Raw genomic sequence first — 102,416 nt, 5'->3', positions numbered from 1 at the left:
GCGGCAAGGGCGTTTCATTCAACGCCCTCGCTGCAGCAAGCCGGCAAGTATAGCGTCAAAAAAACGGCATTTTCGGGAGCTTTGAAAAATAGACGGCGCTCAGCGGCGCATGTCTGCTTCCAGCGCATCCAGGAACAGTGCCGCTACGTCGCACCCCGTCTGCTCGTGGATTTCCTGGAAACACGTCGGACTGGTCACGTTGATCTCGGTGATGCTATCCCCGATTACGTCCACCCCCGCCAGCAGCAGGCCGCGCTCGTACAGCACCGGGCCGAGCTGCTCTGCGATCTCACGATCGCGGGCAGTCAATGGCCGGGCCACGCCCAGGCCGCCGGCCGCCAGGTTGCCCCGCACCTCGTTGCCCTGCGGAATGCGCGCCAGGCAATACGGCACCGGTCGGCCGCCGATGATCAGCACGCGCTTGTCGCCCTCGGCAATCTCCGGCAGGAATTTCTGCACCATCACGCTCTGGCGCCCGTGCTGGTTCAGCGTTTCGATGATGCTGCCCAGGTTGCGGCCGTCCTGACCGACACGGAAGATGCCGGCGCCACCCATGCCGTCCAGCGGCTTGAGAATCACGTCGCCATGCTCGGCGTGGAAGCGCCGGATGTCCTCGGCGTCCCGCGTCACCAGCGTCGGGCCGATGAACTGGGGAAATTCCATGATCGCCAGCTTCTCCGGGTGGTCACGCAGCGCACGGGGGCGGTTGAACACCTGCGCTCCCTCGCGCTCGGCCTGCTCCAGCAAGTGGGTGGCATAGAAGTATTCGCTGTCGAACGGCGGGTCCTTGCGCATCAGCACGGCGTCGAAGTCCGCCAGGGCAGCCATGTGGGTCGCATCCTCGGTGAACCACTCCGCGTCCTGGCCCGTCAGGGTGATGTCGCGCACCTGCGCCGCCACGCGCGCGCCGCGCTGCCAGTGAATCTGGCGCGGCTCGCAGGCCGACAGGCGGTGGCCGCGGCGCTGGGCCTCGCGCATCATGGCGAAGGTGGTGTCCTTGCTGATCTTGAAGTGTTCCAGCGGGTCGGCGACGAAGAGGATGTTCATGGGTGCTAGAAGAAGAGGAGTGAATCAGGCCGCGGAGGACGCGCGGGCGCGCCCGTAGTGCTGCACGAGCAGCGCCGCGCTGCCGGCGACCACGCCCCAGAAGGCGGAGCCGATGCCGAACAGCGTCACGCCGCTCAGCGTGACCAGGAAGGTGATGAGCGCCGCCTCGCGGTGCGCCTCGCCCTGCAGGGCGGAAGCCAGGCCGCCGCCGATGGAGCCCAGCAGCGCCAGCCCGGCGATGGCCACCACCAGCTCGGGCGGGAAGGCCGTCAGCAGACCGGTGACCACGGCCCCGAAGACACCAACCAGCACATACAGCAGCCCGCAGGAGGCAGCCGCGGCGTAGCGCCGCTCGCGCTCGGGATGCGCCTCCGGGCCCATGCAGATGGCGGCGGTGATGGCGCTGAAGTTCAACGCGAAGGCCCCGAATGGCGCCAGCACCAAGGTGGCCAGCCCGGTCATGCTGATCAGGCGCGAGACGGGCAGGTGGTAGCCGGTGGCGCGCATGACGGCGACGCCGGGCAGGTTTTGCGAGGCCATGGTGACGATGAACAGCGGCAGCGCCAGGCTCATGAAGGCCTGGAAGGTGAACACCGGCGCCGTGAACACCGGGCGCGCCAGCTCCAGATGCACGGCCGACCACTGCATCTTTCCGCCGGCGGCCGCCCATACGATGCCGGCGGCCAGCGTCAGCACCACGGCATAGCGCGGCAGCAGGCGGCGCGCCAGCAGATAGGTCAGCAGCATGGCCAGCACCAGCCCGAGAGCCGTCTGCAGCGCCGAGAAGGCCTGCATGCCGAAGCGCGCCAGCACGCCGGCCAGCAGTGCCGAGGCGATTTCCATGGGAATGCGGTTCATGACGCGCTCGAACCAGCCCGTGAGGCCCGCCAGGGTGATGAGCGCGGCGCAGGCCATGAAGGCGCCCACCGCCTCGCCCATGCCGAAGGCGCCGGACGCCCCGGCGGCCGCCAGCACCGCCGCCCCGGGCGTGGACCAGGCCACCATGACCGGCTGGCGCAGGATGAGCGAGGGCACCAGCGAGCACAGCCCCATCCCCAGGCCCAGCGCCCACATCCACGAGGTGATCTGCGCTGGGGTGGCGCCAAAGGCCTGCGCCGCCTGGAACACCAGGGCCACGGAACTGGTGAAGCCCACCAGCACGGCAACGAATCCCGCCGTGGCGGCCGACAGGCTCAGGTCTTTGAAAAAGCGCATGGCGGCCGATTGTGGCACCGGCCGCGCCGCCGCGCTGGCGCGGGCTGTCTCAAATTTGATAGCTACCAGCGCTTGTCCAACAAGGGATAGAGGCCAAAATGACTCATATTTCCACCACGGAACCCAGCTCCACCACGGCGTTGCTGGGCAGGTTCAGAAACTCTGCCGCCGCCGTGGCGCTGTGGTGCATGTGCGCGAACAGCTTCTCGCGCCAGGGCGCCAGGCCCGATCCCAGGGTGGGCGTGACGATGTCGCGCGACAGGAAGTAGCTGGTCGTCATCGCCTCCAGCGCGATGCCTCGGGCGGCCAGCAGTTGCAGCGCCTTGGGCAGGTCCGGGTCGTTCTTGAAGCCGTAATTCAGCACGATCTGCCAGCAGCCGCGCCCCAGGGGCTCGACCAGCAGCCGCTGCTCCATGCCGATCCAGGGCACCTCGTGGTTGCGCACCGTGACGAACAGGTTCTGCGCATGCAGCACCTTGTTGTGCTTGAGGTTGTGCATCAGCGCGTTGGGTACCAGGCCCGGCTGGGCGGACAGGAACACCGCCGTGCCCTCCACCCGCGCCGGCGGGCTGATGAAGACCGCGTCCAGGAAGGACCGCAAGTCGATGGAGCCCTCGCGCAGCGTGCGGGTGAGCAGCTCGCGCCCGTCCTTCCAGGTGGTCATGAGGATGAACACCGCGCCGCCGATGAGCAGCGGGAACCAGCCGCCGTCCACCAGTTTCAGCAGGTTGGAGCTGAAGAACGCCAGGTCGATGACCAGGAAAAAGCCCGTGGCCGCCAGCGCCAGGGCCAGCGGGTAGCTCCAGCCGTAGCGCACCACGAAGAAGGTGAGCACCGTGGTGATGGTCATGTCCAGCGTCACCGCGATGCCATAGGCCGCCGCCAGGTTGGACGACGAGCGAAACAGCACCACCGCCAGCACGATCATCACGAACAGGCTCCAGTTCACGAAAGGCAGGTAGATCTGCCCCCGGTCGCGGCTGCTGGTGTGGCAGATCTTCAGTCGCGGCAGGTAGCCCAGCTGGATGACCTGCTTGGTCACGCTGAAGGCACCGGAGATCAGCGCCTGCGAGGCGATCACCGCCGCCACGGTGGCCAGGCCGACCAGCGGCAGCGTCAGCCACTGCGGCGCCATCATGAAGAACGGGTTCTTCACCGCTTCGGGCTCGGCCAGCAGCAGCGCGCCCTGGCCGAAGTAGTTCAACGTGAGCGCCGGCATGACGATGGTGAACCAGGCAATGCGGATGGGCTTGCGGCCGAAGTGGCCCATGTCGGCGTACAGCGCCTCGCCCCCCGTCACGCACAGCACCACCGCGCCGAGGATAATGAAACTGATGCCCGGGTGCAGCCAGATGAAGCGCAGCGCGTGGTGCGGGCTGAGCGCGGCCAGGATCTCCGGATGGCCGCCGATGTGGTACAGCCCCAGTGCGGCGATGGCGATGAACCACACGACCATGATCGGGCCGAAGAACTTGCCTATGCCCGCCGTGCCGCGCTTTTGCACCAGAAACAACGCCAGCAAGATGGCCAGAGTCAGTGGAATGACGGTCCGCCGAAAGCCGGGCGAAACCACATCCAGCCCCTCCACCGCCGACAGCACGGTGATGGCCGGGGTGATGACCCCGTCGCCGTAGAACAGGCAGGTGCCGAAGATGCCGATGAGCAGCATCCACTTGCGCAGCGCCGGCGCCTTGTCCTTGACCGAGCGCGACGCCAGCGCCAGCATGGCCACCAGCCCGCCCTCCCCCTCGTTGTCGGCGCGCAACACCAGGGTCACGTACTTGAGCGAGACGATCAGGGTGAGCGTCCAGAAGACGATGGACAGCACGCCGTACACGTTGGCGTGCGTGAAGGGCACGTGGCCGGAGCCGAACACCTCCTTCAGCGTGTACAGGACACTGGTGCCAATGTCGCCATAGACGACGCCGACGGCCCCCAGGGTGAGCGCCGAGAGCGACGATTGGTTGGTTTGCACGGCAGGAAAGCGCGGCACGGGTCAGGCGCCCGGCAGCCAGCTGTTGCGATGGGCGCCATTGTGCGCGCGGCGCGCACGGGCTTTGGCGCCTTAGTCGTAGACCTCGGCCTCAGGGTCGGTGGCCTCCAGCTCGTAGCTGGCTGCCAGCATGGCCAGGCGCGCCACCACGCCATACATATAGAAGCGGTTGGGCGCGCTGGCCCCGGGGCGCGCGCCCGGCTGGGGCAGGCGCGTGCTGTGCTCGAAGGCCAGCGGCACGAAGCTGGCGCCCGGCGCGTTCAGGTTCTCGTCGGTGCCGCGCTCGGCGTGCATGCGATAAAAGCCCCCGACCACGTAGCGGTCCATCATGTAGACCACCGGCTCGGCCACGGCCTGGTGCACGCGCTCCTGGGTCAGCACGCCTTCCTGCACGATCACGTCGTGCACCACCTGGCCGTCCTTGATGACGGCCATCTTGTTTTTGGCACGGCGGTTCAGGCCGTCCAGCTCCTTGGCGTCGCGCACGGTCATGATGCCCATGCCATAGGTGCCGTTGTCGGCTTTGACGATGACGAAGGGCTTTTCGTTGATGCCGTATTCCTTGTACTTGCGCCGCACCTTGGTCAGCGTGGCGTCCACGGCGCCGCGCAGCTCCTCCATGCCCAGCCCCTCGTTGAAGTCCACGCCCTCGGCGCGGGTGAACAGGGGGTTGATCAGCCACGGGTCGATGCCCAGCATCTTGCCGAAGCGCTTGGCCACCTCCTCGTAGCTCTGGAAGTGGCGGCTCTTCCTGCGCACGCTCCAGCCGGCGTGCAGGGGCGGCAGCAGGTACTGCTCATACAGCTCTTCCAGAATGCCCGGCGCCCCGGCCGACAGGTCGTTGTTGAGCAAGATGGTGCAGGGGTCGAAGTTCTTGAGCCCCAGGCGGTGGCGCGTGCGGATCACCGGCTCGAGCACCACCTTCTCGCCGTGCGGCAGCTCGACGGTGGTGGTCTTCTTGATGTCCGGGCTGACGGAGCCCACGCGCACGTGCAGCCCCGCCATGTTGAAAATGCGCACCAGCTGCGCGACGTTGGCCAGGTAGAAGGTATTGCGCGAGTGGTTCTCGGGAATGATGAGCAGGTTGCGCGCTTCAGGGCAGATCTTCTCAATGGCCGCCATGGCCGCCTGCACCGCTAGCGGCAGCATCTCGTCGGTCAGGTTGTTCCAGCCGCCGGGAAACAGGTTGGTATCCACCGGCGCCAGCTTGAAGCCGGCGTTGCGGATGTCCACGGAGCTGTAGAACGGCGGCGTGTGCTCCATCCACTCCAGGCGGAACCAGCGCTCGATGGCCGGCATGGAGTCGAGGATGCGCTGTTCCAGTTCGTTGATCGGGCCGGTGAGCGCGGTGATGAGATGCGGAACCATAGTTGCCCAGGTGAGACGGTCAAGCGGTGCATTGTAGGAAGCAACGCCGGCCCGGACCGTACGCAGTTCTCCGGTGCGCTCAGCGCTGCCAGAACGCCGGCGTCAGCAACGCCATGAAGCTCAGGATCTCCAGGCGGCCCAGCAGCATCGCCAGCGTGCACACCCACAGCTGAAAGTCGGTCAGCACCGCATAGTTGGACGAGGGCCCCAGCAGCCCCAGGCCCGGCCCCGTGCAGTGCACGCTGGCCAGCACGGCGGAGAACGCCGTCACCATGTCCAGGTCGGTCAGGAGCAGCACCATGCTCAGGATGGTCACGGTGGCGCCATACATCAGCATGAAGGCCAGCACCGAAAACACCATGCGGTCCTCCACCGCGCGCTGGCCCAGGCGCAGCGGCTGCACGGCGCGCGGGTGCACGGTGCGCGTCATCTCGCGCCGCGCCTGCTTGAGCAGGATCAGCATGCGCACCATCTTGATGCCACCGCCCGTAGAGCCGGCACTGGTGGCCACGCCCGACAACAGCAGCATGAACACCGGCGCGAACACCGGCCAGGCCAGGTAGTCGGTGGTGGCGAAGCCCGTGGTCGTGGCCACCGACACGACGTGGAAGAGTCCCAGGCGCAGCGCCTGCAGTGGTTCGTACATGCCCTTAGCCCACAGCAGCAGCGCCACCAGCAGCCCCCCGCCCAGCAGTGCGCCCAGCGTCGCGCGCATTTCCTCGTCGCGCCAGAAACCCCGCCAATGCCCCTTGCGCAGGGCAACGAAGTACAGCGCGAAGTTGCAGCTGGCTCCCAGCATGAACACCAGGGCGATGCACTCCAGCAGCGGCGAAGAGAAATAGCCAAAGCTTGCATCGTGCGGCGACAGCCCGCCCAGGCTGACCGTGGCGAACATGTGCATCACCGCGTCCTCGGGTGTCATGCCGGCGGACCAGTAGGCCAGCGCGCAGGTCAGCGAGAACACCACATACACACCCCACAGGCCCTTGGCCGTCTCGGTCATGCGCGGGGTCAGCTTGGTGTCCTTGACCGGGCCGGCCGCCTCGGCCTTGAACAGCTGGCTGCCGCCCACCCCCAGCACCGGCAGGATGGCCACCGCCAGGATCAGGATGCCCATGCCGCCGATCCACTGCATGAAGGTGCGCCACATGTTGACCGACAGCGGCAGCTCATCCAGCCGCGACAGCACCGTGGAGCCCGTGGTGGTGAGACCCGAAACAGCCTCGAAGTAGGCATGCGTGAACGACAGCGGCCGCTCGATGGCATCCATGACCAGCAGCAGCGGCAGCGCCGCGAAGAACGGCGTGACCACCCACACCAGCGACACCAGCATGACGCCGTGGCGCGGCAGCAGCTCGCGCCGGTGCTCGCGCAGGCCCCACCACAGCAGCGCGGCCACCCCCAGCGTCACGGTCATGGCCAGCGCGTATTCGTGCCACAGCGCCTCGCCCGCCCACAGCGACGCCGCCAGCGGCACCAGCAGCGACAGCGCGAACATGGCCAGCAGCGCACCGAGCACGCGCAGGACGGGCAGCAGGTCGTACATGAAAGGGGGTCGTCTAGAAGAAGGTGGCGCTGACGCGGAACAGCCGCTCCACCTCGCGCACCAGACGCTTGTGCGGCAGGAAGAACACCACGTGGTCGTTGCTCTCGATCACGGTGTGGCTGCGCGGGATGATGACCTGCGGCTCGGGCAGCGGCGCCGGGGCGGAGCCCGCCGCTTCCGCCACCGGATCGGCCAGGCCGCGCACGATCAGGCCCATGTGCACCTCGGGCGGCAGGCGAATCTCGTCCACCCGCCGGCCGACCACGCGCGAGGTTTTGCGGTCGCCGCGCGCCACGATTTCCAGCGCCTCGGCCACACCCCGGCGCAGGCTGTGCACGGCCTGCACGTCGCCGCGGCGCACGTAGGCCAGCAGTTCGCCCAGCATCGCCTGCGCCGGCGACAGGGCGATGTCGATCTGCGTGCCGTGCATCAGGTCGGCATAGCTGCGCCGGTTGATCAGCGCCAGCACCCGGCTGGCGCCCATGCGTTTGGCCAGCAGGCAGGCCATGATGTTGTCCTCGTCGTCGTCCGTCAGGGCCAGGAACAGGTCCACCTCCTCGATGCCCTCGCCGGCGAGCAGGTCCTCGTCGGTGGCGTCGCCCTGCAGCACCAGCACCTGCGGCGGCAGCTCGGAAGCCAGCTGCATGCAGCGCTCGGAGTCCTCCTCCAGCACCTTGATGTTGAAGCGTCCCTGCTGGCCCAGCTGGCGCGCCAGGCGCAGGCCCACGCGGCCCCCGCCGGCGATCATGATGCGCCGCACGGCTCGCGTGGGTTGGCCGGCGCGGCAGTGCAGCGACGACAGGATCTGCGCCACGCGCTCGCGCCCGGCTAGCACGAAGACCTCGTCCATGGGCTCCACGCGCGTGGAGCCGTCGCAGGGCACGAAGCGGTCGGGCTCGTCGGGAAAGCGCCGGTAGATCGCCACGATGCGCATGGCCACGTCCGGCGCCGACTCGCGCATGGTGCCGATCTGCATGCCCACCAGCGGCGCGCCGGCACGCGCGCGCACCGAAACCAGGCAGGCGCGCCCGCCGGCGAATTCACGCACCTGCAGCGCCTCGGGGTACTCCACCAGCTTGCCGATGTAGCGCGTCAGCGACTCCTCCGGGCAGATGATGCGGTCCACGCCGAAGCCGTCCTTGCCCAGCAGCTCGCCGCCCTCCTCCAGCGCGAAGCCCGAGGAGCGCACGCGCGCGATGCGCGTGGGGATGCTGAAGGCGAGCTGCGCCACCTTGCAGCACACCAAGTTGGTTTCGTCCTGCGCGGCGCAGGCGATCAGCAGGTCGGTGTCGCGCGCGCCGGCCTCGGCCAGCACGGCCGGGTCGATGCCGTTGCCCACCACGCCGCGCAGGTCGTAGCGCTCCTGCAGCTCGCGCAGGCGGCGCGCGTCGGTGTCGATGACGGTGATGTCGTTCTTCTCCGACACCAGGCTCTCGGCCACGCTCTGGCCGACGCGGCCGGCACCGAGGATGATGATCTTCATGGCCTGGCCGTGCGCGTCAACCGCGCACGTCGCCCTCGCCCAGCACCACCCACTTGAGTGAGGTCAGCCCCTCGATGCCCACCGGCCCGCGGGCGTGGAACTTGTCGGTGCTGATGCCGATCTCCGCGCCCAGCCCGTACTCGAAGCCGTCGGCAAAGCGCGTGCTGGCGTTGACCATGCAGCTGGCCGAGTCCACGCCCTGCAGGAACTGCTGGGCGTGCATGTGGTCGCGCGTGATGATGGCGTCGGTGTGGTGGCTGCCGTAGCGGTTGATGTGGGCAATGGCTTCGTCGATGCCGGCCACCACCTTGATGCTGATGATGGGTGCCAGGTATTCCTCGCCCCAGTCGGCCTCCGCGGCCTCGGCCAGGTCGGCGCCCGGCACGGCGCGCAGCAGCGCCAGCGACTCGGGGCAGCCGCGCATCTGCACGCCCTTGGCGGCGTAGACGGCGCCGATCTGCGGCAGGAACTCGGCCGCCACGCCGCGCGCCACCAGCAGGCTCTCGGTGGCGTTGCAGGGGCTGTACTTGCTGGTCTTGGCGTTGTCGGCCACCCTGACGGCCATATCGATATCGCAGGGTTCGTCCACGTAGGTGTGGCAGTTGCCATCCAGGTGCTTGATCACTGGTACTTTGGCCTCGGCGCTGATGCGCTCGATCAGGCCCTTGCCGCCGCGCGGAATGATCACGTCCACGTACTCGGGCAGGGCGATCAGCTGGCCCACGGCGGCGCGGTCGGTGGTCTCCACCAGCTGCACGGCGTGCTCGGGCAGGCCGGCTTCGGCCAGCGCTTCGCGCACCAGAGCGGCCAGCGCACGGTTGGAATCGATGGCCTCCGAGCCGCCGCGCAAAATCGCCGCGTTGCCGCTCTTGATGGACAGGCTGGCCGCCTCGATGGTCACGTTGGGCCGGCTCTCGTAGATCATGCCGAACACGCCGATGGGCACGCGCATGCGGCCCACGCGGATGCCGCTGGGTTGCTGCACCATGCCCTGGACCTCGCCGATGATGTCCGCCATGGCGGCCAGCTGCTCGCAGCCCAGGGCGCAGGTCTCCAGCACCTTGGGGGTGAGCTTGAGGCGGTCCACCATGGGCTCGGCCAAGCCGGCAGCGCGGGCGCGCTCCAGGTCCAGCGCATTGGCCTCGGCCAGCGCGGCGCCGCTGTCCCGCAGCCGCCGCGCCAGGGCCAGCAATGCTTTGTTTTTGATAGCTGCTGGCGCCCGTGCCATAAGGGCCGAGGCCGCTTTTGCCTGCAAACCGAGGGTCTGGGTGTATTCAGCGATGTTGAGCGCGTTCATGAGGCGATTTTGACGCATCGCACCCCGCCGCAGGGCCGTGCGGGCTTGCCGGCAGCCAGAGCATGGCGTCCAGCCCATGGACCACGCCATCCACGCGGCGGTTGCACACCTGCAGCCGGCCGCCGCAGGCGTGGGCCAGGTCGCGGCAGATGGCCAGCCCCAGGCCGGCGCCGCGTGCACGCGCATCGCCGCTGACGAAGGGCACGAACAGGTCGCGCTCCATCTGCGCCGACAGCCCTGGGCCGTCGTCGTACACGGCGATGCAGATCTCCCGCCCGGTCCGCGCCAGCCGCAGCCCCAGAGCGCCGCCCTCGGCCGCATAGCTCATGGCGTTGTGCAGCAGGTTCACGGCGATCTCGCGCACCATCCAGCCAGGCCCTTCCCAGGAGCAGGGCTCGGCGTCGAACTGGAAGGCCTGGTGCCGCGCCGCCAGCAGGGGCGACAGCTCCACCGCCACCTCCTCCAGCAGGTCGCGCAGGTCGATGCGCCCCATCTGCTCGCGCGGCACGGCCGAGCGGGCCCGGTTCCAGGTCAGCAGCTGCTGCACCACGCGGCTGGTCCGCTCGATGGTGGCCGCCACCTGCTGCAGCGCCTCGCGCTCGGGCACCTCGCGCGCCAGGCCGGCATGGGCCTGCAGCTTCAGCACGGCCAGCGGTGTGCGCAGCTGGTGCGAGGCGTCGGCCACGAAGCGCTGCTGCGCCGCCTGCGCGTCGCGGGCGCGCTCCAGCAGCCCGTTGAAGGCGCTCACCACGGGCAGCAGCTCCTGCGGCGCCTGCGGCTGCACGGCCACGGGCTGCAGATCGGCGGCGGTGCGCACCTCCAGTCGGCGCGCGAACTCGCGCAGGGGCCGCAGCGCCACGGTGGCCACGCACCAGATCAGCACCAGCAACACCGCCAGCAGCAGCGCCTGGCGCGCGAGCGTCTGCCACAGAATGGCGCGCGCAATGCGGCCGCGGTAGGCCGAGGGCTCGCCCACCTGCACCACCACGTAGCGCAAGCCTTCGTGGGTCTCCACGGGCTGCCACAGCGCGGCCATGCGCACCGGCTCGCCGGCGAGCTGGGTGCCGTACAGCGCCAGGCGCACGCCGTAGCGCGGGTGCACGGGGGCAAGGCCCTGGTAGGGAGCGACGGCGCGCTCGCCGGCGAGGTATTCGCCGTCCAGGTAGCTCACCCGGTAGATCATGCGGCTGCGGGTGTCCGCATCGCCCTGGCGCTCCGCCACGCCGGCCTCGTCGCCGTACAGCTCCAGCGCCGCGTGCGGCAGGGTGATCTGCAGCGCCCCGCCCTCCAGGCGGATCAGGTCCGCCAGGGCGTGTGCCGAGGTGACCAGCAGCCGGTCGAAGGCCCGCTGGGCCGTGTCCAGCGCCGCGCGGTAGGAGGCCCAGGCGTCCACCAGGATGAACAGGGCCACGGGCAGCGCCAGCCACAGCAGCAGCCGCTGGCGCACCGAGCGGGCGCCGCGCGGGCGCTCAGCCATTGCCGTCGCACCCGGCCGGCCGGCCTTCCTGGATCAGGTAGCCCAGGCCGCGCAGGGTGGTGATCTGCACCTGCGTGTGCGCCAGCTTCTTGCGCAGGCGGTGCACCACCACCTCCACGGCGTCCGGCTGGCTGGGCGTGTCGGCGCCGAAGGCCAGGGCCGCCAGCCGCGCCTTGGTGACGGCACGGCCCGGGTGCTCCATCAGGCCGGCCAGGAGCGCGCTCTCGCGCGGCGTCAGTTCCAGCGCCTGGGCGCCCCAATAGAAGGCGCCGGCGCCGCGGTCCAGCCGCAGCTCGCCGCAGCGCGGCTCGTCGTGCACGCCGGCGCGGCGCGCCAGGGCGCGCAGGCGCGCCTCCAGCTCGTCCGGATCGAAGGGCTTGGCCAGGTAGTCGTCCGCGCCGGCATTGAGCCCCGCCACCCGGTCGCCCACGCCGCCGCGTGCCGTGAGCACCAGCACCGGCAGCGCATGCCCGCGGCCGCGCAGGCGCTGCAACAGCTGCAGCCCGTCCATGCCAGGCAGGCCCAGGTCGAGCACCGCCAGCTCGAACAGTTCGTGCTCCATCCGCTGCAGGGCGGCGGCGGCATCGGTGCAGTGCGTGACGTGGAAGCCCCGGCGCGTCAGCAGCCGGGTCAGGGCGCCGCCGAGGTCGAAGTCATCCTCTACAACGAGCACCCTCATGCGCGCGTCCGCGGCTGGCGCACGTTCCCAGGGTTAATCCGGTCCATTTTGGAAGGCAATTGAAAGGTTTCTGAAGGCAACCCGAAAGGATAGCGCCACGGCCCTGGAGCCGCCTTCCTATAGTCAGTGCGATCTACGCACTTGCGCCAAGGAACGCCATGCTCCCCTCTTCGCTCATGCCCGCCGCGCCGGCCCTGCGCGCCGCCTTGGCCTCGGCCCTGCTGCTGGCCGCCGCCACCACCCAGGCCCAGGACGCCTGCCCCCACCGGGGTGACTTGGATGCGCAGTTCTGCGACGCCAACCGCGACCTGGTGGCCGATACCCCGACCGATCCCAAGCGCCTGAAGGACCCGGGCACGCTGGTCTTCGCCTTCACGCCTGTGGAGGACCCCGCCATCTACGAAAAGCTGTTCCGCCCCTTCATGGGCCACCTGTCGCAGTGCGTGGGCAAGAAGGTGGTGTTCTTCCCCGTGCAGTCCAACGCCGCGCAGATTGAGGCCATGCGCTCGGGCCGGCTGCACATCGCCGCGTTCTCGCCGGGCCCGGTGAACTTCGCAGTGAACCTCTCTGGTGCCGTGCCGTTCGCCATCCGCGGCAACGACCAGGGCCCGGTGGGCATGTACCTGAAGATGATCGTGCGCAAGGACAGCCCCTACCAGAAGCTGGAAGAACTCAAGGGCAAGCGCATCGCGCACACCTCGCCCTCGTCCAACTCCGGCAACCTGGCGCCGCGCGCGCTGTTCCCGAAGATCGGCCTGACGCCCGACACGGACTACAAGGTGGTCTATTCAGGCAAGCACGACCAGTCCATCCTGGGCGTGAAGACCGGCGACTACGACGCCGCGCCGGTGGCCAGCGACGTGCTGCAGCACATGACCGAGCGCGGCGTGGTCAAGGCCGATGACTTCCGCGTGCTCTACACCAGCGAGATGTTCCCCACGGACGCCTATGCGTACGCCCACAACCTCGCGCCCGAGCTGCAGGGCAAGATCAAGCAGTGCTTCTTCGACTACAAGGTGCCGCCCGAGATGGCCAAGGGCCTGGGTGGCGACCGCTTCCTGCCCATCACCTACCAAAAGGACTGGGAGCTGGTGCGCACGGTGGCCGCCTCGGCGGGCGAGCTGTTCACCCGCGAGGCCTTCGACAAGGCCGCCGCCGGCAAGAAATAACCTCCGCCCCTCCTGCCGCCTGCGCGGGCCCGCACCCAGGTGCGCCGGCCCGCGCGGCCGTTGAGGGCCTTCGTTTTCCAGATACGACAAGGCAAGCCAAGCATGCAAGCCACCGCAGCCCTCCCGGGCACGCTGCGCATCGAGCGTCTGACCAAGGAATACCGCCCCGGCGTGCCCGTGCTCAAGGGCATCGACCTGGCCATTGAAGGCACGGGGCTGACCGGCATCATCGGCCCCTCGGGCACCGGCAAGTCCACGCTGATCCGTTGCATCAACCGCCTGGCCGCCCCCAGCTCGGGACGCATCCTGCTGACCCTGGCCGGCGAAGAGGTGGACATGGCGCAGCTGCAGGGCCGCGCCCTGCGGCGCGCGCGCCGGCACATCGGCATGGTGTTCCAGGAATACAACTTGGTGGAGCGCCTGACGGTGATGGAGAACGTGCTCACCGGCCGGCTGGGCTATCTCTCGGCCTGGCGCGCATGGCAGCGCAAGTTCGATGCTGCCGACGTCGAGCGCGCCCAGACGCTGCTGCAGACCGTCGGCCTGGCCGCCTTCGCCGGCCAGCGCGCCGACGCCCTGAGCGGCGGGCAGCGCCAGCGCGTGGGCATCGCCCGGGCGCTGATGCAGCAACCCTCGGTGCTGCTGGCCGACGAGCCGACCTCGTCGCTGGACCCGAAAACTTCGGTGGAGATCATCCAGCTGCTGCGCGATCAGGGCGTGCAGCGCGGCATTCCGGTGGTGGTGAACATCCACGACGTGGAGCTGGCGCGCCGCTACTGCGACCGCATCATCGGCATGACCGGCGGGCGCGTGGTCTACGACGGCGCGCCCGGCGGCCTGGGCGACGAGCAGCTGCAGTCCATCTACGGCGGCCAGGGGTGGCTGCCATGAAACAGACCGGCAACGCCCGGCAGCCGTTCGGCTGGAGCCTGGCACACAAGGCGGCGCTGGCCGCCGCGCTGGCCTACGGCGCCTGGAGCCTGGCAGGCATGGAGGTCTCGCCCGCGCGCTTGGCCGCCGGCTGGGAGCAGGGAGGCCGGTTTCTGGCGCGCATGTTCCCGCCCGAGCTGGGCAAGATGGACGAGCTGTGGCAGGGCATCAAGGAAACCCTGCAGATCGCCGTGCTGGCCACCGCGCTCGGCCTGCTGCTGAGCCTGCCGGTGGGACTGCTCGCCGCGGCCAACCTGTCGCCGGCGCCGCTGCGCATGGCCGGGCGCGCGCTGATCGCCGCCTGCCGCGCGCTGCACCCGGTGATCAGCGCCATCCTGTTCGTGAAGGCCGTGGGCTTCGGGCCGCTGGCGGGCATCCTGGCGCTGGTGGTGGCCACCGTGGGCTTCGTCGGCAAGCTGTTCGCCGACGCGATCGAGGAAATCTCGCCCAAGCCCATCGAAGCCATGCGCGCCACCGGCGCCTCGTTCGCCAACGTGGTGCTGTTCGGCGTGCTGCCGCAGGTCATCTCGCGCTTCGTGGGCTTTTCCACCTACCAGCTGGACTCCAACCTGCGCAACTCGACCATGGTCGGCATCGTGGGCGCGGGCGGCATCGGCGGCGCGCTGTTCGCCGCCTTCCTGCGCTACGAATACAGCTTCGTGTGCACCATCCTGGCCACCGTCATCGCCATCATCGTGGTGGGAGAACTAGCGGTGAACGCCGTGCGAAAGGCGCTGGATGTCTGAGCCGCAACACCTGGCATGGCAGCGCCACGGCCCGGCCCAGCGCCTGCTGCGCTACGCCCTGTGGCTGTTCACCGTGGCCGCCATCGTGCAGGCCGCGCGCACGGTCGAGGTCATCCCGGAATTCCTGTACGACGCGCCCGAGCAGATGGCCGACATGCTGGGCCGCATGTGGCCCGTGGACTGGGGCTACTACCGCGAGGCCGTGCACGCCGCGCTGTTGGAGACCCTGCACATGGCCACCCTGGGCACGCTGCTGTCGCTGGTGCTGGCCCTGCCGCTGGGGGTGATGGTGGCCTCCAACGTCACGCACAGCCGATGGCTGAACTTCACCGCCCGCGTGCTGCTGGTGGCCAGCCGTTCGGTCAACTCGCTGGTGTGGGCGCTGCTGTTCGTGGCCATCTTCGGGCCCGGGCCGTTGGCGGGCATGCTGGCGATCGCGCTGCGCTCGGTGGGCTTCGTGGGCAAGCTGGTAGGCGAGGCGCTGGAGCAGTCGCCGCGCGGCCCCATCGAGGCGCTGCAGGCCGCAGGCGCATCGCGCTTCGCGCAGCTGTGGTACGGCCACTGGCCGCACATCAAGCCGGCGCTGTGGTCGGTGGCGCTGCTGCGCTGGGACATCAACGTGCGCGAGTCGGGCGTGCTCGGCCTGGTTGGCGCGGGCGGCATCGGCGTGGTGCTGAACACCGCCATCGACCTGTTCCACTGGAACCGCGTGGCCCTGGTGCTGGTCGCCATCTTCGCCGTGGTGGCGCTGGCCGAGGTGGTGGTGCTGCAGATTCGCAAGCGCGTGCTCTAGCGTGCTCTAGACTGGCCCGATGACCGCCACCCTCGCCCAGCAGCAACTGCACAACTTCCAGGCCGACCTGCGCCAGCTGGCCGACATGCGCATCACCAACCACGCCTTCAGCCAGGCCGCCCGCGGCCACGGCGTGCTGCTGGCAGCCCTGCCGCCGCGCTATGGCGAGGTGCTGCTGGGTCTGCTGGACCGGCTGGAGGCCGGCGCGCTGTTCACCGAGGAGAGCTGCTCCTTCAGCCACCAGGCGCTGGTGGACGGGCTGGGACAGTGGGCGGACAAGGCGCAGGCGGCGCTGGCCGCCGGCTGACTGTTCGCTTCTTTATTGATAGCTTCCAGCGCTTGTCCCGCGAGGGCTGGGGGCCTTTTTCATGCTCTTTTCGGCGCGACCCCCGCCACCCAGCACACCTGCTGCGCCAGGCGCTGCAAGGCCTGCCAGGCGTCCTGCGGCCAGTCGGGTGCGCGCAGGCCCTTGACGATGCCGTCCACCGTGTGCGCGGACTGCAGCAGGCGCGACAGGGCGGCGTCGCTGGCGCGCTCCAGGATGGCGGCGAACAGCCGCTCGCGCGGGCCCCAAACGCGGTTTTCGCGCAGCGCCACGGGGAGGGGTTTGCCTGCATTTAGCGCGTCGCGGGTGCGTTTCAGGGCGCGGATGTCCTCGGCCAGCGTCCAGTGCACCAGCACCGGGGCCGCGCCTTCGGCCTGCAGGCCGTCGAGCATGCGCTGCACGCGCAGGGCCTGGCCGGACAGCACGGCCTCGCTCAGCTTGAAGACGTCGTAGCGCGCCACGTTCAGCACGGCGGACTCCACGGCGCCTTCGGGCAGCTCGCCCGCGGGGTGCAGCAGGGCCAGTTTGCTGATCTCCTGGTGCGCGGCCAGCAGGTTGCCCTCTACCCGGTCGGCGAAGAACTGCAGCGTGCGCTGGCCGGCCTCGCCGCCGGCCACGCGCTGGCCCTGGGCGGCCAGGCGCTGGGCGATCCAGGCGGGCAGCTGGGCGCGCTCCACGGGGTCGATCTGCACGGCCACGCCGCCCCCTTCCAGCGCGCCGAACCAGGCGCTGCTGCGCGTGGGCTTGTCCAGGCGCGGCAGGGTGACCACGGTGAGCACGCCGTCATTGCCGCGCGCGGCCTCGGCGATCTGCTGCAGCGCGTTTGATCCGTCCTTGCCGGGCTTGCCCGTGGGGATGCGGATCTCCACGATCTGCCGGTCGGCAAACAGCGACAGCGAGCCGCCGGCGGCCAGCACGGCGCTCCAGTCGAAGTGGGCGCCGGCGACGGTGAAGCTGCTTCGCTCGGTATAGCCGGCCGCGCGGGCGGCGGCGCGGATGGCGTCCAGCGCCTCCTGCTGCAGGAGCGGCTCGTCGCCGTGCAGCACGTACAGCGGCTGCACGCTCTTGGCCAGGTGGGCGGCCAACTGGGGCAGGGCTAGCTGCATGGCCGCCCTGCCGCCTTACAGCCAAATCGGCCTCCAGCGCTTATGGAGCAAGCGCTGGCAGCTAAAAAAAGCATAGTCAACGCGGCACCTTGGCCGCCGCCAGGCGGCGCAGCAGCTGCTGCACCACGTCGGTCTGCATGTTGCGAAACAAGAGCGCCTCCTCGCCTTCCTTGGACAGGGCGATGGTCTCGTTGTAGCTGATGTCGCGCTGCTGCACGATCTCGGACGGGGCGATCCACTCTTGCCCGTCCTGCCCGCGCAGGCGAAAGCGCACGCGCAGGCGCAGCTGCAGCTCGCGCACCTGGCCGGAGGCGTTCTGGCCGACGACCACGCGCTCCTGCTGCTCGGCCAGGATCTCCAGCACGGCCTGGGCCTGGGGCAGCTGCTGCGGCTCGGTCAGCACGGTCAGGTCGCCGCCGGCGCCGGCCAGGGTGCGGCGCAGCTCGCGCGCCAGGGGCGAGGCGGCCGGCGCCTGCACGTACAGCGACGAGAAGCCGAACTGCGGCACGCCGCGCAGGCGAAAACCGCAGGCGGCCAGCGGCGCAGTGGCCAGCAGGGCGAGAAGGGTGCGCTTGTGCATCATGGCGGGCAGTCCTGCGGCCGGTCAGACCACGACGTTGACGAGACGGCCGGGCACGACCACGACCTTCTTGGGCGCGCGGCCTTCGGCGAACTTGGCGAATTCCTCGCTGGCCAGGGCCGCCGCCTCGATGGCGGTCTTGTCGGCGCTGGAGGGCACGCGCACGGCGCCGCGCAGCTTGCCGTTGATCTGCAGCACCAGCTCCAGCTCGTCCTGCACCAGGGCGGACGGGTCCACCTTGGGCCAGGGCGCGTCCAGCAGGTCGCCCAGCTCGGCGGCGTAGCCCAGCTCGCTCCACAGCGCGTGGGTGATGTGCGGCGTGGCCGGGTACAGCACGCGCAGCAGGATGGAGAAGCCCTCGATCAGCGCCACCTGGGCGCCGGGCTCGTCGTGCGCGCTGAAGTGCTCCAGCGCGTTGATCATCTTCATGGCACCGGAGACCACGGTGTTGTACTGCATGCGCTGGTAGTCGTAGTGCACCTGCTTGAGCACCGTGTGGATCTCCAGGCGCAGCGCCCGCGCGGCCGAACCGAAGGCCACGTCGGCCAGGCTGGCGGCACCGGCCACGCTGGCCTGGGCCGCGGCCTTGTCGATGGCGGCCAGCTTCACGCCGAAGTTCCAGACCCGGCGCAGGAAGCGGTGGCTGCCCTCCACCGCGGCGTCGTTCCATTCCAGCGTCAGCTCGGGCGGCGCGGTGAACATGGTGTACAGCCGCGCGGTGTCGGCGCCGTAGCGCTCGATCAGGTCCTGCGGGTCCACGCCGTTGTTCTTGGACTTGGACATGGTGCCCACGCCCTCGTAGTCGATGGGCGTGCCCACGGGCAGCAGGCCGTCGGCGCTGTCCACGGCGTTCTTCAGCTGCGCGCCGATGACCTTGCCGTCCGCATCCAGCACGTGCTCCACGTCGTGCGGCCAGAAGTATTCCTTGCCGCCGCGCGCCGTGCGGCGGCTGTAGATGTGGTTGAGCACCATGCCCTGGGTGAGCAGTTTGGTGAAGGGCTCGTCCACCTTGACCAGCCCCAGGTCGCGCATGACCTTGGTCCAGAAGCGCGCGTACAGCAGGTGCAGGATGGCGTGCTCGATGCCGCCGATGTACTGGTCCATCGGCATCCAGTAGTCGGTGCCGCCGTCGACCATCTTTTCGTGGTTGGTCGCGTCGCAGTAGCGCATGAAGTACCAGGACGAGTCCACGAAGGTGTCCATGGTGTCCGTCTCGCGCCGCGCGGCCTTGCCGCAGCACGGGCAGGTCACGCCGGCGTGGAAGGCCTCGCTGTGCACCAGCGGGTTGCCCGAGCCGTCCGGCACCAGGCCTTCGGGCAGCACCACGGGCAGGTCTTTCTCGGGCACGGGCTGGGGTCCGCAGTCGGCGCAGTGGATGATGGGGATCGGCGTGCCCCAGTAGCGCTGGCGCGACACGCCCCAGTCGCGCAGGCGCCAGGTGGTCTTGAGCTCGCCCAGGCCCTTTTGCTGCAGCGCATGGGCCACGGCGGCCACGGCGTCCTTGTGGGACAGGCCGCTGAAGTTGTCGGAGTTGACGGTGACGGCGCGCTCCTTGTCGCCATACCAGTCCTGCCAGCGCTGGAAGTCGAACTCCTCGCCGTCGACCAGGATGACCTGCTTGATGGGCAGGCCGTACTTCAGCGCGAAGGCGAAGTCGCGCTCGTCGTGCGCCGGCACGCCCATGACGGCGCCGTCGCCGTAGCCCATGAGCACGTAGTTGCCCACCCACACGGGGATCTGCTCGCCAGTGAGCGGGTGCGCCACCGACAGGCCGGTGGGCATGCCGGCCTTCTCGCGCGCGGCCAGCTCGGCCTCGGTCGTGCCGCCCTTCTTGCATTCTTCGATGAAGGCGGCCAGCTGCGGGTTGGTGCTGGCTGCGTGCTGGGCCAGGGGGTGCTCCGGCGCCACGGCGCAGAAGGTGACGCCCATGATGGTGTCGGCGCGCGTGGTGAAGACGTACATGCGGCCATCGCCGATCAGCGCGCCGCCCTCGCCTGCGATGTCATGCGTGAAGGCAAAGCGCACGCCGCTGGATTTGCCGATCCAGTTTTCCTGCATCAGCCGCACCTTGTCGGGCCAACCGGTGAGCGTGGCCTTCTCGCCGCCCAGCTGCACGTGGTCCAGCAGCTCCTGGGCGTAGTCGGTGATCTTCAGGTAGTAGCCAGGGATCTCGCGCTTTTCCACCAGCGCGCCGGTGCGCCAGCCGCGCCCGTCGATGACCTGCTCGTTGGCCAGCACGGTCTGGTCCACCGGGTCCCAGTTGACGACCTGGGTCTTGCGGTAGGCGATGCCCTTGTCCAGCATCTTCAAGAACAGCCACTGGTTCCACTTGTAGTACTGCGGGTCGCACGTGGCGACCTCGCGGCTCCAGTCGATGGCCAGGCCCATGGCCTGCATCTGGCGCTTCATGTAGGCGATGTTGTCCCAGGTCCACTGGGCGGGCGGCACCTTGTTCTTCAGCGCCGCGTTCTCCGCCGGCAGGCCGAAGGCATCCCAGCCCATGGGCATCAGCACGTTGTAGCCCTGCATGCGCAGCTGGCGCGTGAGCATGTCGTTGATGGTGTAGTTGCGCACGTGGCCCATGTGCAGCTTGCCGCTGGGGTACGGCAGCATGGAGCAGGCGTAGAACTTGGGTTTGGAGGCGTCCTCGGTCACGCGGTAGGCGTCGCGTGCGTTCCAGTGGGCGTGCGCGGCGCGCTCCACCTCGGCGGGGTTGTACTTGTCTTGCATGGCTGGGGGGAAGAGAAAAATCCGTGCGCCGGGCAGGCCCGCGGCGACGCTGTCGTGCCCGATTCTAGGCCCATGCCCCGCGAGGGGCGGTCTTCAAAAACAATAGCTGCTGCCGCTGATTGGGTGAGGATTTCAGCCTCAAAACAACCGCAAACGCCCGTACTCAGTGCGCAGGCAGCTCTTTATTTGGTAGCGCCACCGGTTCCGTCACAAAGCCGATGCGCGTCAGCCCGGCCGCGTGCGCCGCGCCCATGACCTGCACCACCCGGCCGTAGGGCACGGCGGTGTCGGCGCGCAGGGCGATTTCCGCATCCGGCTGGCGCGCGGCCAGCTCGCGCAGGCGATCGGCCAGGGCGGCGTCGGCCACCGGCTGGTCCTGCACGTAGGCCTGGCCGGCGGCGTCCAGCATCACACTCAACGGCCGGGCGGCGCTACCCGCGGCCTGGGCGCCGTCGGCCCTCGGCAGCTGCAGCCGGATGCTGCTGGCCAGCAGCGGCGCCGACAGGATGAAGATCACCACCAGCACCAGCATCACGTCCACCAGGGGCGTGACGTTGATGTCGCTCATGGGAGCGCTGGCGCGGGGGCGTTCGAGGCGGCCGAATGCCATGGTGCCGCTCACTCGTGCGTCAGTCCGCCGCGCCGCCACTGCCCAGCAGCAGGGCGCGCAGGTCGCGGGCAAAGCCCTCCAGCTCGGCCTCGATGGTGGCAATGGAGCGGCCAAACCAGTTGTAGGCCAGCACGGCGGGGATGGCCACGGCCAGGCCGGCAGCGGTCATGACCAGCGCCTCGCCCACCGGGCCGGCCAGGCGCTCGATGGTGATCTGCTGGCTGCCGGCCAGCGCCTGCAGCGCATGGTGGATGCCCCAGACGGTTCCCAGCAGCCCGACGAAAGGGGCCGTGGAGCCCACGGTCGCCAGCAGCACCTGGCCCCACTGCAGCCGCGCCAGCACGCCGTGCAGGGCGCCGCGCAGGCTGCGCGTCAGGCGCTGCTCCAGTCCGCCCTGCCCGGCCAGGGCGGCGCTGCGGGCAGCCGGCTGGGTTGCTTGCACCGCAGCCTGCACCAGCGGCAGCACCAGCGCCGCGCGGTCGAAAGGCGCCAAGCGGGCGGACGCCTCGTCCAGAGCGCCGGCCTGCCAGAAGGCGGCGGCCGCGCGCGGCACGTCGGCGCGGGCGCGCGCCGTCAGGTACAGCTTCCAGAGGATGGCGACCCAGCTGGCCACCGACATGGCCAGCAGCAGCAGCGCCGTGGCCTGCGTCACCGCATCGCCCTGGCGCCACCACTGCAGGCCGTCCATGGGGTTGCTGGCGTTCAGTCGCGCAGATTCAGCACGTCGAACATGTCGAACATGCCCGTGCGCTGGCCGGCCAGGAAGCGCACGGCGCGCAGGCTGCCCTGGGCATAGCCGGCGCGGCTGCTCGACTTGTGCGTGATCTCCACGCGCTCGCCGGTGCCGGCGAACAGCACCGTGTGGTCGCCCACGATGTCGCCGCCGCGCACGGTGGCAAAGCCGATGGAGCCGGCCTTGCGCTCGCCGGTGTGGCCATAGCGCTCGTACACGGCGCGATCGGCCAGCTGCGTGCCCTGCGCCTGGGCGATGACCTCGCCCATCTTCAGCGCCGTGCCCGAGGGCGCGTCCACCTTGTGGCGGTGGTGGGCCTCGATGATCTCGATGTCGTAGCTGTCATCCAGCGAGCGCGCGGCCAGCTGCAGCAGCTTGAGCGTGACGTTCACGCCCACGCTCATGTTGGGCGCCAGCACCATGGCCACACGCTGCGCCTGGGCCTGCAGCTGCTGCTTTTGTGCGTCGGAAAAGCCGGTGGTGCCGATGACCAGCTGCACGCCGGCCTCGGCGCAGGCGGCGGCGTGGGCCAGCGTGCCCTCGGGGCGCGTGAAGTCGATCAGCACGTCGGCGCCGGCCAGGCCCGTGCGCAGGTCGCTGGTGATGGCCACGCCGCTGGCGCGGCCCAGGAAGGCCATGGCGTCCTGGCCGATGCCGGGACTGCCCGGCTGGTCCAGGGCGCCCGCCAGCACCAGGTCGCCGCTGGCGGCAATGGCCTCGATCAGCATGCGGCCCATGCGGCCGGAGGCGCCCGCCACGGCCACGCGGCGGGGAGCGGAGGAAGAAGAAGCAACAGCAGCAGCGGTCATGTCGGCAGCGAGGCGGGAGGGGGCGGGGAGCGCGCGGCGCTCAGCGGCGCGGCGACTCCAGCGGCGGGTACTGCGTGGCGGGCGCTGCCGGCTCGGGCGGCTGGGCGTCCAGTGCCGGCGCAGTGGCAGGCTTGGCCGGGAAGCGCTCCAGCTGCGCCTCGGTGGCCTCCAGCTGCGGCACCTTGGGCTTGGTCACCTTGGACGACAGCGAGGCGACGAACTCGGCCTCGCTGGGCATCTCGTCGCCCTCGGTGCGCTCCAGCACCCCGTCCTTGAAGAACACTGTGAGGCGGCGCGACTGCACCTCCAGGCCCGGGCGCTTCAGGGTGAAGACGTATTCCCAACGGTCGGCGTGGAACACGCTGGTCATCAAGGGCGTACCCAGGATTTCGCGCACCTGCTGGCGACCCATGCCGGGCCGCAGCGCGTCAACCTGTTCGCTGGAAATGAAGTTGCCCTGCACCACGTCGATGCGGTAGGGGGTCACCGCGTTGGCCACGCGATGGGCCGTGCCGGAGCAGCCGGCCAGCCCGGCACCAAACACGACGAGAGCGCCCCAGCGGGCGAGCCAAAGGGCGGCAGAAGACATGGGAACAGGCATAAGGCTATGATCCGAATCATTGTAGCGGCAGGATTTTTCGGGCCTTGACGCGCAGCCATCCGGCACACGACTGGCATACCCAGGGGGCTTGACATGAAGAACATCGAGGAACTCAAGAGCACCGGCCTGAAGGCCACCCTGCCGCGCCTGAAAATCCTCGAAATCTTCCAAAGCGGCGCCCAGCGCCACATGACAGCGGAAGACGTGTTCCGCGTGCTGCTGGACGAGCGTTCGGACATCGGCCTGGCCACCGTCTACCGCGTGCTGACCCAGTTCGAGCAGGCCGGCATCCTGATCCGCAGCAACTTCGAGGGCGGCAAGGCGGTTTACGAGCTCAACGAGGGCCAGCACCACGACCACTTCATCTGCACCGCGTGCGGGCGGGTCGAGGAGTTCTACGACCCCGAGATCGAAAAGCGCCAGGCGCTGATCGCCCAGCAAAAGGGCTGGGTGGTGCACGACCACGCCATGTCGCTGTACGGCCAGTGTGCTGCCTGCGCGGCCAAGGCCGCGGGCGCCTGACGCCTCAGGTGCCGCCGCGCTCCATCGCGCGGCGATGGCGCTCGATGAATTCCTGGTAGGTGTCGATGCCGCGCAGCTGCAGGATGGTGTTGCGCACGGCGGCCTCCACCAGCACGGCGATGTTGCGCCCGGCCACCACCTGGATCACCACTTTCAGCACCGGCACGCCCAGCACGTCCTGCGTGAGCGGCTCGTAGGGCAGGCGCTCGTAGTCGCGCTCCAGCGTTTCCTTGCGCACCAGGTGCACGATGAGCTTCAGGCGCATGCGCCGGCGCACGGCCGATTCGCCAAAGATGGCGCGGATGTCCAACAGGCCTATGCCGCGCACCTCCAGCAGGTTCTGCAGCAGCTCGGGACACTTGCCCTCGACGGTGGTCTGGTTGATGCGGTACAGGTCCACCGCGTCGTCGGCCACTAGGCCGTTGCCGCGCGAGATCAGCTCCAGCCCCAGTTCGCTCTTGCCCAGGCCGGATTCGCCCGTGATCAGCACACCCAGGCCCAGGATGTCCATGAACACGCCGTGCATGGTGGTGCGGTCGGCGAAGTGCTTGGACAGATAGGTGCGCAGCACGTCGATGACGAAGGCCGCGGAGTCGCGCGTGGCAAAGAGCGGGATCTGCGCCCGCTCGCACATGGACAGCAGCTCCTCGGGCGCCTCCTGGCCGTCGGCCAGGATCAACACCGGCGGCTCCAGCGTGACGATGCGCGCGATGCGCCGCTGGCAGTCCTCGTGCGTGGCGTTGGACAGGTAGGCGATCTCGCGCTCGCCCAGGATCTGCGCGCGATAGGGGTGGATGTAGTTCAGGTAGCCGACCAGGTCGGCGCTGGAGCGGGCGGCGCGCACTGCCACCTCGGCAAAACGGCGCTCCGATGCGCCCAGGCCAGCGATCCACTGCCATTTGAGCAGGCCGCGGAACTCCTCGAACAGGACGTCTGCGCTGACGACGTTGGGCTTCACGGCGGCGGGCGCTTAAGGCGGTGATCCGCGCTTCAAGCGCCGTCGCGCGGCAGGGGCGACTGCGCGGACTGCCAGTGGGCGATCATGCCGTGCAGCTGGTCCGCCTCCTGGCAGGACTTCAGGCGCTCGCGCAGGGCGCTGTCGCTCAGCAGCTCGGCGATCTCGGAGAGGATTTCCAGGTGCTTTTGCGTGGCCGCCTCGGGCACCAGCAGGAAGATCAGGAGCGCCACGGGCTGCTCGTCCGGTGCGTCGAAGCCGATGGGCTGCGCCAGCTGGAACACCGCGGCCATGGGCGACTTCAGGCCCTTGATGCGTCCGTGCGGGATTGCCACGCCGTGGCCCAGGCCCGTGGAGCCCAGCCGTTCGCGCGCAAACAGGCTGTCCGTGATCAGCGCCCGGGACAGGCCATGCTGGCTTTCAAACAGCAGCCCCGCCTCTTCGAATGCACGCTTTTTGCTGGTGGCATCGACGCCCACGAGCACATGGGCGGCGGGGAGTATGGAAGCAAGTCGATTCATGGTGAGTGAGCGAGGATTATGCACCCCCTGGCGAAAACCCTTGGAGTGTATCCAACGGCAACAAAAAACCGCCCCTTAGGGCGGTCGATGCGCCTACGTGCGGCAGGCGATGCACGAAGCAGATCAGGCGGCAGCGCTGGCGCCGGCGGCCTGCAGGGTGGCGCGGCGCACGCCGGCCTGATGGTCCTGCATGCGGTCCTTGTAGCGCACCACCATGCGGTCGAGCTTGTCCATGAGCTCGTCCACGGCGGCATACAGGTCGGCGTCGCTGCTTTCCACGAACAGGTCGCTGCCCTTGACGCGCAGCGTGCATTCGGCGCGCTGGCGCCGGTCCTTTTCCTTCTGCTTTTCCACGGTGAGGAGCACCTTGACATCGACCACCTGGTCGAAATGGCGCGTGATGCGATCGAGTTTGGTGACCACGTAGGCACGCAAGGCGGGGGTCACTTCCAGGTGATGACCGCTGATCGTCAAGTTCATAAAAGAAACCTCCTGCGACTTACACAGTTGAAGAACGCCGCCCGGCAAACCCGTTGCAGGCTGGCGGTGCGGCTGGCGAACTTGAATGCATCCAGATCTGAGTCCACTATGCGCGCGCGGCCGGGCAAAGGCAAACCGATTGCCGGGTGCTACGCAAGGAATAAGGCAGGGAGATGTCAAAGCCGGGGAAAGGCTGCACAATCGTTCGGTTAGCCCCGCTGGCCCCGCGCGCAGGCCGCTCGCTAAAATCGCGCGCCGCCTTGCAGGCGCCCATCCCCTCCCCTTTTTGACCGCCCCGCTGCGCCGCACGCCGGCCAGCTCCTGCCCGCCCCAAGCCATGACCCAGCCCTCAGCCCCCGCCCTGCATACCTCGGCCCTGACCTCGCTGCCCCTGCTGGCGCGCGGCAAGGTGCGCGACAACTACGCCGTGGGCGAGGACCGCATCCTGATGGTGGCCAGCGACCGGCTCTCGGCCTTCGACGTGATCATGGGCGAGCCCATCCCCGGCAAGGGCGAGCTGCTGACGCAGATGGCACTGTTCTGGTTCGACAAGCTGGGCCACGTCGTGCCCAACCACCTGACGGGCGAGAGCCCCGAAAGCGTGGTCACGCCCGAGGAAGCGCCCCAGGTGCGCGGCCGCTCCATGCTGGTGCAGCGCCTCAAGCCCATCCCCGTGGAGGCGGTGGTGCGCGGCTACCTGGCCGGCAGCGGCTGGAAGGAGTACCAGGAGTCGCGCTCGGTCTGCGGCGTGCCGCTGCCGGAGGGTCTGACCAACGCGGCCAAGCTGCCGCACAGCATCTACACGCCCGCCGCCAAGGCGGCCATGGGCGAGCACGACGAGAACATCACCTTCGAGCGCACCGTGGAGATGATCGGCCTGGACCTGGCCACCCGCATCCGCGACGTGTCCATCCAGCTGTACGAGACAGCCGCCGCCATCGCCCTGGAAAAGGGCATGATCATTGCCGACACCAAATTCGAGTTCGGCCTGGACGCCGCCGGCCGGCTGGTGCTGATGGACGAGGTGCTGACGCCCGACAGCTCGCGCTACTGGCCGATGGAAGGCTATGCCGATGCCCTGGCCCGCGGCGAGAACCCGCCGAGCTACGACAAACAGTTCGTGCGCGACTGGCTGGAGCAGGCCCAGGTGGGCGGCAAGCCCTGGGACAAGACGGCGCCGGCGCCGCGCCTGCCGCGCGAGGTGGTCGAGAAGACCGCCGCCAAGTACCGCGAGGCGCTGCAGCGCCTGGCCGGCTGAAGGCCGCCTCTTTCCCCTCCTACTGCGGCAGCATTTCCGGCTCTTCGTCTTCCAGCCGGGGCTCGCCGCGTTCGGCAGCGACGAAGCGCAGCAGCGGCTGGCCCTTGTCGCCACGCAGCTCCAGCGTGCGGCCTTCCTGCAGGTACGAAGTGACGACGGCCAATTGCTGCAGATAGGCCAACTCGCTGGCGCCGCCGTCCAGGCACAGGCGCAGCGACGAGCCCAGGCCGAAGAAGCGCAGGCGCCCGCCCTCCAGCGCGAAGCGGCCGGCAAAGCGGTTGCAGCCGCCCGAACCCGCCACGCGCGCCTCCTCGCGCTCCAGCACCAGATGGGCCGGGGCCGCCCCTTGCGCCGGCTCGCCCACGGGCGGGCCATCCACCAGCTCCACCAGGCGCCACCAGGTCTGGCGCAGCGGCACGGCGGCATCCAGCGTGGCCTGCAGTTGCGGCACGCGCGCCAGGATCACGTCCACGTGGCGGAACTGCGGGCTCAGCAGCACCGGGTGCACGCCCGGCGTGTCCAGCCACAGCCGGCCCTGCCAAGTAGTGGCGGCGCGCACCTCGTAGCGGCCGCCGGGGCGGATGTCGGCCTGGTGGTAGGGCAGGCGCAGCGCGTAGGGCGGCCCGCCCGCGTCGCCGATGCGCTGGCGTGCCAGCACCAGCGGCGGCTCCCCAACGCGCGTCACGTCCACCAGCGCGGCCTCGAAGGCCGCTTCGGGCGGCACGTACAGGCGCTCGCGCGAGATGGCCGTGCCGGTGATCAGCGCATCGGGCGGTGGCGGCGCGCTGGCGCAGCCGGCCAGCAGCAGCGCAGCCGCTGCCAGCGCCCCGGCAGCGCGGCGAACCATGGGGTCAGCTGAGCACCACGCTGGACAGGCGGCGGCGGTAGCTGGCCACCACCGGGTCCTCGGGTGGGATCTGGCCCTCGGCCACCTTGGGCTTGGGCGGCTCGATGATCTCCAGCACGGCCACGTAGGCCTTGCGCGCGGCGCCGTTCTCCCAGGCCTTGTCGCGCATCAGGATCTCCAGCAGCTCGTCCATGGCGTCCGTCCAGCGCTGCTGGGCGATCAGCCAGCGGGCGCGGGCAAAGCGCGCGTCGAAGTCGCGGCGGTTGGCCGCAATTTTTGCGTCAAATTCGGCCTCAGCGCCCGTCCCATAAGCGCCAGCAGCTACGAAATCAAGAGCATCCAACCAGACCTTCAGGGCGCCCAGGCGCTGCACGCCCTCGGCCTTGGCGATGACCGGGGCGAAGGCGACCTTGGCGTCGTCCTCGCGGCCCATCTGCAGCAGCAGGCGCACGTAGTCGAAGCGCGCCTCGTCGTTGGCCGGGTCGGTGGCCACGGCGTGCTGCAGTTGCTCCAGCGCGCCCTCGGTGTCGCCGCTCTCCAGGGCCTCGTGGGCGGCTTCTTCCTGCGCCTGGCCGGCCAGCTCTTCCAGGCTGGGCAGGTGCTTGTCCAGGAAGGCGCGCAGCTGGCCCTCGGGCTGGGCGCCCATGAAACCGTCCACCGGCTGGCCGTCCATCATCAGGATGCAGGTGGGAATGCTGCGGATGCCGAACATGGCGGCCAGTTGCTGCTGCTGGTCCGAATCGATCTTGACCAGCTTGAAGCGCCCGTCGTACTCGGTCTCCAGCTTCTCGAGCAAAGGCCCGAGCGTCTTGCACGGGCCGCACCAGGGCGCCCAGAAATCGACCAGCACGGGCACCTGCATCGACGCAGCGATGACTTCGGCTTCAAAATTTTCTACGGTGACATCCATCATGTTCTCGTGACCCTGTGAGTGGGCGCGCCGGGCGCGCGGGTGGGGTTGAGCAGCCGATTGTCTGGCATTGCACCGCCCCGCCTAAAATCGTGCGGTTTCAGCCCGGCGCGCGCTGTCAGCCTGCGCCTTTTCACGTCATGCAAACCATTCAGATCGGTGTGGTCATGGGTTCTTCCAGCGACTGGGAGACCATGCAGCACGCAGTGGCCATCCTCGAGCAGTTCGGCATTCGCCACGAGGCGCGCGTGGTCTCGGCCCACCGCATGCCCGACGACATGTTCGCCTACGCTGAAGCCGCGGCCGGCCGGGGCCTGAAGGCCATCATCGCCGGCGCCGGCGGCGCGGCCCACCTGCCGGGCATGATCGCCGCCAAGACCGTGGTGCCGGTGCTGGGCGTGCCGGTGGCCAGCCGGCATTTGCAGGGCGTGGACTCGCTGCACTCCATCGTGCAGATGCCCAAGGGCGTACCGGTGGCGACCTTCGCCATCGGCGCGGCCGGCGCGGCCAACGCGGCCCTGTTCGCCGTGGCGCTGCTGGCCAATGAGGACGCGGGCCTGCGCGATCGCCTCACGGCCTTCCGCGCCGAGCAGACGGCCGCCGCGCGGGCCATGCAGCTGCCGCCGGTGGCGCCATGAGCGGCGCTCCCATCCTGCCCGGCGCCACGCTGGGCGTGCTGGGCGGCGGGCAGCTGGGGCGCATGTTCGCCCACGCCGCCCAGGCCATGGGCTACGCCACCGCGGTGCTGGACGCCGACCCTGAAAGTCCCGCCGGCCTGGTCAGCCACCAGCACATCCGCACCGCCTACGACGACCCGCAGGGCCTGGCCACGCTGGCCGCCACTTGCGCGGCAGTGACCACCGAATTCGAGAACGTGCCCGCCGCCGCGCTGCAGACGCTGGCGCGCAGCCTGCCGGTGTCGCCAGCGGCCGCCGCCGTGGCCGTGGCCCAGGACCGGGCGGCGGAGAAGGCCCACTTCGTGCGCTGCGGCGTGCCCGTGGCGCCGCACGCCGTGATCGACGGCGAGGCGGCCCTGGCCGCCGTCGACGCCGGCAAGCTGCTGCCGGGCATCCTGAAGACCGCCCGGCTGGGCTACGACGGCAAGGGCCAGGTGCGCGTGGCCACGCCGGGCGAACTGGCCACCGCCTGGCAGCAGCTGGGCCGCGTGCCCTGCGTGTTGGAAAAGATGCTGCCGCTGGCGCAGGAATGCTCGGTCATCGTCGCCCGCGGCGCGGACGGCGCGATCGTCCACCTGCCGGTGCAGCGCAACCTACACCGGGGCGGCATCCTGGCCGTGACCGAGGTTTTTGAAGGAAATGTGCCTCCGCACCTTGCTGGACAAGCGCTGGCAGCTGCGAAATCCATAGCGCAAGGGCTGGACTACGTGGGCGTGCTGTGCGTCGAGTTCTTCGTGCTGGAAGGCGACGGCCTGGTCGTCAACGAAATGGCACCGCGCCCGCACAACAGCGGCCACTGGAGCCAGAACGGCGCCGACGTCTCGCAGTTCGAGCTGCAGGTGCGCTGCATGGCCGGCCTGCCGCTCACGCAGCCGCGCCAGCACAGCGCAAGCTGCATGCTGAACCTGCTGGGCGACCTGTGGCTGCGCGGCCCGGACGGCGCCGCCGTCACGCCGCCCTGGGACCAGGTGCTGCGCCTGCCCGGCTGCCACCTGCACCTGTACGGCAAGGCCAGCCCGAAGCCCGGGCGCAAGATGGGCCACCTGAACGTCACCGCCGCCAGCCCGGAGGCCGCCCGCGCCACGGCGCTGCAGGCGGCGGCGCTGCTGGGCATCGCGCCCTTTTAAACCGGCCCGCCCATCGTGATCCTGGACGCTGCCGACCCCACCGCCCCGCAGGCTGCCGCGCAGGCCCTGGCCCGGGGCGAGCTGCTGGGCCTGCCCACCGAGACCGTGTACGGCCTGGCCGCCGATGCCGACAACGCCGAGGCCGTGGCGCGCATCTTCGCCGCCAAGGGCCGCCCGGCCGATCACCCGCTGATCGTGCACGTGGCCGGCAGCGCCGCCGTGCCGCACTACGCCCGCGAGGTGCCGCTGTTCGCTCAAGCGCTGATCGACGCCTTCTGGCCCGGCCCGCTCACCCTGATCCTGCCGCGCCTGCCCGCACGCGCAGCGGCCGCGGCCGGCGGCCAGGCCAGCGTGGGCCTGCGCTGCCCGGCGCACCCGGCGGCGCAGGCCGTGCTGGCCGCCTGCGCCCAGCTGCCCGCGCCCATCCACGGCCTGGCCGCGCCCAGCGCCAACCGTTTTGGCCGTGTCAGCCCCACCACCGCTGCCCACGTGGCCGATGAGTTCGGCGCCGGGCTGCTGGTGCTGGATGGCGGACCCTGCGAAGTGGGCATCGAATCAACCATCGTGGACTGCACCCGCGGCGTGCCCGTGCTGCTGCGCCCGGGCCGCATCTCGCGCGACGCCATCGAGCGCGCCTGCGGCCTGCATCCGCTATCGAAAGATGAGCTGCCAGCGCATACCCCACGGGCCTCAGGCACGCTTTTGGCACATTACGCCCCGAGCGCCCCGGTGCGCCTGATGGACGCGCGCCAGCTGCAGGCCGGCCTGGACGTGCTGGGCGCGGACGCCGCCCACCTGGCCGTCTACGCCCGCGCCCCGCTGCGCACGCCCTCGCGCCGCGTGCTGCTGCGCCCGATGCCGCAGGACGCGGCCCTGGCCGCGCGCGAGCTGTTCGCCGCGCTGCGCGGCTTCGACGACGCCGGCGTGCGCCTGATCTGGGTGGAAACGCCCCCCGACACCCCCGAATGGGAAGGGGTGCGCGACCGCCTCGCCCGCGCGGCTGCGGCCGCCCCTTAAACTCTGTTCCACTTTTTTTCGGAGAAAACTCCATGGCAGCACATTGGATGCGTCGCACCCTGCTGGCAGCGGCCTGCGCTTCGGCGGCCCTGCTGGCGGCCTGCGGCTCCAGTTCCACCGAGTCGGCGCTCACGCCCGAGCGCCTGATTTCCTTTGGCGACGGCCTGGCCGACGTGGGCCAGACCGGCTCGCGCTACACCGTCAATGACGGCAGCGTGAACAACTGGACGCTGCAGGTGGCCGAGCACTACGAGCGCACGCTGACGCCCGCGGCCAGCGGCGGGCTGGCCTATGCGCAGGGCAATGCCCGCGTCGCGGCCACGCCGGACGCGGCCGGCAACGCCGCCACGCCCACGGTGACGCAGCAGATCGACCAGTTCCTGGCCACGCACCGCTTCGGCGACAAGGACCTGGTGCTGCTGAGCGCCGGGGTGTCCGACATCGTCGCCGGCATGGCCGCCGTGCGCGCCGGCACGCAGACCGAGGAACAGTACGTGGCCAATGCCCGCCAGGCCGGCCTGGACCTGGCCGCGCAGGCGCACCGCCTGGTCGACTCGGGCGCCAAGTACGTGCTGATGACCGGCAGCTACGACCTGAGCCGCTCGCCCTGGGCCAAGGCCATCGGCCAGGAAGACCTGATCGGCCGCGCCAGCCGCGCCTTCAATCAGGCGCTGCTGGTGGCCATCGAGGACATGGGCAAGAACGTCCTGTACATCGACGCGGCCTACTACGTGAACGTGTTCGAGGGCTCGCCCGGCTCCTACGGTTTCGAAGACAGCGAACGGCCCGTGTGCACCTCGGTGGACCCGGGGCCGGGCATCGGCATCGGCGCGGGCGAGGTCAACTCGGCCCTGTGCACCTCCAGCACCCTGCTCGCGGGCGCCAACGTCGATCGCTACGTCTTCGCCGACAAGGTCTACCTGGCACCGTCCGCGCAGCGCCAGCTGGGCAACTACGCCTACGACCGCGTGCGCCAGCGTTGGTAAGCCCAGGCCCGCAAGGGCCGCGCTGACTGACCCCAAAAAAAGAGGCCGGCCCCGCAAGGGAGCCGGCCTTTCAAGCCTTGGAGTAATGAAAAAACCGGTCAGAAGCGCCAGCCCACCCCGATCGCCACCACGTTGGGGTTCAGGCGCATGTCGATGCTCTGGCCGCTGGACAGGTGCGCGGTGGTCTTCAGGAAGCTCTTGTAGTACGCCACGTCCAGGAACATGCGCTCGCTGAAGTTCCACACGAAGCCCACCTGGGGCGTCAGGCCGAACTTGTTGTCGATGCTCGCCGTGGTCGGGTTGGCGGGCGTGCCGCCCGTCACTCCCGTCAGCGCCGCCGTGCTGCGGTTCTTGAAGAACTTGCTGTAGGTCACGCCCAGGCCCACATAGGGGCGGAAGGCGGCGGTCGGCTCGCCGAAGCGGTACTGCGCAAACAGCGTGGCGGGCACCACCTTGGTCTGGCCCAGCTTGCCTACGCCGTCGATGGCGCCGTCGCCATAGAACGAGTGCTTGAAGGGCAGGCCCAGGGGCAGGTCCAGCGCCCAGTGGTCGGTCAGCATGTAGTTGATGCCGCCGGTCAGGGCGTTGGCGCTGCCCACGTCTACCTTGGTACCGGGAAAGCTGGGCTCGGAAAGGTCGCCGCTTTGGGTCTGCGGCATGATGCGCGTGGCACCCACGCGCACGCTCCAGGTGCCGGCCACCTGGGCCTGGACGGTGCCGAAAGCCGCCAGCAGGGCCAGCGCGCAGCCGGCCTGCAGAAGTTGCTTGGTCATAAAAAGTTTGCCTTGCTTGGAGGGTCAGGTCAGAGCATCACAGCCAGCCGGCCTGTGACAGCGAGCGCGAAACGAGCTGGCCCATGAGCTGGTGCGCATACGGCGTGGGGTGGAAGGAGTCGGAGAAGGCATAGTGCTCCCACCAGCCCGGCCCGGTGGCGCCGGCCGGCGGGTTGGCCGACAGGGCAGCCGCCGTGCAGGTCGGGAAGGTGTAGGTGGGCAGGCCGCTGCCGTCCACACCGGTGATCGGGCACGCGGGCGTGGTCACGTTGTCGTAGGAGTACTGCGCGGGGTGCTCGGACTGGTCCTTGAAGGAGGCATAAAAGTCCACCACGGCCACGCGCTTGTCGCCGGCGAACTGCTCGGCCAGCTTGGCGTTGAAGGCCTGCACCCAGCCGTCGAACAGCTTCTCGGCCTGGGCCGCGGCAGGCTGGCCATTGGCCTGGGCGACGGAGGCCAGCACCATGCGGAACTTGGGCGTCAGCGTCACGCCGGGCATGTTCAGCACGGCCACGCGCGGCGCACCCTTGTCCAGTGCCTGGGCCTTGATGGCGCCGGCAAAGCGCACGGCCAGCGCCTGCATGTAGGCCCCGCCCGCCTGCGCCAGGCCCGCGGCGCCGCCGGCCAGCAGCTGCTGCACGGTGGCCGCGTCCAGCACCGTGCCCAGCAGCACCGCGTAGGCGGCTCCGCCATCCCTGGGCGCACCCAGGTAGGCGCCGATCAGGTCCGCGGCATCGTTGCCGCCACCGTCGACCAGCACCAGGTCGCCAGCGCCGTAGCCGGCCGCACCCATGTCGGCCAGCTGGCGCGTGATGGACTGCGGCGCATTGGGCGACTTGAAGTAGTTGATGGCACCGCCACCCACGGCGTAGTTGGTGCAGCTGGCGCGGGTGTTGACGGCGCCACTGGTCAGGTCGTAGTGCGGGCACAGCGTCTGGCCGTAGCTGGTGGCCACGCGCTCGGGCCAGATGGGCGTGGAGCCCGCGCCCGTGGCCGCGGTGCCCTGCACGGTGAACTTGATGCCAAAGGTGCCGCTGTCGGCCAGGCTGTCGCCCGCCACCTTGACGGACGTTACCTGCGCGACAGGCGTGGTGTCGGCACCGCCGCCGCCACAGGCGACCAGCAAAGTAGCGGCAGCGGCAGCGGCCGCCCAGTGCATGCGAAATTTCATCAGATGCTCCTGTGAGGAAGTTTGTTTTTGCAAAATAGCACGAACGTTCGTTTATTTCACCAAATAATACTGCCCCGCGGCAACCCTCAGGAGCGGGAAAACACCAAAAACGGCCGCTTGCCGCCTTATTTTTCCGTGTCGCGCCGCGCCCAGTCCACCAGCGCGTCCAGCGCCGGACGCGCCGCCGGAGCGTTCGGGTGGTTGACGATGGCCACCAGCACATGGCGCCGCCCGCTGGCGCCCAGCACATAGCCGGCGATGGCCGTCACGTCGCGCAGCGTGCCGGTCTTCAGGTGCGCCGTGCCCGAGGCCTGGCCTGGACGCCGGCGCAGCGTGCCGTCCACGCCCATGATGGGCATGGAGGACACGAACTCGGGCATGACCGGCGAGGCCCAGGCCAGTCGCAGCATGCGCGCCAGTGCCCGGGCGCTGATACGCCCCTCGCGGCTCAGCCCGGCGCCGTTGTCCACCACCAGCGTGCCGGGCAGGCCCACACGCTCGTCCCACCAGCGGCCCAGCACGTCGCGCGCGGCCTGCGGGCTACCCTGGCCGGTGCGCTGCAGCGCCAGCGTCAGGAACAGCTGCTGCGTCATCACGTTGTTGCTGTACTTGTTGATGTCGCGCACGACCTCGGCCAGCGCCGGCGAGCTGGTGGAGAACGCCGGCGCCAAGCCCGCCGGCACCCGCCCGTCTCGCACCTGGCCCGTGAGCTTGCCGCCCAGCTCGCGCCACATGCCTTCGATGGCGCGGGCGGCATAGCCCTGCGGGTCGGCAGGCGCCACGCTCCACTGGCGTTCGCCGCAGGCCGCCGGGTAGCTGCCCGCCAGGGCCACGCGGGTGGCCTGGGTGAAGTCGGCGCGCAGCCCGGCGCGCCAGTCGCCGCAGGCCGTGCCGGCCGGTGCCAGCGGCACGCTGTCCGGCAGCTCCAGCTGCGCCAGCGGCGGCTCGTGGCTCACGCGGGCCACGCCGGCGGCCTCATCCGGTACGAAGCCGAGGGTCAGCGACTTGAAGTTCAGCAGCAGCGCGTCGGGCGCCACGTTGTAGGGCCGCCAGGGCTCGCCGTCGAACAGCGCCGCGTCGTGCGCCGGCACGGCGAAGGCGCTGCGGTCCAGCACGATGTCGCCCACGATCACCGAGATGCCCTGCGCCCGCAGGCGGCGCATCAGCAGCCACAGCCGCTCGACCACCAGCCGGGGGTCGCCCTGGCCCTTGATGTAGACGTTGCCGCGCAGGCTGCCGCCCTGGGGCTGGGCGTCCAGGTACACCGGCGTTTCCCAGGTGAAGGCTGGGCCCAGCATCTCCAGCGCCGCATAGGTGGTGACCAGCTTCATGACCGACGCCGGGTTGGCCGGCACGTCGCCCTGCAGGGACAGGCGCGGCTTGGCGCCCTCCACGTCGATGACCACGGCAGCCAGTGCCTCGCGTGGCACCTTGGCGCGCTGCAGCGCGGCCTCCACCGCCGCGGGCAACGGCTGGGCCGCAGGCTGCGCCTCGCGGGCGCCCAGGGCCGGGGTCAGGAAGGCGGCCGCGCAGGCCACAAGGCAGAGAGACCGGCGCGCGGACAGGAAACGGGACACGTGCATACGCACAAAGTCTAGAGCCCCCGCAGCGCGCACGCCGACACGCCCGCCGATAATCGCAGTGCCATGAATCTGCTTGCCTTCGATACCAGCACCGACATCCTGTCCCTTGCCGTGCAGCACGGCAGCCAGGTGCTGGAGCACGAGGCGCCCGGGGGGGCGCAGGCCTCCACCACGCTGATCACGGCCATCCGCACGCTGCTGCTGCAGGCCGGGTTGTCCTTCGACACGCTGGACGCCGTGGTCTTCGGCCGCGGGCCTGGCTCGTTCACAGGGCTGCGCACCGCCTGCTCCGTGGCCCAGGGCCTGGCCTACGGAGCGCGCGGCGGCCGGGGCGTCCCGGTGCTGCCGGTGGACACGCTGTTGGCCGTGGCCGAGCAGGCTCGGGCCGAGCACGGCTGCACACGCGTGCTGGCCACGCTGGATGCCCGCATGGACGAGGTGTATTGGGCACCCTGCGAATGGCTGGGCGACGCCCTGTCCGGCCACTGGTCGTACCCGCCGGACTTCGGCCTGTCCGCGCCCCAGGCCATCGCCGTGCCCGAGGGCTTCGTGGTGGCCGGCAACGCCCGGGCCGCCTATGGCGAACGCCTGGCGCCTGACGCGCCGCACCTGCCGGCACGCCCCACCGGTGCGGCCCTGCTACGCCTGGCGCCCGCGCTGCTGGCTGAAGGTGCGGACGTAGCGGCCGACGCCGCCCTGCCGCGCTATATACGCGACAAGGTGGCCCAAACCACCGCCGAGCGCGAGGCCGCGCGCCGCGCCGCAGCCAGGCCATGAGCGCTCTCGCCCCCACTGGCGCCACTGCGCCCATCCAGGCCCACCTGGAGCCGCTCACCCCCGCGCGGCTGGATCTGCTGATGGCCGTGGAGACCAGCGCCTACACCCACCCCTGGACACGCGGCAACTTCATCGACGCCATGGCCGCCGGCTACCAATGCCAGCTGCTCATGGCGCAGGACGAACTGCTGGGCTACTTCATCGCCATGCGCGGCGTGGACGAGGCGCACCTGCTCAACATCACCGTCGCCCCCCGCCACCAGCGCCAGGGCTGGGCCCATCTGCTGCTGGATGCGCTGGCCCTGTGGGCGCGCGCCCAGGGCGCGCAGTGGCTGTGGCTGGAGGTGCGCGCCAGCAACCTGCGTGCGCAGCAGATCTACCACCGCCACGGCTACTGCCGCGTGGGTGAGCGCAAGCACTACTACCCGGCCGAGAACGGCCAGCGCGAGGACGCGATCGTCATGAGCCTGCCGCTATGAGCGCCACGCCGGGCCGCCCCAAGCAAGCTCGCACTGCAGTTCGAAGCACGGAGGTTATCCAATGACCCTGCACCTGGACAAACGCCAACGCGCCATGCTGCAGGAGATGGGCATCACCCTGTTCACCGCGCCTGCACCTGCTCGCACACCGCCACCCGCGCCGGTGCCGGCTCCGGTGGCCGCGCCCGCCTCCCCGGTAACTGCGCCCCGCCCCGCACCCCCGCCTGCACCGGCGCCGGAGGCCTTGGCGCCCGCACCGGCCTCCGCAGCGCTCCCAAGCGACGCCGCCGTGCTGCTGGCCCCGCCCGTCGCTCCCTACGCACAGGGCGGCGAGGGCGCCACGCCCGGCAGCGGCTGGCTGGTGGTCCTGGAGTGCGCCGACGCCGCCGACCCGCTGTCTGGCGACGCCGGCCGCCTGCTGGACAACATGCTGCGCGCCATGCGCCTGCACCACCAGCCCGGCACGCAGCTGGCCGCCCTGGTGCGCGCACCGGCCGCGGGCGACAAGTCCGCCGCCACCCTGGCCGAGACTCTGGCCGCGCTGCGCCCGCCCATGGTGCTGCTCCTGGGCCTGGGGGCGGCGCGCGCCGTGCTGGGCAGCCCCGAGCCGCTGGCCCGGCTGCGCGCCGGCACGCACCGGCTGGCGGACGGCACGCCTGCCGTGGTCAGCTACGACCCGGCCTACCTGTTGCGCGCCCCGCAGGCCAAGGCGGCCGCCTGGGCCGACCTTTGCGGCGCCCTGGCGCTGGCGCGGCACACGCCGCGGTGACGGACTTTCTGCAGCCCGCGCGATACCTGTGCCGATGCCATAATTTCAAGCTCGCCGCACCCGCGGCAGATACGCCCATCACCCAGGAGACAGACGCCATGGAAGGCTACCCGAGTCGGTAGCTTTCACCCTCCCGCACTGCCGCCGGCCTGCAGGGGGTTGAAAGCACCCCACCCCATCCCCCGCAAACGCCAAGAACACCAAGGAGTGCGAGCCATGCTCAACATCTTTTCGCTCGCCAACGGCCGGCTGGTCCAGGAAGAAATCGAGTCGCTGGAGGAGCTCAAGCGCTTCCAGCCCATCTGGGTGGACCTGCAGTCGCCCACGCTGGAAGAAAAGCGCTGGATCAAGCAGCACTACGGCCTGTCCATCCCTGAGGACGTGATGGACGAGGACATCGAAGAGTCCGCCCGTTTCTACGAAGAAGACAACGGCGAGCTGCATCTTCGCAGCGATTTCCTGGTCGATGACGACGACGAGCCACGCAGCGTGCGCGTGGCCTTCATCCTGAACCAGCACAACACCGAGCTCAAAAGCTGCGGCGTACTCTTTTCCATCCACGCGGAAGACATTCCCGTCTTTCGCCTGCTGCGCATGCGCGCGCGGCGCGCCCCTGGCCTGATCGAGGACGCCAAGGAGGTGCTGCTGGCGCTGTTCGACACCGACGTCGAATACTCCGCCGACACGCTGGAGGGCATCTACGACGACCTGAAAACCGTCAGCGTGCGGGTGCTCGATGGCAACGTGACCGACGACTACGCGCAGAGCGTGCTGGCCGACATCGCCTGGCAGGAAGACCTGAACGGCCGCATCCGTCGCAACATGCTGGACACCCGCCGCGCCGTCAGCTTCATGATGCGCAGCAAGATGCTGGGGGCCGAGCAGTTCGAGGATGCGCGCCAAATCCTGCGCGACATCGAGTCACTGGACAGCCACACGCAGTTCCTGTTCGACAAGATCAACTTCCTGATGGACGCGCTGGTCGGCTTCCTGAACATCAACCAGAACAAGATCATCAAGATCTTCTCGGTGGCCAGCGTGGCCCTGCTGCCGCCGACCCTGATCGCCAGCGTCTACGGCATGAACTTCCGCATCATGCCGGAGCTGGAGTGGCAGTACGGCTATGCCTACGTCATCGCGCTGATGATCGCCAGCGCCGTAGGGCCCATGCTGTATTTCCGCAAGCGCGGCTGGTTGAAGTAGGGGCATCCCCCTGAGCCGCTGCGCGGCTCGCCGCCTCTCTGGCGCGTGCTTCGCACGCTGGGAAGGGGGACGACGCCACTGGACCGGCGAAGCCGGATCCACGGCGTCCGCTGGCTTGGCGCGCGCTCCTCTTATTGGGGTCAGGTTCCAATTTACGCCAACTTTTGCTATCAAAAAAATAGCTGTTAGCGCTTGGTGGAAGGGCGCTAGCAGCTGATTTGGCTTTGAAATCCCGGCGTATGCCGGATACGCCGAGTTGCCTGCGGCTTAGAACGGGATGTCGTCATCCATGTCGTCGAAGCCCGAGGCCGCGCGCGGGGGCGGGGCCATGGGCGCCGGGGCCGGGCGGGCCGCTGGCGCCGGAGCGCGCTGCGGCGGGGCGGCGCGGCGCGGGGCCTCGTAGCCGCCGCCCGCATCGCCGCCACCACCGAAGCTGTCGTCATAGCCGCCGCCACCGCCCTGGCCGCCCATTCCCTGGCGGCTGCCCAGCATCTGCATGGTATCGGCGCGGATTTCGGTGGTGTAGCGCTCTTGGCCGCTCTGGTCGGTCCACTTGCGCGTGCGCAGGCTGCCTTCCACATAAACCTGCGAGCCCTTCTTCAGGTATTGGCCCACGATCTCGGCCAGGCGGCCGTTGAAAACCACGCTGTGCCACTCGGTGGCTTCCTTGTTCTCGCCCGTGTTCTTGTCGCGCCAGCGGTCGGTGGTGGCGATGCGCACGTTGGCCACCTGGTCGCCGCTGGGGAAGGTGCGCATCTCCGGGTCACGGCCCAGGTTGCCCACGAGGATGACTTTGTTGACGGATGCCATGAGAAATTTCCTGTTGAGTTGATGACAGCCCGAATGACGAAGAGAAGGTTCGGGCCAGATAAGCGAAAAAGTGGCTTCTCAAACCACCGGTGCGCAGCATAGCCGCCTGACGACGCGAATGTGCAAACGCACCCCTGAAAATGAGGGCCAGCGGGGCCTTTGCAAGCCGCTGCGTACTGCTTCAGTGCGCGCCGCGGCCCACCGGCTTGAGCGGCCAGGTGACGGCCAGCCACAGCGCCGTCAGCAGCGCCGTGGCGGCGAACAGGCCCGTGGCGCCGGCCCATTTGGCCAGTGCGCCGCCCAGGGCGCCGCCGGCGAACAGTCCCAGGGACTGCAGCGTGTTGTAGGCGCCCAGGGCGGCGCCGCGCAGGTTGGCCGGCGCCATGCGCGAGACCAGACTGGGCTGGGTCGCCTCCAGGGCGTTGAAGCCGCAGAAAAATACGAAGAGCAGCCCACCCAGCACCCACAGCGTGGGCTGCGCGCCGCCGGCCGATAGCAGCGCCAGCGCCAGTTGCACCGCCAGCACCAGGGCGATGGCGGTCAGCAGCGCCGCGCGCAGGCGCCCGCGCCGCTCCATGGCGAACAGTCCGCCCATGGCGACGAAGGACAGGACCACCGCCGGCAGGTAGATCTGCCAGTGCGCGGCTTTGGGCAGCCCCGCCTGCAGCAGCATGGCCGGCACGGCCACCCACATGGCCATCTGCACCGTGTGCAGCACGAACACGCCGGCGTTCAGGCGCAGCAGATCGGCGTGGTGCCAGACCTCGGCCAGCCGGCCGCGCGGCACGTCCTGGTGCAGCGCGGGCTCGGGCGGCACCACCCACAGCACCACGGCGATGCCGGCCAGCGCCAGCGCGCAGGTCAGCCCGAACAGCCCGGCCAGGCCCACGCGGGCGGCCAGCGGCGGCGCGGCCACCAGGGCGATGGCGAACATCAGCCCGATGCTGGCGCCCACCAGGGCCATGGCCTTGGTGCGCACGGCGTCGCGCGTCTGGTCGGCCAGCAGCGCCGTCACGGCCGCGGACACGGCGCCCGCGCCCTGCAGCGCGCGACCCACCAGCAGGCCGGTGAGGGTGTCGGCCAGCGCGGCGATCAGGCTGCCGGCGGCAAACACCAGCAGGCCGGCCACGATGACGCGCTTGCGCCCCAGCCGGTCGGAGGCCATGCCCACCGGCAACTGCAAAAAGGCCTGCGTCAGCCCATAGATGCCCATGGCCAGGCCGACCAGGGCCGGATCGTCGCCGCCAGGGTACTTGCGCGCCTCCAGCGCGAACACCGGCAGCACCAGGAACAGGCCCAGCATGCGCAGCGCGAAGATCAGCGCCAGGCTGATGCTGGCGCGGCGCTCGTCGCGCGTCATGGCGGTGGAAGGGCTGGGGCTATCGTTGCGTGGCACGAGCGGTGGTCGGGGGCAATATGAATGAAATCGGGCTCAAAGCGGCGCTAGGCAAGCGCTGGCAGCTATTGTTTTTGCAGCTTACAGGCCCAGCATCAGCTTCAGGTTCTGCACCGCGGCGCCGCTGGCACCCTTGCCCAGGTTGTCCAGGCGCGCCACCAGCAGGGCGTGGCGGTGGCCCTCGTTGGGGAAGACGCGCAGCTCCAGCTGGTTGGTGTCGTTCAGCGCCGTGGGCTCCAGCTTGCCGTCCTCGGTGGGCGGCAGCACCTTGACCCACTGCTCAGGCGTGTTGCTTTTCGCGTAATGCGCGGCCAGGGCGTCATGCAGATCGGAGGCTTTGGGCTTGCCCGGCAGCAGGTCCAGATGCAGGGGCAGCTGCACCAGCATGCCCTGGCGGAAGTTGCCCACCGAGGGCACGAAGATCGGACGGCGCTGCATGCCGGTGTACTTCAGGATCTCGGGCAGGTGCTTATGCGACAGGCCCAGTGCGTACAGCTCATAAGGGGCGGCGCTGCCGGCCTCGTAGGCCTCGATCATGGTGCGGCCGCCGCCGGAGTAGCCGCTCACCGACGGCAGCGACACCGGGTGGTCGGGCGGCAACAGGCCGGCATCGACCAGCGGGCGCAGCAGCGCAATGGCGCCGGTGGCATAGCAGCCGGGGTTGGACACGCGGGTGGCACTGCGCACCGCATCGGCCTGGCCGGCGCACAGCTCGGGAAAGCCGAACACCCAGCCCGGGGCTGTGCGGTGGGCGGTGGAGGCGTCGATGATCTTGATGGCGCGGCCGGTCTCGGCCTGCAGCGCATCGGCCATGGCGGCGCTCTCGCGGGCGGCGTCGTCGTGCAGGCACAGCACGACCATGTCCACGCCGGCGACCAGCTCGCGCTTGGCGGCCGGGTCCTTGCGCAGCTCGGGCGCGATGCTGACCAGCTCCACCTGCGGCATGGACTGCAGGCGCTCACGGATCTGCAGGCCGGTGGTGCCTGCCTCGCCATCGATGAAGACCTTGTGGACCTGGTGAACCTGTGACATGGGGCCGTTCTCCTGCCCGGCCACGGCGAAAAGCACGGCCGGCTGTCAAGTTGCGTTAAGACAATGGTGCGTCGCAGCATGATACAGTCGCCGGCTGCCTGTCCCGAGTCTGCGGTCCGACTGCCTCTGGTTGTTGTCGTCTTCTCATGCCGCGTGTCGCGCACGGGTACCTCAACCCACCCTTCCCCTGAGAGAGACCTCACTCATGAAGATTCACGAATACCAAGGCAAGGAAATCTTGCGCAGCTTCGGCGTGCCCGTTCCCCGGGGCATTCCTGCTTTCACGGTGCAAGAAGCCGTGGAAGCCGCACAAAAGCTCGGCGGCCCCGTGTGGGTCGTGAAGGCCCAGATCCACGCGGGTGGCCGCGGCAAGGGTGGCGGCGTGAAGGTCGCCAAGACCATTGACGACGTGAAGGCCCGCGCCAGCGACATCCTGGGCATGCAGCTGGTCACGCACCAGACCGGCCCCGAAGGCCAGAAGGTGCGCCGCCTGTACATCGAGGACGGCGCCGACATCCAGAAGGAGTACTACCTGTCCGTCGTGACCGACCGCGGCACGCAGAAGGTGGCCTTCATCGCCTCCAGCGAAGGCGGCATGGACATCGAGGAAGTGGCCCACTCCACGCCCGAGAAGATCATCACCGTATTCGTCGACCCCCTGAAGGGCCTGACGCAAGAACAAGGTGAAGAGCTGGCAAAGGGCGTCGGCATGCCCGACGACTCCAAGGCCCAGTTCATCGACGTCTGCCAGAAGCTCTACAAGTGCTACATGGAGACGGATGCTTCGCTGGTCGAGATCAACCCCCTGAACCGCGACAGCAAGGGCAACATCATTGCCCTGGACGCCAAGTTCAACTTCGACTCCAACGCCCTGTTCCGCCACCCCGACATCGTCGCCCTGCGCGACCTGGACGAGGAAGACCCGGCCGAGGTGGAGGCTTCCAAGTTCGACCTGGCCTACATCAGCCTGGACGGCAACATCGGCTGCCTGGTCAACGGCGCCGGCCTGGCCATGGCGACCATGGACACCATCAAGCTGTTCGGCGGCGAGCCGGCCAACTTCCTGGACGTGGGCGGCGGCGCCACCCCCGAGAAGGTCACCGAAGCCTTCAAGATCATGCTCAAGAACCCCAAGGTCAAGGGCATTCTGGTCAACATCTTCGGCGGCATCATGAAGTGCGACACCATCGCCACCGGCGTGATCACCGCCTGCAAGGCCGTGAACCTGCAGGTGCCGCTGGTCGTGCGCATGAAGGGCACGAACGAAGAGCTGGGCAAGAAGATGCTGGCCGAATCCGGCCTGCCCATCATCAGCGCCGACACGATGGCCGAAGCCGCCACGAAGATCGTCGAAGCCGTCAAGTAAGCCACACGCCCGGAGAAAACCACCCATGTCGATCTACATCAACAAGGACACGCGCGTCATTACCCAGGGCATCACGGGCAAGACGGGCCAGTTCCACACCGAAAAGTGCATCGAGTACGCCAACGGCAAGAACTGCTTTGTCGCCGGCGTGAACCCGAAGAAGGCCGGCGAGAAGATCTTTGACGTGCCGATCTACGCATCCGTCAAGGAAGCCGCCCAGGAAACCGGCGCTACCGTCAGCGTGATCTACGTGCCGCCGGCAGGCGCCGCGGCCGCCATCCTGGAGGCCGTCGAGGCCGACCTGGACCTGGCGATCTGCATCACCGAAGGCATCCCCGTGCGCGACATGCTGGAAGTGCGCAACAAGATGCTGGCCAAGGAAGCCGCCGGTGGCAAGAAGACGCTGCTGCTGGGCCCCAACTGCCCCGGCCTGATCACGCCGGACGAGATCAAGATCGGCATCATGCCCGGCCACATCCACATGAAGGGCCGCGTGGGCGTCGTTTCACGCTCCGGCACGCTGACCTATGAAGCCGTGGCGCAGCTGACCGAGCTGGGCATCGGCCAGTCGTCGGCGGTGGGCATCGGCGGCGACCCGATCAACGGCCTGAAGCACATCGACGTCATGAAGGCCTTCAACGACGACCCCGACACCGACGCCGTGATCATGATCGGCGAGATCGGCGGCCCGGACGAGGCCGAAGCAGCCCGCTGGTGCAAGGACCACATGAAGAAGCCCATCGTCGGCTTCATCGCCGGCGTCACCGCCCCTCCCGGCAAGCGCATGGGCCACGCCGGCGCGCTGATCTCCGGCGGCGCCGACACGGCCGACGCCAAACTGGCCATCATGGAAGAGTGCGGCTTCAAGGTCACGCGCAACCCGTCGGAGATGGGCCGCATCCTCAAGGGTCTGCTGTAAACCAGGGCCCTCACGTGGCTTGGCGTGACGCTCCCCCAATATGCATCGCGCCATGTCAGAACAAAAAAGCCAGCGGCCCCGCTGGCTTTTTTTCTGCCTGCTGAACGCCCGGATACTGCAGACACAAATGCACGCACCGCGTGACAAAAATGACGCATCTTCATGGCGAGCAGTGTGTAGCCATGAAGTAACATAACGCAACAAATCCAAGACGCCGAGTCTTCCTCCGCGCTTCCTTCCTGACCATGCCGAGCTACGAGTTCTACGCACTGACCGACACCGGTCGCGTACGCACCAACAACGAGGACGCGGTGGCCATCCACGAGGCTGCCGGCCTGGTGCTTCTGGCCGACGGCATGGGCGGTTACAACGCCGGCGAAGTGGCCGCCGCCATGGCCATCGATCAGGTGGGCGCCGAGCTGGCCCGCTGGCTGGAGGCCCCTGAAGCCCAGGGCGCCAGCTCCGCCGAGGTGTGCGAGCGGCTGGATTCCTGCGTGGAGCAGGCCAACCACGCCATCCTGGGCGCCTCCCTGTCCAACCCGCAATACGAAGGCATGGGCACCACGTTGGTGGCAGGCATCTTCAGAGGCAGCCAGCTGGTGCTGGGCCACATCGGCGATTCGCGCTGCTACCGGCTGCGCGCAGGCAATCTGGAGCAGCTGACGCGCGATCATTCTTGGCTGCAGGAGCAGATCGACGCCGGCCTGCTCACCCCCGAGCAGGCCGCACGCACCGGCATGCGCAACCTGGTCACCCGCGCCCTGGGCGTGGAGCCCGTGGCGCCGCTGGAAGTGAATGAATTTGCCGTGGAGCCGGGCGACCTGTACCTGCTGTGCTCCGACGGCCTGACCGATCTGATACCCGACGACGAGTTGGCCCACCTGGCCCGTCAACCCCTGCCCCTGGCCGAGAAGGCGCGCCGCATGGTCGCCCTGGCCAACGCCCTGGGCGGGCGCGACAACATCAGCGTGGTGCTGGCCCAGGCCAGCGGCCCGGGGCCGGCCGCCGACATGCGGCGCGGCGGCATCGTCGCCCGCCTGTTACGCGGCCATCCGTAACTTTAGCGAACTTTTATACACAAATTGCGCCCGGAAATTGCTTAGACCCACGGTCGGTCCAGAGCAACGAACTAAACGCCTTTTCAAGCCTACGCGCCCGCCCGCCGCACTCCAAGGAACAACAAGCATGCCCCGAATGGTCGTAACGATTGACGGAGTCGTCATCAAGGAAGTCCCTCTCACCAAGGAACGCACCAGCATAGGCCGCCGCCCCTACAACGACATCGTCATAGACCACCTGGCCGTCAGCGGCGAGCACGCGGTGATCCTGTTGTCCGCCGGCGGCAGCGCCGACGTGGAGGACATGGGCAGCACCAACGGCACTTTCGTCAACGGCCAAGCCATCAAGCGTCACGCCCTGCGCAGCGGTGACACGGTGGAGGTGGGCAAGTACAAGCTGCGCTACCTGGCCGACGAGGCCGCGCCGGACTACGAAAAGACCGTCTTCCTGAAGCCCGGCATGCTGCCGCCCGCCGCGCCGGCCCCCGCTCCTATCGCTGTCCCCTTGAGCGCCTCGGTGCGCGTCATCTCTGGCCCCGCTGCGGGGCGCGAGGTGGCGCTGACCAAAGTGGTCACCACCATTGGCAAGCCCGGGGTGGCGGTAGCGTCTATCACCAAGCGCCACCACGGCTATGTGCTGGCGCATGTGGAGGGTGGGGACATGCCGCTACTGAACGGGGCGGGAGTCAGTGGCGAGCCGGTGCCATTGAAGACGGGGGACCGGATTGCGCTGGCGGGGACGGAGATGGAGTTCGTGCTGGGGTGAGGCGCGGGCAGACGAGTCGGCTAGCGCTTCTGTATTGATAGCTGGCAGCGATTAATGGGCAAGGGTTGAAGCCGCTTTTTACTGAAACTCCAGCGTCGCCGGACAGAAGCTCTACGACACTCTGCAAGCACCCGGGCGACAACATTTTCTAACAAACTCCTGCGGCCTTCCCGCCGGCCATGGCATGGAAGCTGCTTGAAACAGTGCAACCCACGGGGCTTCTTCGTGGGGAATCTCAATACCCATCCGAGGAGGATTTATGAAGCGTACCCTGCAACAAGGTTTTACCCTGATCGAACTGATGATCGTGGTGGCGATTATCGGTATTTTGGCTGCTGTGGCTCTGCCGGCTTATCAAGACTACACTATCCGCGCTCGCATTTCTGAAGGCCTGAGCTTGGCCACTGCCGCAAAGACGGCAGTAGCCGAATCCTTTGCAAACGTGGCGACGGGCAAAATTATTGCTTATGGCGGCAACGGCGCGCAAACTCCGCCCGGCGCTAATGAAGCCACTTATGGTTATGAATACACTTCGGGCACCAACGTTTCTGATATTAAAATCGCCGCAATCGCTAACGTGACAGCCCCTGCCGCAGGTGAAGGCATGGTTACTGTAGTTTACACTGCAACCGGTGCTCCTGGTGCTGCTTTGATTAAGGCTGTGGCTGGCGGAAATGAAATTTACATGACACCCGGTTCCGGAACGGTAAATAACACTGCGACCCCTTCCGGTCTTTTGATCCAGGGTGCCCCTGTGGTATGGGGTTGCGGCGTCAAGGATAGCAAGGTATTCAAGTATGTTCCTGCAAACTGCCGATTTGTGAAGTAAAATACAAAATCCAAATGAGGGCGCTTCGGCGCCCTTATTGCTTTATTGCCTTATAAAATAAAGGGTGCCCACTTAGCTGACGAATCCACCACCCTCTAAAGTCCGCACCATGACCTGTTTAAGCCCTACCCTCATCAGCCTTCAGCAAGATCCTCTAATATGACTAACCCCGCAGTCAGCGCGTCGATAAATTCTGTGCGGACAAGACCAAGAGGCTCTTAACGCCCCAGACAACTACAGACAGACCCTAATTAAGTCAACCATCTACTTATAACGGGAATGCGACGCCCCCTTTTTATATCCTGCGAATGATGCGCTTTCTCCCCGAGCGGCTTTCCTTCGCCAGCCGACATACAGCCATTCATCTGCTGATTTCTGTTGCGGTCGCTTTGCTGTCGACTGCCGTAGTCTTCAGTATGTGGTATCCACCGCCTTATTGGGCGCTGTTGCAGGTGGGCCATATCTACCTGCTCATCCTGGGGGTAGATGTGGTGTGTGGCCCGTTGCTGACCGTCGTGCTCGCCAACCCTGATAAATCGGAGAGGGAGCGTCTGCTGGACTTTTCGCTCGTGGGTACCATCCAGGTATTGGCCTTGGTTTATGGCATGCACAGCGTCTGGATTGCCCGTCCGGTGGTTCTGGCTTTCGAGGTGGACCGGCTGGTCGTGGTGACCGCCAACGAGGTCCAAAGAGACGCCCTGCCCGACGCGCCAATAGGAATGCAGCGACTGCCGTGGTACGGCGTGATGGCAGTTGCCACACGCAAACCCGCCAACAGCGAAGAATTGATGCGCAGCGTGGAGTTGGGTCTTGCCGGTATTTCTCTTGCCATGCAGCCCAACTGGTGGATGCCTTGGGTCAAAGGGCACGAAGGCATGAAACAAAGGGCCAAGCCACTTGCCGAGTTGATCCATCGACGCCCTGAAGATGTTTCCATCCTAAGCGCTGCTGCGCATGACACCGGTTATCCCATCGACTCTCTGAAATACCTACCGCTGGTCAGCAGTAAAACGCTGGACTGGATCGCATTACTGGACGAAGACCTCAACATCGTGGGCCATGCGGAGGTAGACGGCTTCTAGGGGAAATTGGAGTAAATTGTGGAGGAAATTGGGGTCAGATTCCAATTTTTCGCATCAGTGCCCGTGCACGGCGTTATTGAGATGGCTCCCATGGGTTGACGATGGACACCCCCGTCGCAATGAAATCGGCCACGTTGCGCTTGACCACTGCCATGCCATGCACCAGCGCTGTAACCGCTATCAGCGCATCACGCTTACCTCGCTTGTCTGGCACGTGCAGCCGGGCGCAGCGCTGGCCTACAGCGGTATCGATAGGCAAGGTGCACCCGGAGAATTCGGGCAAAACCTGCTGCTTCAGCGAAAAGCGCAGCAAAAAATTGGAGCCAGATTCCAATTCCCGCCAAGCCACCATCGGTCATAACAGCTTTAATCTTTAACCAGTCGACAGGGTCACTAAATGCTCGGCCTCAGCACCAGCAACGGCTTTGAAATCAATCCGCGCATCAAAACTCACAAAGCGGCATTGGTGCCGAACGGCCAAGCCCAGCAAGTAGGCGTCAGTGACTTGCCGATGGCCCAGCAGATGGCGCCAATGCAGGGTACCAGCGTCCAGCAAGCTGTAATCGTCAGACAAAAAAGCGTGCGCGGGATGTGCAGCCGCTTGCGCCAGCCGGCCGGCAACGGCAGCCAGCGGCAGTGCCTGGGGGTAGGCAGGCTGGGCCATGATGCGTAAGCAGCCGTTTTGCGTCAGCGGGCAGGACGCCCAACCGCGGCCAATCTCCCGCTGCAGCCATTGCGTGGCCTTGGCATGGTGCAGGTGGGCGGCGTCCAGCAGGGCAATCAGGACGTTGACGTCCAACAGTGCGCGCATCGCTCAAACGCCTTCTGCATCGCGCAAACGGTTGATCAGCTCGTCGCTCACGACCACTCCGCGCGCATCGAAAGGGACAAAGCCCGTAGCAGCCGCTGCAGCCGAGCTATTCGTGGCCTGCGGGGCAGCGCTCCCGGTGAGCGCCTGGCGTATCAGCCGCGAGATGACCTTACCCAGGCTGGTGTTCTCGGCACGGGCAATTTCCTTGGCCGCGATGAGGATGTCGTCTTCCAGGTCGATGGTAGTGCGCATGGGTGCTTCCTCCTGTAGAGCGGCATGGCAGCTGACTTCAGTACGCGCTGATGTTTTGATGCGTTGAACGAAGCATTGTGGCGCCCTATGCCCGCTGGCTGGAGGCCGCTAGCGCGCAGAGCCTTCAGCGCATGAGTGCTGGCAAAGGCCATCCGACCGTGCTCTGGGGGCCGAATGCTTTACAGCCTGGGGAGCATGGAAGCCCAAGCGGGCAAGTATGATCCCTACCCTTGCGGCGGGCACCCGCCGCGCAACTGCCCGTAGCTCAACCGGATAGAGCAATTGCCTTCTAAGCAATAGGTCGGGGGTTCGAGTCCCTCCGGGCAGGCCATCCTTCCTCCTCGATCAAACCACCCATGATGGACGCCCTCATCGCAGGCAAGCTGCACGCCCGCCCCGAGCAGCGCACGGGCGCCAACGGCAAGCCTTACGTCACCGCCCGGCTGCGCGCGGCGGCGGGCGATGGGGAGGGTGAATTGCTGTTCGTCAACTGCATCGCCTTCGACCACGCCGCCATGGCTGCCCTGCTGGCGCTGGACGTGGGCGACGCACTGGCCGTGGCCGGCAGCATCACGCCCAAGGTGTGGACCGACCGGGACGGCAACACCCGCCCGGCGCTGGACATGGTGGTCGCCCAGGTACTGTCGGCCTACCATGTAGACCGCAAGCGCCGGGCAGCGCAGCAGGCGGACGACGGCGACGCTTGAGCCGCCACGGCGGCAATACGGCCCTCAGCTCACCCAGCTCCCCGACTTGCCCCCGTGCTTTTCCAGCACGCGCACGCCCTCCATCACCATGCGCTTGTCCGCCGCCTTGCACATGTCGTAGATGGTCAGCAGGGCGACCTGCACCGCCGTCAGCGCCTCCATCTCCACGCCGGTCGGGCCCACGGTCTCCACCGTGGCGGTGCACTGCACGCTGCTCGCACCCTGCAGCAGTTCAAAGTCGACGGCCACGCGCGTCAGGGCCAGGGGGTGGCACAAAGGGATCAGGTCGCTGGTCTTCTTGGCCGCCATGATGCCGGCGATGCGGGCCACGCCCAGCACGTCGCCCTTTTTGGCGCTGCCCGACTCGATCAGCGCCAGCGTGGCCGGCTGCATGGTGATGCGGCCGGTGGCGATGGCCACGCGGTGCGTGGCGACCTTGGCGCCCACGTCCACCATGTGGGCCTGGCCCTGGGCGTCGAAGTGGGTCAGGGGCGATGTAGAAGAAGAAGGAGCAGAGTCGGACATGGCAAGCAAGGCAGGCAACAGCGGCAACGAAGATTCCCGGGCGGGAAACCATCCCGCGGCCCGGGCATCATACGGGGCCGTGATGGCGGCAGGTCGGTGAAAGGAGCATGGTGCCGGACTTCAAGCAAAAAAGGCCTCTAGCCCAATCTGGGAGAGCGCTGGCAGCTTCTCTTTTAATAGCAACCGGCGCTGCCCTGGCGCCAGCCCCCGCGGCCCGTGCGGCGCTGCCCACGCTGGGCGACGGGTTGGAGCTGACGGCCGCTGCCGAGCGCAAGCTGGGCGACCGCATCATCCGCGAGCTGTACCGCGACCCGGACTACATCGACGACGCGGTGCTGCACGAATATTTGGTGGGCATCTTCCAGCCGCTGCGCTCGGCGGCCCGCGCGCGCGGCGAGCTGGGCGCCGACATCGACGAGCGCTTCGCCTGGGAGCTGCTGATGGGCCGCGACCGCACGGTCAATGCCTTCGCCCTGCCCGGCGGCTACTTCGGCGTGCACCTCGGCCTGATCGGCGTGACGGCCACGCGCGACGAGCTGGCGTCGGTGCTGGCGCACGAACTCAGCCACGTCACGCAGCGCCACATCTCGCGGCTGATCGCGCAGCAGGGCCGGCAGACGCCGCTGATGATCGGCGCGCTGATCCTGGGCGCCCTGGCTGCCAGCAAGAGCCCCGACGCCGCTCAGGCGCTGATGGTGGGCGGCCAGGCGCTGGCGGTGCAGAACCAGCTGAACTTCTCGCGCGACATGGAGCGCGAGGCCGACCGCATCGGCTATGGCCTGATGCAGCCGGGCGGCTTTGCGCCGCAGGGCTTCGTTGGCATGTTCGACAAGCTGCAGCAGGCCAACCGCATCAACGACAACGGCAGCTGGCCCTATCTGCGCAGCCACCCGCTGACCACGCAGCGCATCGCCGACATGCAAAGCCGCATCGCTCACGATGCGCCCCGCCCCGCTCCAGCCTCGATGGAGCACTTGCTGATGGCGGCGCGGGCGCGCGTGCTGATGCGCCCCGGTCAGGATGCCTGGCGCCAGTGGCTGGCCGCGCCGCAGGACGCGGGCTTTGCCGCCCGCCCGGCGCGCGAGCGCGCCACCGCCTGGTATGCCGCCGCCCTGAGCGCCGTGCAGCTGTCCGACTGGCAGGCCGCTCGCCGCGCCGTGACCGGCCTGCGCGAAGCGGTGCAGGGCGACGCGCCGGCCGTGCGCCAGGCGCGCCTGCTGGGCGCCGAGGTGGAGATGGCCGCCGGCGCCCCCGCGGCCGCCCTGGCTGTGTTGGACGAGATGCCCACCGCCGGCACGCCGGCCCGGCCCGAGCTGGTGCTGCGCACCCAAGCGCTGCTGCGCACGGGCGACGCCGCCGCCATGACCGGCCCGCTGCAGACCCGCGTGGCCACGCACCCGCAGGACGCGGCCGCCTGGCTGCTGCTGGCCCAGGTGTGGCGTCAGCAGGGGCAGAACCTGCGCGCCGTGCGCGCCGAGGCGGAGGCCCAGGTCGCCCACCACGACTACGCCGCCGCGGTGGACCGCTTCAAGGCCGGCCAGGACCTGGCGCGCAAGAGCGCCGGCGCGGCCGACTACATCGAGGCGTCGATCATCGACACGCGACTGCGCGCCGTGGAGTCACTTCTTCGCGAACAGGCCGCCGAGCGCTGACTCGATCACCAGCCCGATCAGCGAGTACAGCAGCGAGCCCAGCAGCGCCGCGCCGAAGCCGCGCACCTGAAAGCCGTCGCCCAGCAGCCCGGCCGCTGCCCAGAACATCAGCGCGTTGATGACGAACAGGAACAGCCCCAGGGTGAGGATGGTCGCCGGCAGCGTCAGGATGACCAGGATGGGCCGCAGCACCACGTTCAGCAGGCCGATGACGAAGGCCGCAAGCATGGCGGCGCCGAAGCTGTGCACCTGCACGCCGCTGTACAGGTAAGCCACGCACAGCAGCGCCACGGCGCTCAGCAGCCATTTGATGAGCAGTTTCATGCGGCCCAGCATAGCACCGGGCCGCAACCGTCTTCAGGCCTGCTGCTGGGCACTCGCCTGGGCGCTGGCGCGGCGTGCGGCCACCCATTTGCCCAGGGCCAGAACCACCACCGCGCCGGCCACGTGCGCCGCCCAGTAGATGCTGCGCGGCAGCTCGGCATGGCCCTCGCCGTCGAAGTGGCCCCACTTGGGCGCCCACAGCCATTCCTGGTGATTGACGAACAGCGGGTCGGTGGCCAGCATGCCGCCGGCGATCCAGCCCAGCAGCATGCCGCCGGCCACGATGACCATGGGAAAGCGCTCCATCAGCCGGATAACCAGCTGCGAGCCCCAGACGATGATGGGTACGGAGATCAGCAGGCCCAGCACCACCAGCAGCGTCTGGTGCTCGCCCGAGCTTTGCGCCGCGCCGGCAATGGCGATGACGTTGTCCACGCTCATGACCAGGTCGGCCACAATGATGGTTTTGATGGCCGCCAGCAGCTTGTCGCTGCTCTGGATGTTGTCGTGCCCGTCTTCCTCAGGGGCGATCAGCTTCACGCCGATCCACACCAGCAGCAGCGCGCCCACGATCTTCAGCGCCGGCAGGTTCAGCAGCGTCATGGCGAAGATGATGAGCACCACACGCAAGCCGATGGCGCCGGCCGTGCCCCAGATGATGCCCTTGGTGCGCTGCGCCGGTGGCAGCTTGCGGCAGGCCAGGGCGATCACGACGGCGTTGTCGCCACCCAGCAGGATGTCGATGATGATGATCTGGCCGAGCGCGATCCAGAACGGTGTGTGGGTGAGAAAGTCCAAATCCATGAAGGGGTACCTCGAAATGCATTGACGTGATGCCCGGGGTGCATGGACGGCAGCGGCGCCCGCCTTCGCAAGGCAAGGGGCGACCGCTTTGAGCCGGCCATGGCGTGCCGCGCCGCGGCATTGGCGGCGCGCGCACCCAGGCGCTCAAAGGTCTTGCCCGGCGCGCGGTACCCGCCACGCCCTGGCACGCCGGAAGCCCGTGGGCTTCGTCCTGACGACCTGCCAGTCCGCCGGCGCCGGCCCCAAGAAGAGCCCATCGCCAGCGGGGAGCTACTCCCCCTTGAAGGGCGCCATTGGAACACAAAACACATACCAGGCACGCCCGGCCGGCTGCCTATGATGCGGGGCTGCCGCCATGACCGATACCGCCGACACCGCCGCCCCCGACACCACCCTGCACATCGCCGACATCGAGGCCGCCATCAACTTCTGGCGCCAGCGCGCCCCGGCCGACGCCGGCGCCCGCCTGGCGCCCCAACTGGCGGCGCTGGCCGAGGTCTACGGCCGCATGGCCTTCAGCGGCGCGCGCCAGCTGCCCGCGACCGCCCTGCCCCCGGCCGCCATGGCCGCGTGGCTGGCCTGGTACGACACCACGCCGGACACGCCCTGCATCGCCATCTGCTCGACCAGCCAGGGCGACGAGTGGTGCAAGGGTTGCGGGCGCAGCTTCTTCGAGGTGCAGCACTGGCTGGCCTTCACGCCGGTGCAAAAGCGCGCCGTGTGGCAGCGCATCACGCAGCAGGGCACGGCGCTGCGCTTCACGCGCTATGCCGAGCGCGCGGCCGAAGGGCCGGCGGGCTAAATAGCGCCCGCTTGCCGGCCCGCCCCCGCCCGGCTATGGTGGCCGGCACCATGCTGCGCTTGACCCAGGCCCCCAACATCGTCGTCGCCACGCTGTGGCGCGACCTGCTGTGCGAAGCCGGCCTGCCCGCCAGCGTGCAGCGCCAGCACCTGGGCGCCGCCGCCGGCCATCTGCCGCCCGGCGAGTGCCTGCCCGAGCTGTGGCTGCAGCACCCGGAGCACGCCGATCGCGCCCGCGCCCTGCTGCGCGAACTGGAACGCCTGCCCCAGCGCCGGTGGTTCTGCCCGGGCTGCGGCGAGCAGGTGGAGGGCGGCTTCGAGCAATGCTGGAACTGCGGCCGGCTGATGCCGGCCTGAGTTCTGCTCCTGATTCAATAGCTGCTTGCGCTTACCTGTTAAGCGATTGAGCCGGTTTTTACTGTTTTTTCACTTCCAGCGCACCGGCTCGACCACCGCGCTGCCGTTGGCGCCGCTCAGGGTGAGCGCGCCGTCCTGCACCGTGGCTTGCAGCTGCATGCTGCGCTCGGCCAGCTGGGCCAGGGCCTGCGCCTCGTCGGCAGGGATGCGCCAGACCTGCAGCCGGTCCAGCCGCGACAGCTTGGTTTCGATGCCCTTCCACCATACCTCGGCCGCGTGGGCAAAGGCGTAGACCACCACCGCATCGGCCTTGGAACTGGCCTTGGCCAGGGGCTTGTCCTCGGGCTGGCCGACCTCGATCCACAGGCGCTTGCGGCCGGTGAAGTCGGTCAGGGAAACGTCCGGGTCCTCCGGGTCGGACAGGCCGGCGCCGAAGGCCAGCTGGCCGTCGCCGCGGCAGGTGTCCTGCAGCTCGTGCGCCTGCAGGGCCAGTGCGGCCAGGCGCACCATCATGCGTTCGTCGGTCTCGCTGGGGTGGCGCGCCAGGGTCAGCTGGTGGTCGGCGTAGTAGCCGTGGTCGATGTCGGCGATCGCCAGGTTCGCCTTGAAGATGGTGGACTTGAGGGCCACGTTTTACTCCTGAAAAGAGAGCTGCCCGCGCTTGCCAGGCAAGGGCGGGCAGCCAAAAAGACTGAAAAAACCGCAGACGTCAGACGCGCCGCGCCAGCTCCTCGGCCTTGCCGGTGTAGCTGCCGGGGGTGAGGGCCAGCAGGCGCTGGCGGTCTTCCTGCGGAATGTCCAGGCTGTGGATCAGCGCGTGCAGGGCTTCCTGCGTCACGCGCTGGCCACGGGTGACTTCCTTGAGCTTTTCGTACGCGCCAGCGACGCCGTGGCGGCGCATCACCGTCTGGATGGGCTCGGCCAGCACTTCCCAGCTGTCGTCCAGGTCGGCGGCCAGCTGCGCCTCGTTCAGCTCCAGCTTGTTCAGGCCGGTCATCAGCGAGCCGTAGGCCAGCACGGCGTAGCCCAGCGCCACGCCGATGTTGCGCAGCACCGTGGAGTCCGTCAGGTCGCGCTGCCAGCGGCTGATGGGGAGCTTCTCCGACAGGTGGCGCAGCAGGGCGTTGGCCAGGCCCAGGTTGCCCTCGGCGTTTTCGAAGTCGATGGGATTGACCTTGTGCGGCATGGTGGACGAGCCGATCTCGCCCTCCTTGAGCTTTTGCTTGAAGTAGCCCAGGCTCACGTAGCCCCAGATGTCGCGCGACAGGTCGATCAGGATGGTGTTGGTGCGCGCCACGGCGTCGAACAGCTCGGCCATGTAGTCGTGCGGCTCGATCTGGATGGAGTACGGCTGGAAGGTCAGGCCCAGGCCCTCGGGCTCGGGCGACTCCACCACGCGGCGCGAGAAGGCCTCCCAGTCGAAGGCCGGCCAGGCCGACAGGTGGGCGTTGTAGTTGCCCACGGCGCCGTTCATCTTGGCCAGCAGCTTCACGGCGGTGATGCTGCTGCGCGCGCCCTGCAGGCGGGCGACGACATTGGCCAGCTCCTTGCCCACGGTGGTGGGGCTGGCCGTCTGGCCGTGCGTGCGGCTGAGCATGGGCACGGCGGCGAACTGGTGCGCCATGGCACGCAGCTTGTCCACGATGGCATCGAGCGCCGGCAGCAGCACCTGGTCGCGCCCATCGCGCAGCTGCAGGGCGTGGCTGGTGTTGTTGATGTCCTCGCTGGTGCAGGCGAAGTGCACGAACTCGGCGGCAGCCTCCAGCTCGGGGCGGGCCTCGAACTTGGACTTGATCCAGTACTCCACGGCCTTCACGTCGTGGTTGGTGGTCCGCTCGATGTCCTTGATGGCCTGCGAATCGGCCTCGCTGAAGTGCTTGACCAGGCCTTGCAGGTAGGCGCGGGCGCCGGGGGTGAGCGGCTTGAACTCGGCAAAGCCCGCGTCGGACAGGGCGATGAACCAGGTCACCTCCACCTGCACGCGCCGGCGCATGTAGCCGTGCTCGCTCATGAGGGGGCGCAGGGTGGACAGCTTGGCGGCGTAGCGGCCGTCGAGCGGCGACAGGGCGGTGATGGGGGACAGCGGGCTCGTCATGGGGCGCAATTGTAGGTGCCCGCCTGCGGCCGCCCCCTGCGCCGGCCGCTAGAATCTGCGCCCCGCCGCGGGCCGCCGCTCGCGTTCTTCCCCGCACCGACGCCTGCCATGAAACTCATCGGATCCCTGACCAGCCCCTACGTGCGCAAGGTGCGCGTGGTGCTGGCCGAGAAGAAGCTCGACTGCCCGCTGCTGGTGCAGGACGTCTGGTCCGCGGACACCACCATCGGCCAGAGCAACCCGCTGGGCAAGGTGCCCTGCCTGGTGCTGGAGGGCGGCGAGGCCATCCACGACTCGCGCGTGATCGTGGAGTACCTGGACACCCTCTCGCCGGTGGGCCGGCTCATCCCGGCGCAGGGGCGCGAGCGCGCCACCGTCAAAACCTGGGAGGCCCTGGCCGACGGCGTGCTGGACGCCGGCGTGCTGCTGCGCCTGGAGGCCACCTGGCCCGGCCGCTCCGAGGGCGAGCGCAGCGCCGCCTGGATGGCGCGCCAGCGCGCCAAGGTCGACGCCGGCCTGGCCGCGCTGGAGGCGGGCCTGGGCGAGCGGCCCTGGCTGTGCGGCCCGCACCTGAGCCTGGCCGACATCGCCGCCGGCTGCGCGCTGGCCTGGCTGCAGCTGCGCTTCCCCGAAGAGCCCTGGGGCGAAAATCACCCGCAGCTGGCGCGCCTGCTGGAACGGCTGATGCAGCGCCAGAGCTTCATCGACACCCAGCCGCCGCAGTCCTGATCGGCCAGCCGGCGGACAAGAAAAAAGCGCGCCCTCCGGTCAAGGAGGTGCGCGCTTTTTGCTGGCATAAAAAACGTTGCGAAGCGCCCTGAAACGAATTTAGAGAGGGAGGGAGGAGAAGCGCCCCAGGGGTGTCAGCCGGGCAGGGCCCGGAAGGCTTCGCAACGGCAAACTGGTCGGTGTGTGGTGGTGAACCCTCTCCCTATTCACAACATCTCGCGGTGCCCGCGGTTCGCCGCGGCAACGTTACGTAGATAGGTGCCGCCCGGCAAAGTTCCAGGGGGCTGGCAGAAAAAAACAAGCCCGTCCATTCAACCATGGCCGCCCCGCCCTGCAAGGCGTGCCGGCCAACCTCCTGGAGGGGCGCAGGGTTATCCGGCCGCCGCCTGTGCGGCGGGGGGCTCCGGACGCGGGCGGCGCAGCACGGTGTGCATCAGCCACTGCTCCAGGTCGTCGATGTAGGTGAACACCGCCGGCACCACCAGCAGGCTGAGCACGGTGGAGGTGATGAGCCCGCCGATCACCGCCACCGCCATGGGCGAGCGAAAACTCATGTCCGCCCCGCCCAGCCCCAGGGCGATGGGCAGCATGCCGGCGCCCATGGCCAGGGTGGTCATGATGATGGGCCGGGCGCGCTTGTGGCAGGCGTCCAGCAGGGCCTGCAGCCGCGTCATGCCGCGCTCGCGCCGGGCCATGATGGCGTACTCCACCAGCAAGATGGAGTTCTTGGTGGCGATGCCCATCAGCATGATCAGTCCGATGAGCGACGGCATGGAAAAGCTCTGGCTGGCCGCCAGCAGCGCCACGAAGGCCCCGCCCAGCGACAGCGGCAGCGCCATCAGGATGGTCACCGGCTGCAAAAAGTCCTTGAACAGCAGCACCAGCACGATGTAGATGCAGACCACGCCGGTCAGCATGGCCAGGCCGAAGCTGGCGAACAGCTCGCCCATCATCTCCGCGTCGCCCACGTCGATCAGGCGCACGCTGGCCGGCAGGCCCTTGACGGCGGCCAGGTTGTGCACCGCCTCGGTCACCTCGCCCAGGCCGCGCGAGCCCAGTTCGATCTCGAAGTTCACGTTGCGCGAGCGGTCGTAGCGGCGGATGACGGCCGGCCCGCCCGCCAGCTCCAGCGTGGCGATCTCGCCCAGGCGCACCGGGCCGCGGCTGCCGGGCACCGCCAGGCGCTCCAGCACCGACAGGTCCTCGCGCGCCGCATCCTGCAGGCGCACCACGATGGGTATCTGGCGCTGCGCCAGGTTCAGCTTGGGCAGGTACTGCTCGTAGTCGCCCATGGTGGCCACGCGCAGCGTCTCGGCGATCGCCTGCGAGGTGACGCCCAGATCGGCGGCGCGGGCGAAGTCCGGGCGCACGGCGATCTCCGGGCGCACCAGGCTGGCCGTGGAACTGATGCCGCCGATGCCGGGGATGGCACGCAGCTCCCGCTCCACCGCGCGGGCGCTGCTGGCCAGCGCCTGCGGGTCCTCGCTGGCCAGCGCCACGACGTACTTGTCGTTGGAGCCGCCCAGGCCGACCTTGACGCGCACGCCGGGCACGCCCTGCATGGCGTCGCGCAGGCCCTGCTCGATGACCTGCTTGCGCGGGCGCTCGCCGCGCGGTGCCATGCGCAGCGTGAGCGTGGCGATGCGCGGGTCGGCCGATGCCGCGCTGCTCGACGCCGGATCGGCCCCGGCGGAACCGGCGCCGATGGTGGTGTAGATGCTCTCGATGTGGCCCACGGCCATGGCCCGCTCGGCCGCCAACAGGGCCACGGCGCGCGTGTCCTCCAGCCGGGTGCCGGGCGGCAGCTCCAGCGTGACCTGGGTCTGCGCGTTGTCGTCCGCCGGGATGAAGCCCGAGGGCAGCAGCGGAATGAGCGCGATGGAGCCGACGAAGAACAGCAGTGCCCCGATCAGCGTCAGCACGCGGTGGCGAATGCACCAGGCCGACGCGCGCATGTAGGTGGCCAGCCAGCGCGGCTCGCGCTCCTGGTCGGCCAGGGGCTTCAGGATGTAGGCGGCCATCATGGGCGTGAGCAGGCGCGCCACCACCAGCGAGGCGAACACGGCCAGCGCCGCCGTCCAGCCGAACTGCTTGAAGAAACGCCCGGCGATGCCGCTCATGAAGGCCGTGGGCAGGAACACCGCGATCAGCGTGAAGGTGGTGGCAATCACCGCCAGGCCGATCTCGTCGGCCGCCTCCATGGCCGCCTGGTAGGGCGACTTGCCCATGCGCAGGTGGCGCACGATGTTCTCCACCTCGACGATGGCGTCGTCCACCAGGATGCCCACCACCAGCGACAGCGCGAGGAGCGTGATGATGTTGATGGAAAAGCCCAGCAGGTGCATGCCGATGAAGGCCGGGATCACCGACAGCGGCAGCGCCACGGCCGAGACTATTGTGGCCCGCCAGTCGCGCAGGAACAGCCAGACCACCACCACGGCCAGGATGGCGCCTTCGTACAGCAGCCGCATGGAGCTGTCGTACTCGTCCTGGGCGATCTGCACGAAATCCACCGTGCGGGTGAGCGACAGATCGGGGTGGGCGGCCTGAATCTCGTCCAGCGCCTTTTGCACGCCGGCGCCCACCTCCACCTCGCTGGCGCCGCGGCTGCGCGTGACCTCGAAGCCGATGACCGGCTTGCCATCCAGCAGCGCGGCGGTACGCGGCTCGGCCACGGTGTCGGTCACGCTGGCCACCTGGTCCAGGCGCACGTGGCGCCCACTGGGCAGGGCGATGTCCAGCCGCGCCAGCTCATCGGCCGTCTGCACGGTGGCCAGGGTGCGCAGCGGCTGCTCGGCCCCGGCCAGCTCGGCGCGGCCGCCGGCGCTCTCCAGCTGCACCTGGCGCAGCTGGCGCGAGACGTCGGCCGCCGTGGTGCCCAGCGCCTGCAGCTTCAAGGGATCCAGCTCCACCCGCACCTCGCGCGTCACCCCGCCCACGCGGGTGATGGCGCCCACGCCAGGTACGGTGAGCAGGCGCCGGGTGAGCGTGTCGTCGATGAACCACGACAGCGACTCGTCGTCCATGCGGCTGGAGGCGATGGCGAATGCCGCGATTGGCTGTGAGGTGAACTCGAACTTGGTGACGATGGGGTCGCGCAAGTCGGCCGGCAGGTCCGAGCGCACGCGCGAGACGGCCGAGCGCACATCGTCCACCGCCTCCTGCACGGGCTTTTCCAGCTCGAACTCGGCAGCGATCGAGGCCATGCCGTCGACCAGCGTGGTGGTGATGTGCTTCAGACCCTGCGTGGTGGCGATGGCGTTCTCGATCTTGCGCGCCACGTCGGATTCGAGCTGCCCCGGCGCCGCGCCGGGCAGCGCGGCAGTGACGATGACGATGGGCAGATCCATGTCGGGGAAGTTCTGCACCTTCATGGCGCGGAACCCCATCAGGCCGCCCAGCGTGAGCAGCACGAACAGCATCGCCGCCGGGATGGGGTTGCGGATCGACCAGGCTGAGAGGTTCATGACCGCTCCTTAATTGCTAGCTGCTTGCGCTTGACTGGCGGGCGCTGGAGCCTGATTTGGCTCAGAACCGTCGACCACGCGCACCAGGTCGCCGTCATTCAGGAAGACACCGCCCTGCGGCACGATGTGCGCGCCAGCGGCCAGGCCTTCCAGCACTTCCACGCGGCCGCCGCTGCGCTCGCCGGTGCGCACGCGGCGCAGGGCCACGCGGCTGCCCTCGACCACTTCGAAGACGTTGGAAAAACCGTCGCGCACCACCACCGCGCCCAGCGGCACCGTCAGGCCCTGGCGCTGGCCCAGCAAAAAGTCGCCGCGCGCATACACGCCGGCGCGCAGGTCCGGGTGCGGGGGCAGGTCCACGTAGACGATGGCGTTGCGCGTGGTCGGGTCCACCGTGGGCGCCAGCATGCGCACCGTGCCCTGCACGCTGGCGCCGCTGGCGGCCACTACCTCGGCCGTCATGCCGGGGCGAATGCGCGGCAGGTCGGCGGCGCCGACCTCGGCGCGCCACTCCAGGCGGCCGCGGCGCACCAGGCGAAACAGCTCGGTGCCGGCACCCACCACCGCGCCCACGGTGGCCGTGCGGGCGGAGATCACGCCGCTGTCGGGGGCCAGCACCTGGGTGTGCTTCAGGCGCAACTGCTGCACGTCCAGCAGGGCCTGCGCGGCCTCGACCCGGGCCTGGGCCGTCTGGGCAGCGGTGGCGTACTGCTGGATCTGCTGCTGGCTCAGGGCGCCCGACTGGGCCAGCGTCTGCGCCCGGCCGGCGTTGGCCTGGGCCTCGGCGGCGGCGGCGCGTGCCTCAGCCAAGCTGGCGCGCGCCTGGGCGGCCTCGGCCCGCACCGTCTCGGGGGCGAAGGTGGCCAGCACCTGGCCGGCGCGCACGCTGTCGCCCACGTTCACGCGCACCTCGGTCAGGCGCAGGCCATTGGCCTCGGCGCCCACGCTGGCTTCCTGCCAGGCGGCGATGCTGCCGTTGGCCGACAGCCGCTCGGTCACGGCAACGCTCTGCGGCTGCACGGTGGTCACGGTGAGCGCCGGGCGTACGGGTGCGGGCGCGGCGGCGGTCGCCGGCGCGGCCTCGCCCTTGCCGCGCTGGGACAGCGCGAAGGCGCCACCCAGCAGCACGAGCACGGCCAGGGCGGCCAGGAGATGAAGTTTCTTGGGACGCTGCATGGAAGATAAGTGCGGTGTGCGAAAGAAATGGGCGATGAAAGCTGTGCGGGTCAGGAGCGGCGCCAGCCGCCGCCGGCGGCGCGGTACAGCGCGATCCAGGCGGCCATGCGCTCTTGCTCCAGCGCCACCAGCGCCGTCTCGGAGGCCAGCTGGGTGCGCCGCGCGTCCTCCAGCTCCACCAGGCTGGCCAGGCCCGCCGACCAGCGCGCCTGCGTGGCCTGGAAGGACTGGCGGTAGCCCTCGGCGGCGCGTCGGGCGGCGCAGCTGCGCTCGGCCGTGCTGGCCAGGCGGGCCAGGGCCTGCTCGACCTCGGCCACGGCGCCGCGGGCGGCGGCGCGGTAGCGGCTGGCGGCCGCCTCGTAGCGGGCCTGGGCAGCGTCCACCTGGGCGGCGCGCCGGCCGGCGTCGAAGATCGGCACGCTCAGCGCCAGCGGGCCGATGGACCAGGTGTTGCTGGTCACGCTGGCCCCGCCGGTCTTGACCCAGCCGCGGCCGATGGAGCCGGTGAGCTGCAGGCGCGGGTAGCGGTCGGCCTCGGCGGCGCCGACCTCGGCGCTGGCGGCGGCCACCTCGCGCTCGGCGGCGTAGATGTCCGGGCGCTGGGCCAGCACCTGCGCCGGCAGGCTGTCGATGGCGAACAGCTCCCCCTGGGGCTGCAGGGCCGGCGCGGCGGCCAGCTGCTGGCGCAGCGCGGGCTCGTCGCGGCCGGTCAGCGCCACCAGGGTCTTCACGCCGATCTCGCACTGCAGCCGCTGCTGGGCGGCACGGGCCAGCGCGTCGGCGTGGCTGGCCGTGGCCAGGGCGGCGGTGGCCGGGGCGGTGAAGCCGGCGCGCTCGCTCTCCTGCGACAGGCGGGCGGTCTCGCCGCGCGAGCGCGCATCGGCCTCGGCCACGCTCAGCTGGCGCATGCAGTAGTGCCAGCCGGTGTATTGCTGCGCCACCTCGGCGGCCACCGAGACGCGCGCCTCGTGCCACTGGGCCTGGGCGCCTTCGGTGCGCTGGCGCGCGGCGTCCCACTGCGCGGCGTTGCCGCCGAACAGGTCGATCTCCCAGCCCGCCTGCAGGCCCGCCTGCGCGGTACTGGCCAGGCCGCCCACCTGCTGGTTGAAGCCGCGGCTGGCAGTGGCCTGCCCGTCCAGCTGCGGCAGCAGGCCCGAGCGCGCCGCCACCTGCTGGGCGCGCGCCTGGGACAGCTGCGAGGCGGCCTGGGCCACGTCGGGGCTGAGCGCCTGGGCGTCGGCGATCAGGGCGGCCAGCAGCGGGTCGTCCAGCCGGCCCTGCCACCACTGGCCCAGCTGCTGCACGCTGCCGCCGTGGGGCAGCGGCGCCTGCCAGCCGGCCGGCACGCTCGCCTGGACCTGCGCCGGCGGGCGCGTGATGGAGCAGGCGGCAAGCACAAGGGGCAGGACGGCGAGCGCGGCGGCGCGCCGCAGGGGCTGGGACAGCTTCATAAGGGGCTGGACGGGTTAGGAGCAGAAGAAGAGGATGCGGCGAGCGCTCGGCGCCGCCGGCGCTCGGTGGCCACCATGGCCAGGGCGTAGTCGGTCAGGCGCTCGGCCCACAGGTCCACCGCCTCGGGCGAGGCCAGCAGCTGCGGCTGGATGGCCAGCACCACCTCCTGGTGGCTCCACAGCTGGAAGGCCAGGCCGGTGACGGTAAGCGCCAGGCGGTGCATGTCGTCGTCGGGCTGCTGCAGCCCCAGGTGGCGGCACAGCAGCTGGGCCATGGCCTCGTTGGGGCCGCGCACGTCCTTTTCCAGCTCGCGCTCCCACTGCTCGCTGGGTTCCAGCATCTCGCGGATGTGCAGCCGCACCACCTGGCGTGCGAATTCGCCGTGGTGCAGGGGCGCCAGCGAGCCCTGGAAGAAGCGCCGCAGCGCCACGCGCAGGGACAGGCCGGGCCGGGTGAAGTCCGGCACCAGCGCGGCCAGCGAGCCGAAGGGGTCGGTGAACAGCGCGGCGTACAGCGCCGCCTTGTCGCCGAAGTAGTAGCTCACGGCGGCGACGTTGGTCTGCGCCTCGGCGGCGATGGCGCGGATGGAGGTCTTGGCGTAGCCGCGGTCGGCAAACAGCTTGAGCGCGGCCAGCAGCAGCCGCGTGCGCGCGGGCGGCGGCCCGGCCTCGGGGCAGATGGGGCAGGCGGGGGGCAGCAGCGGAGCGGAAGGCATCGCCGCGCATTACAGCACGCGAATCAAACGTTTGTTTGATTTTTACGTGACGCTACACGTTTGGCGCTCGCGAAAATTATGAACAAAATAGGCCTCTAGCGCTTATGTAGCAAGCGCTGGCAGCTATCAAAAAAAGAGTGCAGCCGCTTTAGCCGAAAACGGCACGCCACAGCGCCAGCACGGCCGCGCGCTCGTCCGCCAGGGCGTCGGCGGGCACGCGCGTGGGCTCTTCGTTCAGGCGCGCGCGGTGCTGCACCTGGCGCAGCGTGCGGTAGGCGTCGGCCGCGGCCCGGCCCACGCCGGCGGGCAGCAAGCCCGCTTCTTCCGCGCGCTGCAGTAGGGCGATGTTGCCCTTGTTGTCCTGCAGCCCGGGGTGGGCGCTGGAGTGGGCCAGCACCAGGTATTGCACGGCGAATTCCACATCCAGCATGCCGCCGGCGCTGTGCTTGACGTCGAACCAGTCGGGCCCCGCGGCGTGTGCGCCGCGCAGGCGCTCGCGCATGGCGGTGATCTCGCCGGCCAGGCTGGCCCGGTCGCGCGGCGCGGTGATGACGGCCTGGCGTACGGCGTCAAAGCGCTCGCCCAGGCCCGGCGCGCCCAGCACGAAGCGGGCGCGCGTCATGGCCTGGTGCTCCCAGGTCCAGGCGGTGTTGCTGCCGCGCTGCTGCTGGTAGTCGGCATAGGCCTGGAAGCTGGTCACCAGCAGGCCGGAGTTGCCGTTCGGGCGCAGTTCGGTGTCGATCTCGAACAGGTCGCCCTCGCTGGTCTTCACGGCCAGCCAGTTGATGAGCTTGCGCACGAAGGCGGCGTAGACCTCGGGGGCGCGGTCGTCGTCGTCGTCGAAAACGAAGACGATGTCCAGGTCGCTGCCGTAGCCCAGCTCTTTTCCGCCCAGCTTGCCGTAGCCGATGATGGCGAATTGCGGCTCGTCCCGGTGGCGGTTCTTCAGGCGCTGCCAGCACCAGCGGCTGGTCACGCGCAGCACGCTGTCGGCCAGCAGCGACAGGTCGTCGGCCACCTGCTCCACCGTGATGCGCCCTTCCACGTCGCGCGCCAGGGTGCGGAAGACCTCGGCGTGGTGCGCGCGGCGCAGCAGGTCCAGCAGGTTCTCGTCGTCGTCCTCGCCGGTTGATTGCAGGGCGGCCAGGCGCAGGCCCAGCTCGCGCTCGAAGTCTTCGGGCACGAAGCGCTCGTTCAGGATGGCGCCGCCGGCCAGCTCATCGATCACGCCGGGGTGCAGCATCATATAGCGCGCCGGCCAGCGCGCTGCGCCCAGCAGGTGCAAGAGGTGTTCGTGCACGGCCGGGCGCTCCAGCAGCAGGGCCAGGTAGCTCTCGCGGCGCAGCAGCGGCTCCAGCCAGTCCAGCAGGCGCACGGCGGCGTCTTCGCTCACCAGGCCCTCGGCCAGCCACTGGCCGGTGCGCTGCACCACGCGCACCAGGCGCGAGCGCGCCTGCTCGCGCAGGCCCTGCACGCGCGGGTGGATGCGCCAGCCCTGCACACGCGTGGCCAGCGCCGGCGGCAGCTGCACCGCCAGTGCCTCCAGATCGGGCGCCGCGGCCACGCCGTTGCCGGCGCGCGGGCCGGGGCAGGCGCCGCCGCCGCACTGCTTTTTCTCGGGGCCGCCCAGCAGGCGGTCGAACTCCTGGGCCACCAGTTCGCGGTGGCCGTCCAGCTCGCGCAGGAAGTCGCAGCAGGACAGGCCCATGGTGGCGGCGATCCAGGCCAGGTCGTCGTCGCGCGTGGGCAGCACGTGGGTCTGCTGGTCGTCCAGGTACTGGATGCGGTGCTCCACCCGGCGCAGGAAGGTATAGGCCACGGCCAGCTGCTGCGCCGTCTCCTGGGGCATGAGGCCGGCGCGCGCCAGGCGCTCCAGCGCCTCCAGCGTCGGGCGACGGCGCAGCTCGGGAAACTGCCCGCCGCGCACCACCTGCAAGAGCTGCACGGTGAACTCCAGCTCGCGGATGCCGCCGCGCGAGAGCTTCACGTCGTTGGCGCGCTCGGGGTGGCCGCTGGCGCGGCGCAGCGCGTGCTCGCGGATCTGGCGGTGCAGCGCGCGCAGGGCGTCGAACACGCCGTAGTCCAGGTAGCGGCGAAAGACGAAGGGCAGCACCACCTCGCGCAGGGCCTGCACGCCCGGCGAGGCGATGGCCGCGCGCGGCGCCACCACGCGGCTTTTCAGCCAGGCGAAGCGCTCCCATTCGCGGCCCTGCAGCAGCAGGTATTCCTCCAGCGCGGCCAGCGAGCACACCGGCGGGCCGGAGTTGCCGTTGGGCCGCAGGGCCAGATCGACGCGGAAGACGAAGCCGTGCTCGGTGGCTTCGCCCACCAGGGCGTACAGGGAGCGGGCGGCTCGGGCGAAGTATTCGTGGTGCGAGATCTTGCCGCGTCCGCCTTCGATGCCCTCGGTCTCGCCGTCGCATTCATAGACATAGACCAGGTCGATGTCGCTGGAGACGTTGAGCTCGCGCGCGCCCAGCTTGCCCATGCCGATGATCCACAGCATCGCCTCGCCGCCGTCGCAGGTGCGCGGCGCACCGTGCAGCGCCGTGAGCTGGGCGCAGGCGTGGCGGCTGGCGCGGTCCAGGGCCAGCTCGGCCAGGCAGGTCACGGGGGTGGTGATGTCTGCCAGCGGCGCGCCCTGGTCGCAGTCCAGCACCACGAGGCGGTGCATGACCAGCTGGCGCAGGATGCGCAGGGCGGCGCCCAGGTCGTGGCCGCGGGCCAGCAGCGCGTCGCAGGTGGCCTCCATGGCCTCGCGCGTGGGCACGCCGGGGGGCAGCAGCTCCAGCAGGGTCTCGTAGCGGCGCTCCAGCCGTTGGCAAAAGCGTGAATGCAGCGACAGGGGATGGGGCAGTGCCAGGGCGGAGGACAGGGGCATGGAACGAACGGCTATAGCGGCGCTTCAGGCTGCAGGGGGCGGGTCATAATTCCTGCCACCGTTTGCGCCCGCCAATGACAGAGTTGCCTGCCCATCCTTCCCGCCTGTTGAGATTCATGGCGGGCTGCGCACGGTGGGCGCTGGGCCTGACGGTGGCGTTCTGGCTCGTCCTGGGGGCTGCCTGGGCAGCCTTGCATGGCTGGATTGTGCCGCGTATCGACAGCCTGCGCCCGCAGCTGCAGGAGCAGGCCACGCGGGCCCTGGGGGTGCCGGTGCGCATTGCCGCCATCGCCGCGGAAAGCGGCGGCATCTTTCCCACCGTGGAGCTGAGCGGCGTGACGCTGCTGGACGGCGAGGGCCGCGCCGGCCTGCTCCTGCCGCGCGTGGTGGTGGCGCTGTCGCCACGCTCGCTGCTGCGCTTCGGCTTCGAGCAGATCTACATCGACGCACCCGAGCTGGACATCCGCCGCGCCGCCGACGGGCAGGTGTTCATCGCCGGCTTGGGTTTTCGCGGCCAGGGCGAGCCGGACAGCCGCGCCGCCGACTGGCTTTTCTCCCAGCCCGAGGTGGCCATCCGCGGCGGCACGCTGCGCTACTCGGACGAGCTGCGCGGCGCAGAGCCCCTGGCCCTGACTCAGGTGGACCTGGTGATCCGCCGCAGCGGCTGGCGCCACGCCGTGCGCCTGGATGCCACACCTGCGCCCGAGTGGGGCGAGCGCTTCACGCTGCGCGGACAGTTCCGCCAGCCCCTGCTGAGCACGCATCCCGGCCAGTGGCAGCAGTGGAGCGGGCAGCTGTACGCGCACTTCCCGCGGGCCGACGTCTCGCGCCTGCACCGCCATGTGGACCTGGTCGCCCTGTCCGTGGCGAGCGGCGCCGGCGCCGTGCGCGCCTGGGGCGACGTGCGCCGAGGCCAGCTGGTGGGCGGCACGGTGGACATGGCGCTGTCCGAGGTGCAGGCCACCCTGGGCAGCGATCTGGAACCGCTGGCGCTGCGCAGCGTGCGTGGGCGCGCCGGCGGGCGGCGGCTGGACGGCGGCTTCGAGTTCGTCGCAGACGGTCTGGAATTCACCACCGAGTCCGGCCTGCGCTGGCCCGGCGGCCGGGTGCTGGTGCGCCACCTGGACCGCGGCAAGGACAGCGAGGGCGAGCTGCGCGCCGACCGGCTCGACCTGGCGGCACTGTCGCAAATCGCCGCCCGCCTGCCGCTGGGCCCGGCCGTGCACACGGCGCTGGACACCTATGCGCCGCAGGGCCAGGTGGACGGCCTGTCGGCGCGCTGGCGCGGCCCGCTGGACGCGCCGAGCGAATACCAGGCCCGCGCCCAGGTGCGCGGCCTGGCCCTGGCCGCACGCGGCGGCCCGCGCGGCGTGGCCGGCCTGGCCGGCGCCGACGTGCAGGTGGATCTGACCCAGGCGGGCGGCCAGGCCACGCTGTCCCTCCATGACGGCCACCTGGCCCTGCCCGGCGTGTTCGAGGAGCCCGTGGTGCCCGTGCAGCGCCTGGCCGCCACCGTGCACTGGCAGGTCGAAGGCCAGCGCATCGCCGTGCAGACGGGCGACGTGCGCTTTGCCAACGCCGATGCCGAAGGGCAGGCGCGCCTGTCCTGGCACACGGCGGACGCCGGCGGCGGCTCGCGCTTTCCCGGTGTGCTGGAGCTGACCGGCACGCTCAGCCGCGCCGACGGCACGCGCGTGCACCGCTACCTGCCGCTGGCCGTGCCCGCCAGCGCGCGCCACTACGTGCGCGATGCCGTCACCCGTGGCAGTGCAAACCGGGTGCAGTTCCGCGTTAAGGGCAACCTGCACGAATTTCCCTACGCCCACGGCGGGCCGGGCGAGTTCCGCATCAGCGCCCACGTCAAGGACGTGGAATACGCCTACGTGCCCGCCAGCTTGCTGCACGCCGGCGACAAGCCCTGGCCGGCGCTGTCGGGACTGGCCGGCGAGCTGATCTTCGAACGCGCCACCATGACCGTGCAGGGCGCCACGGGCAGCCTGGCCGGCGCGCCGCGGCTGCGCCTGCAGCCCACGCGCGCGCGCATCGCCGACCTGGAGCACCCGGTCGTGGAGGTCGACGGCCAAGTGAACGGCACGCTGGCGGACATGCTGGCGCTGGTGCGCACATCGCACGTGGCCGAGCTGACCCACGGCGCGCTGGACGCGGCCAGCGCCACGGGCGCGGCCGAACTCAGACTCAAACTCAACCTGCCGGTGGCCGAGCTGGCCCAGTCCACCGTGCGCGGCAGCGTGCAGCTGGCGGGCAACGATGTGCGCTTCGTGCCCGAGGCGCCCACGGTCAGCGGCGCCCGCGGCGCCGTGCAGTTCACCGAAAGCGGCTTCACGCTGGCGGGCGTGCAAGGCTACGCGCTGGGTGGCGACGTCAGCCTGGAGGGCGGCATGCGCACCGCCCCCGGCGCACCGCCCCAGGTGCGTGTGCGCGCCCAGGGCACGGCCACGGCAGAGGGCCTGCGCACGGCAGGCCTGTGGGACACCCTGACCCAGCTGGCGGGCCACGCCAGCGGCAGTACGCCCTACACCCTCACGGTGGGCGTGCGCCGCGGCGTGGCCGAGCTGCTGGTCAGCAGCGACCTGACCGGCCTGGCGCTGCAGGCGCCCGCGCCCCTGGCCAAGGCGGCGCAGGCCCCGTTGCCACTGCGCGTGGAGCGCCGGCTCACACGCGAGGCGGCTGCCTCCCCGAGCGCACCGCTGCAGGACGAGCTGCTGGTGGAACTGGGCGAGCTGGCCCGGCTGTCGTGGGTACGCGCGCTGGATGAGGCGGGCGACGCCCGCGTGCTGCGCGGCGCCCTGGCAGTGGGCGAGGCCGCGCGCGAGCCACCGGCCATGCCGGCCAGCGGCGTGGTGGCCAATGCGGTGTTCGGCCAGCTGGACGCCGATGCCTGGCTGGCCCTGCTGCAGCCGAACGCGCCCGCCGGCGGCGGCGCAGCGGCGACGACAGCACCGACAGAAGTGCTGCAGGACTATCTGCCCACCTCGCTGGGCCTGCGCGCCGCCGCCCTGACGGCCGGTGGGCGCACGCTGCACGCCGTGGTCGCCGGCGCCTCGCGCCAGGGCGCGGTGTGGCGCGCCAACGTGGATGCGACCGAGCTGAATGGCTACGTGGAATACCGCCCCGGCGGCGCGGAGGCTACCGGCCCCGGTCTGGTCCACGCCCGGCTGGCGCGGCTGGCCCTGCCCGAGGCGCCGCCCGAGCAGATAGACGCGCTGCTGTCCGACGCCGAGCAGCCGCAGACGCTGCCGGCCCTGGACATCGTGGTGCAGGACTTCGAGCTGCGCGGACGCCGCCTGGGGCGCCTGGAGATCGAGGCGCGCAACCGCTCGGCCGAGGGCAGCCAGCGCGAGTGGCGCCTGGCGCGCTTCAACCTGGCCACGCCCGAGGCGGTGCTGACCTCCAGCGGCAACTGGGCGCTGCTGGCCGGCTCGCACGGGCGCCGCACGGCCATGAACTTCGCACTGGACATCCGCGACTCTGGCGCGCTGCTGGCGCGCTTCGGCATGGACGGCGTGCTGCGCCGGGGCAAGGGGCGCATCGACGGCCAGGTGGCCTGGCTGGGCCCGCCGCTGGCGCCGGACTGGCGTTCCATGTCCGGGCAGATGCACGTGGACATGCAGGCCGGCCAGTTCCTGAAGGCCGACCCGGGCCTGGCCAAGCTGCTGTCGGTGCTCAGCCTGCAGTCGCTGCCGCGGCGCCTGACGCTGGACTTCCGCGACGTGTTCAGCGAGGGTTTCGCCTTCGACTTCGTGCGCGGCGATGTGAAGATCGAGCAGGGCGTGGCGGCCACCAACAACCTGCAGATGAAGGGCGTGAACGCCGCCGTGCTGATGGAAGGCAGCGCCGACATGGAGCACGAGACGCAGGACCTGCACGTGGTGGTGGTGCCGGAGATCAACGCCATGACGGCCTCGCTGGTGGCAACCGCCATCAACCCGGTCATCGGGCTGAGCAGCTTCCTGGCGCAGGTCTTCCTGCGCGGGCCGCTGATGCAGGCGGCCACGCAGGAGTTCCACATCGACGGCACCTGGGCCGAGCCGCGCGTGCAACGCCTGCCACGCGGCCGCGCCGGTGCCGATGTGCCCGCACAGGGAGCCGCAACCACGCCCGAGGCGCAAGGAAAGGACAAGCAATGAAAGTGGCTGCCATTCAGATGGTCTCCGGCGCGCAGGTGCAGGACAACCTGTGGCGCGCCCGCGCCCTGCTGGAGCAGGCCGCACGCGCCGGCGCGCAACTGGCCGCCCTGCCTGAATACTGGAGCGGCATGGGCCTGGCCGAGACCGACAAGCTCACGCGCTGCGAGGCCTTCGGTGACGGGCCGGTGCAGCAGTTCCTGGCCCGGGCCGCGCGCGAGCTGTCGCTGTGGATCGTGGGCGGCACGCTGCCGCTGGCCAGCGCTGAGCCGGGACGCGTCTACAACAGCTCACTGGTGTATTCGCCGCTGGGCGAGTGCGTGGCGCGCTACGACAAGATCCATCTTTTTCGCTTCGACAACGGCCGCGAGGCCTTTGACGAGGCCCGCACCATCGTCCCTGGCAGCCAGCCCGTGTGCCTGGCGCTGGACGCGGGCGACGCCGGCACCTGGCAGGTCGGGCTGTCGGTCTGCTACGACCTGCGCTTTGCCGAGCTGTACCGCGCCCATGCCCGGGCGGGCGCCCAGCTGCTGCTGGTGCCCAGCGCCTTCACCCACACCACCGGCCAGGCGCACTGGGAGGTGCTGCTGCGCGCCCGCGCCGTGGAAAACCTGGCCTACGTACTGGCTCCGGCACAGGGCGGGCGGCACGAGAACGGCCGGCGCACCTGGGGCCACAGCATGGCCGTGGACCCCTGGGGCGAGGTGATGGCGCTGCAGGCCGAGGGCCCGGGCGTGGTGCTGGCGCAGCTGGACGCCGATCGGCTGCGCCAGGTGCGCGCCCAGCTGCCCGCGCTGGCGCACCGCGTGCTGTGAGCACCGGCATACCCTCCAGCGCCCGCCCCGCCGGCTGGGCCCGCCTGCCGCGGCGCTGGCTGGGCGCATGGCGGCGCTGGTCGCTGTGGGTGCTGCTGGGCGCGCTGGTGGCGGGTGTGCTGGTCACCCTGGTGTGGCTGGCGGGGCGCTACGAGGCCAGCCAGGTGCAGGAGCGTCTGGAGCGCGACGCCATGGACGCGGCCGCCGACCTGCGCCGCGCCCTGGCGCGCGACCTGCAGGACATGCTGGCCCTGCCCGGCGGCGCGGACGGCATCCTGGCCTGGCAGGGCCAGGCCAACGAGTTGCTCAGCCGCCGTCCCGAGCTGGTGCGCCTGGAGTGGCGCGACGAGCAGCAGCGCGTGCGGGCCGAGGCCGGCATACCGACGCAGCAGGACACCGCGCATTCCGAGGCCGCCATGGCCTGCGCCAATGCACGCCGCCTCATGGCACCGTCGTACTCCGCCAGCTATTACCACTTGCTGCCCGGCGGCACCGGCGCCGAGCTGATGGAGATGTGCGCACCGCTGGTCGAGGCCGGTCGCGTGCGCGGCTACCTGGTGGGCACCTACTCTCTGCAGGCCCTGCTGGCCGATGTGGTGGGCCCCCAGCTGCAGCGCACGCAGGGCGTGTCCTTCACCGAAGCCGACGGTACCCGGCTGGCACGGGTGGCGGCGCAGCGGCGCGGTTCGCGCATGTTCACGGCGCAGCAGCTGTTCGACCTGCCGGGCAACACGCTGGTGCTGCGCATGGACGGCTGGCACGCCGCGCCCAGCGTGTTTCCCAACGTGCTCACCGCCCTGGTCACGGCCATGTCGATCGCCCTGGTCTCGGTGCTGTTGGTGCTGGTGCGCGACACCCGCCGGCGCCTGCGCGCCGAGCGCGACCTGGCCGAGGCTCTGGCCTTTCGCAAGGCCATGGAGGACTCGCTGGTCACGGGCCTGCGGGCACGCGACCTGCACGGCCACGTCACCTATGTGAACCCGGCGTTCTGCGCCATGGTGGGCTTTCCCGCTGCGGAGCTCGTGGGCCGCGCCGCTCCCATGCCCTACTGGCCGCCGGAGCTGACGGAGGAATACAGCGGGCGCCAGGAGCGGCGCCTGGCCGGGCGGCTGGGGCCGTCCTCGGCCGGCTACGAAACGTCTTTCGTGCGCAGCGACGGCTCGCGCTTCCCGGTCATGGTGTACGAGGCGCCGCTGATCAATGCCCACGGCGTGCACACCGGCTGGATGGGCTGCATCCTGGACGTGAGCGAGCAGCGGCGCGCCGAGGAGCTGTCGCGCACCACGCACGAACGACTGCAGGCCACCGCCCGCCTGGCGACCGTGGGGGAGATGGCTTCACTGCTCAGCCACGAGCTGAACCAGCCCCTGGCGGCCATCGCCAGCTATGCCACCGGCTCGCTGAACCTGCTGACGCCGCTACCCGGAAGCGCCCCCGACGCCCATGACCTGCACGAGGTGCAGGTGGCCGTGCAGCGCATCGCGCACCAGGCGGAGCGCGCCGGGCGCGTCATCAAAAGCGTGCACGACTTTGTGCGCCGGCGCCCACACACGCGTGAGACGGTTCCGGCCCAGGAGCTCCTGGATGCGGTGCTGCCCATCATCCGCCTGCAGGCGCGCAAGCTGGCCGTGCAGGTGGCGGTGGAGATCGCGCCCGGCCTGCCTCCCGTCCTGTGCGACCGCACCATGGTCGAGCAAGTGCTGCTGAACCTGACGCGCAATGCCATGCAGGCGATGGACGAGCAGGAAGGCGCCGCCGCGCGGCTGCTGCAGCTGCAGGTACGCCGTGCGCCTGCCGGCGGGCCCTGGCTGGAGTTTTCCGTGGCCGACAACGGCAGCGGCATCCCCGAGGACGTGGCCGCGCGCCTGTTCACGCCCTTCTACACCACGCGCACCGAAGGCATGGGTCTCGGCCTGAGCCTGTGCCGCACGGTGGTCGAGCAGCACGGCGGCCATCTGGCCTGGCTGGCGCGGCAGCCGCGTGGTACGGTATTTGTCTTCACGCTGCCTGGCGACGGGCAGTCGGGGCCTTCAAACTGAACCGATCGATGGAATCTGCAATCCCTGCCACCGTGTACATCGTCGACGATGACGCCGAGGTGCGCGAAGCCCTGGCGTGGCTGCTGCGTTCGCGTCGGGTGCTGAGCGAGCCGTTTGCCAGTGCCGAGGAGTTCGAAGCCATGCTGGCCCTGCAGGCCGAGCGCGGCCTGCCCCAGCGCCACGCCGCCTGCCTGTTGCTGGACGTGCGCATGCCGGGCATGAGCGGTCTGGCGCTGTTCGACCGGATGGTCGAGCGCGGCGACACCGCCGCCATACCGGTGATCTTCCTGACCGGCCACGCAGATGTGCCAACGGCGGTGAGCAGCGTCAAGCGCGGCGCTTTCGACTTCTGCGAAAAACCCTTCTCTGACAACCAGCTGGTGGACCGTATCCAGGCGGCCCTGGCCAGCTCGGCCGGCCACCTGCAGGCCGAGCGCGAACGCGGCCTGCTGACCCAGCGCCAGAGTGAACTGACCGAGCGCGAGCGCGAGGTCATGCGCCTGGTGGTGGAGGGCCTGCCCAACAAGCTGATCGCCGACCAGCTGTCCATCAGCGTGCGCACGGTGGAGGTGCACCGCGCGCGCGTGTTCGACAAGATGCAGGTCCGCTCGGCGGTGGAACTGGCGAACCTGCTGCGCGCGTCGCCGGGGGGCTAGGGTGCTGCCTCGCAGATAGCTGCACGAAATGAGATCGAGGGATTCGCACTCAGGGCAAGGCGCAAGCCGCAGCGATAGCTGTAGCTATCGCGAGAATTGGCAACGCCGCCCTGGGTACGAAGGCACGATGTCATGGGTAGTTAGTTGCGTGGCAGCACACTTGGCTCAGCCCTGGCGCTCGCCCACGTAGATCTCCACGCGGCGGTTGCGCGAGCGGCCTTCGGCCGTGTCGTTGCTGGCGATGGGCTCGCGCGAGCCGCGGCCTTCCACCTGGATGCGGGCACCGCTCACGCCGCGTGCCGTCAGGTAGTTGCGGGTGCTGGTGGCGCGATCTACCGACAGCGGATTGTTGATGGCGTCCGTGCCCGTGGAGTCGGTGTGGCCGACGATGCGCACCTCGGCATTCGGGTTGTCGCGCAAGCCGGCAGCGAAGCGCTCCAGGATGGGCTGGAAGTTGGGCTGGATGTCCGAGCGGTTGGTGGCAAACGAGATGTCGCTGGGAATGTCCAGCTTGAGCTGGTTGTCCGCCGTCTGCGACACCGTCACGCCCGTGCCCTGAGTGGCTGCCTGCATCTCCTGGCGCTGGCGCTCCATGCGCTGCGACCAGATGTAGCTGCCCAGGGCGCCGACGCCGGCGCCGATGACTGCACCCTTGCCGGCGTGCCCGCCCGCCACGGCGCCGATGGCGGCGCCGCCCAGGGCGCCCACGCCAGCGCCCGTGGCCGTGCGGCGCTGGGTGTCGGTCATGGACATGTCGGCACAGCCGACGGCGAACAGGGCCAGCGACAGGCTGGCGACGAGGAGAGGTTTGCGCATGGGAAGCTCCTTTTCGCGTGGAAGACACTGAGGGGGCGGCGCGGCTTCAGGAGCCCGTGCCGCAGACCCGCTCGGGGAGCGTAACCAGCCTGGGAAGCGTGTTCTGTAGGACGGCGGACAGCACGCCAGCCGGCGGCGCAAACAACTGTCAAGCGGCCTTACCCCAAGTCTCGCCGCCGCCTGCTTTCTTCTTTCGTTCAGTCGCGCGGTGCCTCGGGCGAAGGAGGCTTGTCGTCCTCGGGTGGCGGCACGTGCAGCTCTCCGCCCTTTCTGCCGGAAAACATCGTCCACCACACGATGGCCAGCAGGATTGCCAACGCCAGCAGTGCTTCAAGCAAAATCAGCCCCATGTCTCGACCCGAGCCCGTCGCCGGGCGAAATGACTCAACCAAACAAACCAGACGAAAAGCGACGCCTGCGCCACACCAGCGGGCGATCCTACCGGAGCTGAATTCTTGACGACGTCAACGTCCCGCCTGCTGCGCCTGCTGGCCCCCCTGCTGGCCGCGGCCCTGTTTGCCGCCTGCTCCACGCGCGCGCCCCTGCCTGCCGCGCCGCCGGCCGCCACGCCCGCGCCGGCACCCGCTCCCACCGGCCCGCTGACCGGCCAGCCCGCCCCGAACAAGAGCCGCTGGGTGCCGGTGGCCTGGAGCGAGCTGCCGGGCTTTGACGCCGACGCGCTGCACGAGGCCTGGAACGCCTGGCTGCGCAGCTGCGAGCGCCCGGCCCCGGCCTTCGTCCCCCTGTGCGGCGACGTGCGCCGGCTGTCGATCGCCAGCGCCGAGGAGCAGCGCGCCTGGATGGTCGAGCGCCTGCAGCCCTACCGCGTCGAGTCGCTGGAGGGCGCCACCGACGGCCTACTGACCGGCTACTTCGAGCCCTACCTGGAGGCCGCGCGCCAGCCCGGCAACGGCTTCGATGTGCCCCTGTACCGCCCGCCGGCGGACCTGGCCACGCGCCGGCCCTGGTACACGCGCCAGCAGATCGACACCCTGCCCGAGGCACGCGCGCAGCTGGCCGGCCGGGCCATCGCCTGGGTGCGTGACCCGGTGCAGGCCATGGTGCTGCACATCCAGGGCTCGGGCCGGCTGGCCGTGCGCGAGCCCGATGGCAGCACACGCATGGTGCGCGTGGCCTTTGCCGGCACCAACGACCAGCCCTACAAGAGTGTGGGCCGCTGGCTGCTGGACCAGGGCCTGGTGCGCGACGCCACCTGGCCGGGCATCAGCGCCTGGACGCAGGCCAACCCGCAGCGCGTGCAGGAGATGCTGTGGTCCAACCCGCGCTACGTGTTCTTCCGCGAGGAGCCTCTGGACGGGCTGGACGCCGCCTTCGGCCCGCGCGGCGCGCAAGGCGTGCCGCTCACGCCCGGACGCTCCATCGCCGTGGACCGCCTCAGCATCCCCTACGGCACGCCGGTGTGGCTGGCCTCCAGCGGGCCCACGGCGCAGCTGTCGCGCCTGGTGCTGGCGCAGGACACGGGCAGCGCCATCGTCGGCGCCGTGCGCGCGGACTTCTTCACCGGCTGGGGCGAGCAGGCCGGCGACGTGGCCGGCAGGCTGAAACAGAACCTGCGGCTGTGGGCCCTGTGGCCCAGATAATGGCCGAATCGGCCTCTAGCCCTTACGTAGCAAGCGCGAGCAGCTATTAAATATGAAGCGCCCGGCCCGCCCCTCACCGCGTGAGGCCGCATGCAGGTAGACGAGCGCCTGCTGCGCACCGTGCTGCTGGCCGATGCCATCGAGCACGCCGACCGCCAGGGCGTGCTGGTCTCCGAGCCCGAGCGCCAGGAGGCGCTGCGCGGCGCCATCGCCGCGGCGCGCGGGCGCGGCGTGCAGCGCGTGGGCGCGGCCGACGTCGCCGCCGGCTGGGCCGGCGCCGTGGTGCAGCGCGCCGCGGAGCGCAGCCCCGGCGTGGCCGCGCTGCACCACGGCACCGGCCTGGCCTGGCTGGCCGGGGCCTTGCCGGCCCTCGCCCTGCTGCTGGGGCTGGTCACCGACCGCATCGCCAACGCCCACCGCGTGGACCTGCTGTCGCTGCCGCTGCTGGCCGTGCTGGGCTGGAACCTGGCCACCTATGCGCTGCTGGCCGTGCGCGCCGGCCTGAGACGCACCGCGCCGGCCCGCTGGGCGCTGGCGCTGCGCCGGTGGCTACGCGCGCGAACACCGCGCCAGGGCGGCCAGCGGGCGCTGGCGGCGCAGGTGGGCGAGCAGTTCTACGGCCCCTGGTTCGCCCACACCGGCGGCCTGTTCACGCAGCGCGTGGCGCGCGTGCTGCACCTCTCGGCCGCCGCCTGGGCCGGCGGCATCGCCCTGTCGCTGCTGCTGCGCGGCCTGGTCGTGCGCTACCAGTTCGGCTGGGAGAGCACCTTCATGGACGCCGGAGCGGTGCACGCCCTGGTGCGCGTGCTATTTTTGCCGCTGACGGCGCTGTTCGGCCTGGAGCCGTTTTCGCTGCAGGAGATCCAGGCCACGCAGAATTTCGCCGGCGAAGGCGCCGCCGGCCAGCGCTGGGTGTGGATGTACGTCGGGCTGCTGGCCCTGGTCGTGGTGCTGCCGCGGCTGGGGCTGGCCGCCTGGGCACGCTGGCGCGAGGCGCAGCTGGCGCGCCGCCTGGCGCTGGACCCGCGGGGCCGCGCCCTGCAGAGCCTGGCGGCGCGCCTGCCGCGCGATGTGGTGCTGGGCCTGGTGGGCCTGAGCGCGCCCCAGACACAGGCGCTGCAGACCATCCTGGCCGGCCAGGATGCCAGCGACCCGGCAGGCGACCGGCTGCACTGGGCCGAGCCCGCGGGCGCCGCCGCCCAGCAGCCGGTGGACGCCGTGCTGGCCGGTGCCGATGCGCAGGCGCCGCGCCCGCCCGCCTGGCGGGAAGCGCCTTCGCCGGCCCTGCGCTGGGACGACTGGGCCGCCAGCTGGGTGCTGGAGCCGGCGCTGTTCGACCGCCTGGCGCCCCTGCTGCCAGCGCACCAGGACGCCCTGCAGCGCCTGCGCCAGGCCTGGGAGCGCCACAACGAAGACCGCTTTGCCCAGGCCCTGGCCTTGCTGGCCAGCCACCTGCGCGCCGGCGCGGCGCTGGCCGCCCGGCCCGAGCAGGCCGAGCGCTACCCCGACCAGCTACGCCAGCTGGCCGCCGCGCTGGGCCGCCTGCACGGCCAGGTGGACACGCCGCCGGCCGAGCCTGCAAGCCCCGCCCCGCACGCCGAGGCCGCCGGGCGCTGGGGCGACGGCGCCTTCGTGGCGCTGGGCTCGTCGGCCGGCGCGGCCGCCGGCGCCAAGGCCGGCGCGGTGCTGGACCTGGGCCTGGGCGGCATTACGCTGGGCGCCGGCACGGCCCTGGGCGCCCTGCTGGGCGCGGCCGCGGCCTGGGGGCGCCGCGGTCTGAAGAAGAGGCAGGAAAGCGACGAGGTGCTGCGCCACATGGCCGAGGTGGCCTGCCTGCTCTACCTGGTCAGTGCCCACCAGGCCCGCTTGGCGCCCGCCCAGGGCGAGCTGTTGGCCGGGCGCTGGCGCGCCGAGGTCACGGGCGCCATCGCCGCGCACTGGGACGCGCTGCACGCAGCACTGCAGCCCGGCGGCGATCAGGGCGCGCTGCAGGCGCTGCTGCAGACCGTGCTGCGCGGCGTGCTGCGGCGCAGTCTGCCGCCGCACTGAAAATGCAGCCAAATCGGGTTCAAACCCTTTCCAATCAAGCGCTGGCAGCTATCAAAATGGTAGTCAGCGCGCGCCGCCCAGGTGCGCCAGCGGCAGCGCCCCGCCGGCCTTGACCTCGCCCAGCGAGAAGCTGGTGTGCATGTCCTTCACGTTGGGCAGGTTCAGCAGCACGGTGCGGGCGAACTGCGAAAAACTGTCCAGGTCGCGCGCCACCACCTGCAGCTCGAAGGTGCCCGTGCCGCTGATGTAGTGGCACGACACCACCTCGGGGATGCGGGCAATGGCCTCCTCCATGGCGCGGGTCAGGTCGCCGCGGCTGCGCTCCGCGTCCAGCCGCACGAAGGCCAGCACGCCCAGACCGATCTTGTGGCGGTCGATCTCGGCGCGGTAGCCGCGAATGTAGCCGGCCTCCTCCAGCGCACGCACGCGCCGCCAGCACGGCGCGGCCGACAGGCCCACGCGCTGGGCCAGCTCGGTGTTCGTGAGGCGCGCCTCCTGCTGCAGCTCCTGCAGGATAGCAATGTCGTAGCGATCCAGTGTTTCCATTTTTTCATTGTTTTTAGAAAGAATCTTTCTTGCATCAGGGTTAACGCGGCAAAGAACGCAAAGACATATCTGCCCGCCGCGCATACACTGCCCTTCTCATGGCCGATCGGCCATGCACGGCCGTGCCCGCCACCCCAGGGACACGCCACACCCCACGGAGACAACGCCATGAACGCCCCCCTGCCTGAGCACGTGCGCCGCGCGCTCGAGACTGTCACCCTAGAAGACAAATACACCCTGGAGCACGGCCGCGCCTTCATGAGCGGCACGCAGGCCCTGGTGCGCCTGCCCATGCTGCAGCGCCAGCGCGACGCGGCCGCGGGCCTGAACACCGCCGGCTTCATCAGCGGCTACCGCGGCTCGCCCCTGGGCAACTACGATCAGGCGCTATGGGCCGCGCGCAAGCACCTGGCCGAGCAGCACGTGGTCTTCCAGCCTGGCGTGAACGAGGAGCTGGCCGCCACCGCCGTGTGGGGCACGCAGCAGCTGGACATCTACCCGGACAGCAAGAAGTACGACGGCGTCTTCGGCATCTGGTATGGCAAGGGCCCGGGCGTGGACCGCAGCGGCGACGTGTTCAAGCACGCCAACATGGCCGGCACGGCGCGCCACGGCGGCGTGATCGCGGTGGCCGGCGACGACCACATCAGCAAGAGCAGCACGGCCGCGCACCAAAGCGACCACATCTTCAAGGCCTGCGGCCTGCCGGTGTTCTTCCCCAGCAGCGTGCAGGAGATCCTGGACATGGGTCTGCACGCCTTCGCCATGAGCCGCTTCTCCGGCCTGTGGTCGGGCATGAAGACCATCCAGGAGGTGGTGGAGTCGAGCGCCAGCGTCTCGGTGGACCCGGACCGCGTGCAGATCGTGCTGCCCGAGGATTTCGCCATGCCGCCCGGCGGCCTGCACATCCGCTGGCCCGACGCGCCGCTGGAGCAGGAGGCGCGTCTGATGGACTACAAGTGGTATGCGGCTCTTGCGTACGTACGCGCCAACAAGCTCAACTACAACGTGATCGAAAGCGGCGCACGCGACCGCTTCGGCCTGATCGCGAGCGGCAAGGCCTACAACGACATGCGCCAGGCGCTGGTTGACCTGGGTCTGGACGATGACACCTGCCGCGAGCTGGGCATCCGCGTGCACAAGGTCAACGTGGTCTGGCCACTGGAGGCCAACATCACGCGCGGCTTCGCCGAGGGGCTGCAGGAGATCCTGGTGGTGGAGGAAAAGCGCCAGGTCATCGAATACCAGCTCAAGGAGCAGCTGTACAACTGGCGCGCCGACGTGCGTCCCAACGTGCTGGGCAAGTTCGACGAGGTCGAAGGCGACCATTCCGGCGGCGAGTGGGGCATGCCCAACCCCAGCCAGAACTGGCTGCTGCGCCCCAAGGCCGATCTGACGCCGGCACTGATCGCCCGCGCCATCGCCCGGCGCCTGACCAAGCTGGGCGTGCCGGAGCACGTCGTGGCGCGCATGAACGAGCGCCTGTCGGTCATCGACGCGCGCGAGCAGGGCCTGGCCGCGCAGACCGTGCAGACGGGCGAGCGCACGCCGTGGTTCTGCAGCGGCTGCCCGCACAACACCAGCACCCGCGTGCCCGAGGGTTCGCGCGCCGTGGCCGGCATCGGCTGCCACTACATGGCCAACTGGATGCCTGATCGCAGCACCAGCACCTTCACGCAGATGGGTGGCGAGGGCGTGACCTGGGTCGGCCAGGCGCCCTTCACCAAGGACAAGCACGTGTTCGCCAACCTGGGCGACGGCACGTACTTCCACAGCGGCCTGCTGGCGATTCGCCAGTCCATCGCCGCGGGCACCAACATCACCTACAAGATCCTCTACAACGACGCTGTGGCCATGACGGGCGGTCAGCAGGTGGGCGAGCGTCCGGAAGGCCATTCGGTGGCGCAGATCGCGCACAGCCTGCGCGCCGAAGGCGTGGCCAAGCTGGTGGTGGTGACCGACGAGCCGGCCAAGTACCAGGGCCGCACCCACGCCGCCGGCAGCTCCCGCGATGGCCGCCCCGAGCTGCTGAACGACCTGCCGGCCGGCATCGAGGTCTTCCACCGCGACGAGCTGGACCGCATCCAGCGCGAGCTGCGCGACACCCCTGGCTGCACGGCGCTGATCTACGACCAGACCTGCGCCACGGAAAAACGCCGGCGCAGGAAGCGCGGCAAGCTGGCCACGCCGGCCAAGACGGTGGTCATCAACGAGCTGGTGTGCGAGGGCTGCGGCGACTGCTCGGTGCAATCGAACTGCCTGTCGGTGGAGCCGGTGGAGACCGAGTTCGGCCGCAAGCGCCGCATCAACCAGAGCACCTGCAACAAGGACTATTCCTGCGTGAAGGGCTTTTGCCCCAGCTTCGTGACCGTCGAAGGCGGGCAACTGAAGAAACCCAAGAAGGAAAAGAAGGGCGACCTGGCCAGCCTGCCGCCTATCCCTGAGCCGGCGCTGCCGGTGGCCGAAGAGGCCTGGGGCATCGTGGTGGCCGGCGTGGGCGGCACGGGCGTGATCACCATCGGCTCGCTGCTGGGCATGGCCGCGCACTTGGAGGGCAAGGGCGTCATCACGCAGGACGCGGCCGGCCTGGCGCAAAAGGGCGGGGCCACCTGGAGCCACGTGCAGATCGCCAACCGCCCCGAGGCCATCTACACCACCAAGGTGGACACGGCCAAGGCCGACCTGATCATCGGCTGCGACCCCATCGTCGCCGCCAACAAGGTCACGCTGGCATCGATGCAGCCGGGCCGCACCTTCGTGGCGCTGAACACCAGCGGCACGCCGGCGGCAGCCTTCGTGCACAACCCGGACTGGCAGTTCCCGGCCGGCAGCTGCGAGGCGGCCATCGGCCAGACCGTGGGCCAGGCGCTGCTGGGCGTGATCGACGCCGAGCGCGCGGCCACGCAGCTGCTGGGCGACAGCATCTACACCAACCCGCTGATGCTGGGCTACGCCTGGCAGAAGGGCCGCATTCCCTTGAGCCACGCCGCGCTGATGCGCGCCATGGAGCTCAATGGCGTGCAGGTGGCCAACAACCAGGCCGCCTTCGAGTGGGGCCGCCGCCTGGCGCACGAGCCGCAGCAGGTGCAGGCGCTGCTGGCCACCACGCAGGTGATCGAGTTCGTGAAGAAGCCCGGCCTGGCCGAGATGCTGGCCAAGCGCGTGGAGTTCCTCACCGGCTACCAGAACGCCGCCTATGCGGCCGAGTACCGCGCCTTCGTCGAGAAGGTGCAGGCGGCCGAGGGCCGCGCCAGCCAGGGCTCGACGCGTCTGACCGAGGCGGTGGCGCGTTACCTGTTCAAGCTGATGGCCTACAAGGACGAGTACGAGGTGGCTCGCCTGCACACCGACCCGGCCTTCACGGCGCGCATCGAGGGCATGTTCGAGGGGGACTACAAAATCGTCCACCACCTGGCACCGCCCAGCTTCGCGCTGAAGAAGAACGACCGGGGCGAGCCCATCAAACAGTCCTATGGCGAGTGGATGCGCCGCGGCATGGGCCTGTTGGCCAAGCTCAAGGGTCTGCGCGGCACGGCGTTGGATCCGTTCGGCAAGACCGAGGAACGGCGCACCGAGCGCACGCTGATCCAGGAGTACCGCGCCTGCATCGAGGAGCTGCTGGCTGGCCTGGCTCCCGAGCGCCTGGCGCTGGCCGTGGAGATCGCCCGCATTCCCGAAGACATCCGCGGCTATGGCCACGTGAAGGAGCGCCACCTGGCGGCCGCGCGCAAGAAGTGGTTCGCCCTGATGGATCGTTGGCGCAGTGGCGCTGCCGTCCCGGCCACGGCCCAGCGCGTGACCGCCTGACCGGACCGGCCACCCTGCACTGAAACGCACGCCTTCGGGCGTGCGTTTTTTTATGCCCGGCCCGCGCCGCCTGCGACCGCTGCCTGGGCCAGCACGTCGGCCTGCTGGGCGCCGGCCGGCGGACTGTTGAACTGCAGGCGGCTGACCGGCACGGCCAGCTGCACGTCCAGGGCGCGCAGGCGCTCCAGCAGCTGCAGATTGATGCGCTGCTGGATGTCCATGTACACGTTGAAGCCTGGGTCCTCGACGATGTAGACCACCTCATAGTCGAGCGAGCTGGCGCCGAAGCCCTTGAGGTGCGCGCGGTCGAAGCGCACCTGCGGCACGGCACGGATGATCTCGGCCACGGTGCGCGACACTTGCTCGGCCTTGTCCGCAGGTGTGGACTGGGCGATGCCGAAGCTGAACACGATGCGCCGCTCGCGCATCAGGCGGTAGTTGTTGATGGTCTGCTTGAGCAGGTCGGTATTGCCCATCACCACCTGCTCGCCGCTGAGTGCCTTGATGCGGGTGGTCTTCACGCCCACTTGCTGCACCGTGCCGGCGACGCCGCCCACGACGATGAAGTCGCCCACCTCGAAGGGCTTGTCCACGGCGATGGCCATGGAGGCGAACAGGTCGCCCAGGATGTTCTGCAGCGCCAGCGCCACCGCCACACCACCCACGCCCAGGCTGGCGATGAAGGCGGTGATGTTGACCCCCAGGTTGGACAGAATGGCCAGCAGCACCGTGACCCACAGCAGCGTGCGCAGACCCCAGGACATGAGCGTGGCCGAGGCGCTGGCCTGGCCCGTGGCGCCCACGCCATGGTGCTGGCGGTAGCGCTGCACCGCCACGCTGGTGGCGCGCGAACCCCACAGGCCGATCTGCACCGCCACGGCCAGGAACCACAGCTGACCCACGCGGCCGTGCCAGCGGTCCGGCAGATCCAGCAGACCCAGGCCGACCAGTACGGACGCCAGCACGATCAGCAGCTGGCTGGTGCCGGCCAGCAGCTGGGCCAGCAGGCCGCCGGCCCCACCCCGGGCCACGCCCTCCTCGTCGTGCCGGCGCACCCGCCGCTGCGCCCAGCGCAGCGTCAGCGTGAGCAGCAGATAGGTGCCCATGGCGGCTGCGGCGGCCAGCAGCATGCTGGCGGCCGACATGCCCCACAGGGCTTCGCTGTGCAGCCAGGTCCAGTCCCGTGCGAAATCCATGGCGATGCGGTTTCCTTTCTTTCTTCCGTTGGTACTTTTGTCAGGTGCTGAAAACGGCACGGCGACCTGTAAGGAGGTCGCCGTGCGGGGAACATGGTAGGGGACGCACCGCGATGCGCGCGTAGGCCCAGGCCGACGATGACGGCTTCAGCTCAGCAGCCGCCCGGGGTTGGCGTCCAGCTTGGTCAGGGCCTCGCGCGTGGCGCGCAGGGTCAGGCTTTCTTCCTCCTGCGGCACGATCAGCGCGGCCTGCAGGTAGGCACCCAGGCGGCGCAGCTGCAGCAGGTAGCTGGCGCCGTCGGAGGCGGCGAACAGGTGCAGCTGGCGGCGCTGGCTGTGCCACACGTACTGCACCTGGGCCGAGGCGCCGTTGTGGTCCAGGGTGAACCATGTGCCCAGGGGCAGCTGCTGGGCCCACGCGACCATCTCCGGCTGCACCGGCGCCTCGTTGTCGGCAAAGACGTGGATGGCGGAGGCGTCGATGCCCAGCAGCAGCTCGATGTTCTCGGCGCTCAGCGGCATCTCGCCCAGCGCCTCGTCGCTCAGGTAGTCCTCCAGGTTCGCCAGGCGGCGCGCCATGGCGTCGATGTGCGCCTGGGGAATGGTGGCGGTCTTGGACAGGAAGGCGTCGGCCAGGGTGTCCGTCAGCAGCTTGATCTGCGCGTCCTGCTCGGCCCCGGCCACGCCCAGCAGGGTCAGGCCGCGGCGCAGCGACTGCAGCAGCGCCGGCAGGCTCTGGATGACCTGGGCGCGGTCGGCGCGGTTGGGCTTGGCGCTGGCGGCCCACACCAGGTCGGCCGCGGCGCGCTTGCACTCGGCGGTGACGGCATGCTGCGGCCCGTGGCGCACGGCGCACACGGCCAGCACCTCGGCCCAGGTCTTGAACAGAAATTCGCGGATCTCGTCGCGCACCGGCATGTCTTTCAGCAGGGTGCGCAGCTCGATGGTGTACTGGATGGCCAGCGTCTCGCGCTGCTCGACCTGCTGGGCCACGCTGACGATGCGCGCCGTGGTGCCGCCCTGGCGTTCGGCCAGGAACTTGGCCAGGAAGGCCTCGAACTCCTCGTGGGCGATGGCAAACACCCGCTGGCCGGTCTCCGGGTATTGCTCGATGACCTGCACGATGCGGCGCACCTCGGCCTCCAGGGCGCTGCCATTGATGCTGCTGGCATCAAAGCCCAGCACGCAGGCGCCCATGCGGTCGATGAGCTGGCGCGCGGGGTGCGCCATGTTGCTGAAGAACTCCGGCTCGGCCAGGGCGACGCGCAGCACCGGCACCTGCAGCCGAGCGAACCACACCCGCATGGCCGGAGGGATGCGCTCCTCGCTCAGGATGCTCTGGAACATCAGCGCCACCACCTCGATGATGGCCTTCTCGCTGGCCGTGGCGGCCTTTTCCTTCAACTCGGCGGCGCGCTCGCGTACCACGCCGGCCACGCGCACCACGGCCTGCGGGCCGGCGTGGTGCGCCATGGCCGTCAGGCTGTCGTAGTAGCTCTCCAGCGACACGCGCTGGGCCGCCAGCGCGTGCACCAGGGCGGCGGACGCCGGCGGCGCCTTGACCATGTCATAGCCGCCCATGGCCGGCTGGGTCAGCAGGCGGCGCACCTGGGCCATCACGCCATAGGCGCGCTGGCGCGCGCGGATCAGCGGGCCGGGAATGGTGACGCCGGTGGGCAGCGGCATGCCGCCCGTGGTGAAAGGCGCCGGGTGGCTGCCGCGCGGCACCGGCATGGGACGCCCCCCCGCAGGCATGCCATACGGGGGCGGCTGCAGGTGCGAGGGGCGCGAGCTGGAGTGTGCCTCCGGCCCGGTCGATGGGCCATGGCCGCTGCCGCCGGACACGGCGTTCGGGCGACGCACACGGGCGCGCAGGTCTTCGCCGACGCTGGCCACGCCCTGGCTGTCGTAGAACTTGACCACGGCCTGGTATTGCGTCAGCGCCAGCGCGGCCAGCTCGCGCTGCAGCGCATCCAGCACCAGCGCGAAGACTTCGCGCTTCAGGCCGGCCTGCAGCCACGCATCCACCAGGGCCAGGCACCAGGACTCGGGCCGCAGGATGTCGCCGGACGCCAGCTCGGCGCCTTCCAGTTGCTGCGTGCGCTGGCGCACGGCATCAAAGCTGGTGCCCACCTGCTCCAGCACGGGCAGGGCCATACGCGAGGCGGCAATCTGGTTCTCCACCACATCGTCGTCCAGCAGCGCCAGGCCATCCAGCCCGGGGGCGGGGCGCCGCACCGGCGCGGGAGCGGCAGGGGCCAGCGCGGCGCGCCAGGCACGGGCGGCGTGCTCGGTCCAGTCCTTGTGGCCGTTCTGAAAGGCTTGCCAGGCGTCCCGGTGCAGTTGCATCTCGCGCTGCGTGCCGGTCTGGCCCATGAGGTCAGTGAGAAAGCTCCCCAGCGCCTGCGCCACCACCGGCAGGCCGGCGCACAGCCCGTCCACGAAATGCTGGCGCGCCAGCTGGGCGAGCCGACGGGCAGCGGCGGGGTGCGACGCGAAGTCCATAACGTGCCATGTTAGCGGCTGCCGGGCAGCGCCAGCCAGGGCTGAGTGCCGCCCGGGGGTATCAGACCACGGCGCCCGCGTTCGGGTCGTCCGGGTCGCCTTCGCGCTTGGAGCCGGCCTTGACCAGATCCTCGCGCTTGACACCCAGCCACATGGCAATCGCCGCCGCCACGAACACCGAGGAGTAGATGCCGAACAGGATGCCGATGGTCAGCGCCAGAGCGAAGTAGTGCAGGCTGGGGCCGCCGAAAAAGAACATGGACAGCACCATGGCCTCGGTGGAGGCGTGGGTGATGATGGTGCGGCTCATGGTCGAGGTGATGGCGTGGTCGATCACCTCGTGCGTGTTGAGCTTTCTGAACTTGCGGAAGGTCTCGCGGATCCGGTCGAAGATCACCACCGACTCATTGACCGAGTAGCCCAGCACGGCCAGCACGCCGGCCAGCACCGACAGCGAGAACTCCCACTGGAAGAAGGCGAAGAAGCCCAGGATGATGACCACGTCGTGCAGGTTGGCGATGATGGCCGCCACGCCGAACTTCCACTCGAAGCGCAAGGCCAGGTAGATGACGATGCCCAGCACCACCATGCCCAGCGCCATCAGGCCGCCGTGCACCAGCTCCTCGCCCACCTGCGGGCCGACGAACTCGGTGCGGCGCAGCACCACCGAGTCATCCTGGCTTTTCAGCGCCGCCAGCACCTGGTCGCTTTGCTGCGCCGAGGTCACTCCCTTTTGCACCGGCAGGCGGATCATCACGTCGCGCGAGGTGCCGAAGTTCTGCACCGTCACATCCGGGTACCCCAGGCTGGCGACCGTCTCGCGCACCTTGGCCGTGTCGGCGGTCTGTGTGTAGGCCACCTCCATAACGGTGCCGCCGGTGAACTCCACCGACAGGTGCAACCCGCGCGTGACCAGGAAGAAGACCGCCAGGGCGAAGGTGATGAAGGAAATCGCGTTGAGCACCAACGCGTACTTCATGAAAGGGATGTCCCTTTTGATGCGGAAAAACTCCATGATCCTTCCCTTTAGTCGTTGCTGGCGCGGCCGGCCACGGAGCGCAGCTGCGAGGCGTCTTCAGGCTTCCAGACCTGGCCGATGGAGACGCTCTTGAGCTTCTTCTTGCGGCCATACCAGAAATTGACCAGGCCGCGCGAGAAGAACACCGCCGAGAACATGCTGGTCAGGATGCCGATGCAGTGGACCACGGCAAAGCCGCGCACCGGGCCGGTGCCGAAGGCCAGCAAGGCCAGGCCGGCAATCAGCGTGGTCACGTTGGAGTCCAGGATGGTGGCCCAGGCGCGGTCGTAGCCGGTGGCGATCGCCGCCTGCGGCGCCACGCCGGCGCGCAGCTCCTCGCGGATGCGCTCGTTGATCAGCACGTTGGAGTCGATGGCCACGCCCAGCGCCAGCGCCATGGCGGCGATGCCGGGCAGGGTCAGCGTGGCCTGCAGCATGGACAGGATGGCCACCAGCATCAGCACGTTCACCGACAGCGCGATGGTCGAGAACACGCCGAACAGCATGTAGTACACGCACATGAAGGCCGCGATGGCCACCATGCCCCAGACCACGCTGTTCACGCCGCGGGCGATGTTGTCGGCGCCCAGGCTGGGGCCGATGGTGTATTCCTCGATGATCTCCATGGGCGCGGCCAGCGAGCCGGCGCGCAGCAGCAGCGCCGTGTCATTGGCCTCCACGGTGGTCATGCGCCCGGAGATCTGCACCCGCCCGCCGCCGATCTCGCTGCGGATCACGGGGGCCGTCACCACCTCGCCCTTGCCCTTTTCGAACAGCACGATGGCCATGCGCTTGCCCACGTTCTCGCGCGTCACGTCCTTGAAGATGCGCGAGCCCTTGGCGTCGAGCGTCAGGTTGACGGTGGGCTCCTGCGTCTGGCTGTCAAAGCCCGGCTGGGCGTCGGTCAGGTTCTCACCCGTGAGCACCACCTGCTTCTTGACGATCACGGCCTGGCCGTTGCGGTCCAGGTATTTCTCGTCGCCAAAGGGCACGGGGCCGGTCCCCATCTCGGCGGCGCGCGCCTCGGTGCCCTCATCGACCATGCGCACTTCCAGCGTGGCGGTGCGGCCCAGGATGTCCTTGGCCTTGGCCGTGTCCTGCACGCCGGGCAGCTGCACCACGATGCGGTCCAGGCCCTGCTGCTGGATGACCGGTTCGGCCACTCCCAGCTCGTTGATGCGGTTGTGCAGCGTGGTGATGTTCTGCTTGAGCGCCTGTTCCTGCACGCGGCGCAGGGCCTCGGGCTTGATGCTGGCGGTGAGCACCGTGGTGTCGCCATCGGTGACGGTGGTCGCCTGCAGGTCGGCGAACTGGTCGGCGATCAGGTTGCGCGCGGCCGTCAGCTGGGCCTGGTCGCGCAGGCGCACCTGCACCGTCTGGCCTTCGCGGCTGACGCCGCCATGGCGGATGTTCTTCTCGCGCAGGCTGCTGCGCAGGTCGCCAGCCAGGGACTCGGCCTTCTTGGTCAGCGCCGCCTGCATGTCCACCTGCAGCATGAAGTGCACGCCGCCGCGCAGGTCCAGGCCCAGGTACATGGGGCGCGCGTGCAGCGCGGTCAGCCAGTCGGGCGAACGCGAAACCAGGTTGAGGGCGACGATGTAGGGCGGGTCGCTGGGGTCGGGGATCAGCGCCTTTTCCAGCGCGTCCTTGGCCTTGAGCTGGATGTCCGGCGTGTCGAAACGCGCGCGCACCGACGTGCCTTCCAGCACGATGGAGTCGGAGGTCACGCCCGCCGCCTCCAGCACCTGCTGCACGCGCTCCTGCAAAGCGGAGTCCACCTTGATGGTGGCCTTGGCCGAGGAGACCTGCACCGCAGGGGCCTCGCCGAAAAAGTTGGGCAGGGTGTAGAGGAACCCAACGAGCAACGCGATCCCCAGGATCGCGTACTTCCAGACCGGGTAACGGTTCATGATCGCGCTCTTCGTCTCACAAACGGATGACGGGGCGGGCCTTGGTCGGCACGCCCCGTCGCAATGGCTTCAACGTGTTCAGCCAGGCGGATGGTTACTTGACCGAGCCCTTGGGCAGGACTTGCGTCACGGCGCTGCGCTGCACCTGCACCTCGACGCCGTTGGCGATCTCCAGGTGCAGTGAGCCTTCGCCCAGGCGCGTGACGCGGCCCAGCAGGCCGCCGGCGGTGGCCACTTCGTCGCCCTTGGCCAGGGCTTCGATCATGGCGCGGTGTTCCTTCTGGCGCTTCATCTGGGGGCGGATCATGATGAAGTACAACACCACGAACATCAGCACCAGCGGCAGCATGCCGGTGAGCGAGGCCATCATGCCGCCCTCGGCGGCAGCGGCGGGGGCGGTCTGTGCAAAGGCGGAAGAAATCAGCACGGGGCAGGCTCCGGAAATCGGCAGGAAAAAATAGGAAAGTGGCCGTGCGCGGGCGCCAGGGCCGGCGAGCAGGCAGCCGGTCATTGTATGCGGCGCCCCGCCACCGGCCCACTGGCCTGGCTTGACCCTGCGCGCCCCCCGGTTTGGCTTTTATATAAAAAGTGGCTCAAACGCCCGCCAGGCAAGCGCAGAAAGCTATCAAAATTGATGCTGCTGGGCTTGCGGCGCATTCAGCAGCGCGGCGGGCTCGTCAGCCTCCAGCACCTGGGCGGCCCAGCCGGCAAGCTGGCGTGCGTCCACGCGCAGCACCTCCTGCTTGACGGCCAGCACCTGCGCGGGGTGCATGGAAAAGCTGCGCAACCCCAAGCCCAGCAGCAGCCGCGTCATGGCCACGTCGCCCGCCATTTCGCCGCACACGCTGACCGGCTTGCCGGCGCGCGCGCCGGCGGCGATCACGTCGGCCACCAGACCCAGCACGGCCGGGTGCAGCGGGTCGTACAGCGGGGCCACGGCCTCGTCGGCCCGGTCGATGGCCAGGGCGTACTGGATCAGGTCGTTGGTTCCGATGGACAGGAAGTCGAAGTGCGCCAGGAACTGGCGCACCACCAGCGCCGCGGCCGGCACCTCGATCATGGCGCCCAGCTGCACCGGCCCGTACACGGCGCCGCGCGCGTCCAGCTCGGCGCGCGCCAGCTGCACCTGGGCCAGCGTCTGGCGGATCTCCGAGAGGTGGGCCAGCATGGGAAACAGCAGCCGCACCTTGCCGTGCGCGGCCGCGCGCAGGATGGCGCGCAGCTGGGTGCGGAACATGGCCGGATCGGCCAGGCTCCACCGGATGGCGCGCAGGCCCAGGGCCGGGTTGAGCGAGCTGTCGCGGTGCGACTTGTCCAGCGGCTTGTCGGCGCCCACGTCCACCGTGCGAATGGTCACCGGCAGGCCTTGCATGCCCTGTACGGCCTCGCGGTAGGCCAGGTATTGCGCCTCCTCGTCCGGCAGCCTGCCGCCGCGGTCCATGAACAGGAATTCGGTGCGAAACAGCCCCACGCCCACGGCGCCGGCGCGCAGCGCGGCGGCTGCGTCCTGGGGCTGCTCGATGTTGGCCAGCAACTCCACCGGCTGGCCGTCCAGCGTGACCGAGGGCGTGTGCCGCAGCCGCGCCAGTCGCTCGCGCTCCAGCAGGCCCTGGCGCTGGCGAAAGCGGTATTCGTCCATGACGATGGGCGAAGGGTCGACGATGACCACGCCGGCATCGCCGTCGATGATGACCCAGTCGTCCTGGCGCACCAGCTGGCTGACCCCGCGCGCGCCCACCACGGCGGGGATGTCCATGCTGCGCGCGACGATGGCGGTGTGGCTGGTCTTGCCGCCCACGCCGGTCACGAAGCCGGCGAACACGCTCTGCTTGAACTGCAGCATGTCGGCCGGCGACAGGTCGTAGGCCACCAGCACCAGCGGCGTGGCGCTGCCCCCGCCGGCGGCGGCTGCCAGGCGCGCCGGCCCGTCCACGTGCGCGCCGCGCAGGTGGCGCAGGATGCGTTCGACGACCTGCTCCAGGTCGGCCTTGCGCTCGCGCAGGTAGTCGTCCTCCATCTCGTCGAACTGGCGGCTGAGCACTTCCAGCTGCGTGGTCAGCGCCCACTCGGCGTTGTACAGCCGCTCGGTGACCCAGTGGCGCACGCCGCCCACCAGGGCCTCGTCCTGCAGCAGCAGGATGTGCACGTCCAGCAGCGCGGCCAGTTCCTGCGGTGCGTCGGCCGGCATATCGGCCTGCAGGCGCTGCAATTCATGGATCACGGCGTCGCGCGCGCTCCGGGCGCGGGCCAGTTCGGCCTCGACATCGCCCGCTTCAATGAAGTAGTGCACGACCTCCATGCGGCTGGCCGCGGCCAGCACGGCGCGCCCGATGGCGATGCCCCGTGCGACGGGCAATCCGTGGATGGAAAACGTCATGCGATCGACCTCGTGCCGTGTGTGGTGCTATTCGCCCTCGCCGAACTTGCCGTTGATCAGCTCCAGCAGGGCTTGCATGGCCTCCTGCTCATCGCTGCCGTCGGTCTCAATCTCCACCTGCGCGCCCAGGCCGGCGGCCAGCATCATCACGCCCATGATGCTCTTGGCGTTCACACGGCGCTCGCCCCGGCTCAGGAAGACGTTGCAGGCGAAGCTGCCCGCCAGCTTGGTGAGCTTGGCCGAGGCGCGCGCATGCAGGCCCAGCTTGTTGCTGATGGTGATGGTCTGTTGGATCATGAAGTTGCCGGGATGGAGAGAAGCGGACTCAGCCCCGCGCCGCCTCGGCGGCCGCGACGGGCACCACGCCCTGAGCGCCGCCGGCCAGCGCACGGGCGGCCAGCGCCTCCAGAGGCTCGGCGCGGTAGCTCACGGCGCGCAGCAGCATCGGCAGGTTGACGCCGGCCACCAGGCGGGAATGCACGTCGTCCACCAGGCGCCGCGCCACATTGGCGGGCGTGGCGCCGACCACGTCGGTCAGCACCAGCAGCGGCGCGCCGTCCTGCGTGGCGCGCAGGGCGCGGGCGGCCAGCAGCGTGGCCTCGGGCGGCTCGTCGGGTGGCACGTCCAGCGCCTGCAGGTCGGGAGCGCAGTCGGGGAACACATGCAGTGCGCATTCCCGCAGGGCGTGGGCCAGCGGCTCGTGGGCGATGATGAGTAGGCGCGTGGTCATGGCTTGACCGCACATTATCGCCAGCGCACCCCCTGGCCTGGGGAACCGCGCGGCGCGCGGCCGGTCTTACGCACAGCGGGGTTTGAGGCCTGCGGCACAATCGCCGGTGCGATAACGGCGGCTGCGGAGAGCGAAGTGATGAAAATGAAAAATTGGCTGGTGGCGGGGGCGCTGGTGGTGGCCGCCGGCGTGGGCACGGCGGTGGTGCTGCGCTCCAACGTACACGAGGCGCCGCAGTCCACCTTCGTGCTGCTGGACGGCAGCCAACAGACAACGCAGGACCTGCGCGGCAAGGTCACGCTGGTGAACTTCTGGGCCACCAGCTGCACCACCTGCGTGGCCGAGATGCCGGAGATCGTCGCCACCTACGACAAGTACAAGGGCCAGGGCTTCGAGACCCTGGCCGTGGCCATGAGCTACGACCCGCCCAGCTATGTCGTGAACTTCACCGAGTCGCGCAAGCTGCCCTTCAAGGTGGCCATCGACAACACCGGCACCGTGGCCAAGGCCTGGGGAGACGTCAAGCTGACCCCCACCACCTTCATCGTCAACAAGCGTGGCGAGATCGTGAAGAGCTACGTGGGCGCGCCCGACTTCCCTGAGCTGCACCGGCTGATCGAGCGGCTGCTGGCAGAAGCCTGAGCAACCCGGACCTTGCACGGACAAAGGCCGGTTTTCACAAGAAAACCGGCCTTTTCGCTTGCCCGGCCTGCGCGGGCAGCTATCAAAAGGCTAGCGCGTCAGCGGGCGCGGAAGCTGTCGTGGCAGGCCTTGCAGGAGTTGGCCGTGGGGCCGAAGGCGGCCTTCAGGTTGTCCAGGCTGCCGGTCTTGGCGGCGACCAGCAGCTTGGGCGCCTCGGCCTGGAACTTCTCCGCGTGCTCGGTGAACTTGGCCTGTTCGGTCCACACGTTGGGCTTGGCCTTGGTCGGCGCGGGCTTGTCCGTGCCGGGGCCGAAGGCCGTCCAGGGCAGCGCCGCCAGCGTGGCGATGACTTCGGCGTCGGCCTGCGCGGCGCGCGCGTCATGGGGCGCCTTGCCGTTGACCATGGCGCCGATGCGCCCGAAGTGCTGGCCGATGACGAACAACGTGCTCTGGCGGTACTTGATGGCGTCTTCGAGCTTGGCAAACTGGGCGGCTGCGGGCAGCGCGAGCATGCCGGCCGCGGCGGCGGTCAGCGCGAGGGCGAGGGCCTTGAATTGCATGGTCTGGTCGGTCCGTGGGTTGGGGGCGGGAACAGGGGCGGCCGGGCGGCCCACGCCTTGGCGCAGCGCCGCCCGGCCGGTGCCCAGTATGGCGCGGTGGCGCCGCCGCGCACGCGCCAAGCACCCGGGGTTTGCTCGAGTATGGGCGGCTGCGGCAGGCCGCCCCGCCCGGCACAATGTCCGAGGCCTACCCCTTTTTTGATCTCCCCTACCTTCCATGCAACAGCACACGGTACGCATCTGGGATCTGCCCACCCGCCTGTTTCACTGGTCGCTGGCCGCCGCGGTGGTCGCCCTGGTGGTCACCGCCAAGCTGGGCGGCAGTGCCATGCAGTGGCATTTGCGGCTGGGCTACGTGGTGCTGGCGCTGTTGGCCTTCCGCCTGCTGTGGGGCTTCGTAGGCGGACGCTGGTCGCGCTTTGCCAGCTTTCTGTATGCGCCCGCGCGGCTGCTGCCCTATCTGCGCGGGCGCGGGCAGCCCCAGGTGGACGAGGTCGGCCATTCCCCGCTGGGCGCGCTGTCGGTCTTCGCCCTGCTGGCGGCCCTGGCACTGCAGGTGGCCAGCGGGCTGGCCAGCGACGACGAGATCTCCTTCACGGGGCCGCTGGCGCAATACCTGTCCGGCCTGTGGGTAGGCCGCGCCACCTGGTACCACGCCGACGTGGGGCAGTACCTGCTGTACGCGCTGGTGGGACTGCACGTGCTCGCCATCGCCTTTTATGCCCTGGTGCGCCGGCGCGCCATCGTGCGGCCCATGCTCACCGGGGACAAGGCGCTGCCCCAGGCCGTGCCGCCCTCGCGCGACGATGGCGCCAGCCGCGCCCGCGCCGCCGTGCTGCTGGCGCTGTGCGCGCTGGCGGCCTGGTGGGTGTCGCGCCTGGATGCGGGCGGCTTCTAGCGCCCGATACACTGCCCGTATGACACCCGCTACCGAGGAAACGCACCGCGCCGTGGACCCGTTGCCCTCCATCGCCCTGCTCTACCCCACCGAAGCGCACGAGATGGCGCAGGTACGCGAGCTCTTCGAGGAGTACGCGGACAGCCTGGGCATCGACCTGGGTTTCCAGAACTTCCAGGCCGAGCTGGCCGATCTGCCCGGCGACTATGCTCCGCCGCGCGGCTGCATCCTTTTGGCCCTGGTGGACGGCGCGCTGGCCGGCTGCTGCGCGCTGCGGCCGTTGGACACGGCCGACTACGCCAACGCCGCCGAGATGAAGCGCCTGTACGTGCGCAAAGCCTTCCGGGGCTTCGGCCTGGGCCGGCAGCTGGCCGAGGCCATGCTGGACGCCGCCCGCCGCGCCGGCTACGCCAGCGTGCTGCTGGACACGCTGGACGGCATGGAGTCTGCGCGCGCGCTGTACGCCGAGCTGGGCTTCGAGGAAATCCCGCCCTACTACCACAACCCCATCGCCGGGGCGCACTACCTCAAGGCCGACATCTTCTGAGGGCGAGCCAGACCGCCAGAGGTTTCAAGCCTTTTTAGCCTTCAGCCCTTGGCAGTCAAGCGCGAGCAGCTATCAAATAAAGAGCAACGCCGCACGGGCGGCGGGCCCATGCGGCGTTTGCCGAGTGACTCGATGCCGATCAGGCGCGGGCCTGACCCAGCAGCGTGGCCGCGTCACTGACCTCGAACTTGCCCGGTGCCTCGACGTTCAGCTGCGCCACCTTGCCGTCCTTGACCAGCATGGAATAGCGGTTGCTGCGCAGGCCCAGGCCCTTGCCGTTCAGGTCCAGCGTCAGGCCGGTGGCCTTGGCGAAGGCCGCGTCGCCGTCGGCCAGCATGCGCACCTTGCGGCCGGTCTTCTGGTCCTTGGCCCAGGCGCCCATGACGAAGGCGTCATTGACCGACACACACCAGATCTCGTCCACGCCGGCGGCCTTCAGCGCATCGGCGTTCTCCACGTAGCCGGGCACGTGCTGGGCCGAGCAGGTGGGCGTGAAGGCGCCGGGCACGGCGAACAGGGCGATGGTCTTGCCGGCGGCGGCTTCCTGCACGTTCACGGGCTGCGGGCCGCTGGTGGCGCAGGTGCCGTCCTCGGCGTGCTGGTATTCCATCAACGTGGCTGCGGGCAGCGTGTCACCGATCTTGATCATGCGAATCTCCTGAAAAGTAGGGACGAAAAAAAACGACCCACGATTGTGGGTCGTTTCCTGTGGCAGCGCTGCGGCGTGAGCCGCAAGGGCTTAGACCAGACCGGCCTTTTGCACCAGGCGGGTAGCCACCCAGTTCTTGGTCTTGGACAGCGGGCGGCTTTCCGTGATTTCCACGGTATCGCCCATCTTGTAGTCACCGTTCTCGTCGTGCGCGTGGTACTTGCTCGACTTGATCACGATCTTGTCGTAGATGGGGTGCTTGACGCGGCGCTCGACCATCACGGTGATGGTCTTGGCGCGCTTGTCGCTCACCACCTTGCCGACCAGGGTGCGCTTGAGGGATGTTTTGGCTTCCGTCATGTTCGCTCCTTAGGCCTTCACGTTGGCGGCTTGCTTTTGGGCAAGGATGGTCTTGGCGCGGGCGATGTCGCGGCGCGTGGACTTCAGCAGGGTCGTGTTGCCCAGCTGTTGCGTGGCCTTTTGCATGCGCAGGCCGAAGTGGGCCTTCTGCAGCGACTTGATTTCGTCCTTCAGGCCGGCCTCGTCCTTTTGGCGCAGTTCAGCAGCTTTCGTCATATCGATCCTCTTGTTTCTCAAGCGCCAATCTGACGGGCCACGAACGTGGTGCGCAGCGGCAGCTTGGCAGCAGCCAGGCGGAACGCCTCGCGTGCCAGCTCCTCGGGCACACCCACGATCTCGAACACGACCTTGCCGGGCTGGATTTCGGCCACGTAGTACTCGGGGTTGCCCTTGCCGTTGCCCATACGCACTTCGGCGGGCTTGGTGGAGATGGGCTTGTCCGGGAACACGCGGATCCAGATGCGGCCCCCACGCTTGACGTGGCGGGAAATCGCGCGGCGCGCGGCTTCGATCTGGCGGGCCGTCAGGCGGCCGCGGTCCGTGCACTTCAGGCCGAAATCACCGAAGGCCACCGAATTGCCACGCGTGGCAATGCCGGTATTGCGGCCCTTTTGTTCCTTGCGGAACTTGCGGCGTGCGGGTTGCAGCATGTTTATTCTCCTTTACCGTCCGCTGCTGCAGCAGCGGGCGCGGCCTTGGCTACGCGCTTAACGGAATCTGCACCTGCGCCCTGCGGCTTGTCGCTGCCATCGGCAGGTGCGGCGTTGGTGCCCATCGGGCGGCGGCCACCGCCACCGCGGCGATCGCCATCACGGCGGTCACCACGGCCATCGCGGCGCGGGCCGCGCGGACGGCGCTCGTCGTCGGGACGGGGCGTCTCGACAGCCGGCAGATCGCCACGGCCGAGCGTGTCGCCCTTGTAGACCCACACCTTCACGCCGATCACACCGTAGGTGGTCTTGGCTTCGGAGGTGCCGTAGTCGATGTCGGCGCGCAGCGTGTGCAGCGGCACACGGCCTTCGCGGTACCACTCGGTGCGGGCGATTTCGATGCCGTTCAGACGGCCCGAGGACATGATCTTGATGCCCTGGGCGCCCAGGCGCATCGCGTTCTGCATGGCGCGCTTCATGGCGCGGCGGAACATGATGCGCTTTTCCAGCTGCTGGGTGATCGAGTCGGCGATCAGCTTGGCATCGATTTCGGGCTTGCGCACTTCTTCGATGTTCACTGCAACCGGCACGCCCAGGCGAGTGGCGAGTTCCTTCTTCAGGTTCTCGATGTCTTCGCCCTTCTTGCCGATCACCACGCCCGGACGAGCCGAGTAGATGGTGATGCGGGCGTTCTTGGCGGGGCGCTCGATCATGACGCGCGAGACGGCGGCATTCTTCAGGCGGGCCTTCAGGAACTCGCGCACCTTGATGTCTTCGGCCAGCATGCCGGCGAAGTCACGGTTGCTCGCGTACCAGCGGCTGGCCCAGTTGCGGCTGACCGCCAGACGGAAGCCGGTAGGATGGATTTTCTGTCCCATATTCTTCCTTTGGCCTCAGTTGCCCACGGTCACGTAGATGTGGCAGGTCGGCTTGCTGATGCGGTTGCCGCGGCCCTTGGCGCGCGCGGTGAAACGCTTGAGCGTGGTGCCTTGCTCGACGTAGATGGTCTTGACCTTCAGCTCGTCGATGTCGGCGCCGTCGTTGTGCTCGGCGTTGGCAATGGCGGACTCCAGCACCTTCTTGACGATCCCGGCGGCCTTCTTTTGCGTGAAGGTCAGGATGTCCAGGGCCTGGTCCACCTTCTTGCCGCGGATCAGGTCAGCCACGAGGCGGCCCTTGTCCACCGACAGGCGCACGCCCCGGAGGACTGCACGTGTTTCAGACATGGTCTACTCCTTATTTCTTCTGGACTTTCTTGTCCGCAGGGTGACCCTTGAAGGTCCGCGTCAGGGCAAATTCGCCCAGCTTGTGGCCCACCATCTGGTCGGTGACATAGACCGGCACGTGCTGCTTGCCGTTGTGCACGGCAATGGTCAGGCCGATGAAGTCGGGCAGAACCATGGAGCGACGCGACCAGGTCTTGACAGGCTTCTTGTCCTTGGTGGCGACAGCCTTCTCGGCCTTGGCCAGCAAGTGGTGGTCAACAAACGGACCCTTTTTGAGAGAACGAGTCATTTGCTACCTCTTACTTCTTGCGACGCGACACGATCATGGTCTGCGTGCGCTTGTTGTTACGGGTGCGGTAGCCCTTCGTCAGGTTGCCCCATGGGTCAACTGCGTGACGGCCTTCGCCGGTACGGCCTTCACCACCACCGTGCGGGTGATCGATCGGGTTCATGGCCACGCCGCGCACCGTCGGGCGGATGCCCATCCAGCGCTTGACACCGGCCTTGCCCAGCTGACGCAGGCTGTGCTCGCCATTGGCCACTTCGCCAATCGTGGCGCGGCACTCGATGTGCACGCGGCGCACTTCACCAGAGCGCATGCGCACCTGGGCGTACACGCCTTCGCGGGCCAGCAGCGTGGCGAAAGTGCCAGCCGAGCGCGCGATCTGCGCGCCGGCACCGGCCTTCAGCTCGATGCAGTGGATGGTCGAGCCCACGGGGATGTTGCGGATCGGCAGGGTGTTGCCCACGCGGATCGGAGCCTCGGAGCCGCTGACGATGGTCGCGCCCACTTCCAGGTTGCGCGGGGCGATGATGTAGCGACGCTCGCCGTCGGCATAGCACACCAGGGCGATGTGGGCCGTGCGGTTGGGGTCGTACTCGATGCGCTCCACCTTAGCGGGGATGGCGTCCTTGTTGCGACGGAAGTCCACCACGCGGTAGTGGTGCTTGTGGCCACCGCCCTTGTGACGGATGGTGATGTGGCCGTTGTTGTTGCGGCCGGCCTTCTGGAACTGGGGCTCCAGCAGAGGCGCGTGTGCGGCACCCTTGTGCAGGTGGTCGCGCGAAATCTTCACCGCGCCGCGCTGGCCGGGAGAAGTCGGTTTGAGTTTGATGACAGCCATGGTTTACGCGGCCTCCCCGGACAGGTTCAGCTCTTGGCCTTCCTTGAGCAGCACATAGGCCTTGCGCACGTTGTCGCGGCGGCCCACGGTCTTGCCGAAGCGGCGGGTCTTGCCCTTGGTGTTGAGCACGGAAACGCCCTTGACCTCGACCTTGAAGAGCAGCTCCACGGCGGCCTTGATCTCGGGCTTGGTGGCGTTTTGCAGCACCTTGAACGTCACAGCGTTGGCCTTCTCGGCAACCATGGTGGCCTTCTCGGACACGATGGGAGCGACCAGCACCTGCATCAGACGACCTTCGTCAAACTGGGGTGTGCTCATGCGAACATCTCCTTGAGTTTGTCGATCGCGCCCTTGGTGACGAGCACTTTCTTGAAGTGCACCAGCGACACGGGATCTGCATAGCGCGGCTCGACGACGAACACGTTCTTCAGATTGCGCGAGGCGAGGTACAGGTTTTCATCGACCTCATCGGCGATCACCATCACCGATTGCAGGTTCATGGCCTTGAACTTGTCGGCCAGGACCTTGGTCTTGGGGCTGTCCAGCTTCAGCGAGTCCACCACGGCCAGACGGCCTTCACGGGCCAGCTGCGACAGGATGGAGGCCATGCCGGCGCGGTACATCTTCTTATTGATCTTCTGCGTGAAGTTTTCGTCAGGCAGGTTCGGGAAGATGCGACCGCCCCCACGCCACAGCGGCGAGGAGGTCATACCGGCACGTGCGTTGCCGGTGCCCTTTTGCTTGAAGGGCTTCTTGGTCGAGTGGCGCACCTGCTCGCGGTCCTTCTGGGCACGGGTGCCCTGGCGGGCATTGGCCTGGTAGGCGACGACGATCTGGTGGACCAGCGCTTCGTTGTACTGGCGGTCGAACACGGTCTCGGGCACGTCCACCTTGGACGCGGCTTGGCCTTGTTCATTCAGGAGTTCGAGCTGCATTTAGTTCGCCCCCTTGGAGACAGTGGCCTTGATGGCCGGACGCACGGTGACGAAACCGCCCTTGGAGCCGGGAACGGCACCCTTGATCAGCAGCAGCTGACGGGCTTCGTCGATGCGGATGACATCGAGGTTCTGGGTGGTCACGGTCTCGTCGCCCATGTGGCCCGTCATCTTCTTGCCGGGGAACACGCGGCCGGGATCCTGGGCCATGCCGATGGAGCCGGGCACGTTGTGCGAACGGCTGTTGCCGTGCGACGCGCGCTGCGAGCTGAAGTTGTGACGCTTGATCGTGCCGGCGTAGCCCTTGCCGATCGAGGTGCCCTGCACATCGACCTTCTGGCCCACGGCGAACACGTCAGCCACGGGCAGGCTGGTACCAGCGGCGTACTTGCCGGCGGTTTCTGCCGTCACGCGGAATTCACGGATGATCTCACCGGCTTCGACACCCGCCTTGGCGAGGTGGCCGGCTTCAGGCTTGGTCACGCGCGAGGCCTTGCGCGAACCGAACGTGACCTGCAGGGCCACGTAGCCATCGTTCTCTTGGGTTTTGACCTGGGTCACGCGGTTGCCCGACACATCCACCACCGTGACGGGCACTGCGTCCCCGTCATCGGTGAACAGACGCATCATGCCCACCTTGCGGCCCAGCAACCCGAGGGAGTTGCTCAGACTCATTGGTTATTCTCCAAAACTTCCGCCGCCCCGACTTCAATTGGCCAAGGCGTTGCGAGTGGTCCACGAGTGGCGCCAGCGCGCACGAAAGAAGGTTGATGAAACTTCGCACCGGCAAACCCCGCGAGCAAACGCAGGGCGCAAAAATGCGAAGCCGCAAAGTATAACGCGGACTGCTCAGCTGAGCAAGTCCGCGTTAGAAAGGCGCCCGGTGCACCCGAAGGTGCAGGCGGGCGGTGCGATGGCTACAGGTTTACTGCAGCTTGATCTCGACGTCCACGCCGGCCGGCAGGTCCAGCTTCATCAGCGCGTCCACCGTCTTGTCGGTGGGATCGACGATGTCCATCAGGCGCTGGTGCGTGCGGATCTCCAGCTGGTCGCGGCTGGTCTTGTTGACGTGCGGCGAACGCAGGATGTCAAAACGCTTCATGCGCGTGGGCAGGGGCACGGGGCCCTTGACGATGGCGCCGGTGCGCTTGGCAGTGTCAACGATCTCGGCAGCGGACTGGTCGATCAGCTTGTAATCGAACGCCTTCAGGCGGATACGGATCTTTTGCTTGGACATGGTGTTCCTTGGGCTGGGATGCCGTGATTACTCGATGATCTTGGCCACGACGCCGGCGCCGACCGTGCGGCCGCCTTCGC

Annotated in this window: 99 protein-coding genes, 1 tRNA gene and 1 pseudogene; 37 read left to right on the top strand and 64 right to left on the bottom strand. The window is 69.3% G+C overall.

Going from position 1 to position 102,416, the window contains the following annotated elements:
• Nucleotides 1-99: 99 nt before the first annotated feature.
• From gshB to RT282_RS15415, 9 genes are all read right to left on the bottom strand, one after another.
• Nucleotides 100-1,047, bottom strand: a complete 948-nt coding sequence (gene gshB, locus RT282_RS15455; RefSeq protein WP_313315716.1) for a glutathione synthase — start codon at nucleotides 1,045-1,047, stop codon at nucleotides 100-102.
• Nucleotides 1,048-1,071: 24 nt separating this feature from the next.
• Entirely contained in the window at nucleotides 1,072-2,262 is a 1,191-nt protein-coding gene (locus tag RT282_RS15450; protein WP_313315714.1) for a benzoate/H(+) symporter BenE family transporter, read from the bottom strand.
• A 103-nt stretch (nucleotides 2,263-2,365) separates the two neighbouring features.
• Nucleotides 2,366-4,237, bottom strand: a complete 1,872-nt coding sequence (locus RT282_RS15445; protein WP_313315712.1) for a potassium transporter Kup — start codon at nucleotides 4,235-4,237, stop codon at nucleotides 2,366-2,368.
• A 90-nt stretch (nucleotides 4,238-4,327) separates the two neighbouring features.
• Complete coding sequence (gshA, locus tag RT282_RS15440; RefSeq protein ID WP_312302447.1) at nucleotides 4,328-5,623, bottom strand: glutamate--cysteine ligase; 1,296 nt, start codon at nucleotides 5,621-5,623, stop codon at nucleotides 4,328-4,330.
• A 79-nt stretch (nucleotides 5,624-5,702) separates the two neighbouring features.
• The gene (locus RT282_RS15435; protein WP_312302445.1) at nucleotides 5,703-7,169 is read right to left on the bottom strand and encodes a potassium transporter TrkG; all 1,467 of its coding nucleotides are present in this window, start codon (nucleotides 7,167-7,169) and stop codon (nucleotides 5,703-5,705) included.
• 13 nt (nucleotides 7,170-7,182) lie between these two features.
• Complete coding sequence (gene trkA, locus RT282_RS15430) at nucleotides 7,183-8,652, bottom strand: Trk system potassium transporter TrkA (protein ID WP_313315709.1); 1,470 nt, start codon at nucleotides 8,650-8,652, stop codon at nucleotides 7,183-7,185.
• A gap of 16 nt (nucleotides 8,653-8,668) precedes the next feature.
• The gene (locus RT282_RS15425) at nucleotides 8,669-9,949 is read right to left on the bottom strand and encodes a glutamate-5-semialdehyde dehydrogenase (protein ID WP_313315706.1); all 1,281 of its coding nucleotides are present in this window, start codon (nucleotides 9,947-9,949) and stop codon (nucleotides 8,669-8,671) included.
• Nucleotides 9,927-11,426, bottom strand: a complete 1,500-nt coding sequence (locus tag RT282_RS15420) for a sensor histidine kinase (protein ID WP_313315704.1) — start codon at nucleotides 11,424-11,426, stop codon at nucleotides 9,927-9,929. Before RT282_RS15420 ends, RT282_RS15425 begins: the two co-directional genes overlap by 23 nt.
• Nucleotides 11,419-12,105 (bottom strand): response regulator transcription factor, encoded by a 687-nt coding sequence (locus RT282_RS15415; protein ID WP_313315702.1) that lies wholly within the window; start codon nucleotides 12,103-12,105, stop codon nucleotides 11,419-11,421. Before RT282_RS15415 ends, RT282_RS15420 begins: the two co-directional genes overlap by 8 nt.
• 176 nt (nucleotides 12,106-12,281) lie before the next feature.
• Between RT282_RS15415 and phnD the strand changes: the two genes are divergently transcribed.
• The 5 genes from phnD (at nucleotide 12,282) to RT282_RS15390 (ending at nucleotide 16,050) form a co-directional block, all read left to right on the top strand.
• The gene (phnD, locus tag RT282_RS15410; RefSeq protein WP_313315722.1) at nucleotides 12,282-13,274 is read left to right on the top strand and encodes a phosphate/phosphite/phosphonate ABC transporter substrate-binding protein; all 993 of its coding nucleotides are present in this window, start codon (nucleotides 12,282-12,284) and stop codon (nucleotides 13,272-13,274) included.
• 102 nt (nucleotides 13,275-13,376) lie between these two features.
• The gene (gene phnC, locus RT282_RS15405) at nucleotides 13,377-14,165 is read left to right on the top strand and encodes a phosphonate ABC transporter ATP-binding protein (protein WP_313315700.1); all 789 of its coding nucleotides are present in this window, start codon (nucleotides 13,377-13,379) and stop codon (nucleotides 14,163-14,165) included.
• Nucleotides 14,162-14,950, top strand: a complete 789-nt coding sequence (phnE, locus tag RT282_RS15400) for a phosphonate ABC transporter, permease protein PhnE (protein ID WP_313315698.1) — start codon at nucleotides 14,162-14,164, stop codon at nucleotides 14,948-14,950. The genes phnC and phnE (RT282_RS15400) overlap by 4 nt, the downstream gene beginning before the upstream one ends.
• Nucleotides 14,943-15,743 carry a phosphonate ABC transporter, permease protein PhnE gene (phnE, locus tag RT282_RS15395; RefSeq protein WP_313315695.1) on the top strand — a complete coding sequence of 267 codons (801 nt, stop codon included), beginning with the start codon at nucleotides 14,943-14,945 and terminating at the stop codon, nucleotides 15,741-15,743. Before phnE (RT282_RS15400) ends, phnE (RT282_RS15395) begins: the two co-directional genes overlap by 8 nt.
• Nucleotides 15,744-15,762: 19 nt before the next feature.
• A complete protein-coding gene (locus RT282_RS15390) occupies nucleotides 15,763-16,050 on the top strand; it encodes a hypothetical protein (RefSeq protein ID WP_313315693.1) in 288 nt (95 codons plus the stop codon).
• Nucleotides 16,051-16,109: 59 nt separating this feature from the next.
• Here RT282_RS15390 and holA read toward each other — a convergent pair whose 3' ends face one another.
• The 7 genes from holA to RT282_RS15355 all read right to left on the bottom strand — a co-directional run bounded on the left by holA (nucleotide 16,110) and on the right by RT282_RS15355 (nucleotide 23,225).
• Nucleotides 16,110-17,174, bottom strand: a complete 1,065-nt coding sequence (gene holA, locus RT282_RS15385) for a DNA polymerase III subunit delta (protein WP_313315691.1) — start codon at nucleotides 17,172-17,174, stop codon at nucleotides 16,110-16,112.
• Between the two features lie 76 nt (nucleotides 17,175-17,250).
• Nucleotides 17,251-17,754, bottom strand: coding sequence for an LPS assembly lipoprotein LptE (lptE, locus tag RT282_RS15380; protein WP_312759653.1), 504 nt, complete (start codon nucleotides 17,752-17,754; stop codon nucleotides 17,251-17,253).
• Between the two features lie 24 nt (nucleotides 17,755-17,778).
• A complete protein-coding gene (gene leuS, locus RT282_RS15375; protein WP_313315689.1) occupies nucleotides 17,779-20,484 on the bottom strand; it encodes a leucine--tRNA ligase in 2,706 nt (901 codons plus the stop codon).
• Between the two features lie 163 nt (nucleotides 20,485-20,647).
• Nucleotides 20,648-21,094, bottom strand: a complete 447-nt coding sequence (locus RT282_RS15370) for a biopolymer transporter ExbD (RefSeq protein WP_313315688.1) — start codon at nucleotides 21,092-21,094, stop codon at nucleotides 20,648-20,650.
• A 19-nt stretch (nucleotides 21,095-21,113) separates the two neighbouring features.
• Nucleotides 21,114-21,782 carry a MotA/TolQ/ExbB proton channel family protein gene (locus RT282_RS15365; protein ID WP_313315686.1) on the bottom strand — a complete coding sequence of 223 codons (669 nt, stop codon included), beginning with the start codon at nucleotides 21,780-21,782 and terminating at the stop codon, nucleotides 21,114-21,116.
• Between the two features lie 14 nt (nucleotides 21,783-21,796).
• Nucleotides 21,797-22,636 (bottom strand): 4-hydroxy-tetrahydrodipicolinate reductase, encoded by an 840-nt coding sequence (dapB, locus tag RT282_RS15360; RefSeq protein ID WP_313315684.1) that lies wholly within the window; start codon nucleotides 22,634-22,636, stop codon nucleotides 21,797-21,799.
• Between the two features lie 40 nt (nucleotides 22,637-22,676).
• The gene (locus tag RT282_RS15355) at nucleotides 22,677-23,225 is read right to left on the bottom strand and encodes an outer membrane protein assembly factor BamE (protein ID WP_313315682.1); all 549 of its coding nucleotides are present in this window, start codon (nucleotides 23,223-23,225) and stop codon (nucleotides 22,677-22,679) included.
• Nucleotides 23,226-23,330: 105 nt separating this feature from the next.
• Between RT282_RS15355 and fur the strand changes: the two genes are divergently transcribed.
• Nucleotides 23,331-23,759, top strand: coding sequence for a ferric iron uptake transcriptional regulator (fur, locus tag RT282_RS15350; protein WP_312759637.1), 429 nt, complete (start codon nucleotides 23,331-23,333; stop codon nucleotides 23,757-23,759).
• Nucleotides 23,760-23,763: 4 nt separating this feature from the next.
• Here fur and hprK read toward each other — a convergent pair whose 3' ends face one another.
• The 3 genes from hprK to hpf form a co-directional block, all read right to left on the bottom strand.
• Entirely contained in the window at nucleotides 23,764-24,717 is a 954-nt protein-coding gene (gene hprK / locus RT282_RS15345; RefSeq protein ID WP_312302427.1) for an HPr(Ser) kinase/phosphatase, read from the bottom strand.
• Between the two features lie 32 nt (nucleotides 24,718-24,749).
• Entirely contained in the window at nucleotides 24,750-25,235 is a 486-nt protein-coding gene (locus RT282_RS15340; protein ID WP_312302425.1) for a PTS sugar transporter subunit IIA, read from the bottom strand.
• A gap of 123 nt (nucleotides 25,236-25,358) precedes the next feature.
• On the bottom strand, nucleotides 25,359-25,715 hold the full coding sequence (gene hpf / locus RT282_RS15335; RefSeq protein ID WP_312302424.1) for a ribosome hibernation-promoting factor, HPF/YfiA family: 357 nt from the start codon (nucleotides 25,713-25,715) through the stop codon (nucleotides 25,359-25,361).
• Nucleotides 25,716-26,052: 337 nt separating this feature from the next.
• On the opposite strand from hpf, the gene RT282_RS15330 reads away from it, so the two are divergent.
• Complete coding sequence (locus tag RT282_RS15330) at nucleotides 26,053-26,973, top strand: phosphoribosylaminoimidazolesuccinocarboxamide synthase (protein WP_313083683.1); 921 nt, start codon at nucleotides 26,053-26,055, stop codon at nucleotides 26,971-26,973.
• A gap of 19 nt (nucleotides 26,974-26,992) precedes the next feature.
• Here the strand turns inward: RT282_RS15330 and RT282_RS15325 are convergent, their stop codons facing one another.
• On the bottom strand, nucleotides 26,993-27,820 hold the full coding sequence (locus RT282_RS15325; RefSeq protein ID WP_313315678.1) for an META domain-containing protein: 828 nt from the start codon (nucleotides 27,818-27,820) through the stop codon (nucleotides 26,993-26,995).
• Nucleotides 27,821-27,824: 4 nt separating this feature from the next.
• On the bottom strand, nucleotides 27,825-28,733 hold the full coding sequence (gene trxA, locus RT282_RS15320) for a thioredoxin (protein WP_312302419.1): 909 nt from the start codon (nucleotides 28,731-28,733) through the stop codon (nucleotides 27,825-27,827).
• 137 nt (nucleotides 28,734-28,870) lie between these two features.
• Between trxA and purE the strand changes: the two genes are divergently transcribed.
• The 4 genes from purE to RT282_RS15300 are packed head-to-tail and all read left to right on the top strand — an operon-like array spanning nucleotide 28,871 to nucleotide 32,537.
• Entirely contained in the window at nucleotides 28,871-29,368 is a 498-nt protein-coding gene (purE, locus tag RT282_RS15315) for a 5-(carboxyamino)imidazole ribonucleotide mutase (RefSeq protein ID WP_312302418.1), read from the top strand.
• Nucleotides 29,365-30,534, top strand: coding sequence for a 5-(carboxyamino)imidazole ribonucleotide synthase (locus RT282_RS15310; protein WP_313315675.1), 1,170 nt, complete (start codon nucleotides 29,365-29,367; stop codon nucleotides 30,532-30,534). The genes purE and RT282_RS15310 overlap by 4 nt, the downstream gene beginning before the upstream one ends.
• Nucleotides 30,535-30,549: 15 nt before the next feature.
• On the top strand, nucleotides 30,550-31,551 hold the full coding sequence (locus tag RT282_RS15305) for an L-threonylcarbamoyladenylate synthase (protein WP_313315674.1): 1,002 nt from the start codon (nucleotides 30,550-30,552) through the stop codon (nucleotides 31,549-31,551).
• A gap of 32 nt (nucleotides 31,552-31,583) precedes the next feature.
• Nucleotides 31,584-32,537 (top strand): SGNH/GDSL hydrolase family protein, encoded by a 954-nt coding sequence (locus tag RT282_RS15300; protein WP_313315671.1) that lies wholly within the window; start codon nucleotides 31,584-31,586, stop codon nucleotides 32,535-32,537.
• Between the two features lie 98 nt (nucleotides 32,538-32,635).
• On the opposite strand, the gene RT282_RS15295 is transcribed toward RT282_RS15300, so the two are convergent.
• The 3 genes from RT282_RS15295 to dacB form a co-directional block, all read right to left on the bottom strand.
• Nucleotides 32,636-33,310, bottom strand: a complete 675-nt coding sequence (locus RT282_RS15295) for an OmpW/AlkL family protein (RefSeq protein ID WP_313315668.1) — start codon at nucleotides 33,308-33,310, stop codon at nucleotides 32,636-32,638.
• A 37-nt stretch (nucleotides 33,311-33,347) separates the two neighbouring features.
• A complete protein-coding gene (locus RT282_RS15290; protein WP_313315666.1) occupies nucleotides 33,348-34,481 on the bottom strand; it encodes an SGNH/GDSL hydrolase family protein in 1,134 nt (377 codons plus the stop codon).
• 125 nt (nucleotides 34,482-34,606) lie between these two features.
• Nucleotides 34,607-36,064 carry a D-alanyl-D-alanine carboxypeptidase/D-alanyl-D-alanine-endopeptidase gene (gene dacB / locus RT282_RS15285; protein WP_313315662.1) on the bottom strand — a complete coding sequence of 486 codons (1,458 nt, stop codon included), beginning with the start codon at nucleotides 36,062-36,064 and terminating at the stop codon, nucleotides 34,607-34,609.
• A 63-nt stretch (nucleotides 36,065-36,127) separates the two neighbouring features.
• Between dacB and tsaB the strand changes: the two genes are divergently transcribed.
• The 4 genes from tsaB (at nucleotide 36,128) to corA (ending at nucleotide 39,292) form a co-directional block, all read left to right on the top strand.
• Nucleotides 36,128-36,841 (top strand): tRNA (adenosine(37)-N6)-threonylcarbamoyltransferase complex dimerization subunit type 1 TsaB, encoded by a 714-nt coding sequence (gene tsaB, locus RT282_RS15280; protein WP_312302404.1) that lies wholly within the window; start codon nucleotides 36,128-36,130, stop codon nucleotides 36,839-36,841.
• A complete protein-coding gene (gene rimI / locus RT282_RS15275; RefSeq protein ID WP_313315659.1) occupies nucleotides 36,838-37,320 on the top strand; it encodes a ribosomal protein S18-alanine N-acetyltransferase in 483 nt (160 codons plus the stop codon). Before tsaB ends, rimI begins: the two co-directional genes overlap by 4 nt.
• A gap of 61 nt (nucleotides 37,321-37,381) precedes the next feature.
• Nucleotides 37,382-38,089: a uracil-DNA glycosylase family protein gene (locus RT282_RS15270; RefSeq protein ID WP_313315656.1), complete on the top strand. Its 708-nt coding sequence runs from the start codon at nucleotides 37,382-37,384 to the stop codon at nucleotides 38,087-38,089.
• Nucleotides 38,090-38,305: 216 nt separating this feature from the next.
• Nucleotides 38,306-39,292 carry a magnesium/cobalt transporter CorA gene (gene corA, locus RT282_RS15265; RefSeq protein WP_312302400.1) on the top strand — a complete coding sequence of 329 codons (987 nt, stop codon included), beginning with the start codon at nucleotides 38,306-38,308 and terminating at the stop codon, nucleotides 39,290-39,292.
• A gap of 267 nt (nucleotides 39,293-39,559) precedes the next feature.
• Here the strand turns inward: corA and ssb are convergent, their stop codons facing one another.
• From ssb to argC, 3 genes are all read right to left on the bottom strand, one after another.
• The gene (gene ssb, locus RT282_RS15260) at nucleotides 39,560-40,102 is read right to left on the bottom strand and encodes a single-stranded DNA-binding protein (protein WP_313315652.1); all 543 of its coding nucleotides are present in this window, start codon (nucleotides 40,100-40,102) and stop codon (nucleotides 39,560-39,562) included.
• Nucleotides 40,103-40,283: 181 nt separating this feature from the next.
• Nucleotides 40,284-41,462 (bottom strand): MFS transporter, encoded by a 1,179-nt coding sequence (locus RT282_RS15255; protein WP_313315649.1) that lies wholly within the window; start codon nucleotides 41,460-41,462, stop codon nucleotides 40,284-40,286.
• A 117-nt stretch (nucleotides 41,463-41,579) separates the two neighbouring features.
• Nucleotides 41,580-42,530 (bottom strand): N-acetyl-gamma-glutamyl-phosphate reductase, encoded by a 951-nt coding sequence (argC, locus tag RT282_RS15250; RefSeq protein WP_313315647.1) that lies wholly within the window; start codon nucleotides 42,528-42,530, stop codon nucleotides 41,580-41,582.
• 205 nt (nucleotides 42,531-42,735) lie between these two features.
• Here argC and sucC point away from each other — a divergent pair, with 205 nt between their 5' ends.
• From sucC to RT282_RS15220, 6 genes are all read left to right on the top strand, one after another.
• Nucleotides 42,736-43,896 (top strand): ADP-forming succinate--CoA ligase subunit beta, encoded by a 1,161-nt coding sequence (gene sucC / locus RT282_RS15245; protein ID WP_313315644.1) that lies wholly within the window; start codon nucleotides 42,736-42,738, stop codon nucleotides 43,894-43,896.
• A 25-nt stretch (nucleotides 43,897-43,921) separates the two neighbouring features.
• Complete coding sequence (sucD, locus tag RT282_RS15240) at nucleotides 43,922-44,815, top strand: succinate--CoA ligase subunit alpha (protein ID WP_312757482.1); 894 nt, start codon at nucleotides 43,922-43,924, stop codon at nucleotides 44,813-44,815.
• 245 nt (nucleotides 44,816-45,060) lie between these two features.
• Complete coding sequence (locus tag RT282_RS15235) at nucleotides 45,061-45,873, top strand: Stp1/IreP family PP2C-type Ser/Thr phosphatase (protein WP_313315641.1); 813 nt, start codon at nucleotides 45,061-45,063, stop codon at nucleotides 45,871-45,873.
• Between the two features lie 127 nt (nucleotides 45,874-46,000).
• A complete protein-coding gene (locus RT282_RS15230; RefSeq protein ID WP_313315639.1) occupies nucleotides 46,001-46,639 on the top strand; it encodes an FHA domain-containing protein in 639 nt (212 codons plus the stop codon).
• A gap of 259 nt (nucleotides 46,640-46,898) precedes the next feature.
• Nucleotides 46,899-47,468 (top strand): pilin, encoded by a 570-nt coding sequence (locus tag RT282_RS15225; RefSeq protein ID WP_313315636.1) that lies wholly within the window; start codon nucleotides 46,899-46,901, stop codon nucleotides 47,466-47,468.
• Nucleotides 47,469-47,776: 308 nt separating this feature from the next.
• A complete protein-coding gene (locus RT282_RS15220) occupies nucleotides 47,777-48,550 on the top strand; it encodes a hypothetical protein (protein WP_313315633.1) in 774 nt (257 codons plus the stop codon).
• 73 nt (nucleotides 48,551-48,623) lie between these two features.
• Here RT282_RS15220 and RT282_RS15215 read toward each other — a convergent pair.
• The 3 genes and pseudogenes from RT282_RS15215 to RT282_RS15205 form a co-directional block, all read right to left on the bottom strand.
• A pseudogene (locus RT282_RS15215) lies at nucleotides 48,624-48,863 on the bottom strand (VapC toxin family PIN domain ribonuclease); the annotation flags it as partial.
• Nucleotides 48,864-48,923: 60 nt separating this feature from the next.
• A complete protein-coding gene (locus RT282_RS15210; protein ID WP_313315630.1) occupies nucleotides 48,924-49,361 on the bottom strand; it encodes a TA system VapC family ribonuclease toxin in 438 nt (145 codons plus the stop codon).
• 3 nt (nucleotides 49,362-49,364) lie between these two features.
• Nucleotides 49,365-49,613, bottom strand: a complete 249-nt coding sequence (locus tag RT282_RS15205; protein WP_313315629.1) for a hypothetical protein — start codon at nucleotides 49,611-49,613, stop codon at nucleotides 49,365-49,367.
• Nucleotides 49,614-49,867: 254 nt separating this feature from the next.
• Between RT282_RS15205 and RT282_RS15200 the strand changes: the two genes are divergently transcribed.
• Together RT282_RS15200 and RT282_RS15195 are read left to right on the top strand one after the other, a co-directional pair.
• Nucleotides 49,868-49,944 (top strand) — tRNA-Arg (locus RT282_RS15200).
• 25 nt (nucleotides 49,945-49,969) lie between these two features.
• Nucleotides 49,970-50,320 carry a single-stranded DNA-binding protein gene (locus RT282_RS15195; protein WP_313315627.1) on the top strand — a complete coding sequence of 117 codons (351 nt, stop codon included), beginning with the start codon at nucleotides 49,970-49,972 and terminating at the stop codon, nucleotides 50,318-50,320.
• Between the two features lie 24 nt (nucleotides 50,321-50,344).
• Here RT282_RS15195 and moaC read toward each other — a convergent pair whose 3' ends face one another.
• Complete coding sequence (moaC, locus tag RT282_RS15190) at nucleotides 50,345-50,845, bottom strand: cyclic pyranopterin monophosphate synthase MoaC (protein WP_313315625.1); 501 nt, start codon at nucleotides 50,843-50,845, stop codon at nucleotides 50,345-50,347.
• A gap of 107 nt (nucleotides 50,846-50,952) precedes the next feature.
• Here moaC and RT282_RS15185 point away from each other — a divergent pair, with 107 nt between their 5' ends.
• Nucleotides 50,953-52,497 (top strand): M48 family metalloprotease, encoded by a 1,545-nt coding sequence (locus RT282_RS15185; protein WP_313315623.1) that lies wholly within the window; start codon nucleotides 50,953-50,955, stop codon nucleotides 52,495-52,497.
• Here RT282_RS15185 and RT282_RS15180 read toward each other — a convergent pair.
• Together RT282_RS15180 and RT282_RS15175 are read right to left on the bottom strand one after the other, a co-directional pair.
• On the bottom strand, nucleotides 52,465-52,821 hold the full coding sequence (locus RT282_RS15180) for a phage holin family protein (RefSeq protein ID WP_313315620.1): 357 nt from the start codon (nucleotides 52,819-52,821) through the stop codon (nucleotides 52,465-52,467). The two genes, RT282_RS15185 and RT282_RS15180, sit on opposite strands and share 33 nt — an antisense overlap.
• 33 nt (nucleotides 52,822-52,854) lie before the next feature.
• The gene (locus tag RT282_RS15175) at nucleotides 52,855-53,625 is read right to left on the bottom strand and encodes a TerC family protein (RefSeq protein ID WP_313315618.1); all 771 of its coding nucleotides are present in this window, start codon (nucleotides 53,623-53,625) and stop codon (nucleotides 52,855-52,857) included.
• A 355-nt stretch (nucleotides 53,626-53,980) separates the two neighbouring features.
• On the opposite strand from RT282_RS15175, the gene RT282_RS15170 reads away from it, so the two are divergent.
• Nucleotides 53,981-54,427, top strand: a complete 447-nt coding sequence (locus RT282_RS15170) for a DUF3717 domain-containing protein (protein WP_312302372.1) — start codon at nucleotides 53,981-53,983, stop codon at nucleotides 54,425-54,427.
• A gap of 50 nt (nucleotides 54,428-54,477) precedes the next feature.
• Nucleotides 54,478-54,783: a putative signal transducing protein gene (locus tag RT282_RS15165; protein ID WP_313083621.1), complete on the top strand. Its 306-nt coding sequence runs from the start codon at nucleotides 54,478-54,480 to the stop codon at nucleotides 54,781-54,783.
• Nucleotides 54,784-54,852: 69 nt separating this feature from the next.
• Here the strand turns inward: RT282_RS15165 and RT282_RS15160 are convergent, their stop codons facing one another.
• Nucleotides 54,853-55,413: a YaeQ family protein gene (locus tag RT282_RS15160; protein WP_313315616.1), complete on the bottom strand. Its 561-nt coding sequence runs from the start codon at nucleotides 55,411-55,413 to the stop codon at nucleotides 54,853-54,855.
• A 79-nt stretch (nucleotides 55,414-55,492) separates the two neighbouring features.
• On the bottom strand, nucleotides 55,493-56,878 hold the full coding sequence (gene purB / locus RT282_RS15155; protein ID WP_313315614.1) for an adenylosuccinate lyase: 1,386 nt from the start codon (nucleotides 56,876-56,878) through the stop codon (nucleotides 55,493-55,495).
• 108 nt (nucleotides 56,879-56,986) lie between these two features.
• On the opposite strand from purB, the gene RT282_RS15150 reads away from it, so the two are divergent.
• A complete protein-coding gene (locus tag RT282_RS15150) occupies nucleotides 56,987-57,607 on the top strand; it encodes a glutathione S-transferase C-terminal domain-containing protein (protein ID WP_312302361.1) in 621 nt (206 codons plus the stop codon).
• Nucleotides 57,608-57,978: 371 nt separating this feature from the next.
• Here RT282_RS15150 and RT282_RS15145 read toward each other — a convergent pair whose 3' ends face one another.
• From RT282_RS15145 to glnE, 5 genes are all read right to left on the bottom strand, one after another.
• The gene (locus RT282_RS15145; protein ID WP_313315611.1) at nucleotides 57,979-61,074 is read right to left on the bottom strand and encodes an efflux RND transporter permease subunit; all 3,096 of its coding nucleotides are present in this window, start codon (nucleotides 61,072-61,074) and stop codon (nucleotides 57,979-57,981) included.
• A 9-nt stretch (nucleotides 61,075-61,083) separates the two neighbouring features.
• Nucleotides 61,084-62,250, bottom strand: coding sequence for an efflux RND transporter periplasmic adaptor subunit (locus tag RT282_RS15140; RefSeq protein ID WP_313315608.1), 1,167 nt, complete (start codon nucleotides 62,248-62,250; stop codon nucleotides 61,084-61,086).
• 50 nt (nucleotides 62,251-62,300) lie between these two features.
• Nucleotides 62,301-63,701 (bottom strand): efflux transporter outer membrane subunit, encoded by a 1,401-nt coding sequence (locus RT282_RS15135; protein WP_313315605.1) that lies wholly within the window; start codon nucleotides 63,699-63,701, stop codon nucleotides 62,301-62,303.
• Nucleotides 63,698-64,417, bottom strand: coding sequence for a CerR family C-terminal domain-containing protein (locus RT282_RS15130; RefSeq protein WP_313315602.1), 720 nt, complete (start codon nucleotides 64,415-64,417; stop codon nucleotides 63,698-63,700). The genes RT282_RS15135 and RT282_RS15130 overlap by 4 nt, the downstream gene beginning before the upstream one ends.
• A gap of 148 nt (nucleotides 64,418-64,565) precedes the next feature.
• Complete coding sequence (gene glnE / locus RT282_RS15125) at nucleotides 64,566-67,298, bottom strand: bifunctional [glutamate--ammonia ligase]-adenylyl-L-tyrosine phosphorylase/[glutamate--ammonia-ligase] adenylyltransferase (protein WP_313315599.1); 2,733 nt, start codon at nucleotides 67,296-67,298, stop codon at nucleotides 64,566-64,568.
• Nucleotides 67,299-67,372: 74 nt separating this feature from the next.
• On the opposite strand from glnE, the gene RT282_RS15120 reads away from it, so the two are divergent.
• Genes RT282_RS15120 through RT282_RS15105 form a run of 4 tightly spaced genes read left to right on the top strand, consistent with a single transcriptional unit; the run spans nucleotide 67,373 to nucleotide 74,953 of the window.
• Nucleotides 67,373-71,446 carry a YhdP family protein gene (locus tag RT282_RS15120; RefSeq protein WP_313315595.1) on the top strand — a complete coding sequence of 1,358 codons (4,074 nt, stop codon included), beginning with the start codon at nucleotides 67,373-67,375 and terminating at the stop codon, nucleotides 71,444-71,446.
• A complete protein-coding gene (locus RT282_RS15115; protein ID WP_312757448.1) occupies nucleotides 71,443-72,258 on the top strand; it encodes a carbon-nitrogen hydrolase family protein in 816 nt (271 codons plus the stop codon). The genes RT282_RS15120 and RT282_RS15115 overlap by 4 nt, the downstream gene beginning before the upstream one ends.
• Complete coding sequence (locus RT282_RS15110; protein WP_313315591.1) at nucleotides 72,255-74,297, top strand: ATP-binding protein; 2,043 nt, start codon at nucleotides 72,255-72,257, stop codon at nucleotides 74,295-74,297. Before RT282_RS15115 ends, RT282_RS15110 begins: the two co-directional genes overlap by 4 nt.
• Before the next feature lie 8 nt (nucleotides 74,298-74,305).
• Nucleotides 74,306-74,953 (top strand): response regulator transcription factor, encoded by a 648-nt coding sequence (locus tag RT282_RS15105; RefSeq protein WP_312302338.1) that lies wholly within the window; start codon nucleotides 74,306-74,308, stop codon nucleotides 74,951-74,953.
• Between the two features lie 165 nt (nucleotides 74,954-75,118).
• On the opposite strand, the gene RT282_RS15100 is transcribed toward RT282_RS15105, so the two are convergent.
• Both RT282_RS15100 and RT282_RS15095 read right to left on the bottom strand, forming a co-directional pair.
• On the bottom strand, nucleotides 75,119-75,769 hold the full coding sequence (locus RT282_RS15100; protein WP_312302335.1) for an OmpA family protein: 651 nt from the start codon (nucleotides 75,767-75,769) through the stop codon (nucleotides 75,119-75,121).
• Between the two features lie 197 nt (nucleotides 75,770-75,966).
• Nucleotides 75,967-76,107 carry a hypothetical protein gene (locus tag RT282_RS15095; RefSeq protein ID WP_313315724.1) on the bottom strand — a complete coding sequence of 47 codons (141 nt, stop codon included), beginning with the start codon at nucleotides 76,105-76,107 and terminating at the stop codon, nucleotides 75,967-75,969.
• A gap of 117 nt (nucleotides 76,108-76,224) precedes the next feature.
• Here RT282_RS15095 and RT282_RS15090 point away from each other — a divergent pair, with 117 nt between their 5' ends.
• Both RT282_RS15090 and RT282_RS15085 read left to right on the top strand, forming a co-directional pair.
• The gene (locus RT282_RS15090) at nucleotides 76,225-77,370 is read left to right on the top strand and encodes a murein transglycosylase A (RefSeq protein ID WP_409519497.1); all 1,146 of its coding nucleotides are present in this window, start codon (nucleotides 76,225-76,227) and stop codon (nucleotides 77,368-77,370) included.
• A 90-nt stretch (nucleotides 77,371-77,460) separates the two neighbouring features.
• A complete protein-coding gene (locus RT282_RS15085; RefSeq protein ID WP_313315587.1) occupies nucleotides 77,461-79,419 on the top strand; it encodes a DUF3482 domain-containing protein in 1,959 nt (652 codons plus the stop codon).
• 63 nt (nucleotides 79,420-79,482) lie between these two features.
• On the opposite strand, the gene RT282_RS15080 is transcribed toward RT282_RS15085, so the two are convergent.
• Nucleotides 79,483-79,965: an Lrp/AsnC family transcriptional regulator gene (locus RT282_RS15080; RefSeq protein WP_312302330.1), complete on the bottom strand. Its 483-nt coding sequence runs from the start codon at nucleotides 79,963-79,965 to the stop codon at nucleotides 79,483-79,485.
• Nucleotides 79,966-80,133: 168 nt separating this feature from the next.
• On the opposite strand from RT282_RS15080, the gene RT282_RS15075 reads away from it, so the two are divergent.
• A complete protein-coding gene (locus RT282_RS15075; RefSeq protein ID WP_313315584.1) occupies nucleotides 80,134-83,772 on the top strand; it encodes an indolepyruvate ferredoxin oxidoreductase family protein in 3,639 nt (1,212 codons plus the stop codon).
• A gap of 50 nt (nucleotides 83,773-83,822) precedes the next feature.
• Here RT282_RS15075 and RT282_RS15070 read toward each other — a convergent pair whose 3' ends face one another.
• The 8 genes from RT282_RS15070 to RT282_RS15035 form a co-directional block, all read right to left on the bottom strand.
• A complete protein-coding gene (locus RT282_RS15070; RefSeq protein ID WP_313315582.1) occupies nucleotides 83,823-84,968 on the bottom strand; it encodes a mechanosensitive ion channel family protein in 1,146 nt (381 codons plus the stop codon).
• Between the two features lie 147 nt (nucleotides 84,969-85,115).
• Nucleotides 85,116-87,473, bottom strand: coding sequence for a DUF1631 family protein (locus RT282_RS15065; protein ID WP_313315580.1), 2,358 nt, complete (start codon nucleotides 87,471-87,473; stop codon nucleotides 85,116-85,118).
• A gap of 61 nt (nucleotides 87,474-87,534) precedes the next feature.
• Nucleotides 87,535-88,488, bottom strand: a complete 954-nt coding sequence (gene secF / locus RT282_RS15060; RefSeq protein WP_313315577.1) for a protein translocase subunit SecF — start codon at nucleotides 88,486-88,488, stop codon at nucleotides 87,535-87,537.
• Nucleotides 88,489-88,499: 11 nt separating this feature from the next.
• Entirely contained in the window at nucleotides 88,500-90,401 is a 1,902-nt protein-coding gene (gene secD, locus RT282_RS15055) for a protein translocase subunit SecD (RefSeq protein ID WP_312302318.1), read from the bottom strand.
• A 94-nt stretch (nucleotides 90,402-90,495) separates the two neighbouring features.
• Complete coding sequence (gene yajC, locus RT282_RS15050) at nucleotides 90,496-90,828, bottom strand: preprotein translocase subunit YajC (RefSeq protein WP_312302315.1); 333 nt, start codon at nucleotides 90,826-90,828, stop codon at nucleotides 90,496-90,498.
• Between the two features lie 198 nt (nucleotides 90,829-91,026).
• Nucleotides 91,027-92,778 carry a phosphoenolpyruvate--protein phosphotransferase gene (gene ptsP / locus RT282_RS15045; protein ID WP_313315575.1) on the bottom strand — a complete coding sequence of 584 codons (1,752 nt, stop codon included), beginning with the start codon at nucleotides 92,776-92,778 and terminating at the stop codon, nucleotides 91,027-91,029.
• 27 nt (nucleotides 92,779-92,805) lie between these two features.
• Nucleotides 92,806-93,075: an HPr family phosphocarrier protein gene (locus RT282_RS15040; protein ID WP_313315573.1), complete on the bottom strand. Its 270-nt coding sequence runs from the start codon at nucleotides 93,073-93,075 to the stop codon at nucleotides 92,806-92,808.
• 28 nt (nucleotides 93,076-93,103) lie between these two features.
• The gene (locus RT282_RS15035) at nucleotides 93,104-93,508 is read right to left on the bottom strand and encodes a PTS fructose transporter subunit IIA (RefSeq protein WP_312302306.1); all 405 of its coding nucleotides are present in this window, start codon (nucleotides 93,506-93,508) and stop codon (nucleotides 93,104-93,106) included.
• 138 nt (nucleotides 93,509-93,646) lie between these two features.
• Here RT282_RS15035 and RT282_RS15030 point away from each other — a divergent pair, with 138 nt between their 5' ends.
• A complete protein-coding gene (locus RT282_RS15030; protein WP_313315569.1) occupies nucleotides 93,647-94,150 on the top strand; it encodes a TlpA disulfide reductase family protein in 504 nt (167 codons plus the stop codon).
• Nucleotides 94,151-94,248: 98 nt separating this feature from the next.
• Here RT282_RS15030 and RT282_RS15025 read toward each other — a convergent pair whose 3' ends face one another.
• Nucleotides 94,249-94,710 carry a cytochrome c gene (locus tag RT282_RS15025; protein WP_313315568.1) on the bottom strand — a complete coding sequence of 154 codons (462 nt, stop codon included), beginning with the start codon at nucleotides 94,708-94,710 and terminating at the stop codon, nucleotides 94,249-94,251.
• Between the two features lie 217 nt (nucleotides 94,711-94,927).
• Between RT282_RS15025 and RT282_RS15020 the strand changes: the two genes are divergently transcribed.
• Nucleotides 94,928-95,608 carry a cytochrome b/b6 domain-containing protein gene (locus RT282_RS15020; protein ID WP_312758877.1) on the top strand — a complete coding sequence of 227 codons (681 nt, stop codon included), beginning with the start codon at nucleotides 94,928-94,930 and terminating at the stop codon, nucleotides 95,606-95,608.
• A gap of 19 nt (nucleotides 95,609-95,627) precedes the next feature.
• A complete protein-coding gene (locus RT282_RS15015) occupies nucleotides 95,628-96,155 on the top strand; it encodes a GNAT family N-acetyltransferase (RefSeq protein WP_409519496.1) in 528 nt (175 codons plus the stop codon).
• 139 nt (nucleotides 96,156-96,294) lie between these two features.
• Here RT282_RS15015 and RT282_RS15010 read toward each other — a convergent pair whose 3' ends face one another.
• From RT282_RS15010 to rpsJ, 12 genes are all read right to left on the bottom strand, one after another.
• Nucleotides 96,295-96,804, bottom strand: a complete 510-nt coding sequence (locus RT282_RS15010) for a peroxiredoxin (RefSeq protein ID WP_313315566.1) — start codon at nucleotides 96,802-96,804, stop codon at nucleotides 96,295-96,297.
• A gap of 90 nt (nucleotides 96,805-96,894) precedes the next feature.
• The gene (gene rpsQ / locus RT282_RS15005) at nucleotides 96,895-97,164 is read right to left on the bottom strand and encodes a 30S ribosomal protein S17 (RefSeq protein ID WP_312302295.1); all 270 of its coding nucleotides are present in this window, start codon (nucleotides 97,162-97,164) and stop codon (nucleotides 96,895-96,897) included.
• Nucleotides 97,165-97,173: 9 nt separating this feature from the next.
• Nucleotides 97,174-97,380, bottom strand: a complete 207-nt coding sequence (gene rpmC / locus RT282_RS15000; protein WP_312302292.1) for a 50S ribosomal protein L29 — start codon at nucleotides 97,378-97,380, stop codon at nucleotides 97,174-97,176.
• A 17-nt stretch (nucleotides 97,381-97,397) separates the two neighbouring features.
• Nucleotides 97,398-97,814, bottom strand: a complete 417-nt coding sequence (gene rplP, locus RT282_RS14995; RefSeq protein ID WP_013517326.1) for a 50S ribosomal protein L16 — start codon at nucleotides 97,812-97,814, stop codon at nucleotides 97,398-97,400.
• A gap of 2 nt (nucleotides 97,815-97,816) precedes the next feature.
• Entirely contained in the window at nucleotides 97,817-98,692 is an 876-nt protein-coding gene (rpsC, locus tag RT282_RS14990; protein ID WP_312302279.1) for a 30S ribosomal protein S3, read from the bottom strand.
• A gap of 15 nt (nucleotides 98,693-98,707) precedes the next feature.
• Complete coding sequence (gene rplV, locus RT282_RS14985) at nucleotides 98,708-99,040, bottom strand: 50S ribosomal protein L22 (RefSeq protein WP_146912106.1); 333 nt, start codon at nucleotides 99,038-99,040, stop codon at nucleotides 98,708-98,710.
• A gap of 10 nt (nucleotides 99,041-99,050) precedes the next feature.
• Complete coding sequence (gene rpsS / locus RT282_RS14980; protein WP_106845254.1) at nucleotides 99,051-99,329, bottom strand: 30S ribosomal protein S19; 279 nt, start codon at nucleotides 99,327-99,329, stop codon at nucleotides 99,051-99,053.
• Nucleotides 99,330-99,339: 10 nt separating this feature from the next.
• Nucleotides 99,340-100,164, bottom strand: coding sequence for a 50S ribosomal protein L2 (gene rplB / locus RT282_RS14975; RefSeq protein ID WP_312302263.1), 825 nt, complete (start codon nucleotides 100,162-100,164; stop codon nucleotides 99,340-99,342).
• A gap of 3 nt (nucleotides 100,165-100,167) precedes the next feature.
• Nucleotides 100,168-100,482, bottom strand: a complete 315-nt coding sequence (gene rplW / locus RT282_RS14970) for a 50S ribosomal protein L23 (protein ID WP_312302262.1) — start codon at nucleotides 100,480-100,482, stop codon at nucleotides 100,168-100,170.
• Nucleotides 100,479-101,099, bottom strand: coding sequence for a 50S ribosomal protein L4 (rplD, locus tag RT282_RS14965; RefSeq protein ID WP_312302261.1), 621 nt, complete (start codon nucleotides 101,097-101,099; stop codon nucleotides 100,479-100,481). The genes rplW and rplD overlap by 4 nt, the downstream gene beginning before the upstream one ends.
• On the bottom strand, nucleotides 101,100-101,774 hold the full coding sequence (gene rplC, locus RT282_RS14960; RefSeq protein WP_312302259.1) for a 50S ribosomal protein L3: 675 nt from the start codon (nucleotides 101,772-101,774) through the stop codon (nucleotides 101,100-101,102).
• Nucleotides 101,775-102,024: 250 nt separating this feature from the next.
• A complete protein-coding gene (gene rpsJ / locus RT282_RS14955) occupies nucleotides 102,025-102,336 on the bottom strand; it encodes a 30S ribosomal protein S10 (RefSeq protein ID WP_005796953.1) in 312 nt (103 codons plus the stop codon).
• Between the last annotated feature and the right edge of the window lie 80 nt (nucleotides 102,337-102,416).

The sequence above is a fragment of the Pulveribacter sp. genome, from assembly GCF_032079985.1.
Lineage (GTDB): Bacteria > Pseudomonadota > Gammaproteobacteria > Burkholderiales > Burkholderiaceae_C > Melaminivora.
This window is presented reverse-complemented; position numbering and strand designations above follow the sequence as displayed.

What these genes read in the sequence shown, in the direction of transcription:
- rplP (WP_013517326.1), bottom strand. Translation starts at nt 97,814, where the DNA reads ATGCTGCAACCCGCACGCCGCAAGTTCCGCAAGGAACAAAAGGGCCGC.
- rpsC (WP_312302279.1), bottom strand. Translation starts at nt 98,692, where the DNA reads ATGGGACAGAAAATCCATCCTACCGGCTTCCGTCTGGCGGTCAGCCGC.
- RT282_RS15185 (WP_313315623.1), top strand. Translation starts at nt 50,953, where the DNA reads ATGGTGCCGGACTTCAAGCAAAAAAGGCCTCTAGCCCAATCTGGGAGA.
- gshB (WP_313315716.1), bottom strand. Translation starts at nt 1,047, where the DNA reads ATGAACATCCTCTTCGTCGCCGACCCGCTGGAACACTTCAAGATCAGC.
- rplB (WP_312302263.1), bottom strand. Translation starts at nt 100,164, where the DNA reads ATGGCTGTCATCAAACTCAAACCGACTTCTCCCGGCCAGCGCGGCGCG.
- RT282_RS15150 (WP_312302361.1), top strand. Translation starts at nt 56,987, where the DNA reads ATGAAACTCATCGGATCCCTGACCAGCCCCTACGTGCGCAAGGTGCGC.
- RT282_RS15365 (WP_313315686.1), bottom strand. Translation starts at nt 21,782, where the DNA reads ATGGACGGCCTGCAGTGGTGGCGCCAGGGCGATGCGGTGACGCAGGCC.
- ssb (WP_313315652.1), bottom strand. Translation starts at nt 40,102, where the DNA reads ATGGCATCCGTCAACAAAGTCATCCTCGTGGGCAACCTGGGCCGTGAC.
- RT282_RS15425 (WP_313315706.1), bottom strand. Translation starts at nt 9,949, where the DNA reads ATGAACGCGCTCAACATCGCTGAATACACCCAGACCCTCGGTTTGCAG.
- sucD (WP_312757482.1), top strand. Translation starts at nt 43,922, where the DNA reads ATGTCGATCTACATCAACAAGGACACGCGCGTCATTACCCAGGGCATC.
- RT282_RS15120 (WP_313315595.1), top strand. Translation starts at nt 67,373, where the DNA reads ATGACAGAGTTGCCTGCCCATCCTTCCCGCCTGTTGAGATTCATGGCG.
- phnD (WP_313315722.1), top strand. Translation starts at nt 12,282, where the DNA reads ATGCCCGCCGCGCCGGCCCTGCGCGCCGCCTTGGCCTCGGCCCTGCTG.
- RT282_RS15135 (WP_313315605.1), bottom strand. Translation starts at nt 63,701, where the DNA reads ATGAAGCTGTCCCAGCCCCTGCGGCGCGCCGCCGCGCTCGCCGTCCTG.
- leuS (WP_313315689.1), bottom strand. Translation starts at nt 20,484, where the DNA reads ATGCAAGACAAGTACAACCCCGCCGAGGTGGAGCGCGCCGCGCACGCC.
- RT282_RS15180 (WP_313315620.1), bottom strand. Translation starts at nt 52,821, where the DNA reads ATGAAACTGCTCATCAAATGGCTGCTGAGCGCCGTGGCGCTGCTGTGC.
- rimI (WP_313315659.1), top strand. Translation starts at nt 36,838, where the DNA reads ATGAGCGCTCTCGCCCCCACTGGCGCCACTGCGCCCATCCAGGCCCAC.
- RT282_RS15370 (WP_313315688.1), bottom strand. Translation starts at nt 21,094, where the DNA reads ATGGCATTCGGCCGCCTCGAACGCCCCCGCGCCAGCGCTCCCATGAGC.
- glnE (WP_313315599.1), bottom strand. Translation starts at nt 67,298, where the DNA reads ATGCCCCTGTCCTCCGCCCTGGCACTGCCCCATCCCCTGTCGCTGCAT.
- RT282_RS15165 (WP_313083621.1), top strand. Translation starts at nt 54,478, where the DNA reads ATGCTGCGCTTGACCCAGGCCCCCAACATCGTCGTCGCCACGCTGTGG.
- RT282_RS15290 (WP_313315666.1), bottom strand. Translation starts at nt 34,481, where the DNA reads ATGAAATTTCGCATGCACTGGGCGGCCGCTGCCGCTGCCGCTACTTTG.
- RT282_RS15075 (WP_313315584.1), top strand. Translation starts at nt 80,134, where the DNA reads ATGAACGCCCCCCTGCCTGAGCACGTGCGCCGCGCGCTCGAGACTGTC.
- fur (WP_312759637.1), top strand. Translation starts at nt 23,331, where the DNA reads ATGAAGAACATCGAGGAACTCAAGAGCACCGGCCTGAAGGCCACCCTG.
- RT282_RS15270 (WP_313315656.1), top strand. Translation starts at nt 37,382, where the DNA reads ATGACCCTGCACCTGGACAAACGCCAACGCGCCATGCTGCAGGAGATG.
- RT282_RS15355 (WP_313315682.1), bottom strand. Translation starts at nt 23,225, where the DNA reads ATGTCTTCTGCCGCCCTTTGGCTCGCCCGCTGGGGCGCTCTCGTCGTG.
- RT282_RS15025 (WP_313315568.1), bottom strand. Translation starts at nt 94,710, where the DNA reads ATGCAATTCAAGGCCCTCGCCCTCGCGCTGACCGCCGCCGCGGCCGGC.
- RT282_RS15020 (WP_312758877.1), top strand. Translation starts at nt 94,928, where the DNA reads ATGCAACAGCACACGGTACGCATCTGGGATCTGCCCACCCGCCTGTTT.
- rplV (WP_146912106.1), bottom strand. Translation starts at nt 99,040, where the DNA reads ATGTCTGAAACACGTGCAGTCCTCCGGGGCGTGCGCCTGTCGGTGGAC.
- rpsQ (WP_312302295.1), bottom strand. Translation starts at nt 97,164, where the DNA reads ATGACGGAAGCCAAAACATCCCTCAAGCGCACCCTGGTCGGCAAGGTG.
- RT282_RS15415 (WP_313315702.1), bottom strand. Translation starts at nt 12,105, where the DNA reads ATGAGGGTGCTCGTTGTAGAGGATGACTTCGACCTCGGCGGCGCCCTG.
- rplD (WP_312302261.1), bottom strand. Translation starts at nt 101,099, where the DNA reads ATGCAGCTCGAACTCCTGAATGAACAAGGCCAAGCCGCGTCCAAGGTG.
- RT282_RS15310 (WP_313315675.1), top strand. Translation starts at nt 29,365, where the DNA reads ATGAGCGGCGCTCCCATCCTGCCCGGCGCCACGCTGGGCGTGCTGGGC.
- secD (WP_312302318.1), bottom strand. Translation starts at nt 90,401, where the DNA reads ATGAACCGTTACCCGGTCTGGAAGTACGCGATCCTGGGGATCGCGTTG.
- RT282_RS15225 (WP_313315636.1), top strand. Translation starts at nt 46,899, where the DNA reads ATGAAGCGTACCCTGCAACAAGGTTTTACCCTGATCGAACTGATGATC.
- hpf (WP_312302424.1), bottom strand. Translation starts at nt 25,715, where the DNA reads ATGAACTTGACGATCAGCGGTCATCACCTGGAAGTGACCCCCGCCTTG.
- RT282_RS15235 (WP_313315641.1), top strand. Translation starts at nt 45,061, where the DNA reads ATGCCGAGCTACGAGTTCTACGCACTGACCGACACCGGTCGCGTACGC.
- sucC (WP_313315644.1), top strand. Translation starts at nt 42,736, where the DNA reads ATGAAGATTCACGAATACCAAGGCAAGGAAATCTTGCGCAGCTTCGGC.
- tsaB (WP_312302404.1), top strand. Translation starts at nt 36,128, where the DNA reads ATGAATCTGCTTGCCTTCGATACCAGCACCGACATCCTGTCCCTTGCC.
- trxA (WP_312302419.1), bottom strand. Translation starts at nt 28,733, where the DNA reads ATGATGGATGTCACCGTAGAAAATTTTGAAGCCGAAGTCATCGCTGCG.
- lptE (WP_312759653.1), bottom strand. Translation starts at nt 17,754, where the DNA reads ATGCACAAGCGCACCCTTCTCGCCCTGCTGGCCACTGCGCCGCTGGCC.
- RT282_RS15450 (WP_313315714.1), bottom strand. Translation starts at nt 2,262, where the DNA reads ATGCGCTTTTTCAAAGACCTGAGCCTGTCGGCCGCCACGGCGGGATTC.
- RT282_RS15115 (WP_312757448.1), top strand. Translation starts at nt 71,443, where the DNA reads ATGAAAGTGGCTGCCATTCAGATGGTCTCCGGCGCGCAGGTGCAGGAC.
- RT282_RS15230 (WP_313315639.1), top strand. Translation starts at nt 46,001, where the DNA reads ATGCCCCGAATGGTCGTAACGATTGACGGAGTCGTCATCAAGGAAGTC.
- purE (WP_312302418.1), top strand. Translation starts at nt 28,871, where the DNA reads ATGCAAACCATTCAGATCGGTGTGGTCATGGGTTCTTCCAGCGACTGG.
- RT282_RS15130 (WP_313315602.1), bottom strand. Translation starts at nt 64,417, where the DNA reads ATGCCTTCCGCTCCGCTGCTGCCCCCCGCCTGCCCCATCTGCCCCGAG.
- argC (WP_313315647.1), bottom strand. Translation starts at nt 42,530, where the DNA reads ATGTCACAGGTTCACCAGGTCCACAAGGTCTTCATCGATGGCGAGGCA.
- RT282_RS15325 (WP_313315678.1), bottom strand. Translation starts at nt 27,820, where the DNA reads ATGGTTCGCCGCGCTGCCGGGGCGCTGGCAGCGGCTGCGCTGCTGCTG.
- RT282_RS15170 (WP_312302372.1), top strand. Translation starts at nt 53,981, where the DNA reads ATGACCGATACCGCCGACACCGCCGCCCCCGACACCACCCTGCACATC.
- RT282_RS15300 (WP_313315671.1), top strand. Translation starts at nt 31,584, where the DNA reads ATGGCAGCACATTGGATGCGTCGCACCCTGCTGGCAGCGGCCTGCGCT.
- phnE (WP_313315698.1), top strand. Translation starts at nt 14,162, where the DNA reads ATGAAACAGACCGGCAACGCCCGGCAGCCGTTCGGCTGGAGCCTGGCA.
- RT282_RS15295 (WP_313315668.1), bottom strand. Translation starts at nt 33,310, where the DNA reads ATGACCAAGCAACTTCTGCAGGCCGGCTGCGCGCTGGCCCTGCTGGCG.
- RT282_RS15105 (WP_312302338.1), top strand. Translation starts at nt 74,306, where the DNA reads ATGGAATCTGCAATCCCTGCCACCGTGTACATCGTCGACGATGACGCC.
- RT282_RS15390 (WP_313315693.1), top strand. Translation starts at nt 15,763, where the DNA reads ATGACCGCCACCCTCGCCCAGCAGCAACTGCACAACTTCCAGGCCGAC.
- rplC (WP_312302259.1), bottom strand. Translation starts at nt 101,774, where the DNA reads ATGAGTCTGAGCAACTCCCTCGGGTTGCTGGGCCGCAAGGTGGGCATG.
- RT282_RS15145 (WP_313315611.1), bottom strand. Translation starts at nt 61,074, where the DNA reads ATGAACCTCTCAGCCTGGTCGATCCGCAACCCCATCCCGGCGGCGATG.
- gshA (WP_312302447.1), bottom strand. Translation starts at nt 5,623, where the DNA reads ATGGTTCCGCATCTCATCACCGCGCTCACCGGCCCGATCAACGAACTG.
- RT282_RS15175 (WP_313315618.1), bottom strand. Translation starts at nt 53,625, where the DNA reads ATGGATTTGGACTTTCTCACCCACACACCGTTCTGGATCGCGCTCGGC.
- RT282_RS15100 (WP_312302335.1), bottom strand. Translation starts at nt 75,769, where the DNA reads ATGCGCAAACCTCTCCTCGTCGCCAGCCTGTCGCTGGCCCTGTTCGCC.
- dapB (WP_313315684.1), bottom strand. Translation starts at nt 22,636, where the DNA reads ATGACCGCTGCTGCTGTTGCTTCTTCTTCCTCCGCTCCCCGCCGCGTG.
- RT282_RS15030 (WP_313315569.1), top strand. Translation starts at nt 93,647, where the DNA reads ATGAAAATGAAAAATTGGCTGGTGGCGGGGGCGCTGGTGGTGGCCGCC.
- RT282_RS15080 (WP_312302330.1), bottom strand. Translation starts at nt 79,965, where the DNA reads ATGGAAACACTGGATCGCTACGACATTGCTATCCTGCAGGAGCTGCAG.
- RT282_RS15420 (WP_313315704.1), bottom strand. Translation starts at nt 11,426, where the DNA reads ATGGCTGAGCGCCCGCGCGGCGCCCGCTCGGTGCGCCAGCGGCTGCTG.
- moaC (WP_313315625.1), bottom strand. Translation starts at nt 50,845, where the DNA reads ATGTCCGACTCTGCTCCTTCTTCTTCTACATCGCCCCTGACCCACTTC.
- RT282_RS15085 (WP_313315587.1), top strand. Translation starts at nt 77,461, where the DNA reads ATGCAGGTAGACGAGCGCCTGCTGCGCACCGTGCTGCTGGCCGATGCC.
- RT282_RS15040 (WP_313315573.1), bottom strand. Translation starts at nt 93,075, where the DNA reads ATGATCCAACAGACCATCACCATCAGCAACAAGCTGGGCCTGCATGCG.
- dacB (WP_313315662.1), bottom strand. Translation starts at nt 36,064, where the DNA reads ATGCACGTGTCCCGTTTCCTGTCCGCGCGCCGGTCTCTCTGCCTTGTG.
- RT282_RS15205 (WP_313315629.1), bottom strand. Translation starts at nt 49,613, where the DNA reads ATGCGCACTACCATCGACCTGGAAGACGACATCCTCATCGCGGCCAAG.
- rplW (WP_312302262.1), bottom strand. Translation starts at nt 100,482, where the DNA reads ATGAGCACACCCCAGTTTGACGAAGGTCGTCTGATGCAGGTGCTGGTC.
- rpsJ (WP_005796953.1), bottom strand. Translation starts at nt 102,336, where the DNA reads ATGTCCAAGCAAAAGATCCGTATCCGCCTGAAGGCGTTCGATTACAAG.
- RT282_RS15210 (WP_313315630.1), bottom strand. Translation starts at nt 49,361, where the DNA reads ATGCGCGCACTGTTGGACGTCAACGTCCTGATTGCCCTGCTGGACGCC.
- RT282_RS15065 (WP_313315580.1), bottom strand. Translation starts at nt 87,473, where the DNA reads ATGGACTTCGCGTCGCACCCCGCCGCTGCCCGTCGGCTCGCCCAGCTG.
- RT282_RS15435 (WP_312302445.1), bottom strand. Translation starts at nt 7,169, where the DNA reads ATGTACGACCTGCTGCCCGTCCTGCGCGTGCTCGGTGCGCTGCTGGCC.
- purB (WP_313315614.1), bottom strand. Translation starts at nt 56,878, where the DNA reads ATGACGAGCCCGCTGTCCCCCATCACCGCCCTGTCGCCGCTCGACGGC.
- RT282_RS15035 (WP_312302306.1), bottom strand. Translation starts at nt 93,508, where the DNA reads ATGACCACGCGCCTACTCATCATCGCCCACGAGCCGCTGGCCCACGCC.
- phnC (WP_313315700.1), top strand. Translation starts at nt 13,377, where the DNA reads ATGCAAGCCACCGCAGCCCTCCCGGGCACGCTGCGCATCGAGCGTCTG.
- RT282_RS15015 (WP_409519496.1), top strand. Translation starts at nt 95,628, where the DNA reads ATGACACCCGCTACCGAGGAAACGCACCGCGCCGTGGACCCGTTGCCC.
- RT282_RS15340 (WP_312302425.1), bottom strand. Translation starts at nt 25,235, where the DNA reads ATGAATCGACTTGCTTCCATACTCCCCGCCGCCCATGTGCTCGTGGGC.
- rpmC (WP_312302292.1), bottom strand. Translation starts at nt 97,380, where the DNA reads ATGACGAAAGCTGCTGAACTGCGCCAAAAGGACGAGGCCGGCCTGAAG.
- RT282_RS15010 (WP_313315566.1), bottom strand. Translation starts at nt 96,804, where the DNA reads ATGATCAAGATCGGTGACACGCTGCCCGCAGCCACGTTGATGGAATAC.
- RT282_RS15070 (WP_313315582.1), bottom strand. Translation starts at nt 84,968, where the DNA reads ATGGATTTCGCACGGGACTGGACCTGGCTGCACAGCGAAGCCCTGTGG.
- RT282_RS15220 (WP_313315633.1), top strand. Translation starts at nt 47,777, where the DNA reads ATGATGCGCTTTCTCCCCGAGCGGCTTTCCTTCGCCAGCCGACATACA.
- RT282_RS15195 (WP_313315627.1), top strand. Translation starts at nt 49,970, where the DNA reads ATGATGGACGCCCTCATCGCAGGCAAGCTGCACGCCCGCCCCGAGCAG.
- corA (WP_312302400.1), top strand. Translation starts at nt 38,306, where the DNA reads ATGCTCAACATCTTTTCGCTCGCCAACGGCCGGCTGGTCCAGGAAGAA.
- secF (WP_313315577.1), bottom strand. Translation starts at nt 88,488, where the DNA reads ATGGAGTTTTTCCGCATCAAAAGGGACATCCCTTTCATGAAGTACGCG.
- RT282_RS15140 (WP_313315608.1), bottom strand. Translation starts at nt 62,250, where the DNA reads ATGCAGCGTCCCAAGAAACTTCATCTCCTGGCCGCCCTGGCCGTGCTC.
- holA (WP_313315691.1), bottom strand. Translation starts at nt 17,174, where the DNA reads ATGCAGCTAGCCCTGCCCCAGTTGGCCGCCCACCTGGCCAAGAGCGTG.
- ptsP (WP_313315575.1), bottom strand. Translation starts at nt 92,778, where the DNA reads ATGACGTTTTCCATCCACGGATTGCCCGTCGCACGGGGCATCGCCATC.
- RT282_RS15255 (WP_313315649.1), bottom strand. Translation starts at nt 41,462, where the DNA reads ATGACGCGCGACGAGCGCCGCGCCAGCATCAGCCTGGCGCTGATCTTC.
- phnE (WP_313315695.1), top strand. Translation starts at nt 14,943, where the DNA reads ATGTCTGAGCCGCAACACCTGGCATGGCAGCGCCACGGCCCGGCCCAG.
- rpsS (WP_106845254.1), bottom strand. Translation starts at nt 99,329, where the DNA reads ATGACTCGTTCTCTCAAAAAGGGTCCGTTTGTTGACCACCACTTGCTG.
- RT282_RS15330 (WP_313083683.1), top strand. Translation starts at nt 26,053, where the DNA reads ATGACCCAGCCCTCAGCCCCCGCCCTGCATACCTCGGCCCTGACCTCG.
- trkA (WP_313315709.1), bottom strand. Translation starts at nt 8,652, where the DNA reads ATGAAGATCATCATCCTCGGTGCCGGCCGCGTCGGCCAGAGCGTGGCC.